A 115343-nucleotide genomic window follows, 5' to 3' on the forward strand; every position below is an offset into this window, starting at 1 on the left:
CCGCGATGCCCGGTTTATCAGGCACACCCACAATGGTCACTTTGGCCTGATTGCGATCACCCGTTACTCCCGAAACGGCGACGGCTTCCATATCGGTATCTTCGCGAGTCACGAGCGTCCCCTTCCCCTCCTTAAAACTGGAGTTCACTTCCAATGGTACATTGAATTTTGCCGCGAATTCCACCGACCGGCTCTGTAGCACTTTAGCACCGAGACTTGCCATTTCCAGCATTTCTTCATATGAGATTTTTTCCAGACGTCTCGCTGCAGGAACAATGTTCGGATCCGTCGTGTACACCCCATCAACGTCCGTAAAAATCACACACCGATCCGCCCGTAAGGCTCCTGCCAATGCAACAGCGGTGAGATCAGACCCTCCGCGTCCAAGTGTCGTCACATCGGACTGTTGATTGATCCCTTGAAAACCGGCCACAACGGGGGTAACGCCCCTCTCCAGAGCTTCTCGAATGCGATCCGCGGTCACTCTGGTAATGCGGGCCTTCGTATGCGCATTGTCAGTCATGATTCCGACCTGTCGGCCGGTAAATGATCGGGCATCGAGTCCACGGCCGCGCAATGCCATCGCCAGGAGCGCGATGGTGACGCGTTCGCCCGTTGACAGAAGCATATCCAGCTCACGTTCATCAGGAAGGGCGGTCATTTCGTGTGCGAGCTTCAGCAGTCGGTCGGTCTCTCCGCTCATCGCAGACAATACGACCACCACGCGATTGCCGTCCTTGACCGCCCGTTCGATCCGATCCGCAACTCGATGGATGCGTTCGATCGTTCCGACGGATGTTCCGCCGTATTTCTGAACGACCAGAGCCATGGGATCAGGCGCTCTTTGAGAAAAGGCGCACGACGAACTTCGTGGCATCACGTTGAGGTAAGGGCGAAGATTGCGCGTCGGCTTCTGTGAAGCGCCGTTTGGTCGGTGACTCGGATTTCTGTGAGCTGTCGTAGTATGCATAAAACCACTGGCCTGGCAGCACCTTATCCTGCGCGGTTCCAGGGTCACAGACAATGAGCAGACGATAGGGTCCGAGCGCATTGAGCCCTTCGACGAACGGCCCGATATATTCACGATCGATGTCTTCGATCGCGCGGAGCTTGGCCTTGACCTCCGTGCCGTACACCACTTCATCGGGTAGTTCCAGATGGATATAGGCGAAGTCCTTCGCACGCAGTTGTTCAAGTGCCCTGCGCGCCTGTGTGCGCCAATCCGCCGCTGCCAGATTTTCTCCGTCCGTCCCATTGCCGAGACCGGCCATCATTCCCAATCCACGATGAACATCACTGGACGACACGACAGCTCCCGATACCCGGAACCGTTCCGTCAAGCTCGGCCAGACAACGGCACGTCCTTCTCCCCACAGCCACAGGCAGTTGGCCGGTTTGTTCCCCGCCTCAATCCGTTCGTCATTTAGCGGATGGCCTCTGAGAATCAACAGGGACGCATCCATCAATTTACGCAACATGTCCGCTCCGTCGCCGCTGGGCAGGGCGTCCCCCAACGGTCGGCCAACCAATGACTGCGGATCCATACAAACCGCCCTCGGTTTACCATTGACCCACACCATGAGATGACGGTGACCGGATCCTGGATAGAACTGAATAACCTCTGACCCAAGTTGTTCATTCACCGCATCGATCAATTCACGCGCCTCTGCCGTGGTAATGAGCCCGGCCGTGGCGTCATCCATCACCAGTTGAGGGCCTAATTTCTTGAATTCGTTCCCTGTCTTACTGCTTGAATGGGGTTCGCCTTTCAGCGTGACCATCGTGCACCGATACACCACGTCATGTTCTCCGACCGCCACGCCGAGGCTGACCGCTTCCAACGGTCCGGGGCCTTGATAATGCTTCTTCGGCTCGTACCCGAGAATCGCGGTTCCGGTCCATCCGCTGCCGTATCGGCTACTCTCGGGAAGCATCAACAGCCCGAGCTCTCCTGTCTGGGTAATTCGATCCAGGTTTGGAGTGGACGCTGCCTGAAGTGGCGTTGCACCGGCCAATTCTTGCCGCGGGGCATCGGCCATCCCTCCGGCGTGCAGAATTACATATTTCATCGAACGCACACGTGCATCATGCTTTAGACGCTAAGGAGACGAGCGACATCCTCCTTATTGGCCCGAACCGTTTTCGGTTGAACTGATATGCTCATGGCGGTGTCTGCGTCTTTGAGCCCATGACCGGTCAGCGTACACACGACAGTCTCACCTTCCCGTAGGACGCCCTGCCGACTCAATACGGCCACACCGGCGACCGAGGCAGCCGATGCCGGTTCACAGAATACTCCCTCCGTTGCCGCTACCGCAGCATACGCTTGAAGAATGTCGTTATCACTCACGGCATCAATGGCGCCTGACGATTCCTTCACCACTGACAGAGCCGATTGCCAGCTCGCGGGATTCCCGATCCGAATGGCCGTCGCCACGGTCTGAGGATCATCGACAATATGCCCCAACACAATCGGCGCGGCACCTGCCGCTTGGAATCCCATCATTCGCGGTGTTCGCGTCGTCTGATTGGCTGCCCGGTATTCCTGATACCCCTTCCAATATGCGGTAATGTTTCCGGCATTGCCCACCGGAAGAACATGCACGGCCGGGGCATCTCCCAACTGATCGCAAATTTCCATGGCTGCGGTTTTCTGGCCTTCGATGCGATACGGATTCAAGGAATTCACTAACTCGATATGGTGGGTTGCAGAGAGATCTTTGACGATGGAAAGGGCCTGATCGAAATTTCCGTCAATCTGGATCACGGTCGCCTGATGCATCATGGCTTGAGACAACTTGCCCATAGCAATTTTCCCGGCCGGGATCAACACGTACACGGCCAATCCGGCCCGAGCGCCATACGCCGCTGCCGAGGCCGATGTATTGCCCGTCGATGCACAGATGACGGCGCGGGCTCCTGCTTCGATCGCTTTGGAAATCGCCAGGGTCATCCCCCGGTCCTTGAACGATCCTGTGGGGTTGGCCCCTTCAAACTTCAGATACAAATCGATCCCCGGTGCAATTTTCTTGGCGAGACGGCTTGCCCGGATGAGGGGAGTATTGCCCTCACCCAATGTCACTACCGGCGTCCGCTCCGTGACGGGGAGAAATTTCCTATACTCTTCGATGAGACCACGCCACTGATTCATGATCGCTACTCGTCCTTACCCTCGACGCGAATCAGCGTGGTAGGCTCGGACATGAATGGCATACGATTGATCTCTCGCAGTGCCGACTGGACGTCCCGCTCTTTGGCTACATGCGTCTTAATAACGATTGGCACTGTCTGTCCCTCCCGTCTGCCCTTTTGGAGCATCGAGGAAATGCTAATGTCGCACCGACCGAGTTCACCCGCGATATGGCCCAACACACCGGGGCGATCGAGCACCATGAATCGCATGTAGTAGAGTGAACTGATTTCTTCCATGGGGCGCATGCGAAGGGGACGGCGCTGGTCCTGCTGGAATGAGGCGGGCGGCACCCGACCCGCTCCACCTTTGATGAGATTGCGGGCAGTAGCTATAATGTCGCTGACGACCGCGCTCCCGGCAGCCAGGTCCCCGGCGCCTCGACCGCACAAGATTACATCACCCACGGCATCACCGACTAATTGAATGGCGTTATAGACACCTTCGATTTTCGCCAAAGGAGAATCGCTTGCCACCATCGTAGGATGGACTCGTGCCTCGACCTCCCCCTCCACCAACTTGGCAATGCCAAGCAGTTTGATGACGAACCCGAATTCGCGGGCCGATGCGATGTCATGTGGCGTAATGTGCGTAATCCCCTCGGTGTAGAGTTCTTTAAAGTTAATCGGGGTACCGAAGGCCAGATTGGCCAGCACTGCCAACTTATGCGCAGAGTCCGTTCCGGCGATATCGAATGTGGGATCGGCTTCGGCATATCCTGCCCGCTGGGCTTCGGCCAATGTCTCCGCAAATCCATGACCTTCATTGCTCATGCGGGAGAGAATATAATTCGAAGTTCCATTGATGATGCCGTAGATCGATTGAATGGCATTGGCCGCCAGTCCCTCAGTCAGCGCACGGATAACGGGAATGCCTCCACCTACGCTGGCTTCAAATCCCAGATCCACCCCTTTGCGGGATGACGCCTCGAACAGTTCCTCTCCGTGGAGTGCGAGGAGGGCTTTATTGGCCGTCACGACATGTTTGCCAGACGCAATGGCATCGGTGATCAGACGCTTGGCATAGTCGTATCCGCCGATGAGTTCGACGACGATGTCGACAGACGGATCGTTCAGGACTTGCTTGGCATCATTCACCAATACTCCTGGAGGAAGTTGGATGCCGCGATCGCGTGTAATGTCCAGGTCTGCAATGCGGACCAGTTCAACGGGAACCCCGACACGCCGACGGATCAGCCTTGCATTCTCTAATATGATCCTTGCGACGCCGGACCCCACGGTGCCAAATCCGATGATGCCCACTCCGACCCGCCGGGCCATCATTCCTCCTCTCCCTCAAGCTTCAGGGTCTTCCTGATTCCGCGTACGGCTTGACGGGTGCGGTGCTCGTTCTCGACCAAGGCGAATCTGACGTACTCATCTCCGCCTTCTCCGAACCCGATCCCAGGAGACACGGCCACTTTGGCCTCCCGGAGAAGAAGTTTGGAAAACTCCAAAGACCCCATGTGACGATAGGGCAATGGTATCCGCGCCCAGACAAACATCGTGGCAAGCGGCTTATTGACATTCCATCCGATACGGTTCAGGCCGCTGACAAGGACGTCGCGACGCTTTTGATAACGCTGGACCGTTTCCTTGACACACTCCTGTGGTCCATTCAAGGCAATCACACTGGCAATCTGAAGCGGTTGAAAAATTCCATAATCCAGATAGCTCTTGATCTTGGCCAGCGCGCCGACCACCTCGCGATTTCCCACACAGAACCCGACTCGCCAGCCCGGCATATTGTAGGCTTTCGATAAGGTATAAAATTCCACGCCTACATCCTTCGCTCCCTGCACCTGAAGAAAACTCGGGGCCTTGTACCCGTCGAACACGAGATCGGCGTAGGCCAGGTCGTGGATCACGATAACCTGGTGTTCCTTGGCAAATGCCACAATTTTTTTGAAAAACTCCAGGTCCGCGATGGCCGTGGTCGGATTATGTGGAAAGTTTATGACGAGGATGCGAGGCCGTGGAAACGTCTGGCGGTAGACTCGTTGAAGATCATCAAAAAAATCACTGTCCTGACGCAGTTCGATACCACGCACTTCGCCGCCGGCAATGATGAAACTGTACATATGGATAGGGTACGTAGGCGTGGGGGTCAGCACAACGTCTCCCGGTCCAATCATGGCAAGGGATAAATGCGCCAGCCCTTCTTTGGATCCGATGGTGACGATAGCTTCGGATTCCGGATCGAGATCGACATCATAATTGCGCTTATACCAACCCGTGATGGCATGCCGCAGCTTCGTGATGCCTCGTGAGGCCGAATAGCGGTGGTTCCTTCCCTTCCTCGCCGCCTCCACCATCTTATCGACGATGTGTGAGGGCGTCGGCTGATCGGGGTTGCCCATTCCGAAATCTATAATGTCTTCGCCACGGTGACGAGCTTCGAGCTTCAGGCTTTGCACCTGGGCGAAGACGTACGGAGGAAGCCGTTTCAATCGATAAAAGTGATCTGAAAGTCCCATCGTGGACGCCATCAAAGCGGTCTCGGTCAAGAGCGTATCCGTGGGTAAGACGTACCTGACCGCACGGGGGCCTATTCTAATTGCGCCAGACCTGTCTAGTCAAATTGTCACGTGTTTCTGTGGGGTTCCACCAACCAGATCGGATGACAGGTCAAACACTGCCTGCGATAAGTCTGGGGTCTCTTTCTTGCCCATTCTGAACGATTTCTGTTACAACAGCCTCGACTGCTTTCTTTTCTTCGCCCCGACCCGATTTTCTTGCCGCATAGGTATGGAGGATTCATGCCGAGACTCGGTGTTAACATCGATCATGTTGCGACCCTTCGTCAGGCGCGCGGAGGACACGAACCGGACCCCGTTGCCGCTGCCGTTCTCGTCGAACTGGCCGGAGCAGATGGGATCGTCGTTCATCTGAGAGAAGACCGACGCCATATTCAGGATCGCGACCTACGCCTGCTCCGCGACTCAATTCACACCAAGCTGGACCTCGAAATGGCGGCTGAAGAGACGATGGCGAAAATCGCCCTATCGATCAAACCCGATATGGTCACGCTCGTTCCGGAGCGCCGGCAGGAGCTGACGACGGAAGGCGGCTTGGATGTCGCAACACATAAGGACCGCGTGCAGCACATCGTTACCATGCTCCACCAAGGCGGCATTCCCGTCAGTCTTTTCATCGAACCGGATCTCGCTTTGGTCAAGGCCGCCCACAAAGTTTCAGCCGATTTCGTCGAACTACATACGGGACGTTACGCCAACGCCAAACGGGCGAAGGAAGCCGACGGGGAGTTCGAAGCCATCACTCAGGCCGCCAAGCTCGCGTATAAGTTGGGGCTAGGGGTGAATGCCGGCCATGGACTGAATTATCAAAACGTCAAACGGCTTACACACATTCCAGAGATTGTGGAATATAACATCGGACACAGCATCATTGCCCGATCGGTACTCATCGGACTTGATCGAGCCGTCACCGAAATGAAGGCATTATTGGCCTGACCACGTCTCATTGACATCCTTTCCTATAACGACGGCCTTTTTATGAAACTTGTTTCAGCTGAACAGATGCGGGAACTGGATCACCGTACCATATCGGAAGCAGGCATCCCCGGAACGGTTCTCATGGAACGGGCTGGCGAACGGGTAGTGGAAATCCTATTGCTGCGGTATGGGCCGCTCAAAGGAAAAGTCGTCACCATTTTCTGTGGCAAGGGAAACAATGGAGGGGATGGCCTCGTCGTCGCCCGCCTGCTCCGTCGTCATCACGCACAGAGCAAGGTACTCCTCGTAGGAATAGCGTCAGATCTGAGCAAGGATGCCGGCGCAATGTATCGCCGGCTGATCCGTAGCGCCGGCAAATCCGCTGTCGTTCAGTTCAGAGATAATTCGCGAGCTCGAGAACTTTTATCTTCCAGCGATCTCGTCATTGACGCACTCCTCGGCACTGGTCTTTCAACCGAAGTCGTAAGCGACTTTCGTGCAGCGATCGAGCTGATGAACTCCAGCAGACGGCCCATCATCGCAGTCGACATTCCTTCTGGAATACACGCCGACACCGGTGCTGTTTTGGGAACAGCTGTTCGAGCCTCTCTCACCATAACGTTCGGCCTACCCAAAAGAGGCCTGTATATCGGCAGCGGGATTGACCACACCGGCTCTGTTCTGGTAGCCGACATTGGAATCCCCACACCCTTTGTCGATAGCGTCGCCACACAGGAATTCCTGATAACTCAGGATGCGGCCTCGCAAGGGGTGCCCTTTAGAAGTCTATCCTCACACAAGGGAACGTTCGGACATGCCGGGATAATTGCCGGATCGGTTGGCAAGACGGGCGCTGCGGCCTTGACGGCACAGGCTGCCCTAAGAATGGGGACCGGACTTGTGACGGTGGCGACTCCAAGCAGCATCAACGACGTGTTGGAAGCCAAGCTTCTCGAAGTCATGACCGTCCCGCTGCCCGAAACGTCTGCCCGAACTCTGGCCCGATCCGCATTCAAGCGATTAGAATCGTTTATAAAAGCGAGGGATGCCATTGCCATAGGGCCCGGTCTGTCTACCCATGAGGAGACGAGGGGGTTGATTCAGGAATTGGTGCCGAAATTGGACCGACCATCTGTCCTTGACGCCGATGCACTGAATGCTGTGGCAGGTCGGAGTACTCTGCTCAAACAATGCAAAGTTCCTCCGGTGCTGACCCCACATCCCGGTGAAATGGCGCGTCTGTCCGGATCGACGGTGCAATCGGTGAATGCCGATCGCATTGGCACTGCCAGACGATTCGCCGCCGAGTTCGGTTGCATCATGGTTCTGAAAGGCGCAAGGACAGTCCTTTCGCGTCACGATGGAACCATCGCCATCTGTCCGACAGGCAATCCCGGCATGGCCACAGCCGGCACGGGCGATGTGTTAACGGGGATGATCGCTGGCTTGTTGGCCCAAGGGATCGAGCCATGGCAGGGAGCCTGTTCAGCGGTCTACTTTCATGGTCTCGCCGGCGATCTCGCGTCAGCCAAGTTGGGACAGGCAGGAATGTTGGCCGGCGACCTTCTAGACCGCATTCCTGATGCACTTCTCTCAGCACATGCGTAGACCCGCGTTGAGACGTCGCCCCAGACGACGATCCCGTCCCGCTCGATCTTTTCGATCCCTATTGACCGCTTCGTCCTGGGAACTTGAGTCTCGAAATGCCAGGGAGACGGATCGCCTCGGTGTGGCTATTGGCCGAGCGCTGAAAGGAGGAGAGACCCTCGCGTTATTTGGCCAACTCGGAGCCGGGAAAACCGCACTGGTGAAAGGAATCGCCAAGGGGATCGGGTCCGATACATCACGCGTCAGTAGTCCCACCTTCGTGTTCATCAATGAATACGGCGGACGGCTTCCTCTCGCCCACGTCGACCTATACCGTACTGAATCCCTTCACCAGGTCGAGTCCACAGGCATTCAAGATCACTGGATTGGAAATACGGTTGTGGCAATTGAATGGGCTGATAAAGGATTGCAGCTGTTACCAGATGACCGTCTTGAAATTGAGTTGCGCCACAATTCCATACGGAGTAGAACCGTTCGACTACATGCGACCGGCCGTCTCGCGGCCAGACTGCTGCGGCGAGCCAAGGAACTCCATCGCCGATCCACATCCGTGGGACGGGGACAGAGGAAGAAGACCCTGCCGTCATGATACGACTGATTCTCGTAGGAATTTTACTTCTGTTGTGCCTGGCATTCTTTCTTCAAAACCAGGAGCAAGAGGTTACCCTCCGTTACTTCTTCGGCCTGTTTGAAGCGTCCGCTCCGATTTATAAGCCGATACTCGCAGGTTTTGCGGTCGGTCTGCTCGTGGCAGGCATACTCCTCTTTCCTCCCTGGGTTCGAGGGCGTATTGAGCTGCGTCGAAAAACCAAGGCCCTTCAGGAAGCAGAAGTGGACCTGGAAAGACTTCGACATGAGATAGAACGGATGACGGGAAAACTGTCTCCGCCGCCTCCCGGAGACGGCATCCTCAGAGAATGACCCAGTGACCCGATGACACACAGCGACGCAAGTCCTCTCATCCGGCAGTACCGTGAGATCAAACGCGGCTATCCCGATAGTGTGCTGTTCTTTCGCGTCGGGGATTTTTACGAAATGTTTGACGAAGACGCTCGAGAGGCTTCACGTCTTCTCTCGATTGCACTGACATCACGGGACAAGAGCAGCACCGACCCTGTGCCGCTCTGCGGCATTCCTTATCATGCGTCCCAGGGCTACATCGCCAAACTCTTGAAGGCTGGGCGGACCGTCGCGCTGTGCGAGCAAGTGGAGGATCCTAAGTCTGCCAAAGGTTTAGTGCGACGTGAAGTCGTCCGTCTTTACACACCAGGCACATTGGTAGACACGGAATTTTTGTCTCCGAGCGAATCGAACTTTCTGACCGCCATATGTCGCTCGAGTCGTTCTGCGGCTGACGGCCATTTTCTGTGGGGTCTAGCAGGACTGGATGTCTCCACAGGTGAATTCTGGGTGATGGAGTTTGGAGGAATCGCAGGTACCGCGCAGATGCTTGACGAACTGGTACGCGTGGAACCTCGGGAGGTTCTCTATCCGGAATCGGCACAATCGATCCTGTCATTCGTCACGGATCTGCGTGGTATCAAGGTGTGCCCTCAGCCCGCCACGAAGTTCAATGCTGAACATGCATCCATCACCCTCCAAACCCACTTCCAAGTTCATTCCCTCGACGGATTTGGGTGTCAGGGCCTCACCGTTGCACTAGGCTCGGCCGGTGCCGTGTGGCAGTATTTTCGAGAAACCCAGCCGACGGCTTCTTTCGATCATGTTCGCCGTGTGCAACGACGATGGAATCATGACGCCATGCACCTGGATCAGGCAACAATTCGTAACCTTGAACTGGTGCGCCCGCTCAACGGTGATCAGCCTGGAGTTGAACGAGGGAAAACCGTCCTATCGGTGTTGGACCGCACGGTGACGTCAATGGGCGGCCGCCTTCTGCGTGACTGGCTTCTCCGGCCATTACTTGATCGGGAGGCCATTCAGCGACGACTCGATGCTGTGGCGGAACTTAAGAATGCCGTTCCTCAACGCGTAGCCATTCGAACTATTTTGCGCTCTGTGCAGGACATAGCGAGGTTGAGCAGCCGCATGACGCTTCGCGCCGCTGGGCCTCGGGAATGCATTGCGCTCAAAGAATCGCTGAGCACCCTGCCCGAATTGCGCGCTCAGCTCGAGACTTTCAATTCCTCCCTACTCACGACGCTTCGTGATCAGTGGGACGACTGCCGGGATATATCCACGTTGATCGAGGATGCGATTCACCCTGAGGCTCCGCTCGTACTCCGAGACGGGAATATCATCCGTGAGGGATACCACGGCGCAGTCGATGATTTGCGTAAAACCCGCGTTGAAGGCAAAGAATGGATTGCCGCCTTGGAGGCGAGAGAGCGGAACAGGACCGGGATCGATTCGTTGAAAATCCGCTATAATCAAGTATTCGGCTACTATATCGAGATCACCAAGGCCAACCTGCAGAAAGTTCCTCCTGACTATTCCCGCAAGCAGACGCTCGTCAATGCCGAACGATTCATGACGCATGAGCTGAGCGAACTGGAACGGCGGGTCACCGGATCAGAGGCGCAATTAGCGAGCCTCGAAGAAGAGCTTTTCGGACAGGTACGTGACCGTATTGCTCGCGAGGTCTCTCGGCTCCAATCCATGTCCGGATTACTTGCAACCGTTGACGTGTTGACTGGCCTAGCTGAAGCCGCCGCTCTCGGTCGCTATGTGCAACCGACGGTCGACAATTCAGATGTGATTGCCATTGTTGACGGTCGTCATCCGGTCGTCGAATCGCTTAATCACGAGCAGATGTTTGTGGCCAACGACACCAGGCTCGACGGAAACGATAATCGACTTCTCATTCTCACCGGACCTAATATGGCGGGGAAGAGCACGTATCTCCGGCAAGTCGCCCTGATAGTCCTCCTGGCACAAATAGGGAGTTTCGTCCCCGCAACGGAAGCGCGGATCGGTCTTGCGGACCGAGTCTTCACACGCGTGGGAGCGTCGGATAATCTGGCGGGTGGACAGAGCACGTTTATGGTCGAGATGACCGAAAGTGCTCATATCCTGAACTCTGCGACGAACCGCAGCCTGATTCTCCTTGACGAAATTGGTCGTGGCACGAGTACCTACGATGGTTTAAGCATCGCCTGGGCAATAGCCGAATATATTCATGACCAACACTACCTAGGCGCACGAACGCTCTTTGCCACTCATTACCATGAGATGACTCAACTTGAGTCACTACGTGATGGAATCAAAAATTACAGGGTGGCCGTCCGGGAACAGGACGGAGATGTAGTATTTCTCAGAAAGATTATGCCGGGAGGAGCCGACCGAAGCTACGGCATCCATGTGGCGAAATTGGCCGGTCTCCCAGGCCCTGTGATCACCCGAGCGCAAGAGGTGCTTACCCGACTTGAGCAGCCAGATTCTTCGTCCGAGAGCACGACGACACCCCTCCAGCATGACGACCGAAGGACTCTCCCCCAGCCACACTCTGTCATTGACGAAGTTCGACAGATCGACTTGTTTTCTATGACACCGCTCGATGCGCTGAATCGTCTAGCGGAACTTCAGAAGCGTGTCACACAACCTCAATAATTCATTCACCAAAAAAAACGGCCGCTCAGACTAGAGCGGCCGTCTCCTCAACGCATCTGATTCTATGCTTATTTTCCTTCGTTGTACTTTGCCGTCCAAGGCACCAGACCCGCGAGGGGCTTACCACCTGGAAGCAATACGTCATACTGCATCGGCAACAGCGCTCCATCTGGAGTCTTCGGGGAAGTATTCAACTTTTGGATCGCAGCATAACAACCGGTATCAGTTACCTGGTTCTTTCCTTGGCATTCCTTCAGCCGAAGGGCAGAGATGCTCACAGTTTTCCCCGGAGTCCCTGCGTTTTCAGGAAGCTTTTTCACAGAAGAGATCACACGATGGTTCTGCTCGGTTTCCGTCACCGTAAACTCGATCAGATCCGTCGTGCTGCCTGGAGGCACTTCCTTAGCTGCTGCAGGGCCTGCGTGAACACGACCCATTTTCTTTAATTCTTCCCATGCCCCCTTGTCAGCATAGAACTTGAGATTTTTACCAGGATGAATCTTTTGCCAAAATAGACCGCTCTCGGCATTACCACCAAATACGGCAACATTGATCCAAACAGCCTCGTCGTACGGATCAAGGACGATAACCCGCCCCTGGAGCGTAGTCGGTTTGCTCATATCGCCCCACTCGAAGCGTTCTTGAAATGATTCAATAGCCATAGCGGTGGAGGCCACGGAGCCCACCAGCGCAACTGCTGCCGCGACGGCCCAACCTCTGGTATGAAACTTCATAATCGCGCCCTCCTTCAACAGCATATAAAATATTAAGAATCTTGTCGAAGTCGATTATTTAGTCGCCTTTAATGACTTTGAAACCAGTAATGGTCCGACCGTCCAAGCTGACTTCCATGGCAACTAATTCTTGAGAAGCCTTGATGATTTGATCCATGAGAGCCTTGTCTTTTACGGCAAGCCTAACTGTTGTTGCAGCATGGTACCAACCTGCGTACGGGTTGTTCTTATCCGTACCACCGGTGAAGCCCCATGCGCAGCAAGTGAACAATGGATCTGGAGGCTTGACATCCAAGTCTGTAGAAGTACGACCGCCGGGCGACCCGGATGCAGGATCACCAGTGTTCCAATACTGAATGCCAAAAAGAAGTTCATTGTCAGGGTTGTCTGCCCACTGTGACCACACACGACCCTTCAAGGTCTTTGTAGGCTCTCCCTTGAGTGGTTTTCCTCCAACAACCGAATCGGCCGGACCCGTTGGGCCTGGCGCAGCATCGGCAGCGGCGGCAAACTCAGCCGTCAGCAAGCCGACAGAGAACACTCCAACTGCGGCTAGAAGTACGACCCTTTTCATACCCAATCCCTCCTTATAAAAATAACTACCAAACTAAATGGAAACATTATTTAAGTACGATGAAAAGAGAACCGGTTGAGCATTAGGCATCCACGAGAGTGCGAATATCAGCCACCTCCTTTACTTGCTCTCGGAATGCATTCAATGACTTCATGAGGTTTTACTAATAAACCGGGCTCATGGTACTGAAAAGGGAAAATGGAGTCAAGAGATTGTTTAGACATCGTCGCTTGCCAGAAAATATTTAAATTACCCTAATATTTCAGCATCTTAAATATCTGTACGTTCTCGGTATTAATCGTCTTACGATCATTATCGATGGTCATCTATTAGAAATCTCTCATCTATATGACGCCAGAGCACGTGATTGAATCGGGCCCAACCCGGTTATAGCGAGCCGATCCATATTCAACAATCTTTGTCCGACATCATGTACGTGTTCCACAGTCACTCGATCGATGTGAGAGATTATATCCTTCATCGTGCTGCGCGATCCATAGATGAGTTCGTCCTTTGCGAGTTTGCTCATGCGACTATGCGAGCTTTCTAGACTAAGCATCAAACTACCCTTCATCTGGTTTTTGGCCCGTACAAGCTCATTTTTTTCGACGCCTTTGCTATTGATCCGTTTGATCTCTCGACAAACGAGGTCTACAACGTGGTCCACTTCTTTGGCTCTGGTTCCGGCATAGACCGTCATGGTGCCCGCATCTGAATAGCCCGAAAGAAATGAGTAAATCGAATACACTAATCCACGCTTTTCACGCACTTCCTGAAAGAGCCTGGAACTGACGCTCCCGCCGAGAATGCTGTTCAGTGCATATACGGCATACCGGTCTCTGTGCCCCGCCGCAATCCCTTTCAACCCGATACAGAGATGCGCTTGCTCGAGCGGTTTCTGCTTGAGAAGCACTCCTCCGTGGATATCTGGCGGGCGCCGGTTCAACTCAGACGAATTGTTGGTGAGACGCCGTTTGCCAAAATACCGTGAGACCAATCGATAGGATTCTTGCGGATTGAAATTACCCGCGATTGCAATGACAATTCTTCGAGGATCGTAATGTGCATCGATATATTCCATGAGATCTTGCCGACGGAGCCGACGAATCGTATCTTCTTTCCCCAGGATAGAGGAGCCAAGCGGATGAGGTCCTAGGACCTGTCCCGTATGCAACTCCTGAACAAAATCCTCAGGATCGTCTTGGACCATGCGAATTTCTTCAAGGACAACCTGCTTTTCCTTTTCAAGTTCCTTAGGGTCGAACTGTGAATGATGAAACAGATCGGAGAGAAGTTCTAGCGCACGGGGCAATTGTTGGTCGAGAACCTTGACGTAAAAGGTCGTCGTTTCACGAGTGGTAAACGCATTCATTTCTCCGCCCAAACCGTCGATCTCACGAGAAATTTCGACGGCCGTGCGTGAGCGCGTGCCCTTAAAGAACATATGCTCGATGAAATGGGAGTAACCTGCCTGGCGAGGCAACTCATCACGCGAGCCGGTATTGACCCAAATACCGACGGTGACTGACTTGAGCGTGGGAATTCGCTCGGTCACCACTCGCATACCGTTGTCGAGGACGAACTTGCGGTACAAGATCGTTACCCGACAGTTGAGTCTTTCGTCCCAGCACCGGTCGGTGCGGGCATGGTTTCCTTTCGACTAAGCCGGATCTTACCCTGACGGTCGACTTCCAATACCTTAACCAAGATTTGATCCCCTTCTGCAACCTCGTCCGAAACCGATTTTACCCGATGATGCGCGAGTTGCGAGATATGCACCAATCCATCTGTTCCAGGAAGTACCTCAACAAATGCGCCGAAATCCATGATTTTCCTAACCGTCCCAAGGTAGGTCTTTCCGATTTCCACTTCCTCCACAATCCGATTAACCATCTCCTTGGCCTTTTCAAGCGATGCCTCATCAGCTGAAGCGATGGTCACAATTCCGGTATCCTCGATATTGATTTTCACTCCGCAATCGGCCTGGATACTTCGGATGGTTTTTCCGCCCGGGCCGATGACTTCACGAATCTTGTCCTGTTTCACCTTCATCGTGAATATGCGAGGAGCGAATGCCGACATGTTTGTTCTCGGAGAACGAATTGCGCTCTGCATGCATCCGAGAATATGGAGTCGTCCCGCCCTGGCTTGCTCCAAGGCCTGCTGCATCAAGCTCGCAGAGAGACCGCCGATCTTGATGTCCATCTGAAGTGCGGTCACTCCGTTCTTCGTTCCGCAGACCTTGAAGTCCATATCGCCAAGATGATCTTCAAGTCCGAGAATGTCCGACAGAATCATGACACGATCGCCCTCCTTGATCAGACCCATTGCGATACCGGCCACAGGTTCCTTAATCGGCACTCCGGCGTCCATCATGCCAAGGGTTCCACCGCACACGGTAGCCATCGAGGAAGACCCGTTGGACTCTAGAATATCCGACACGATGCGTAGGGTATAGGGGAACACATCCTTCCCGGGTATGACCGGTTTCAATGCACGCTCCGCCAATGCGCCATGACCGACCTCGCGTCGCCCCGGTGAGCGCAACGGCCGCGCCTCTCCCACGCTGAATGGAGGGAAATTATAATGGAGCATGAACGTCCGGGTATACTCACCCTCCAACGCATCGATCCGCTGCTCGTCATCCGTGGTGCCCAACGTGATGACGGCCAGACTCTGCGTTTCTCCTCTTGTGAAGAGGGCAGATCCATGAGTCCGGGGCAGCACACCGACTTCGCACGTGATCGGCCGGATGTCCGCGGGGCCCCGCCCGTCAGCGCGTGAGCCTTTTTCAAGAATCATGTTCCGGACTTCAGTGTATTCCAATCCGTGAAAGACAAGCTTCACATGCCGCTCACGGTTAGGATCGTCAGGTTGCTTGAGCTTCTCCACCGCATCTTTCAGGATCAAATCCAATCTCTCCTGGCGAGCCGTCTTGTTCGGAATCATGATGGCATCACGAATACCCTGCGCAACGAGGGATTTGACCTGGTCCGCAAGGACTGGACTGATCTGCTCGGTTACCACTGGTCGCTTCGGTTTGTTACCGGCGGCCGCTCGAAGCTCGTTAATTTTCGCCACTATCTTTTTGATTTCGGCATGCGCTAATTCAATCGCCGCGAGCATCGTGGATTCGGGCAATTCATTGGCACCGGCTTCGACCATCATCACGGCGTCGGCGGTACCGGCCACCACGAGATGGAGTTCGCTTTTCTCGAGGGTCTCCAAATCGGGATTGACGAGGAACTGTCCGTTCACTCGACCAATTTTCACACCAGCCACGGGTCCCAGAAACGGAATGTTCGACACGGCTAAGGCTGCCGATGCCGCTGTAATGGCGATCACATCGGAAGAGCCAGTCTTGTCTGCGGATAGTACTGCTGCAATGACTTGAGTCTCGAAATAGTACCCTTCGGGGAAGAGAGGACGTAGCGGCCGATCAATCAACCGGCTGGTCAACACTTCTTTTTCAGAGGGACGCCCTTCACGCTTGAAATATCCGCCGGGAATCTTACCCGCTGCGTACGCCTTTTCCTGATAGTCGACAGTGAGTGGAAGAAAATCGACGCCGGCTTTGGCGTTCTGAGAGGCGACCGCTGTCGCTAATACGACCGTATCACCATAGGACGCCCAAATTGATCCGTCGGCCTGTTTCGCCACTCGACCGGTCTCCAGTCTGAGCGGGCGCCCCGCAATGTCGAGTTCTACCGAGTGTATCATCTATGGTCTCCTTCTCATTGTGCCCCACAGATGCCCACGGAGAGAAGTTCGAGCATGGTCTGCTCCAACCACTTTCAGTGTTCACCTGTGCGACAGATGGGTTCCGCCGTTGCCGCGCATCTGCGCAACAACGTGGCCAGTGTCTATTTCCGAATTCCTAATCGATCAATGACGGCCCGATACCGTGCGTCGTCGATATCCCGCAGGTAATCAAGAAGTCGCCGGCGTCTCCCCACGAGTTGCAAAAGACCCCGGCGGGAGTGATGATCCTTTTTGTGGAGCTTGAAATGCTCCGTTAAATACGTGATCCGGTTCGTCAATACTGCGATCTGCACTTCCGGGGAACCGGAATCTCCATCATGCTGCCGGTACTGCTTGATCAATTCCGTCTTCGCTTCCTTCAACAATGCCATCGTCAATCTCCTCTCTCTATTTACAATTCTCTCCTACTTACTGAACCGTGGTCTCGATCGACCAGAACCTTTTCGATCGCATACACCGCGCCTGATCGGTCCGGACCTCTTCCAATCGCCAGCAGCGTTCCGCCTTCGTCATGGATACGGACGATCGAGTCCTGCCGTGGCGTACAGTCCGTCGCGGTTTCCCGATTGAGTACATCAGCAAAAGGAACGGAGACTCCGTTCCGCACTCTCGCGGCCGTCTGACCATTTACCACCAGCACAGGAAATTCGTTCAGTGCTCGATCCAGCGAGAGCATCGTGTGTGAAAGAATTCCCAGTGCTTGACGCCTGGCAATCTCTTCGACGGACATGGCATGATCGAGGGTGAGCGGGCCTACGCGAGAACGTTCCAACGCGAGAAGGTGCCCTCCGACGCCCAGGATCTCACCGATATCAGCACACAGCGTACGAACATATGTGCCTTTGGAACACACCACACGAAGCGTCGCGTCAGTTCCATCGAACGACAGCAAATCCAAGTGACTGACGGTGATCGATCTGGCCTCGCGGACAATGGTTTTTCCCGCACGCGCCGATCTATACAATGGAACGCCGTCGACCTTGAGTGCGGAATACATCGGCGGCACTTGCTGAATAACTCCTCGAAATCTTTCAAGCGCGTGCTCGATTTCCGGTCCTGTGATATGACCGGCGAGGTGCCTGGACAAGACCATCCCGGTGGCATCTTGCGTATCCGTCGTTTCTCCGAGACGCAGCACGGCTCGATATTCCTTGTCCCATTCCACCAAATACTCGGCGATTCGAGTACCTCGTCCCGTGAGCACGGGTAACACGCCTGTTGCGGCGGGATCCAATGTGCCGGCATGACCGACCTTGCTGACGCCAAGGACAGAACGCAGCTTTGCCACGACATCGTGCGAGGTCCATCCGGCCTCTTTGTGTACGATAAGGACACCGTCCATCACAGCCGCTGCCTGATCAAGGCAAGTCATTGTCGCCTTTATTGCCCGGCATCTCGTTCACGTGCTGAAACCGCGGCTTTGCCCCCTCGGAATCCACGTGGAGTTCGTCCAGCAGTTGCAAAACCCGATCCCCCCGTGCTCCGCTGACGTCCTTCACAAAGACGACTTCAGGCAGATATCGAAGCGAAAGCCGGCGCCCCAACTCGCTACGGACAAATCCGCTCGCTCTTGCAAGTCCCGCAAACACGTCGCGCGTGACCGCATCCTCGCCGAATGCGGTCACGAAAACCCTGGCAATCCGAAGATCACTAGTCAATTCGACGTCCGTGACCGTGACCGATCTGACGCGAGGATCCTTGATCTTTCGCATCAAAATGTCGGCTACCTCCATCCGGATTTGGTCTGCGACTCGATCGGCTCGACTAAAACCCGTCTTGGCCATGTGCATCGTCCTCGACTCGACCGGTTCAGACACCGTACTGAGGCAGCCTTGCTCACAATAGTTCAATGCGAGAGTTGACGATCTCGACGGTCGGATTATTTCGTATCAGATTCAAGGCCTGATCCAACACTTGATTCACGTATCGACCGTCATTGGCCACGCAGGCCAGTCCCAGAATAGATTTTTGCCAGAGATCCTGCTCGCCGACTTCTGCCACCGAGAGGTTAAATTTGTCATGAAGGCGGTCCTTCACGCTCAAAAGCACATGCCGCTTGTCTTTGAGCGATTGACTGTCAGGGAAAAATAATTCGATCGTGCAGAGACCGACAACAATGCTCACGGTCCGAACCGGATCACGCGTTACAGCTTTGCGGCAATCTTATCGATTGCGTACGCTTCGATGACATCCCCGGCTTTGATATCATTAAAATTCTCGATGCCGATCCCGCACTCATATCCCTGCTGAACCTCGCGGACATCGTCTTTGAATCGCCGAAGCGATCCCAGCTTGCCTTCATAGACGACCACGTTATCGCGAATAACCCGCGTTCCAGCGCTGGATCGAGTAATCGTCCCGTCTACAACGTACGATCCCGCGATCGTTCCTGCTTTTGACACCGTAAAGACTTGGCGCACCTCTGCTCTTCCCAAAACCCGTTCTTTGAGAGTGGGATCCAGCAGACCTTCCATGGCTGCCTTGATGTCAGATAGGGCGTCATAAATGATCGTATATAGTCGTATATCCACCCGCTCTTTCTCGGCGAGCGAGGACGCTTTCGACTCCGGCCTGATATTGAACCCAATGATGATGGCATTGGAGGCGGCTGCCAATAGGACGTCCGATTCCGTGATACCGCCGACGCCATTGTGAATGACGCGCAGCTTCACCAACTCCGTGGGCAGCTTTTCAATTGCCGCAGCGAGAGCTTCGGAGGACCCCTGGACGTCGGCCTTGATAACGAGGGAGAGTTCCTTCACCGATCCTTCTTGTATTTTGGCAAACAGATCATCCAACGATACTTTACCGGCTCCTGCCAATTCTGCGGCCCGTTGCTTTCGCGAACGATCCTCTGCAATTTCTCGTGCGATTCGCTCATCCTTCACGACCTGGAACACATCACCGGCGGAGGGCACACCCGGCAATCCGATGACCTCTACAGGGATGGAGGGACCGGCTTCTTGAACTTTTACACCTGCGTGATTGACGAGCGCGCGGACTTTGCCGCTAAAGGATCCGACAACAAACACGTCTCCGACACGCAGCGTTCCGTTCTGAACCAGGACCGTCGCTACCGGCCCGCGTCCACGCTCGAGCTTCGCCTCGACCACCGCTCCTTTGGCCAATTGATTCGGGTCCGCTTTCAACTCCGAGACCTCAGCCTGCAAAAGAATCATTTCCAACAGGTGATCCAAACCCGTCCTTTGTTTGGCAGAGACCTCGACCATAATCGTGTCCCCTCCCCAGGCCTCTGAAATGAGGCCGTGCTCGGAAAGGGCGTTACGGACTCGATCGGGATTGGCACCGGGCTTATCGATCTTGTTCATGGCGACAATAAGCGGGACTCCCGCGGCCTTCGCATGGTGAATGGCTTCGACGGTTTGGGGCATGACACCGTCATCGGCCGCTACGACCAAAATCACGATGTCTGTTACCTTCGCTCCGCGTGCCCGCATCGCTGTAAATGCTTCGTGGCCCGGTGTATCCAGAAAGGTTACCTGTTTGCCGTGCACAGTGACCGTATACGCGCCGATATGTTGGGTGATGCCGCCAGCCTCTCCTTCTGCGACTTTCGTTTCCCGAATTGCGTCAAGCAAGGATGTCTTGCCATGATCGACGTGGCCCATAATGGTGACCACCGGGGGTCGAGGCTGAAGATGAATCTCTCCTTCTATCCGAACGACTTCGTCCAGTAATTGCTCACCAGCCTTTTCGATCGAAACTTCCATCTTGATTCCGGCCTCCTCGGCAATCATCGCGGCGACGTCGAGGTTCATCGGCTGATTCATCGTAATCATTTGGCCCATATCCATGAGCTTTCGCACGATGTCCGCAGGACGCTGACCGATTGATTCGGCAAACTCCTTCACCGTCGCGCCAGGCATCAGTTTCACGCTTTTCTTGCGCGGCTTGGTGATTTCAGACGGTGCGCTGTGATGCACATGCTTGACCCGATCATCACGACGCTGAACCGGAATGGCTCTCAGATCTTGCCATCGTGCGGCGTCTTCCCGAACACGCGCGTCGTCCTCTTCACGAGGGCGTCCGGGTTTCCGGACTTTCTTCAGTTTATCCTTGAGATTTTCCGCTTGCAGCTCTTCCAAGACTTTTTTCTTCCCGGTGAGCGTGTCGACGGCGGGAACAGCTGCCGGCTTTGAAGTCGGAGCAGGCGTCGATGGCTGAACAGTAGCACTTGGCTGTGCGCTGGGAGGCTGAGCGGTTTCATGTTGGGAGGCCGGTGGCGCTTCGAGGTGCGGCTGGACTCCTACTGGCTGCATCGAAGGAACGGCGGATTCCGACACAAGAGATGCGGCCGTATCACCTCCAAGAGGTGGAAGTCCCTCTTCAGAAGTTGAGTCTTCAGACTTCTTACGTTTAATCAGGATCCGGCGCTTATCTGGTTTTGACGCATCCTCCGTGATTGAAGGACTGCTCCACGGCTTGGCGGTCGCATGGTGAGTCCCCGGGTCACCGCTGTCCTTGTGACGTTGCCCGGTCTCACCCTCTGTACCCTTCGTGACAAGTTTTTGAGGGGACTTCTGCTTGGGAACGAGCTTCGCCAATGCGGTTTGCACGGCCTCCTCCTCTAAGGCACTGCTATGCGAGGCCACGGCAATACCCAGTCGCTTGAGCTCCGGAATCAACTCCCGGTTCTCCATTCCAAGTTGTTTGGCAAGTTCATATACGCGCATGGATCAGACACCTGTTTCAATGACGGGACAAGCGGCCTATCACTCGGATTCGGCCTGAGCTTGAGCCTTTTCCTGCTGTCGCGCTTCTTCCTGCTGCCGCTGTGCTTCAGCCTCTTCTGCCAAGGCGGCCTTGATCTCTTTGTCCCGTTCAGCCTTTTCCTTCTCGTATTCAGTCGCGCTGATGATATCAATCTTCCAGCCCGTCAACCGGGCGGCAAGACGGACGTTCTGACCGTTCTTTCCGATGGCCAGCGACAACTGGGAATCGGCGACCACGACCAACGCCGACTTTTTCTCCTCATCCACACCGACCTTCTCAATCGTCGCAGGATTCAATGCTTCGGCGATAAAGACGCGAGGATCCGACGTCCATGTAATGATATCGATTTTCTCTCCACGGAGCTCGCGCACGACGGCTTGCACGCGTGACCCTTTGATGCCGACACACGCGCCGACCGGATCAACCGCCTTCTCTCTCGAGGTCACGGCAATCTTTGTCCGGTCCCCTGGCTCCCTCACGACGGCCTTGATCTCGACGATTTTCTCCATCACCTCGGGCACTTCCAATTCAAACAGTTTCGAGACAAATTGGGGATGGCTCCGCGTGAGAATGACCTGTACGTCTTTGGGAGTGCGTCGCACCTCGAGAAGCATGGCTTTGACTCGGTCTCCTCGTCGATAGGTCTCTCGCGGGATCTGTTCCTGAATCGGGAGGATGGCCTCGGTTTTACCGAGATCAACTAGATAATTCCTGCGCTCCATCCCAAGAACGACGCCGTTCACCAAGTCTCCCTGCCGGGTAGAATACTCTTTCTGCACCGCCTCCCATTCGGCCTCACGGACCTTTTGAAAAATCACCTGCTTGGCCGTTTGTGCGGCAATACGACCCAATTCGTCCATTTCGATGAGGGACCCGATTTCGTCCCCGACTTCCGCCTCGCTGTCATACTGACGCGCCTCTTTCAGCGAGATTTCCGCTTTGGGGTTGGTAACCGCATCGACTATGATTTTTTTGGATACGACGGAGATTTCACCCGTCTTCGAGTCGATTTCTACCTGGATATTCTCAGCCTGCCCAAATCGCTTTTTGGCTGCCGTTTGGAGAGCCGCCTCAATAGCCCCTAGGACCTTACTCTTGTCGATACCCTTCTGGCGTCCGATTTCGTCGATGACGGAAATGAGTTCCCGGTTCATGATTCGCTCTCCACGCTGGTTCTCTCAGACACCTACAATTTCACGACTAACCTGGCTTCGGCAATCAACTCAAGTTCCAAACTGACAGAACGCGGAGGAGGCGGCTCCGTCACGGCAAGTATGACCGTGTGCTCCGCTGCCTCTTCCAATATTCCGAACACGCGCCAGTGCCCGTCTAGCGGCTCTTTCAGCTTGACGCTCACGCGCTTGCCGACCGCTCGTCGGTAATCCTGTAGGCGCTTGAATGGGCGATCCAGACCCGGAGAGGAGACTTCAAGCGTATAGGAATGCGGAAAGGGATCCGCCACATCCAATGCAGGACCAAGTGCCATATGGGCACGCTCACAGTCGGCCAGCGTAACCCCCCCGTCCTTATGGATAAACACCCGGACAACGGAGCGAGGGCCTTGACCAGCACAGGCGACATCGACCAATTCCAGCCCCAATGTCCATAGGATCGGTAATATCGCTTCGGTAATACGGTCGATGACCGGCCGGGAATCCTTCACCGACGCTCGCGGATCACTTGATCTGGTTGGTCCATTCACGAGATCAAACAAAAAAGTGGGCCTGAGCCCACTTCACAGCGCGGCACAATAACATGTCACCCCCGCCAAAGCAAGAGGACCAGCTACGCAATTCGGTCACGAAACCTCTTGGACAACTGCAGGGTCAGACGTCCGGGTTTGGCGCTCCCAATCGCCTTTCCGTCCACACCAACGACCCCGAGAACCTCCACGGTCGTACCGGTGAGAAATACCTCGTCAGCATCGCGAAGCTCGGAAATTGACAAATAGCGCTCCTCGATTCGAAAACCATCCTCACGCGCCAGCCGCAGAATGACCGATCTCGTCACGCCCGACAGAATGCGGTGGCCCTCTGGCGCCGTCACCAAGGTGCCTCCTTGTATCGCCATGACGTTACTCACCGCACCTTCGGTGACAAGTCCGTCTTTGACGAGGATCGCTTCGAAGGCACCGGCTATTTTAGCCTGCTGGCGCGCGAATACATTTGCCAAGAGATTCACGCTTTTGATATCGCAGCGGCCCCACCGGACGTCCTCTGTCGAGACAACCTCCACCCCGGAGGCCATCACCTTCGGATCTAACGAGTGGAGCTGCCGTACGGTCATCACGGTCGTAGGTACCAGGTCAGAACTGTATGCATGATCTCGGGGAGCCGACCCTCTGGTGATTTGGATGTAGATCTTCGCTTCAGAATGGCTGGAACGACCAACAGCCTCATCAATCAACTGCTTCCATCTCGAATGAGAATACGGTTGAGGGAGATTCAACGCCCGGGAACTCTTATCGAGACGCTCCAGGTGGGCCTCCACTTCAAAAGGACGCCCTCGGTAGGTGCGAATTACCTCGTACACACCATCACCGAACTGAAATCCACGATCCTCGATGGATATAACCGCATCGGCAAGCGGAAGGAAGCGGCCGTTGACAAAGGCAATGTCGGGCATGACTATGGTTTCTGGGGATTTGAGACCGGGACAACAGAAACTTGGAAGATGCGCCGGTCTTCTGCGGTGAATTTCCATCCCATACGCTTTTCGAACACCACTCGATAAGTACCAGGCTTAACGGCTCGAAACTCGAATGTACGACGGCCGTTATCCACGGCATTATTACCGGCGATCCGCAGGTAGTCGTCAGCTATCAGGGTAAGTTCATTTCCATCATAGGTAGGAACCCACAGCTCACCTCGCGTACGATCTTCCCACAAATGGATCCTGATGGGACTATGGAGAGATCCCTCGACCAGTTTGACGCCGCCCGACGGTACACCTCGGCCTTCCTCTGGCTGCGTCATACGTCCGAACGCCCCCTACCGCGATCGCTTGTCCGCTTTTCTGCTCGATTCAACATTATGTTTTCCGTCGCGGACCGACAAAGACTTCCCCGCCATCCACCCGCACTTCGTAACTCCCCACGCAATAGCCCCCACCGTCTGTTCCCTGTCCGTTCCGGATGTCGAAGGCCAAGTCATGCCATGGACAAGACACGACAAATCCTTTGACTCGCCCCTCATTCAAAGGCCCTCCTTCATGCGGACAGATGTTATAGATCGCAAAGTATTGCCCGTCCACATTGAATAGAGCGATCGAGCGGTTATTGATCGTCACGACTTTAGATTGCCCCGGCGCTAAGTCTTCAATCCGACCGACGGGATGAAATCCTTCGATGGCCACAACCAGAACTCCTTCCTTCGACCCTTCCAATTTTACATGCGAAGAGTGTACTTCAACTCCTCACCGGTCGCGAGCCCCTGCCTTTTCACAAAACCGGCTTCTGTCTGAATGACGTAGCGGACCGGCTCTCCTGATCCATATTTGGGACAGGCATGTTCCCGGCAGGGTGGAACATTTTCGGTCAAGGACACGATATGGTGACTTTCGTCGACCCAGATCAAATCAACAGGAAATCGATATTCTTTCGTCGTAACACGGTTCAGTCCCGTCGATTCGAAGATATAAATCATCCCTCCATTCGGAGGCAATGCCTCTTGAAATGCCAAGCCGAACAATAACTTTTCCGGTGTGTCGGCAACTTCCACTTCGATTTCAGACTTGTTTGGAAACGTCACAATGATGGTTTTCGTCTCCTCCCGCTGCATCAAAAATGTTGAGAGGCTGAGAAGAAGAAATGCGAGTAGAATGAGCGTAATAATACGCTTCTTTTTTTGCGCCGCATCGCTCATCTGGACTGACGTCATACTGACATTCCGCACATGTTCACTGAGGTGTCAATCTGGGCCCAAAGCCCCATAATAACAGGGGATCTAGGGCTTATGAACGGGAGCCGTTCTGTTGACTTGGAAAAGATGAGCAGACTAGAATGACGCCACGTTACGTCACGCACTATGTCGATGACGGGGCGGGGTTGTCAACCGTCTAAGTTTTTCCTGCGTGAGAAGGAGGCGTGGGTCATGGCACTGTTGATTACTGATGAATGTATTTCCTGTGGAGCCTGCCTGCCTGAATGTCCAAACGAGGCTATTTTTGAAACTCGCAGCGATGCGGAAACCAAAGGTAACCATGTTGGTGACGGACAGGGTGTTGGCGACAACATCTACGTGATTACCCATGATCGTTGCACGGAATGTGTTGGGCACTTCGACGAACCTCAGTGCGCTGCGGTCTGTCCGGTGGATAATTGTTGCATTTCTGACCCGGCATATCCTGAGACCACTGATGTATTGTTGGACAAAGCCACGAAGCTCAATCCTGACAAGAGCATTGACTCGGCCAAGGTCTGGAGCGGGGTTCGCAATTGAACTCTTAGCCTAATCGTTCGCAGTTCAAGGCCCTGCCGTTCTTGTGAGCGGCAGGGCCTTGATGTAATTGCGCCATCATCTTGACTTCGTAGACATCTCCGCTGCAGCCGCAGTATGATTCATCATATGCCATGTCTTTGCTTACGCCTGCTCACGGAGGTAAGCCATGCTACACCGATGGATCATTGGAGCGATGTTATTGTCCGGATCTCTGAGCGTATCCTCCCCTATCCATGCCAGCACCGGGGACGTTGGGACTATTATTGAGCGGTTTGTCCTCGGTCAGTTTCCTCAGTCTGTCAGCCACTATTGGGTCATCAATGAGACTCAATGGGATGGCGACGAGATGATCGTTGACGTCAATGCCGTCGTCAGCGATCGGCAGGAACAGGAACCTACCCAAAATCGGTACTTGCTATTGATCGTCGCGGGAGAACTCAAAGGAGCTCAAAACGTTCCGCTCGAACAGGAAGCTGAATGCACAGTGGAAAAGCAAGCATAGTGGACAGGGTTGAGATGTGACCGTTGAACGCCCCCGCATTCTTTGCGGGGGCGTTCAAGTATATGTGCGCCCTACTTAATCATGACTAACTTGCCGCCGACATGGGCCGGATGGAGATGACAACGATAGCTCAGAGTGTTTCCCATCGTCGCGTAGAACAGGTCGCTGGTGGGAATGCCGATGTATTTCGTCTCCCCCGGCTTCAGGACGAGCTTCGCATTCACCGCCGTCGGGGCTGCCTGCGTGGTCGTATCGGTGAGTTGGAACCCATGTTCGGTAGTGCCGTTATTGGTGATCTTGATCAGGACGGGACGCCCGGGGCGAACTTTGAAGTCGATAACGGTGGTGGGCGGATACCAGGCCTTCATGTTCCCGATTTCAACTGAATAGAGTTCTGCATCCACTTCCAATTCCTTGAACGACTGACCGACGACGGAGCCGGTTTCCCAATCGCCGATTTCGACTCCTCCCGCCTGGAGCGCATACGCTGCATTTGCACCAGCTACGACCATCCCGAGGCCGAAGAAGACCATAAACATCGTCTTGCCCATGACCTACCTCCTTATGAAGAAGAAGAGATGTGATTAGGTTGGTGAATAACTACCGACTTTACCATGCGACCTTGACCGATTCAGGCAACGGAAATAAAATTTATGTTCAACCATGATGGCATGACAGCCCTCAAGGAGGATCCTTATATCACAGGGTGGAAAATGGAAGCAACATGTTATGCGTAGCTATAGGTCCGGAAATCATCGGCGTCGCCAGTGAATTATCAACAAGACAATGACATTGATTTCAATACCTTACTAACAGTCAGTCGTAATCAGTCCGGGCGATTCTCGCCGACTGATGCACCTATCAAGAGGTCGTAGGGTGCAAAGTCATCCGTCAATACAGTCCCAGATTTTCCGAATTCAGTACGGTGGGTACTCAGGTGAGTCACCGAATCTGGCGGGACCCTCTGCCGATCGATCATGGCCATCACCGCCTCCACACGGTTACTCCGGCTTATACGCTCAATCGGAAGACCAGCAAAAAAAATCAGGTTCTCTGCCTTTCCACGAGACACCCACGGCCCCTTCACTCCATAAGCTTCCACGACCTGAAACGATTGCTTCATCGTCTGAACCACCGCGTTTGCCCTCAAGATATCCCCGCTTTCTCCGGATGAAGCAAGATTGACGGCAAGCACACCTTCAGGCTTCAGATGCGCACGGAGCGCGGCAAAGAACTCCGCCGTAGTCAGGTGGAAGGGAATCATATGCCGGGCGAAGACGTCGACCCAAATGACGTCGTACATCTGATTGGTTGAATTCAGAAACATTCTTCCGTCTCTGACATAGATGTGATGTGAGTCGGGCGCGCGATATGAAAAGTACTCGGCAGCCATGCGCACCACAACGGGATCGAATTCGACGACGTCAAGTTCGAGGTCAGGCCATCGGTCCGCCAGCCATTTTGCCAGCGAACCTCCTCCGTGCCCCAATATTAATCCACGTTTCGGCTCTTGCACCCAAGCCAAAGAGGCCACCATCAACTGACTGTAGGGGAGAAACAATGTCACCGGTTCGGCCTTCCACATCACCGCATGGAACGTTCGGTCCAGGATGAGGTAACGGAAGAGGTCGTCCTCCCGAATTCTCACTTGTTGATAGGGACTATCCTCCTGGTAAATTGGGGTTTTCAACACCTGTACCGGGTGCAGTGCCCCATACCCGGACGCCCCCAAGGGAAGGATCAAAAGCGCTAAGATAAGGGGACGAAGTGACCCCTCTCGCACAGCCCACCAGAGTCCAAGCGCCGTTTGAATCGCCCCAAGCCACCCCACGAGCGCCTGACTGCCGATCCAGGACAAAAAGAAAAATGCCGTTCCCCATGTTCCCGCCAGACTTCCCACAGTTGACAGTGCAATCATTTTCCCCGTATTACGCCCGAGATAATCGAGATCCGAGACGGCCAAGCGCAGCATCGCAGGGAGCACGCCACTGAGCCCGAAAGCGGGAGGAGCGAGCAATATGGCGGCTGCGGTGCAAGGTCCCCATCGGGGGTCTTCGATGGCGGCCGCGACTTTCATCAACACCGGCTGATTCAGCCATGCGATCAAGAATGTCCATGCTCCTGAAAACAGAAGAAGTCCTGCCAGCACGCGCGCGCCCGAATATCGATCGGAGACCCATCCTCCAAAGGCATACCCGCTGCTCATGGCCGCCAAAATCACTCCGATCAAAGCGCCCCACACAAAAAGTGAATTGCCGAATACAGGCGCCAACAACCGGCTGCCCAGTATCTCCAAGGCCATGACGACCGATCCGGTCACAAAGGCCGTCGTGAGCAAAAACCAGCGGGGCGTATGATGGTCGGTCGGCGAAGAATTCATGCGGGGGAGTTGCAGAATCTGACGAACGCGTGATCGGCTTTCATAGAAGATTCTGTGGAACCGAAGGAACTCATACTACGCACGGCTGAATGGGACTGTCAACGAATGCTCCGATGAGGGAACGCTTTCGACACATTCGTTGCTCCAACATGGGAAGAAAGATATACTCCACTTTTCGAATCACGACTATCAGGGAGGACAGCCAATGCAGATCAGTGTGATCGGAACGGGTTACGTCGGGCTCGTGACCGGAGCCTGTTTCGCGGAGTTCGGAGTCAACGTGCTCTGTATGGATTCGGATGCCAAACGTATTGCCAGATTAGAAAAGGGCGATGTCCCATTCTACGAACCCGGGATCACGGAACTTGTCGCCAAAGGCATCAGCCAGAGCCGTCTGAGTTTCACCACGGACCTGACGCGCGCAGTCGATCACGGACAGGTCATTTTCATAGCTGTCGGGACTCCTCCCAAGAAAGATGGCTCGGCGGATCTGTCATTTGTTGAAGAAGTAGGCAGGGGCATTGCGCGCACCATGACATCGTATAAGGTGGTCGTCACCAAATCGACCGTCCCGGTTGGAACGGGGGAACTGCTGCGAAAGGTTATCTCCTCAAGCCAGACGAAAAAAATCCTCTATGACGTAGCCTCTAATCCCGAGTTTCTGCGTGAGGGATCGGCGATAGAAGATTTCATGCGTCCCAACCGAGTGGTCATCGGAGCCGACAGCGAGCAGGCCGCGGCCGTGATGAAGGATCTCTATCGTCCGTTGTATTTGATTGAAACGCCATTTGTCGTAACCGACGTCCCCACCGCTGAAATGATCAAATACGCATCAAACGCCTTCCTCGCCACCAAGATTTCCTTTATCAATGAGATTGCGACGCTCTGCGAACGCGTCGGGGCCGATGTGCAAATGGTCGCGAAAGGCATGGGACTCGACCACCGGATCGGTTCCAAGTTCCTGCACGCCGGTCCCGGATTCGGCGGCTCATGCTTTCCAAAAGATCTGGCGGCGCTTGTACAGATGGGAGAGCGGGCCGGATATCCTATGCAGATCGCAGGCGCGGCGGCCGTGGTGAACCAACAGCAGCGGGACCGCATGGTCGTAAAAATTCAGGAAGCCTTGGGAGGGCTGAACGGCGCGGCGATCGGGATGCTGGGATTGTCGTTCAAGCCCAATACGAACGACCTTCGCGAGGCCCCGGCGCTGGCCATTGCACAGGAATTGATGAAGCAGGGAGCTACTGTCCGCGCCTATGATCCGGCGGCAATGGAAGAAGCCACGCAACTGCTCGGCGGCATCATTCCGTGCAAAGATCCATATGAAGTAGCCACCGGCGTGGATGCCTTGATCATCATGACCGAATGGAACGAATTTCGAAACCTTGACTTCGAAACGCTCAAAACGCTCATGCGCAAGCTGAACCTGATCGACTTACGGAACGTCTACGAATCCAGCCGCGTCACGGGATTTGGTTTTCGCCATATTTCGGTTGGGCGGCGAGCACAGAATCCCGATCCCAAGTCCCACTGATCTGTCAGGTCAGCCGAGGCACCTCCGACTTGGATGCATCCTTGGTCTTGGGCTTGTAACCCATCCGGTCCAAGACCTTGAGTACACGCGTCTTCAACCGATCGTCAGCCTCGGCTAACGCGGTGGCCAACGGCTCGACGGCCGGTTTCCCGATCTTCCTGATGATTTCGGTCACCGACTGGCGCACTTCGTCTTCCTCGGACACCAATAATGGAACGAGCGATGGCACCGCAATTCCGCCGATCTTGATGAGCGAATCGTATGCCCGTTGGCGCACGTCCCCCACTTCATCGGTCAAGGCGTCGACCAAGGGCTTCACGGCTCTGGCGTCCTTCAACTCCCCAAGGATTTCTGCCGCATATTTCCGGTTGAGCCAATGAGAGTCCTTGAGGTCCAGCAACATGGCATCCGCCCGTTCCGCGTTGGGATCCTTGGCTCTGACTCTCAGATTCTTGGCGATCCGCCGACCGCCCTCCTCCACAACCCGTATGGTAGCCCCATCGCCAACCTTGACCCGTTGCAGGTCTTCCACTGCCTCATCGTCGACATCCAACACGACCGTCTTTCCGTCATACGCCAGCAATTCGACTTCGATCTGCTTAAGCGCTGGGTTGACGGCTACCACGCGTTCGGTCACGAGATTGAATCCGTCCTTCTTCGGACCTCCTTTGGGGCCGATTTGAATCAATTTCGCAGGTGCTTCGTCTGCCATAATTGAGTTCCTTTATCTATCCGGATATAGATTTACGATGCCGATTTCCATCCTAGACTAGCGAGGACACCTTCGACGGTTTCTTGAACCATCGTATTTTCATCTTCCAACAGAGGCAGCAGAGGATCAATCGCTTGTTTGGCTCCAAGCCGGGCCAGTGACTCCGCAGCATTCCGGCGCACCAACCAATCTTCGTCCTTTAGCGAATCAATCAGCGGACCGACACCGCGCTGGTCTCCGATCTTGCCCAGTGCCTCCGCCGCGTGACGCCGGACCATCCAATTGTTCCCCAGCAATCCGTCAATGAGTGCGTCGACGGCGCGGGCGTCACCGATTTTTTTCAGGACGCGGGCAGCGTCCTCCCGCACAGTACTGTCCGTCAATGCCTCGACCAGCCCGGGAACGGCGCGTGGATCACCGATCCGTTCGAGTGCCCACACGGCTGCCGTTCGCACGGCTCCATCCTTGTCTTTGAGCGCCTTGATGAGTGGTTCGATTCCTCGAGGATCCTTCAGCTTTCCCAAGCCTGACGCCGCTTGCTCGCGGATCGCCCATTCGTCGTCCTCGATAGCCTCGATCAATCGGCCGACGACCGATGGCCCGATTCGAACGACCGCCGTTGTCGCAGCTTCACGTATCACTACATCTTCATCGGCCATGAGGCCGATCAGAGGAGAGACCGCCTCTTCCCCGAGCTGACTCAGGCTCGCGATGGCATGGTCGCGCAAAGCCTCATTGTCGTCGCGCAATGCACCGATCAGCTGTTCAATGCGGTCGGATGACTCGCTGTCATTCATCGTCATGTCCTTCCTGAGCCAGGGCATGCTCGCCCGCCAAGGCGTCCAGTTTGTCGGCAATCAATCCGGCATTATAGGCCACGAGGCCGTCGCGGTCCGATCTCAGTCGATCGAATAGTTCTTTGTGCGGCCTCAGGACTTCCACATCCTTGATTTTTGCCAACGCCTCCATCGCATAGACTCGCAACGGACGGATTGGAATCGATTCCAAATACAGGTTCGTCGGGCGGGCATCACCGATCAAGCCAAGGGCTTTGATGGCCAACTCCTTGACCCCGGTATCCTTGTCCTGCTGTAAGCGTTTCATCAACGGTTCGACCGCCCGTACGTCCGCGATCTTGCCGAGCAAATCCGCCGCCGCCTCCCGGACAAGCCAATCTTCATCCTCGAGGTATTCAATGAGAATCTCCACGCTCGGACGTCCAATGCCGAGCAATCCGATGACCGTCGACATACGGGCTTCTTCCCGTTCACTGGCCCCTTCGATTTCCCGCAGCACGTTGAACGATTCGTCGATCCGTTCCCGAATGGCTCCCAATTTTTTCAGCGTACCGACGGCAATATCACGAACAGCCGGCTGCCCCATCGCATCGATGAACGCGTCGACCGATCGCGGGTCGAGCAGCTGATTGAGCATTGTTGCAGCTGTGATTTGCGCCTCATGATCGCCTTGCTTCATCATGGCACACAGGGGAACGACCGCGGTCGGAATCGCCCCCACGAGATGCGCGACGAGCTGCCTGCCCTCACCGGATTTCATATTCGGGAGCAGGGAGACCAGCGCTGTCGCAGTTTCCGTGTTCAAGACACCCGCCATCTGCTCCAATGCCATGGCTCCTGATTTTCGAACCGATTCATCTCCGTCTTCCAACAAACGGACGAGCGCCACGCCGGCATGCGGATCCTTGATTCGGGCCAGCATGGCCGCAGCCTCTTTTTTCAGCTCGCCTCCTCCCGATTCCAAAACACCAATTAAGGCCTGGACCGCTCTGGGTCCGCCGGCCAGACAGGCGGCCGTCGCCCGCATCCGTCGCCAGTCCTCTTCATGGACCAGCTCGGTTACTAGCGTTTCGATGCTCTCCTTCGCCATGTATATGTACCGGTAGTCGTTAGACCCGGCCCGTCCGCCAGCCAACCCTGGCCAGGGTTTCTTTCACATGAAATCGTACATTGTCGTCTGATTCTTTAGATAAAAGGGTCAATAGGGGTGCGACTACTTTAGACCCGAACCGCGATAAGGCATCTGCTGCATCGCTCCTGGTGACCGTATGACGCAGTGCGCCCACCAGCGATGGAATGGCCGACTCATCGCCGATGGAACCGAGAGCCCGTACCGCCGCTCCCATGACGATCATCTCTTCACTCCATGTGTCTCCGCAACCAGCCACGGTGCGCGAACCTTCCGGCCGCCCGGTTCCTTCCAGGACTCCGATCAACACCGGCACGGCCTGTCGATCCCCAATCTGTCCCAAGGCTTCGACCGCCAATGGTCTTAGTCCCGCCTCTTTCATCACCGTCACGAGAAATGGAACTGCGCGTCCGTCTCCGATTTGCCCCAACGCACGGATGGTGTCTTCTCGCACCGCCGCATCGTGATCATTGAACAGCGCCGACAGGAGCGGCTCAACCGCCTGTGGCGATTTGGTCTTTCCCAACGCCTCGACAGCATGTAATCGAACGAGCCATTCTGAGTGAGTCAATGCAGCCAATAGCGATGGGATAGCGGCATCTCCGATAGCGGCGAGCGTGGCTGACACCTCCTCACGTACGGCCTTGACCTTATCCTGCAGCAAAGGAACAAGCGGTCCGACTGCGCTCGAATTCCGGATGCGGGCCAAGGCTTTCGCGGCATGCATACGCACAATCCAATCGCGGTTGACGAGAGAGGTGATCAGCTGAGGAAGGACTCTGGCATCGGCAATTGACGCCAGAACGGCCGACGCCGCTTCCTGCACCTCCAACTGAGGATCGGATAGGCAGATTCCTAATGCGGGAACCGACGGCTCCCCGATCGCGGTCAATGCTCCAATGGCAGCTTCACGGACGGCCCGATCGGAGTCTTTCAGCAAGCACACCAGCGGGGAAACTGCCCGGGGATCCCTTAGCGTTCCCAGCTTCTGAGCGGCTTCTTCGCGGATGGACCAATCTTCATCTTTCAGCGCCGCGATGTGTTCCGCTACGGCATCGGCCATCCCTGCCCCCATAGGAACCAAGGAGCGTAACATAGGCATTTTCTGACGGTCAACGGAAGGCTTCTCACTCCAGGTAACGACTGCCGGTCGTTGCGCTCCGCATTTCCTACCGACAGCATCGCTTGGAGATCGGTTGTTTTAATGCCGCGCCGCGTACAGTATTCAAGCCGCTCGCCTTTTGTTGAGACGGCAAGGAGTACCCCACGGTACTAGCGAGAGGGGAATGGACACAAGCGAAGCGGGCGAGGAAGACTCTCAGAACCCAGCATGCGGAATTCGACAGCGGGCGAGTCCATCAGGGTCTTCGGCCTACCCGGAGCCCTTCGCATAGTCTCCAGATGGTCCGAACCGTCCGATTTCACCGAGCGGCATATCCACTCGCGCATTGTCGGTCGAACTGGAGTCAAGCGCTTGAGCCTCTTCCGGCAGGACCCAGCCCAATTTTTCCAACGTCTCCAGCACCAGTTGGCGCAATGCATCTTTGGCACTAAGCCGAACCGACGCATAGGACAAGACGCGCTCACCTTCCACCGCAACTTCCGAGGCTTTCGGGTCGTAAAGAAAGGCGATGAGTGGTTCGATTGCCGTATCGCCGATCGCCGCCAAGGCCGCGCTGGCTTTTTCGCGAAGTACGCCGTCTTTTAACAACATGATCAAGTCAGGAATCACGCGAGGATCCCTGAATTGTCCAAGTGCCGTCGCTGCCGCCTCTTTGATAAAGGCATCTTCGCTGACGATGCAGCCGGGCGTGGGCGTTCCTTCCTGACGGATGCCCTTTCCCTTCAACGCATCGAGCACAGGAGGGAGGGCACGCGGATCACCGATCATGCCGAGCGAGGCAATGGCATGTCGCTTCACGGCTCCATCCTTCATGGCCTCGATCAACGCATCGATCGCACTCGGATCACCGATCATGCCGAGAGCGATGGTTGCATCTTCCCGTACCGCACGATCCGGATCCTTGAGCGCGGCGATCAACGCGTCGACAACCCTCGGCTCACGTACCCACGTCCTTCCGATCTGATAGTCCGTCGTCATGCCGCCGAGCGCTCTGGCGGCATGACAGCGGACGACAAAATCCTTGTCGGTAAAGCATGCAATCAGAGGATCCACCGAAGGTGGACCGATATAGACCAACGCGGTGCCGGCGGTCTCGCGAACGATCTTCGATGTATCCCGAAACAGTTTGATCAGCGGGGCGATGGCCTTGGGATCGCCGATTTTACCCAGCGCTTCCGCCGCCGCGCTCTTCACCGCACCATCCCGATCGCGGCAGGCCGCGATCAGGGCATCGACGACTCGGTGGTCTCGGATCTCACCACAGGTCTTGGCCGCGTGTTCTCGTACGCGCCACCGTTCATCTTTCATCGCAGTGATCATGCGGTCCAGCACGACCGGACCCATTTTGGCCGCAGCATCGACGGCTTGATTGCGGACCTCCATGATAGGGTCATTGAAAAGGCCGACGAGAGCCTCAAGGGCTCTGGGGCCGCCGATCTTTCCGACCGCATTGCCGGCGTGGGCCCGTACGGACCAATATTCGTCTCCGCACGCTCCGATCAGCGCATCCAGACTCTTGGGATCGCTGATGTCGGCAAGGGCCCTGGCCGCCTCTTCCCGCGTGGCATCATCGACATCTTCAAGTGCGTCCAGCAAATCGTCCAACGCCTGCGCCATGGTGAAACCTCGCTAATGGCCTTAGTAGGTGTAGTCTCGTTGACCGCCGTGGGGGTAGGTCCGTGAACAACGGACCACCAGCATCTGCGTGCCCCGCCCCTCCACACACTGATCGAGCGATGCGGCGAAATCCAGCTTGCCTTCGAGATTCACGGCAAAAGGAAAGTCGAACGTGAAACTCAAGAACTTATATTTACCAGGCTTCAACGAGAGCGTGCGTTTCTCGCTTGTCCTAAACGCATCCATCGACTCGGGATCCGAATTGTAGATCGAAGGTGTGACGCCGGGGACCTGCCACCAAGTAGGCGGCACAAGTATCGTCGCGTCGATCGTGATCGCATGCTCGGTCGTGTAGGCGGCCGGCGGACCCGCCGTCACGGTGGCCGCCCCTGTCCAAAGGCCGATGAGGCCAATGCCCAAGCTGAACCACCATCGCCGTGCCAGCAGAGAATGGATGCGATCCATCGTCGTCCCTACGGAATCATATCCGGCACATTGGAGTTCGGCGCGGCCGCGACGAAGGCGTGCTGAAAGATTTCCTCCACTGCCCGGCTTTCCCATTCAGTATGCGTTTGAAGTCCCAACGTGCGCATGACCGTGGCGCCGGTATCGATGATTGAAACCGGTTGGTGAATGGCGTGCCCGTGCTTGATCCCGACCCCGGAAGCGATCCATGGCACAACCGGTGTAGATCCATCCGTGCGGTCCTGGGCGGCATCCATCCCTTCCGCCGTCAAGGACGTGACAAATACGGTCGTCCGGTTGAGCAGGCTCTGGGTCTTATAGATGTCCAGAACTGAGCCAATCGCCTTATCGACGGAGCGAAGAGCTTCCCGGTATTCCTTTGAGGCCCATCCACGGGAGGCGCCGACCCGTCCGGCTTCCGGCAAATGGACGACGAGAAGATGAGGCAACGAAGGAATCGCATGACCATATCCGTGGCCGCTGGTCGCTTTCTTGAAATATTGCTGGATATAGGACACGATTCGCTCTGTGCTACATTCCGGTTTGAGCGGCCCGCACATTTGATAATCTGTATACGGTTCGGGTCTCGCCAATTGATACAGCGATTCGTCCATGAAAAAGATTGCGCTGTCTCGCCCCCCGCTCAAATCGAGGTAATCGAACACGCTTGGAGAGCGTGGGTAACCACGGCTGAACTCGAAGGCGTTCCAGGTAATGCCATGTTTTTCAACCGGCATGCCGGTAATTAACGATGCCATGGTGGGTAACCGCAGAGCAGGTTTTACTGCTGTCGCAGACCACGTCACCGACCCGTCCTTAATCAGGCGACCCAGCGTGGGCATGGTGCTGCCTTTCAGCGATTCCTGACTGAACCCCTCGAGGACAAATAAGACGACGTATTCCGTCGGAGGAGTGGAAGGAGCAGCGGTCTGGGGCTGGGAAACAGGTGCCGGAGCAGAGATACCGGATTGGGGTTCAAGGAAAAGTAGCATAAGTCCGACAAGAAGAACGGGAATGCGCCAAGATCCGCTCGTCATAGGGAACCCTCTGTGCATAATTGGACTCAAAAGAAAAGGTACCTTAGCATGCGAATTTTCGGGAAGGCAAGACGCCAGCAAGGACCCCGGCGCCTCTATTCAAAGGGGTTGGCGGGTGTTATGCTCGAAGTGATCCGATCGCATGACGGAGCCGTCGGACGGAGGATGATCCAGACACCCGCATCCCTGACGAGGGTCTACTCGATGCTCCTTCGGCCTTCCACGCAAGCGGTCCCGACCAGATCCACACCTCGCTGCCTGCCCTACTGCATCGCCATGCTGCTGCCGTTCACCCTGTCTGTTTTCATACCAGATTTCGTCCGGGCCGAAGTGCGTATTGTCACAGCCCAGGGCAAACATCTGATGAGCGACCGCGATACGAGAGAGGATGCGGTCCGCATGGCGACAGAGGCCGCGAAACGGGACGCACTTGAGCAGGTAGCGACCTATCTCGAAAGTGTGACGGTCGTCGACCAACTTCATATCACCAAGGACGAGATTCGAACCTACACAGCCGGGCTGGTACTGATCCTTGACCAACGGACGAAAGTGGACTTGGAAGCTCATCGGGTCGTCGTCACGGTCGATCTTGTCGCCCAAGTCGATAGCGACGAGGTCCGTCGGGCGATTTCCGCATTGCGACAGAACGAAGACGCGCGGCAACAGCTCATTACGCTCCGCCGTGAAATTGACGGTCTGCACCAACAATTACGCACTGTCAATCATGCACTGTCCCGGGCGTCCACGGCCGAACAGGCGACGCATGAGACAGAGCACCGTCAGAGGATCCTGGATCAGGTGCAATCCAACGCCATGGTATCTCAGGCCTGGACCGATTGGGTGCTGACTTCGCCAGTAGTGGCCCCCTTGGCCGGACTCGCTCAAACGCAGTCACTGTTGAACCTCGCCGGCGGGCTCTATCCAGGAAGCCCACATGTGCAAGCCGCGCGACAGGTCATGAGTGCGCCGCGGCCTCCGGTACCGCATCGCCCACCCACACCGCCGGCACCGGGAAGTACCGCTCCTGCGATACCGAGCTATCAACTCGTGCCTCCGCCCGGAGAGCGGGCCCATGCAAAAACATTGAACGAGATCACCGAGGACAATGGGGTACCGGCATCCCAAGGATCAGACATCGTCACCGACACACGTCAATTGAGCCGGTCCTCTCGCATGTCGCGCGGCACATCGGCATCGTCATCACCAGCCTCGCGCTCAACTGGAACGGCTGAAACCATCATGCTGCAGAATGAAGAAATCAGCATCGGCGGCGGGAACGGTCACCCGTGAAGACCATGGTGTTCCGGGCGGCGCTTTTTTTGCTGGTTATACATTTTCCGACAATACCCATTCGCACAGCGGAAGCAGAAGTCGATGAGGTGAGGGGCCGCGCCGAACAGTCCTTTGATCGACTGCAAAGTCAGCAGCGATCGTCAGACCCCTCAAAATCTGCCGTGGTCCCGCCACGAAGCGCCGGGGAACGAGCCTCATACTCTCCGGATCAATTTCTGATCGGCAAAGGTCAAGGCGATATGTCCAAAGGGACCATCGTCTGTCAGCGGGTGTCAGAATTGTCAGCCAGGACCGATCTCGCCAAGCAGATCCGGATTCTTGTCAAAGAACATATGGTCGATCGCGTCCGCGAGCGGTCCGGGAAGGACGTCGATCAAGATATCGAAGTCACGAGAGAAGAAATCGTGCAAGAGTATTTGCAGGGCGTGAAGATCGTGGACCGACAGATCGACGAATCGGGAAAAACCTGTTCTGCGACCGCCGTCATGCCGAAAACCCAGGCTCGAGCCGGATCGACAGACGGCCACGAAGCCTCGGCCAAACCATAGCCTCCACTACTCTCCGCAGGCCAGCGCGATCGTCTCCTACCTCCATCGACAGTTGCGGACGAAGACGCGATTGCGGTAAGTACGAGTCCTCATGCCGATCGAAAATAATTTTCAGCATGACGAGCTGTCGAGGAAAAATCCCGGCGAGCGTGTCGGCTATGCTCAACTGGCTGCCGGGCCCGCCCCCGATAGTCCACTCTGGCGCAATGAGATGTCCCAATGCGCCGGCCGGCTGCACGAGGCAGGTGTCCGAGCCGTCGTTTTTTTCCATGGTGTCATCCATGGTAGCGATGTGTTCGGCATGCAACGACTTGATGAAGCGGGAGGTTTGAAACGAGGGTATTCCCGCGGAGTGTCCGGCGTCGATGCGCTTCTCGCTTACATGCGCGAAGGCAACAACGGTATTCCTCCACTCGCTGGGAGCCTCAAGCCTCCGTTTGCCGGCGACGACAAGACACGGCAGGTGATCGATAGTCAGGTCGGAGACGCCGGCAACTTTACCGACGCCTATGTGACGCAGTGTCGCAGTGGGCTAAACAGCAATCCGGCGCATCCGATCACCGTCGTCCGGCGACTCTGGTCTTGCGAACACTTCCACCTCGGCCGGCTTCTCGCGTCCCTGCGGCTGCTCGGCGACCTCCGCGCCCTGTGTGAAAGTCAGAGCCTTAAACCAGATGACAGGATTCTCGTGTTGGCGCACGGACAGTCCGGGCTGGTGACCGCGCTTGCGTCCAATTTTCTTTGTCCAAGCCCAATCGTGGGCAGATCGACGCTTCTGCGGCTGATTGCTACCTATGCCGAACGGAACAACCTGACGGACGTGACCCACCTGCTGAAAATCTTGGAACCGTTGTTCCCCACGGGATCAGTGCTCCATGGCGTCACGCTCGATATCGTCACGCTCGGGACGCCGGTCCGTTACGGATGGGATCCGTCTGGCATCGGCAAGTTACTGCACGTCGTGAATCATCGTCAGCTACGCTCTGACGGCAAGGCTTGGCTGTCGAAAATGGAGCTTCCTCAAATCACGATGGAGATGCCCATTGCCTGGGGCGGCGACTATGTCCAGGAATTGGCGGTGGCCGGCAGCGACAGCATGCCGCCGACTGAACAGGCCAAGGCGGCGAACAAGGCGGTATGGGAACTGGTCGAGCCTTACGACGGGTTCGAGCGTTGGCTGGAATGCGCGCGCCGCGCCGTACGGATTCCGAGTGAGGGACACGGTCTGTTAATCGACTATCAAGACTCGACCGGCTCCGCCAACCCACGCGACCATTATTATGGCCACGCCGTGTACACTCGCCGCGACATCATGCTCTTCAATCTCAAGCAAATCATCGATGGCATGTATCGTGCCGCCGCCTAAAACCCTCACGGCTCGTTCGCGATTTGCCTACAACAACGTTCAGATCGTCCCGGACTGAACCATTTTCTGTCAGCACCTGAACATTTTTTGAATCTTCTCCTGCTCACGGAAGATCCCAAGCAATCGTCCATATCTAAGCTATTGATTTCTCGTATCTGCGACATCTTCGTTTCTGTCTGTTGATTCATGTGTGCGGCCCAAAGCTTGCTCACTCTACCCCGGCTTTCAATTCACAGAAAGGAGGACTGCTTCGAGTAGATCCGACCAGCGAGTCACGCGGAAATTTTTGCCGCTTTGAGCTCCACGATCACATTCTTTACGACTCATCCCTATATCGTCAAAGATCAACCGAGGAGGAACCGAATGGTCCGCATGTCGAGTGTGCCCCGGAGAATTGGCATGACAACCGCTGCACTGACCCTTGCCGTCGCTCTGTTCCAATCACCTGTCGAAGGCGCGACCGCCCGCACGGCAAAAGACGCGGGTGAACGGAGCAAAGCCGTCGCCACCGCAGCTCGATATCTTCAAGGTGCGGGCTTCATCGATCCGATGCTCGCGGCGGAAAACGTCAACGACAGCCTCCTGGCCGTTGAAGTGGACCACAAGAGCTGGTCCAGGCTGGACAAGGGGCAGAAGCTGGATTTTCTCGACCGGATCAACGGCGGAGCGCTCAACGCCAACGGGGGCGTGGCCATCGACATCCATGTTTCCATGAATGGCAGCAAAGTTGCGGCATCGACATTCGCCGCCGGCCAGCAAGTCATCCGGCTACTCGAATAGTCAACCCGCGAACGGCCAATGTAACAAGAGGTCGATGTGCGACCTCTTGTTACATCATCAAACAGACCAAGATCTCAGATATTTTCTGGCAGGACGTGCTGACGCCGAGCCGGGATCGAACGCCTGGCCGCTCAGGTCATCCTATTGTGGTGAGATCATCCGCAGCAACCGATCGGCTGGGAGGCATGGCTGTCACCGGGGCAAATCGATCGGCAACTGGTTTTGATCAGTTGGTGAACCAACCCACGACTGGATTTCAACCTCGAACTAGGCCACGCCGTATTGCTTGAACCACGCTTGCAACCGTTTCCATCCGTCCTCCGCCTGCTCCTTACGATAGCTGGGCCGGTAGTCGGCATGGAATGCGTGAGGCGTGTTCGGATACACGACAATGCTCGATGGATCATTCGCCGCCTTGAGCGCACCCTGCATTCGCTCAACCGTGTCGAGTGGAATCCCTTGATCGCTGCCGCCATATAGACCAAGAACGGGAGCATTCAAACTGCCGGCTACGTCGATTGGATGCTTGGGCTGAAGTTCGCCGGCTGCCCCGACAAGTCGGCCATACCAGGCCACGCCGGCTTTGAGGCGGCGGCTGTGAGCGGCATAGAGCCAGACTATCCTCCCGCCCCAGCAGAATCCCGTAATCGCAAGCTTGTCGACATCGCCTTCAGGCGATGTTTCCACCCACTTTACGGTTGCATCGAGGTCGGCCATCACCTGGGCATCAGGGACTTTACCTACGATCTTGCGGATTTCGTCGATATCGGAAAGTTTCGATACATCGCCCTGTCTCGCATAGAGCTCCGGCGCCACCGCGAGATACCCCAGCTTCGCAAGACGCCGGCACACATCTTTGATATGTTCGTGGACGCCGAAAATCTCCTGCACGACGAGCACGACCGGACACGATCGTCGCTGGGCCGGCATAGCTCGGTAGGCTGGAATACTGCCATTTTCAGTAGGAATGAGAACCTCTCCTGCCGTCATACCGGCGGAATCCGTCGTGATCGTCTCGCCCCATACAGGGCGCACGGCCATGGCAAAACCGACCGCCAGAGCTGATAGGATGATCCCGCGCCGAGTCACATCGTCAGCATCAAGATTGCTGAAAAGATGTTCTCCCGGTCGACCACCGTCTGTCATATTCACTCCTGCTCGGACGAATGTACGTTGAGGCTCTGCATTTCCTTTAACGGAGATGGTTATTTCCTGAATATCATCCGCGGCGACGTGAGGTCTCCCGCACTGACGGTGACCAACTCCCAGCCGCTGCCTCCGAATTCATTGAGCGTTCGCTGCATGGCATCTGTGTCGTGCAAGACCTCCACGATACGATACTGAATACGCTTCACTTCCTGAGCTTTAGCCGTAAAGGGCTGCACGAAGAGGAGCGAGAGCGTGCCCGCACAGAGAGTGACGCTCAAACCGAGCATGACGATTCCCAGCCGTTCCACTTTCATAATATTCCTCCCTTGGACGCAAAGATTCAATGCGGCCGGAGTGAACGCAGCTCGGATGACCTATCGATACAACACAATAGATTCCCAGCATTTGTCCACTTTTTCACGGATGCGCCGCCCTCCAATTCTTTCCGACCCCGAGATCGACTTTCAACGGCACAGACAATCCCAGGTGTGTTCCGACATGTTCCATTTCTTCCCTCACCAGGAGCTTGGCTTCCTCGATTTCCCCCCCGGGCACCTCAAAGATCAATTCGTCGTGCACCTGCAATATCATTTTGACATGAGGCAGATCCTTCTGCAGCCGAGCATGGACGTTGAGCATGGCAACCTTGATCAAATCAGCCGCTGAACCTTGAATGGGACTGTTGACGGCCATCCGCTCGCCCAGCGCCCGTTGCATCGGATCACCGCTTTGGAGTTCAGGAATCGGCCGCCGTCTGCCAAGAATCGTCGTCGTATACCCCTTCGTCTTGGCATCGCTGATATTGCGGTCCATCAATGCACGAACGGCTGCAAACTTCTCAAAAAATGTATTGATGTATGTTTTGGCATCGGACTGTGAAATCCCGATGTTCTGCGAAAGCCCAAACGGGCTGATACCGTAGACGATGCCGAACACGACGGTTTTGGCCACGCGGCGCATGTCACGCGTAATATGGCCGGCCGATTGATTGAAAATCTCCATCGCCGTCGCCATATGAATGTCCTCGCCTTTACTGAAAACATCGACCAGACGGGGGTCCTGCGACAAATGCGCGAGGATGCGCGGCTCAATCTGACTGTAATCCGCGCAGAGCAAGTGATGTTCTTTCGGCGCGATAAATGCCTCACGGATGCGGAGCCCATAATCCCCCTTCACCGGAATGTTCTGCAGATTCGGATCCGTCGAGGACAGACGGCCGGTGGCCGCCACAGTCTGATTCATCGACGTGTGCAGGCGTTTCGTCTCCGGATACACCAATTGCGGCAGGGCATCAACATAGGTGGATTTGAGCTTGCTCAAACTGCGGTAGTTGAGAATTTGAGCCGGTAATTCGTGCTGCGAGGCCAGTTGACTGAGCGTGTCTTCATCGGTCGAGAATCCGGTTTTGGTTTTTCTGACCGGTTTCAGCCCCAACGTGTCGAACAACACGGCCGCGAGTTGCTTCGGGGAGTTAATGTTGAACGCACCGCCTGCTAATCGGGCGATCGTTTCCATCATCGCATCGAGGTCCCGCTCCAGCTCTTTGCTGAGCCCCTGCAAGCCCTCGACATCGAGAAGAAATCCGTTCCGCTCAATCTCGACTAGCACCGGAATAAGAGGCATCTCGACCTTGAGGAACAAATCGAGGCTCCCTTGGCCCGCTAACCGCTCGGTCAGAACTGGAGACAGTTGGGCCAACACGGCCGATGTCTGGGCCGCCTCGTCGCGTGACGCATTGTCGATTTCGAAGAGTGATTGCGGGATTTCCGCCGACGGCTTGGCCGCCCCGAGCTTGACGTCCAGCACCTCCGAGGCGATGGTTTCCAGCTGGTGGTCCCGCCGGTTGGGGTTGAGCAAGTAGTCTGCAACCATGACATCCAGACAGGGCGGCTCGAGCGGTATCCCGAGGCGATGAAAGGCCAGCAGAGCCGTCTTCAGATCGTGCACGACTTTGGTTCTCGACCTGTCATGCAGAAGTGCGGTGATGGGGCGCATATACGTCCTCACATCGAGCGGAATGAATGCGGTCTTTCCTCCCGAGGTGAGGGCCATGCCCTGCATTTCCGCGGGTGTATGACCTTTCTCCGAAAAGAGGCAGCGAATTCCGAGATCTTCTCCATGAGGCAATCCCTCGACAAACTGCCGGGCGGCCTCTTCGTCGGTGATCGTCTGAGCCGGAGGCGGAGCTTCAACTGCGGAAGCAGGTTGAAGTGCTTTGAGAAGTGTTGTGAACTCAAGCTCCCGGAACAGGTCTCTCAGCTGCTCAGTGTGGGACGGCTTGAGGTCGAAGAGGCTCGGATCGAACTCGACCGGGCTGTTCACATCGATCATGGCCAGACTGCGGCTCAGCCGGGCATTGTCGGCCTGCTCCGACAGCAAGGCTTTCATGCGGGCAGGTGTCACGTCATCCAGACGCTGGAGCAGGGCATCGATCGTTCCGAACTGCGCGATCAATTTTATTGCCGTTTTTTCACCGATTCCCTTCACACCCGGAATATTGTCAGTACTGTCTCCCATAAGACCCATGATTTCAACCACCCTGCCGGGTTCGACCCCGAAACGCTCGCGGCACTCTGTCTCGGCCAGCCATTTGTTTTTCACCGGATCAAAGATGCGGGTGTGGGGCGTGAGCAGCTGCAGCATGTCCTTGTCGCCCGTGACAATCACGACGGAGTAGCCGGCCTGTTCCGCCCGTCTGGCCAGAGTGCCGATCAGATCGTCGGCCTCATACCCGGCAAGTTTGACGACGGGCATGGCGAATGCAGCGACCACGCGATGAATGTACGGAATCTGCGACTGCATGCCATCGGGCATCGGAGGCCGCTGCGCCTTATACGCCTTGAACGCTTCATGCCTAAGCGTGGGACCCGGCTCGTCGAAGACGACCCCAAGACCGTCCGGCTTGTGCTCTCGAATGATCTTCATCAACGTCGTCGTAAATCCATAGACGGCGTTGGTCTGCATCCCCCGTGAATTATTCAGGGGCGGCAGCGCAAAGAATGCGCGATAGACATAGGCGCTCCCGTCAATGAGATAGAGCGTCTTCCGCTTCGTCTCGGAGATCGTCATGACGGTTAGGGGTCCGGGGCGAGCACGAGAGGGGGTTTCGCAAATTTCTGTCGCATCGCATTGATGGCACCGAGGACGGTCGGGTGGCCGACGAGTTTGGCTTCGACCGTTCGTTTACCTGGAAAATCCAACATCGAAATCCCAATCAGCATGGTCAAGACACCTTGCCCCGGCAGGAACAACATCAGAAATCCCGTGAAGACAAATACCGCTCCAATCAGGTTCTTGAGCACGTGGCCGGCGGTCCTCAGAACCGGATGATGGTCCTGCATCCACGGCCGGGGAACTCGGGTATCGAAGTAATTGGCCGGCAGCCGCACGAGGATGAACGGAATTGCGATCAATGTGCCGATGAAAAAGACGACCGAGAGCACCGTCAGGGTAATCAATGTCTGAGCCGAAACATACTGTTGTGTGGTTGAAAGCAGCCAATCCATGGATCGGGCATCCTAACATGCACCTTGGGGGCGCTCAAGGGAACGGCGCGCGGGCAAAGCCGTTTACTGCACTCTCGGCTGAAGTTATAATTTGTCCATGGAGAAAACGCCCAAGGCTCTAGGCATCGTCCTCGCGCAGTGCCTCTTTGTGCTTTCAGTGGGCGCGGCGTTCCCAAGCGCTCTCCAGGCTGGGGCGGACGAATTGACTATAGAAATCACGAAGAAGGGTCTGGGAAAGGAAGTCCTGATCACACAAGGGTCACGCGAGTGGTACATGCTCGTGGAGGTGACGCCGGAGAACACCGTCGTGGTCCGTCAGGAAAAGGACCATGAAAAGTATCTGGTCGATGAAAGCGAAACGCATGATCGCCCGCTCGCCCCCGTTGAAGTGGACGGCGCAATCACCGACTATGTCAACAGCGTCAAAGCGCGGGCACAGAAAAAGTAAGCCATGAGTCAGGCCAATCCGAAGTTCGTCCTGTTTGCCCATAACGCAACCTACGACAAACTCCATCAGGTCGCGACGCTCGGTCTCACCGCCGCCGCGCTCGACAAGGATGTCATTGTCGTGCTGCTGTTCTGGACGATCAAAAAACTCGCGGCCGGTGAAATCGATCACATTGATTTTCCGCCCGAGTACACCGCATCCGCGGACGAAGTCGCCGGGCTTCTCAAGGAGAAGAACGTCCCCACCATTTCTGAAATGTTTCACGAAGCCAGGCAGGTCGGACGGTTTCGTCTGATCGCGTGCAGCGCCGGGCTGGAGTACATGGGGGTGGACAGAGATACAGTGGCGAAGCACGTGGATGACGTCATGGGCCTCCCTGCCATTCTCGCTCTCACCGCGCAGGCCGAAACCAAACTGTTCATCTGATTTATCGGGACCGCGTGACCCCAACCCGGTCGCAATAGCGAGCAATCTTGCATCGGCTGCAAAATGGCGACACCGGCTGGCAGAGGTGCTGTCCGAATGGGACCAGCAAATCGTTCAAGATGATCCAATACCGCTTCGGTAACTTGGCACGCAACGCGACTTCCGACTTGTCCGGAGTCGCCGTCCGGATGTATCCCCAGCGGTTCGTAATACGGTGGACATGGATATCCACACAAATACCGGGCTTGTGGTATCCAACCGTGACAACAAGGTTGGCGGTCTTGCGACCGACCCCGGGCAAAGTGACCAGGTCGTCGATCGAGTCAGGGACCCGTCCACCATACTGATCGATCAGTCGCCTGGAGATCGCATGTATAGATTTCGCCTTGGTTCGATAAAACCCGACAGGAAAGATCGTCTGTTCGATCCGTGCAGCGGGCACTTTCAGCAGTTCAGACGGAGTGTGGGCGAGCGCGAAGAGTCTCGCACTGGCTTCTGCGGTCGTTTTGTCCTTCGTTCGGAGACTCAGCAGGCAGGAGATGAGAATTCTGAAAGGGTCTCGGCCAGACTCCCGTGCGACCACTCCGACGACCGGTTCCTGCCATTGGCGGATTTCACGCTTGACGATCCGAATCGCCGCTGGAACCTGATCCTGCCGCATGGAGAGACTGAAGAGGCCAAACCCGAGAAGAAGTCGGCGAATCCTATTCGGGCTTACGCTTGGAGAGCCACTTCTGTCGACGCCGTTGCGCCTCGCGTTGTTTGGCCTTCTTCCTGACGCTCGGCTTCTCGTAGTACCGACGCCGCTTTAATTCCCTGAAGAGACCTTCCCCGGCGAGTTTTTTCTTGGCGACCTTGAGGGCTTTTTCAACGTTGTTGTTGAAGACCTTGATTTCCATTCGCGCTGTATCCGCACTTTCTCAGGCAAAGCCTGTACAGAAGATTCCTGACTCGCGGCCGGAGTGTAACACAGCCTCCGAAGTTCCTCAAGACAAACGGTGGTACGCTTGAATCTTTGACGAATCTTGGCCTTAAGCCGCTGATTTGGTTGTATTTTTATATTTTGAGCTACCGTATGCAGGCCAGCTTCGGCAGCAGCGAGGGCCAGCAGAAATCCGACCTTCAAATCAGACTGCATCCTCGTTTTAGCGTATCGCGAACATTCATGAAGGAGCGTTCCAGCCTCGACGGCGCGCTCGGCGATCTCCAGCGGAATGTCCGTCGCACGGTGGAGCGCCGATGAGAGGGCGGCGGTGCGACGACGATTGGATTTCTCGAGTCCCGTAGCAAGGAGGTACCTGCGATAGGCCGCTCCGTCCGCCTGTGCCAATTCACCCAGGCGGGCAACCTCTGACGAAAAACGACGTTCAAGATTCCGTTGGCGTCCGAGTCTGGCACCCATCAGGCCAAGTGCAGCGGAAAGTGCGCCAACGATCGCGATGACGGAAGCGCCGGCAGGAACCGGTTCGGCCGCCCCCACTGCATCCAACAATTGTGAGACGGTCGCCTCCCGCAGATCTATCGCAGGTTCGGCTTTATCACGGTCGCGGGTCGTGAGACGATGGCCGCCGCCGTCCTCGATTTTGGACTCCAGGACCTGCCCAGGATCGAAGCCTTCCAGTCTCAATGCATCGATTCCCGCATCGGTCAGGGCCTGCCGCGGGACCAGTCCGACGATCTCCGACCCTGCAATGGCAACCCCATGAAGAGAGGCCACCGCCTGCACCGCTTCAAACGCGACATGAACCGAGGTCTGCTCGATATCCGTCAGATTCATGGCGACTTGTACCAGACCGCGGCTGGGGAGCGCGACGCCGATGGCTTTGACATGCGATACGCCGCCGTTGGATTGCCTCACGGCTCTGGCAATGGCTTGCGCGACCTCAAGCTGAGTTGATCGGAGATTTACGTTGAAGGCAACTAATGGACCTCGCGCTCCGACAATGACCGCTCCAGCCGTTTTGTGCATCCGGGAGGGACCGAAGTCCGGATTCCAGTCGGGATCCGAGGCCATGCGGTACGCCAATCCTTTAAGCCCACCCCGGCGCACGGCTTCGAGCGGTGCGTGATCCGGATGTGGTGCCGCTCGTTCGTACAGAAAGACGGGAATCTCCAGTTCCTGTCCCACCCGTTGTCCGAGGCGTCTCGCCAATTGCGCGCAATCTTGCATCGTCGCGCCACGGATCGGCACGAACGGCACCACGTCGGTCGCTCCCACTCGCGGATGCCCTCCCCGATGGCGGCGCAGATCAATGCGATCTGTAGCCACGCAAATGACACGAAACGCGGCTTCGAGTACTGCCTCCGACTGTCCGGCAAATGTCACAACAGATCGATGATGGTCCCGGTCCATCGTATGATCGAGCACCCGGACACCGTGAACGGAGGACGCAGCAGTCACGAGAGCGCGCACCGTCGCCTGATTTCGTCCTTCACTGAAATTCGGCACGCATTCCACGATTTGATTCATCGGTCCGTACCCTAGAACAAGAAAAGCCGGAGGTCTGACGCGTCATCCCTCCGGCCTTGCCGCTTCTTCCGCCCGGAACTGCCGTGCGGCTTATTTGGTTTTTTTTACAAATGCCTTGTAGATTCGCCCCGATTGTGCGTTTTCTTCTTCCAGGCCCAACATCTGATGTCCGGTCGTATCGCACCAAGCGGGCATGTCCTTTTTAATGCCTTCGTCGTCTGAAACGACTTCGAGCACCTGTCCCAAGGTCAGTTCCTTGATTTTCTTCGAGGTCATAATGATCGGCATCGGACAAAAATACCCCAACGTATCCAATTTCACATCAGCCTGCATGAGGTTCTCCGCGATTCGAACCATCCACCTAGATAAACAGATTGACGCTTCCCTGTTTCGCCTCGGCCAAATATGTGGTCACGCCGGCGAACTGATCAATGCCCTCGATCAGCGTATCCTTGGTAATTCCCATCAGACCCATCGTGGTCGTGCAAGCAATGAACCGCACCCCAAGATCCATGGCCGTCCGCATCAATTCCGGTACACCCGGCATCCGGTTTTGCTTCATGACCGTCTGCATCATCCTGGTGCCCAGCCCCCCGAAATGAAAACGGGACAACGGAAGATTCTCGGCGCCTCCCTTGTTCAACACCCCGAACATGCGCCGAAGCCAATCCTTGGCTGAACTCGTCGCCCCGTTGCGGCGGATGGTATTCAATCCCCAGAAGGTGAAAAACATCGTGACCTGCATACCCATGGCTGCTGCGCCGGTGGCGATGATGAACGCGGCCATCGCCCGGTCAAGGTCTCCACTCAATAGGACGATCGTGACGCGCTCGGGTTTGGAGGTTTGAAGATCACTCAAGGCGACCGCCGGATCAACCTGTGTACCAATCATGACACCCTCATCATCTCATGACACCCTCATCATCACGGTGCCCGGCAGCTGTCGTACAGCGGTTGGTTACAAACGCAAGATTCGACTATAGTATCCGCATCTTTTTCATGTCAAGGCAACGACTTGACCCTGCAAATGGCGGCGGATATAGTCCCAATGGGCCGTGAGGCGGTCACGCCTGGCGTCCATCCTTCCGATGAATGTAGATCTTATCACCGAAATCAAGCCTTCCAAGAATGCGCCGTTATTCGGGTTCTGGTATCCGGCTTGTCCGAGTTCCGACCTCGGACCAGGCAGCCTCAAAGGCACCATCATGCTCGGATTGCCGATCCTGGTGTGCAAGACAGCCCAGGGGGCGGTAGCCGCTATGCGAGACATTTGTCCGCACCGCGGCATGCCTCTTTCTTTTGGACGTATGCACAATGACTGTGTCGAATGCGCATATCACGGTTGGCGCTTCGATCAAAAGGGACGGTGTCAGGGCATTCCGGCACTGGTGGAGGGATCTCCCATCCAACCGGACAAGATCGGTATTCTCACATATCCCTGCCGAGAACGGGACGGCTACATCTGGGTATTCATCCCTGATTCTCAACAGCCGGATCAAACGATTCCCGACGTCCCGCCTCTGCCTCTTCCCTCATCGCCTTATCGGATGGTTCAGATATCGACCACCCTCGACTGTACCATCGACGATGGGATCGTCGGTTTGATGGATCCGGCCCACGGCCCTTTTGTTCACCAAAGCTCATGGTGGCGAACGCAAGACAGCATGCATGAGAAAGCGAAGACGTTCGAACCCATCCCATGCGGATTCAGAATGGTGCCCCACGCACCGTCCAAGAACAGCGGGCCATATAAGATCCTCAACCTCTTTTATGGGGGGCCACTGACGACAACCATCGATTTTGTGTTGCCGAACCAGCGCTTTGAATTCGTGCAATGCGGCAGCATGTTCGTGTCCACACGCGCCACGGTCACACCCATCACAGACCTGCAATGTCGGATCGACTTCTGTGCCGCATGGAACGCACTCGGATGGCTGCCGTTTTCCAAGACGCTCTTCCGTTATTTCGCCAATATTTTCATGAGACAGGATAAACAGGCCATGGAACGGCAGGCGGTTGGCCTGCGCTACAACCCCGCACTCATGCTGATCGACGACGCCGATACGCCCGCCAAATGGTATTACAAATTGAAATCCGCCCACTTGGCATCGGTGCAGACCGGCCGGCCGTTCGATCATCCCCTGAAGGGCCGTGTCACGTTGCGCTGGAGAAGTTAAGACCGGCGGCCGTCCTCATAAAGCCCCAGGGCAAGACCGCATCGTTCGCTATCTGACGGCAGAGAAATTCCCGCACGCGCACGTCAGGATGCCCAGGCCCGTTCAACCGACTGATAGACTCATTCTGTCTTCGATTCCACCAGAAGACTCATGGCCCGCCGAATCTGCTCGCGCGACCCCAGCAGCACTACGATGTCACCGGCCAGAAGCTTGATTTTCAGCGAAGGATTGGATTCCGTGATGCCGCTTCGCGTCCAGGCGATGACCGAGGCGCCCGTCATCGGGCGAATGGCCAACTCCCCGAACGATTTTCCCGCAGACGGTGAATCGTCTTCGATTCGGCAAGTCTCCACCTCGGCATCGGTGAGAGTTCCCCCCCGCAAGTGATGGGCAAGTTCCGGCAGCTCGCTGCGACGCAATAGCGCATACCCTTCCCGGCGTATCTGTTCGGCTTTTCGCGTGACGAAATCCTGCGGCATGTTGTAGGTTCGCAGGACGAGCGCGAAAATCTCGATCGACGTTTCGAATTCCTCGGGAACGACGTCGTCTGCCCCCAGCTGATGCAGTTCCTCGAGCTCACGCAGGTAGCGGGTTCTCACCACGATATGGATTTTTGGATTCAGTCCCTTGGCCACTTGGACGGCGCGTCTCGTGACGAAGGGGTCGGAGATGGCCACGACTAATACCTTGGCGTCTTCCACTTTCATGTGATGCAGCACGTTGGCATTGGTGCCGTCGCCGTAGTACACGGGCACGCCGTGCTGTGACTCTCGTCTCACGGTGTCGCCGTCCAAATCCAATGCGACGTGCGGAATCTCTGTCTCACTCAAGACGCGTGCGAGATTCCTGCCGTTCAACCCGTACCCCACGATGATCACGTGATCTTTGATCCGGATGTGCTTGCCTTCGGAGTGTATCGCGTGGGCCTCCGTGCGGCTTGGCAGCCAATGGCGGAGACGCTGGACCGCCTCGACGCGGCGTGCCATAGCGGGAGACCATTGCATGAGAAACGGCGTCATGATCATGGAAAGAATGGAGACGGCGAGAAACACCTGATAGGGATCGCCGCGTAGCAGACCGTTTTCCTGACCTTGCTGGGCAAGGAGGAAGCTGAATTCACCGACTTGGGCCACCGCAACGCCGACCATGATCGCAGACCGTGGCGGACTTTCTACTGCCAACGCCGCCAACGTCCCGCTGGCAAACTTCACAGCCACGATACCCACAAGAAGCCCGGCGACCATGACCGGATGTGCCAGCAGCACACGCCAGTCCATGAGGATGCCGATCGAGACAAAAAAGAGGCTGTTGAAGCTATCGCGGAACGGCAGCACTTCCGCCATCGCCTGATGGCTGTATTCCGATTCGGAAATGACCAGGCCGGCAATAAAGGCTCCGAGCGCCAATGACAATCCGCCTAATGAGGTCAGCCAGGCGATGCCGAGACACAACACGATAATCGTCAGCAGGAACAACTCACGGCTTCGACTCCGCACGATGTGCTCAAGAAGTTTCGGCACGGCATACCAGGCCGCAGCGACGACTACGCCGACCACCAGCGCCGACTTGCCCAACGTCAACAGAATCGAAAATCCCGCTCCTTCCGCGTGGCTCGCCAGAATCGGCGTCAGGAGCATCATCGGAACAACCGCAAGATCCTGGAAAATCAGGATCCCGATCGTGGCACGACCATGGATGGAATCGCTGTCTCCCCGACTGGCCAATGTCTTCAGAACAATGGCCGTGCTGCTCAACGAGAGTAGAAACCCCCAAAAAATACCTTCCTGCCAGTTGATCCCGACGAGAAGGGCCACCGCCCACGCGACCAGCAGCACACCGCCGACCTGAATGGGCGCGGCGACCAGCAGAAGGCGCCGGAGCGAAGCCAGCTGTACGAGTGAAAATTCGATGCCGATCGTAAAGAGGAGAAGGACGACCCCGATCTCGGCGAGTACTTGGACTGTACCGATGTCGGAAATGAGATTGAATCCGTGCGGCCCGATCAGCGCGCCTGCCACCAGAAATCCCGCTATCGAAGGCAGCCGGAACTGATGAAACAGGAAGACCACGGCGATCGACACCGAGAAAATGACGAGCAGGTTTCCGAGTATACCGTAATCGGTCATACGTATTCCGACATGGACGACGGGATCGGAGAATACCTGAGTAGGAACGGCCGAACAAGTTCGAGTCGCTTGCGAAGGCACGACCGCCGGCGTAGGGTGTCGGCCGTCGCTGGAGCGATCCCATGATTCGGGCTATGATCTTCGATTTCAACGGCGTTCTGGCGGACGATGAGTCGTCGCATGTCGCCTGTTTTCAGCAGGCGCTCGCGGAGTTTGGTTTGATTCTGACTGCGGAAGACTATTACGGAACATATTTGGGGATGGATGAGCGTACCTGTGCCGGCATCTTGCTGACCTCTAGAGATGGTACGCTGGACACCGTGCTGCTCGACCGGATCACCGCCCGGAAGACGCAACTGTTTCTCGACCATACGGCAGTCCATCGTCCACAAGTATTTGATGGAGTGACCAAGTTCGTCCTGCAAGCGCAAGGTCGCTACCGGCTGGCCATTGCGTCCGGCGGCCGAAGGCACCAAATTGCCAATGCACTTGCCGGAGCTGACATTGAGAAAGTTTTTGAGGTCATCGTGGCCGCGGAAGACTGTCCGATCGGAAAACCCGACCCTGCGATCTACGCCCTGACGCTGGCCCGCCTCAACGCGATCGAGCCCACAACCAGCCTCGCTCCCGATCAATGCCTGGTCATCGAGGACTCACTCGCGGGTGTTCGATCGGCGCGCGCGGCTGGCATGCGAATCCTCGCGCTGAGCACGACCTATCCAGCTGAAAAGCTATGCGAAGCAGATCTCGTATTGCCGAACCTGCTTCAAGTCACACCCGAGTTCTTGGCGGCATGTATGACTCGAGCCGGATGACAATCCGTTTTACCGCATTTGCCAAGCCTTCACACCCCTCCAAAGGTGAATAGACGCCCTCCTCCGACGTGGAATAGCTTGAAAGCATCATGGGCGGCGGGCATCACGTGAAAGACTGCGATCACGCATTCGGGTTTTTCGTATCACCGATTCAGGGGAGGTGGATCATGCGACCCCAATTTCAACGACTCTTTGCCGTAACCGTTTTCTTATCTGCACTGTCCGGTCCTGCATATGCCGATACACCGGCTGCGCCGGAGGCCGATCCGATGAAAATGTGGAGTTGTCCTCAAGCGGATGGGACCCTTCTCTACACGAACAAAGACAGGAATGGATGTACGCTCATGACTCTCAAACCGCTGTCCGTTGTACCGTCACTCGACAATATGCCGACCTATCGCCCGCAAACCGCGATGGTGCCTCATTACGACGGCTCGGCCCCGGACCGGTACGCCGGGGGTGCGGGCGAACAACCGTCAGTTCCTGGCTGGGCTGGTGATTGGCATGCCAGTATCGCCTCGTCCGGATCGGTGCAAGCTGAGGTCTGCGCCATGTACGGCGAGTGGCTCAATCTGAACCAGAAGTCGCGCGGTGGGTTTTTCTTCGGAACAGATCCATCCTATGGAGGGGACTTGTCTGGTCGAAATCAACGTGGGGCCAGCTATTCCTTCTATGACAATACCCGCTATCACGCGTTGGGAAGAATCTTTGGAACGGGGTTTGTTCCGGTAGGGTGCCTGTAGCGGGCAAAGAAACTTGCCGAGCAGGGCGCCGGGTGGCTTCAAAGCCCGGTGCCCTTTAAATTTTGTAGAACTCCCGATACCACTCGACGAAACGCGCAATCCCCACCTCGATCGGCGTAGCAGGAGCGAATCCGACGTCTCGCGACAGATCGTCGATATCCGCGTATGTGGCGGGCACATCGCCGGCCTGGAGCGGGAGAAACTTCTTTTCCGCCTTCTTGCCGATTGTCTGCTCCAACACCTCGATGAAGCGAAGCAGCTCGACCGGTTGGTGATTGCCGATATTATAAATCCTGGCTGGAGCCGAGCTGGTGCCAGGATCAGGCCTGTCCCCGCACCAGTCGGGATTCGGCTGTGCCGTATGGTCGAGGGTCCGGATAATGCCTTCGACGATGTCATCGATATAGGTAAAGTCCCGGCGCATCTTGCCATCGTTGAACACTTCGATCGGTTTACCTTCCAGAATGGCCTTCGTAAAGATAAACAGCGCCATATCGGGCCTGCCCCAAGGCCCGTACACCGTAAAAAATCTCAGGCCGGTACAGGGCAACCGGTACAAATGCGCGTAGCAATGCGCCATCAGCTCATTGGCCTTTTTAGTGGCCGCATAGAGCGAAACCGGGTGGTCGACATTGTCATGGATCGAAAAAGGCATCTGTGTATTGCCCCCATAGACCGAACTCGATGAAGCGTAAACCAGATGTTCGACCTGTGAATGGCGGCATCCCTCCAATACATTCAAGAAGCCTTCGATATTGCTGTCGGTATAGGCGTGCGGATTGACCAATGAATATCGGACTCCGGCCTGGGCGGCCAGGTGGACGACCCGCTTGATCGGATATTCCGAAAACAGCTCCTTCATTCCCTGCCGATTCGCCAAATCGAGCCGCACCAACTGATACCCGTTCAACGGAGCCAGACGAGCCAATCTCGCCTCTTTGAGCCGCACATCGTAATAGTCGTTCACATTGTCGAGCCCGATGACATGATCGCCCCGGTCGATCAACCGCTTGGCAACATGGAAGCCGATAAACCCGGCCACGCCGGTCACGAGCGTCAGGGATGTGGGTCCGGTCATCGGGATTGTCCTCGCAAGAACGGATGGATCAGGCTCGACGCTCGGGCCTCATGAACGGCGGATCACCGTGATCCTTCCGGTAGAGATTTATCGGCGCCAGAGCGTCTCCCGCCGCTATGATGTCCACGCTGCCGCCTTGATTCGCCCGGTACAACTCGAGCGCGTGACCGTAATGATACTCACAGCCGTGCGGAGAAAGAAGATCTTTCAATTTTTCCGGCCGCTCCCAATTCGCCGTGAGCAGGGCCGTGCGAGCGGGGTTGCGCCGGCTGAACATGAACGAGAGATGGTCCGGATACCACTCGGCTCCGCCGGTCGCATACGACACGAACTGTTTCGCCCGTGCGGCCGTACAGAGTTCTGCCAAGTATCCGTTCGTCAAATAACCGTTCTCGCCGACATCCAGCCATTTGCCCGGATGAGAGAGCGGGGCATGAACCGCATGGCTCCGGATCTCCAGTAACTGTTGCTGCGAAGCAAAGACCAAGGGAATGGGCCCATACCGTTCGACCAGCCGAGTGATGACTCCGTCTTTCAACGGGGACCGTCCGTCATTGGTGGGGCCACTGTCTGCATGGACCAAGACGTTATGCCCGCGGTCAGTGATCAGATAACAATTCCTTGGCATCTCCAAATCGCAGGGATCTTCGCCATAGAACGGAACGGACACGACCGTGCCTCCTTCGAACGGCCAGGTTTCACCGTGGGCCAGTTCGACCACTCGGCCAAAGCCAAGCTCACGCAACAAGCCATGGTAGTCATAAAACAGCTTCTTCTTGTTGCGGCGGCTCGGGATAACGATCGGAACGTCTTTGGGAATATGAAGGAGGGTCCGAGGGTCGACATGATCATCGTGGTCATGCGTGAGAAAAATGGCGGCGGGTTTCGGGATTAATGATCCCCATAAGGATGGGACCGACGACTCGGCAAACCACGGCAGAAACCAAGGATCAAACAAGAGGACGGTATCGCGCTGACGGTAGAGCAACGCGGCGTGACCCAGATGAAGCATGTCCTGATCCTGCACGACATCAAACCAGGTATCCCGGATGGTCGCGTGCGATGACGCCCGAAGACACTCGTATTGGTGCAGCGATTCCATCAGCCGGCTCAATACCGGCTGGGCCTCGCGGGGCGACGTGGTCGCGACCGTCCTGATCTCGTCGGTGCGATGCGTTCCGTCCAACATGCCCAATACCCTGCCGATGATCGGACCGACCGGACGTTGATCGAACCCGATAGGTACGGCCTGACGCTTAATCGAATGAAAAATGCGAAGGCCGCCGTTGATCACCGCCGATGAACGCTGGGGGTCCGCGCGAAACTGCCACCGAAAGCTTCCGTCGGGCTGTCTGCCGCACGTGATGTGCTGGCGCAAATGCGGCCTGGAATTGACCAATTCCGCATAGGCATCCTCGAGGCGCCTCCCTCGTTCAGAGTCCTCCACCGGCGCCCGCTTGGAAAAGACGTCGCTGATGGCTGTATCGATCGAACTGGCCAGGAGTGCATGAGCTTCATGGAGGCCGGCGGCGACCTCCGGGGCCACACCGCCGATGAAAGGAAACGGTCCGGGCGATTCGGCGCTTTCAAGCTGGACCCAACACCACGGCGCCAGGCTGAGATACTGTTGAGAGGGGAGGCTGTCCCAGATTCGGCTCATGTCAGCTGATTATCCGGTCAGGTCAGTTTACTGATGGTGGGCTCGTAGAGGGCTTGAATGACGTTGCCGTCCGGATCAGCACAATAGAAGGAATAACTTCCGTCGCGATGCGCTTTCGGCGCTTTCACGATGCGCCCACCGAGCGGTTCGATCCTGGCCATCATATCGCTGTAAAGCGCGTCGACCGCTTCGCGGCTTTCCAAGATGACGCCTAGATGATCGAGAAATTGATGCGGCGACGAACGATACGCTGGCACCTGACCCGCCTCGATTTGGTGGAGAGCTAAATTGTCGGAGCCTGAACTGAAATAGACGTTGTCCTGATCCGGCTCCCAGACCACCTGCATGTCCAGCAGATCGGTGTAAAAGGCGCGAGAGCGGGATAAATTCGTCACGCGCAACGCCACGTGTCTGATACCGCGATGCCGACCCATGCTCATACAATCCTGTGCATCGTATAGTAGGTGGCCATCCAGAGCGGCGTCAATTCGATTTTCACCATCGATGCTCGGCTGCGAGTTGCGCAACGGTTATGCTACGATGCGTCGAGCGGGACTTATTTTCTACGTCTTCAAGGAGTGTTCACATGATCCGGGGATTCTCGTCGTCAGTTGTTGCCGTGCTCGCTGTTGGAATCGTGTCTGTTGCCTTTGCCGACGAACTGCGGCCAGGCGGACAGGACGATGTGCCAATGGTCGTGATTCCAGCCGGTTCTTTCCCGATGGGCGTGCCGCCGGGTGATCGCGATGGCGGGCGGGACGAATATCCGCGCCACGAAGTGACTCTGGATGCGTATGCCATGGACATCTATGAAGTCACGAACGGCCGATATCTCAAGTTCGTCGAAGCCACCGGGCATCGTATCCCTCAGAATCCGACGAATCCGACTCGGAACCTCTGGCAGGGAACGGCCGTTCCGGAATCCTTGACGGACCGCCCGGTGGTCAATGTCGATTGGGCCGACGCGGATGCCTATTGCCGCTGGGCCGGCAAGCGGCTCCCAACCGAAGCCGAATGGGAAAAGGCCGCAAAAGGCAATCATGACTGGCGCTTCCCCTGGGGTAACGTCGAACCCACCGCCAAGCATCTGAATTACAATCAGCGATGGGTGGGGGAAAAGACCTTGATGCCGGTCGGCAGCTATGAAGCCGGCAAGAGCCCCTATGGGCTTTACGATATGGCGGGCAACGTCTGGGAGTGGGTGAACGACTGGTACGACGCAAAATACTATGAGAAAAGCCCAGGCAAGAACCCTCCGGGGCCGATTTCCGGAAGCAAGCGCGTGCTTCGCGGCTCCGGCTGGCAGAACGAAACTCCGACGGTCCGCATCTTCACCCGGGTGGACAGCGATCCGCTCATTCGCAACGAATCGACCGGCTTTCGCTGCGCCAAATCCGTACGCTAGCCGTGTGTTGACAAACTACGTGATGACCTCGGAAATGGAGTCGTGTCTGAGGTCACGGGCGTCATTAGCATGCCCTGCAGGCTGTTCAGAAAGGCCGTCCAGCAAGGCCGCAGCGAGCGAAGAGGTGAATCGTACTCTCTGCCGTACGTTGAGCCTCTGAGCGATGCGAGAACGCCGCTGGAGGACTTTGTCAACAGCCTGCTAGCCGTCTTAAGGTCGTTCCCTGGCACCCCGGTGGCAGTTGCATCATCCACCATAGGTTCGGTTCTCCCGTGACCGATTCAAGACCACCGTCGACACAACCTCCCTTGAGCGCCAACGATTTTCACGGCCTGCACATCCTGTCGTTTGAAAGTCGCATGGCCTCCGAAATGTCTCGGCTCATTGAACGCCATGGCGGAACCCCCCTCGTGGTGCCGGCCATGCGGGAAATTCCGGTTCCCCTTCGAGACAACGCCAATGTATTTCGGCTCGGCGCGAAGCTGATGCTGCAGCAGGTGGACATGCTGATTCTCATGACCGGCGTGGGCGCCAGCGCACTGTTTGAGACATTACAAAAGCGTCATGCGTTGCCGGATATCATCGCGGCTATGAAACACGTCATCGTGGTGACGCGCGGCCCCAAGCCCCTCGCGGCGCTCAAGACGCTCGGCATGGGATCGAACATCACCGTACCGGAACCGAACACCTGGCAGGATGTGATCGCCACCCTCGACTATTACCGCCCGGTCAAGGGGTTGAGAGTGGTCGTTCAGGAATATGGATCATCGAATCCCGAGATGATTCGCGATCTCGTATCGCGGGGAGCCGAGGTATTTCCGGTTACGATGTACCGCTGGGCGCTGCCGGAAGACCTCGGATCGCTTGAACGCGCCGTCGCACGTATCCTGGAGGGCACGATTGACGTCTTACTGATCACGAACGCAGCGCAGATCGATCACGTCATGCAGCTGGTTGAACGGGATGGACGAACTGCAGCGTTCCTCAATGCATGCAGGAAGCTTGTGATCGCCTCCATCGGTCCGACCGCCAGCGAACGAATCAAGCACTACAATCTGACAGTCGACCTTGAACCGTCTCATCCCAAAATGGGAATCCTTGTAAAGGAAACCGCGATGAAGGCGGGAACACTCGTTTCTCGTAAACGCGGCGGCTGAGTGGGTTTTGCGGGGAAAACCCGTTTTGACGAGTTCTCCCCGCTCATCACCTCCGGGCGGACAGGAGCGTTATTGTCTGGTCGAAGACACCGGTCCGATCCGGGCCGGAAGCTCTGCGTCGGCCTGTTTCACACCAGGTCTGACGCCGGTCAGCGGCTTGATGCGCTGATCGCCGGATGGCAGCACCCGCAGATATCCCCACTGTCCTGATTGCGAATAGGGCAACCGCTGGTTGCTCCACACATAGTCGCCTGTCAGCCGGAACGGGCCGCCTGCGCTAGGAATGAAGGCATCCAGAGTTTCCGATCCCGAGAACTCCACCACGCTGATCATGTCGGCCCCGCGCATGAACGGCTCGATCGGCCATTCATGGCGTTCGACCGCGAACATGCCGTTCTGCTCATTGCTCGCCCCGAACACATGGATGCGCACGGGATCTCCGGCGTGCGCTTCGATGATCGGGGTGGCAGGGTCCTCGGGCTTGTCCACCACGCATGGTTGGAAGACTTTGCCGAGACTACATCCGGTATCCTGCCGGAACTTATAGGGCTCCGCACGATAGTTGACGGAGATCAAACCTGCCGTGTTCTGCACATACGGCATGAAGCTCGTCCCGATGATGTTGTCCTCGTCCTGGAAAAACAGGGCCACATCGCGGTAGTTGACGCGATGTTCATAGCCCTGAATCGTCCGGTCGACGATGACATCGGCCACCCAGCTGTTCTTCGTCGAAATGTCCGCCCCGGTCTTGGGATCGCGGTACTGGGCGCCTCTTGGCCCAATCACCAGCGCACCATAGAGCCCGTTCCGTGGATGGGTCATTACGTTGCCCCAATCCCACACCAACGAGGCGGTCTCTCCCAGGAACGGATCGGCGTAATACGTGTATGTGCGGTTCTCCCCCGGTGCGACCGTCTGATCGCCTGGATTGTTCCCGACGTTCGCGCCGAGCGAATCCTTGGGGTCGAACGCCAACCCGATGGCGGAGAACGAGGCTCGTCCCTCTTTCATCCGGTTGGTCAACTTGACTTTGAGGCAGTCACCGACATTGCCGCGCAACGTCAGGGGCATCGGCTGCAGCCCGCTGCCCACTTTGGCGACTTCCTCCTCCAACGCGTAGATCTTCGCGTCAGGGTTCACCATTTGGATCGTCCGCTCGAAGTCCACCTCGATCACATCGGGAGCTTTCGGATTCAGCTTCATCGCGGGATAATCCATCGCCACCACGTTGAAGTGTTTCACCGGAGCGTCCGCCGGACAGATCGGCAGCGGCTGCGGAATGTTGTTTCTGCGGCTGTACCCGGCCGGCAGTTTCTGAAGATCCGGGACTTCTTTGTCCAGAACCCGCATCACGCCCCACGCACCCTCCGAGAATTTGGAGGTACGTCCGTTGAAGTGGATGTAGTCCCCCGGTTGGAGCCGCGGTCCGCCGGCTTGCGGCACCACGAGATCATAGCGCTCAGCAATGCCGATATGGATCGAGTTCTTCCGGTTGGCATCACCCGCATAGCGCTCGGTCAGATAGGTGTGACCGGAGAGCGTCCACACCATCGTTTCGTTCGCCATGGTCTGAAGCAGACGGAACACCACCGTGTCACCGAGATACGCTCGCACCATCGGTGTATAGGGATCGCCGTGGGCGGCACTGCTGAACAGCTTGGAGGCATCGGGATTCGAGGCCAATCGGCTGGAGACCGGCTCGGCTTTGAAATTCAATCCACCGCCGGTCGTATGTGTTCCGCCGTTGAGAAAGGGCATCGGCGTCATCGGAATGTGCTCCGGCATCGGGAACGACACGGTTTTGCCGGCTTCGAGGGCCACCTCGATCGGCTGACCCGGAGGATTCCCGGCTGTCACGATGTTCACCGTGTGAGGCACGGTGTCGTTGAGTTGCACGAGCAACTCGCGGAAGCTGCCATTGACTCCGTAGCCGACGGGTTCAGCAGTCCGAATATCGGCCAACGGACCGCTCCTGATTTGCTTGCCGGTCTTCGGGTCATGATACGTCGAACCAACCGGCTCGATGACGATCGTCCCGAATCCTCCATGCGGCCACGTCACCCGACCGAGCGCATGGTCGTGCCAGAAAACCGTGCCCACATCGGAGTCCACCCAGAACCGCTGACGGACGAATTCGACCGTGACGATGTCCTTCGCCGGATGATCGTGCTTCAACGGGCGATACAGCGTGATCTGGTTGCCCTTGATGGATTTGACCCGCCCGATCTCGTTACCTCCGACGTTGTCCGCGCCGATCAAGATCTCCACGTTCGGATGGTACTGCGCGGCGTTCTTGACCGTGATGACTCGCTCGCCCTTCTTGGCCGGCTTCGTGAACGTCGTGTTCATCGGCACCGGAAGACCCTTGTTGACCTTTTTCTCGAGCATGGTGAAGGGCCGCACCGACTGCTCATACGAGAATCCGGTGATGACCCCATCCGACGATTGGTTATCGAACTGCAGGAAATGCCAGTGGGTGTTGATCTTCGAGGAATGGAAGTTGATGTGCTCGTCATCTTCCCATTCGCTGGTCAGCATCCAGTCGATGCAATCGTAAATATTTGCCCGCACGACGAGCGGATACTTGATGTCGCTCTTGCGGACCTGAGCTTCTTCTTCGTGCAGCACGTAAATCAAGCCGTCTTTATCCACGATCGCAGGGGTATCGCCCTGCTTATCCGCCAACGTCATCGGCGTCTGGATGAAGTGCACGTTGTAGACCTTGGAGCCGGCTTGTTCCGGACAGAGGCTCCAGCGGCCATTCTCACCAGGCTTGGCCGGATAGGAACTCGGCGCTCCGTCTTCGTCCAGATGGATCATTTCCAACCAGGGAGACGGATTGTGATTCTGCGAGAACGGCACGCGCCGGCCGAAATGCGGCTTCAAATGGGGCCAGGCCACCTTCCCCGTGGCCGATTCGAACAGGATCGGCACCCGCTTGCCGGGAGTCAATGAGACGTATCGCGGATTCGCCACGCTATTTTCGCGTTCGGTCATCGCACGGTCGGCCTGCCACGCCCAGTCCAAGACACTGGCATCATAGGACCGTGTCTGGGCCATTTCGTCATCCTTGTGGCCCGGCTGCCCCTGCGGGGGCAACTGCATCGTCACCCAATCCTTTACATTGACGACGGCAGGCGAAGCCTTCCAATCCGTCTTGCTATCCTTGACGATGTTGAACGTCTTCCCGAACCAGTCCAGTGTGCGACCGACGAGCTGATCCGAGGTAATACCGGCTTGAATACGGCCCGCTCGGTCAGGGAGTTCACGAAGGGACGGCATCGTGTCATTGTGGACCTCCCCCTGCTGTAAGGTGTTGTACACGCGCCAGTAGCCCCACATCCCCGCGATGTAATGGTGCGCGACGTGACAATGGAACAGGAAATCTCCGGCCAACTGCTGACACAGGCCTGATCCGCATTCCGTCTCCAGATCCATCGTCTCCGAGGGTCCGATGACTTCCACGTCGACGCGATCGGACTTGGTCCGAATCACGGGATATTTGACCGGACCGTTTTTGGCCGTATGCCACAAGGGCATCTCGTCGATTGCACGGGGACTGCGCGGCCAGCGAATCGATCCGCCATGCGGATGGTGGGAGTGGAAGACCTCCGACCCACCATGGACAAGCCGAAACTTGGCCGGATCACCCAGGTAGCTGCGCGGCACGGTCGTCGCCGGATCACCGAATGTATAGGCGCTGTACGCCATGGATTCGTCTTCGAAGCCGAAGTACTCGTGCTGCGTCTGCATGTTGTCGACGCCGAACGGCTCGCTGCGATAATTCAGGGCACGGGCGACCGGACGGTAGACGTCGGTCAGAGGATCGCGCTGCGGGAGGAAATCGCCCTTTTTGTTCAGTGGTCTGAAGGCCTCATCGCCGACTTCGTGGTACATCAGCACAAATTCACGAAAATCCGGACCGTTCCCATTCTTGATGATCGCCTGCCACCCGCTCGTCATCGGCGTGGGCTCGCCGCTGCCGATCGGATCCAGGTATTCCGACCCTTTGGGTTCGATGACGAAGGTCCCGAACAACCCCATGACCGTCAACTCGCGGTCGTTACTGTACGAGTGGAACTGACGCCCGCCTTCCTGCTGCGTCGGCGGAATATACCACTCGAGTTCCACGGTTTTGCCCTGTGGTGCGATGCTATCGGGGTTCGTCGTGGTCGCCGGCTGTCCCGTCGAGGCGATCACCATGCTGGATCCATGGATGTTGAGGCTGACCTCTTCGCCGCCCTCGAGTTGATTACGGAGCGTCATCTTGACGCAGTCGCCCTGATTGCCCCTGATCACCAGAGGTTGGATCCACTGACTCTGCAAGCCGTTCTTGACGGCACCGGGATCATAGCCCTCTTTGTCGCGGGCTTCGCGATTGACGGTTTCCTCCGCCCGCACTTTCTCGACGTTCTCGGTCAGCGCGTACATGTAGCCGGGATAGTAGTCGAGCCACATATTGAGGGATATCTCAACGTTGATCGCCGAGATATCGTACTTCCGCACCGGTGCCGACGCCGGGCAGCGTCCACCTCCCATGGATACCGGCTCCGCACCGGAATCGGACATGAGCAGCACATCCTGGTTGCCCGCGCCGTACTGGTGCATCATGTTGACGTTGTTGAAGTACCCGTCGCCATGCTGTTCGGCGGCGTCATGCTCCATCTGTTGCATGATCCGTTGATGCTGGCGCTCCATCATGGCGGTGCGTTCCGGACGGCCTTCCATCACGTCCTCGACGATTGTCTGCCCTTTCAGCTGCTGAGCCCATGCCGTGGTCGCCTGCGGGTTTCCCGCGTCATGATTCGCGTGTTGCGCCGCCGCCTCGGTCCCGACGAACGCCAGGCCCAAGGCGCACAGAATTTTTGCCAGTGACCGAGAATGTTCGAAACGCCTCCGCATCGTAATGTCCTCTCTCATGGTAAAGGTTCCTGGATATCCGGCTCTACGCGGCTGTCTACGGATTGGAATCGGCTGCGCGAGCCACAGCGTCTTCGTTTGCATGACCGGACGGTTCGAAACCGACCTTGGGAGAATCTTCTTTGGCGACATGAATCACGCCAAGCGCCCCGGTCAGTGCATCCTGCAGGGAGTGGGTCACCATGGGATACATGCCCTCCTCCGGAATGATGAGATCAAATGTGGCACCTCCGCCCGGAGGCAACGTATACGTTTGGACTCCGTATTCGACGTTCTTGGGATTGCCGCTGGCATACACCCGGTCAAAAATGGCGCCGATGACGTGAAACGCGGAGAAGTGATTCGGCCCTGCATTGACCACATGCAGCCGGATGAGTTCCCCCGGCTTGGCCCGCAACGGCTCATCGAGGTACTTGTTCGCCTTACCGTTGAACACCACCAGCTTGGGTTTACCCGCCATCATCGCGGCCACATCGAATGGCGTCGGATAGACCTCGCTTTGCACGATGACGTACTCTCGATCGGGCTTCGTCACGGGATGGCGCGGTTCGACCACGACGGCGCCAAACATCCCGTTCGCAATGTGCTGGATCATCGGGTCGGTTCCGCAATGGTAGTAAAAGACGCCTGGATAATCGGCCTTCCATCGGAAGGTCGATTGTGAGCCCGTTGGAACTCCCTGAAAATGGAGGTTCCATGGAGTCTTCGCCGCATGAAAATCGATCGAGTGCACCCGGTCGGCCTCGTTTTTCAACGTGAAATCGACGATGTCTCCTTCCTTCACGCGGATGACCGGGCCTGGAAACGACTCGTTGAACGTCCACGCCTCGCGTTGATCATCCTTGGCAACCTCGACCTTGGTAACCGTTGCCCGCAGTTGAACGGTGACGACCTCGGCCCGACCGACGTCGGCCACGAACAAGCCGGCGGCCGCCGCCAGCAGGAGCGCCCATCCGAGTCGTTGAGCGCGCGCTTCTTCCTCCACGACGGAGGCATTCTGATCCGACATTTTCACCCCTGTGTCCGGTCCGATCCGTTCCATGGTATCTCCAAAAAATGATTAGCCCATGAGCACGTATAGATCTTCGAGCAAATTTATCAGCAACTGTCGTGCCGGACATTTTTTAGGAACAGATGTCATTAACCATGCGACTTTTGGAGAGAAACGCACGCATTCGCTGAGACCGCTCAGCGATCTCCGGATAGTAATCGCTAAATGGCGCGATGGCTCGCGAAATGTCGCGGATGACGTCGCGATTTAGGAGAGGGGAAGATTCAACGGACGGCTCAGACCGAGCTTCTTCATGCGGCTTCGAAGCGTGCTGGGATTCATACCGAGCTGCGCCGCAGCGCCATATGTCCCATAGATCCGCCAATGAACGGATTCCAAGACACGCAGGATATGCCTGCGCTCGACGTCGATGAGATTGGACGTGGATTCCGACACACCGTTCACGGTTGCCAGCGGTTCGACGGTGACAACCGGTGAGCGCGCCAGAATCACCGCCCGTTCGATCACGTTCTGTAGTTCACGGACATTGCCGGGCCAGGAATAATTCGTCAGTCGCGTCAACGACTCCGGATTGAGCTCCAGCACGGCACGCTTTAACTTCGACCGGTACGCTTCCAAAAAATGGCGGGCGAGCAGCGGGATATCCTCCCGGCGATCACGCAAGGGAGGCAACAGAATCGGAAATACGTGCAGCCGATAGTACAGATCCTGCCTGAACCGGCCTTCGTTGACGGCGTTCACCAGGTCGGAGTTGGTCGCCGCAACGATGCGAACATCGACCGGAACAGGACGGGTTCCTCCCACACGATCCACCAGACCGTCCTCGAGCACGCGGAGCAGCTTGGCCTGAGCTTCCAGCGGCATCTCGCCGATCTCATCGAGAAAGAGTGTTCCGCCGTTGGCCAGCTCGAACCGCCCGGGACGCCGTTGGTCCGCGCCCGTGAACGCTCCGCGCTCATGGCCGAACAACTCGCTTTCGACGAGCCCCATCGGGAGCGCCGCACAGTTCACGCGGACGAATGGCTTATCACGGCGAGTGCTCAGCTCATGAATGGCCCGTGCCATGAGTTCCTTGCCAGTCCCGGTCTCGCCGGTGACGAGCACGGTGGTCGACGTCGGGCCCACCGCTTCCGCCTGTCCCAACGCGGTGCGAAACGCGGCGCTGAGACCCACCATCGCTCCGAAGTTATGCGTCAGCTTGAGCTCTTCGACCAGATATTCGTTTTCGTGCTCCAACTGATGGCGGAGACGATCGATCTGCTCGTACGCCCGCACGTGGTCGATGGCATAGGCAATCTGCGTCGCCACCAACTGGAGAAATTCCAGATCGGATGGATCCGGCTCCCCGCACTCGACGCTGCCGATGTTCAGCGTGCCGATGCAGGTGTTACCGATCATCAGTGGAGAGTTGATCATCCGTCCCAGTCCTTCACGGACATAGTAATCGTCCTCCAGAAACAACCGCTGGCGTTGCAGGTTCGGTCGCACGTGGATAGTCCGATTTTCATACACCCATCCGACGGCGCTGCCAGCTTTGGGAATCACGGCATCGCGCTGAAGTTCTCGCTGCGGCATCGTGGTTTCGACAGCGTAGAAGCGGAACGAGTTGGTGTCCGGATTGTACAGAGTGACGCCAGCGCGCTCCCAGGGCAGCACTTTCCGTATCTGCTCGGTGATGGCGCGCCAGAGACTGTCGGTGTCGCGTTGAGAGTTCAGGACGTTGGTGACGGCCAGCAGCGCCCGATAACTTTCATCGGTATCCCGCATCTGCAATCCTCCGGACAAGAAATCGCCGGTCGATTCGACAGGTTCCTGCTCTCCCGGCGAATGATCGCGACGGTCAGCAATCCGCGGCTGGTGAGGGGTAAGATCTCCATTCAGCATACGTGAACCCTTCTCTCCATCGCAAGGTAACTGGGTCATTATACAAAATCCCGTTGCCGGTCCGATTGATTGTGGTTGTGCTCGTGGACCAAGAAGGCCGGCGCCGGCGGCTCCGCACCCTGATCTACCGACCGACCCATCGCACGACCGATCGCGATCCCAAACGCAAAGCCTCCCGTCGCCGTGGCGGCCAGCCCCCATCGCACCCACTCGATTCCGCTGGCAATCTGCTGATCGTGATCAGCCTGATACTCGGTAAGCTTTCCGTCCAGATCGCGGAATGCCATCGCCACGGCGGTCGCCTGCGCAAGACCTTTTCCCCCGCGAATATATGACAGGACATCTTCCTCTCCACCCCGCTCGAGAGCCAGTGTCAACCGTCGTTTGGCATCGAGCAGCTCCGTCACCCGCTCATTCACGGTTCTCACTCTGAATTGCAGATCCGGCCACGGCGATGTGAGACGCAGTAGTCCGTCCACGATACCTGGAATACTTCCCTCGGCCGCGACCATGGGGATCAGAAACGAGGACTGCTGCATCAGCACGTATCCTCTGAACCCATTGTCGACATCGGCCACCATTCGCTCCAGCCTCAGCACCTCCTGCCGGATATGAGACTGTCGGACCTGCGCTTCATGGATCGCCCACCATTGCTCGATCAGAACGGTCTGAACACCCAGCATGCAGAGAAAGCACGTCCCTGCCGCCAACACTCCGAATACAGTCCGTGTTCGCATACGTTCCGATCCGCCTTGTCTCTGCGCACATGGTTTTCATCAGTACACCAAGATAAGGAAGCCGGGAGAAGCGACGCTCCTCCCGGCTCACTCGACCACTTCATGCAGCGTCTCAATCATACATGCGCGTACATGCGTACACGGCTGCATGCCACGCCGGTGAGATCTGCTTTGGTCCTAGAGCCAGTTCACCCGTTCGGCGGGGCGAATGTAGATGGGCTCTTCGACCTGGATGCGGGCCACTTCCTTGCCCGACTTGTTGAAGCCCAGCACGGTATCGTTGTACATCTCAAAGCGCTTCCCGTGGATCTGGGTTTCAAACACCTTCGGGCCCGGAATGACGTCGTAGCGGAAGATGATCTGCTGGCTGGCCCGCCAGAGTTGGAGGACGGCCAACAGCTCCCGGCTCGGCACCAGGTACTTCTCAATGGCATTGTCGACGCCCGGGCCGAACATCTGCCGCGCATAGCCCCGGGGGGAATGCCGCGGCGGAATGTAGAAGCCGTTGGGCTCGGTGCCCCACTGCGGATACAAGGGCAGCGCCACCTGCTCCACCCGAATGGTGTAGTACAGGGGATGCCACCGGTCCTCCGCCCACAGGCCGTCTTCGCCGATGCGCACCAGGCTCTGCATGCGGATCTTGCCCACGCACGCCGCCATACAGCGCGTCTCCATCGGCTCCCCGCCCGTCAGCGGATCCTTGCCCTCGATCCGCGGATAGCACGCAATGCACTTCTCCGACACCCGGGTCGTCCCCCGGTACATCGGCTTCTTAAACGGACACTGCTCCACGCACTTCTTGTACCCCCGGCAGCGGTTCTGGTCGATCAACACAATGCCGTCTTCCGGCCGCTTGTAGATCGCCTTGCGCGGACAGGCCGCCAGACACCCCGGGTATGTGCAGTGGTTGCAGATCCGCTGCAGGTAGAAGAAGAACGTCTCATGCTCCGGCAGGCTGCTGCCCGTGAGCCGCCACGGTTCATCGCGCGAGAACCCCGACTTATCGATGCCTTCCACCAAGGAGCGCATCGAGGTGGCGGTGTCCTCGTAGATGTTCACGAAGCGCCATTCCTGGTCCGTCGGGATGTAGCCGATCGCCGCCTGGCCCACCTTGGCCCCCGCGTCGAAGATCGTCATCCCTTCGAACACCCCATAGGGCGCATGGTGCTTGCGGCCCACCCGCACGTTCCACACCTGCCCCCCCGGGTTCACCTGCTCGATCAACTGCGTGATCTTCACGTCGTAGAACTGCGGATACCCCCCGTAGGGCTTCGTCTCCACGTTGTTCCACCACATGTACTCCTGCCCCTTCGAAAACAGCCACGTCGACTTGTCCGCCATCGAACAGGTCTGACAGGCCAAACACCGATTGATGTTGAACACAAAGGCAAACTGCCACTTCGGATGCCGCTCCTCGTACGGGTACAGCATCTTCCGTCCCAGTTGCCAGTTATAGACTTCAGGCATGGTGAATCCTCCTTAAATGCTCACGTGTCTCCTGCTGACCGGGGGACCCGGAGCGGATCCCGCATGGCACACGAGGATCCCGCTCCGACCGACAGCGATGGCTACACCTTGATCTTGATGTGCTCCCCTTTGAGCCACTTGATCATGAATTCGTTCTCCTGACCCGGCGTAAACCCGGTCCGGACTGGTTCCCACGGCCCGCGGGCCCCGATGCCGCCGTCTTCCGCCTTCGTGATGCGGATCAAGCATTCCTTCGGGGTCGTGTTGATCGCATGGTGGTCAATCGCATAGCCCCACTTGAACTTCCAGGCAATCGCGTGCTTGCCCGGGAGTGAGTCGGTCTGGTGCATCGGCATCAGCCACGACCGGGTAAAGGACTGTTGGGCCCCATACCGGAAGTTGGATTGATAGCCGGTGTCCACCGCGATCGCCCGGCCGTCCGGCCGCGTCTCGTGGCCCTTCACCGACTTCGCCGTCGACACGTACGGAGCGTGTTTCGCCATCGTCACGTGATACGGATAGGCCGGGTTGTACTTCGCGCGAATCATCAAGCGCGCGACCTTGTAGAACGGATCCGAGGGCTTCCAGCCCCGATAGGGCCGGTCCACCGGGTTGCCGTCCACATAGACATAGTCGCCGTCGTTGATGCCGCGGTCTTTCGCCGCCTGCGGGTTGATGTGGATCTGGTGCTCGCCGACGCCCGGCGTCCGTTTGTCCATGCGGTACGGATCGCCGAAGTTCGACTCGTAAATCTGCACCCAATCGTTCACCGACCACTGGCTGTGCACCCGGTGCCGGGTCTTGGGCGTCACGCAGTAGAACTGGTACCCCTTCTCCCACAACGGATTCGAATGTTGCTTGACGTCCTGCCACGGCAGCTTGATGTTGCGCACCGTCTTATCGTCGTGGTGCTGCGCCGTGATCGGAATCCCGTAGTCGTCCGGCCGGACGTACGGGTTGCTCGTCATGATCGCGTTCGGCAGATACGGCGTCGCCTCCGGGCCTTCCCGGTGCACGATGAAGTTCTCGCCGTACTCGATCGCCTCCGGTTCCACCCGGTAGGTCTCCAACCGGCCCGAGCGCGTCCACTGCGGCTTGCTCTCGTTGACTTCTTCCCAGAGCGGATGGCGCGGATAGGTCCGAACCATAACCATCCAGCCCTTCTCCGACTTCAGCATCACGTCCGCGCTGTAGCCGTACAGGGTGCTGGAGGCATCCAGCACACGCTGCGCGTACACATCGACGCGGTTTTGATAGACAAAGTGGAAGACCTCTCTCATGCGATTGTCGCCGGTGATATCCCCCAATCTGGCCGCAACGCCGGCGAACGTATCGAGGTCGTTGCGCGTGTCGTACAACGGCCGGATGCCGCCCTTCCACAACTGGATCCAGGGATTGGATACCGTGGCGGTCATTTCCGGGTAGGTGAACTCCATCCAGGAGTTACACGCAAAGGCGATGTCGGCGTGGTTCACGTCCGAGGTCATCTCGATATCCTGCGTGATCAACATTTCGATGTTCGGATCCACGTTGCGCACCATGTCGTAATGGTGCTTGGAATTATTCAGGATGTTCACATTGACCACCCACCGCACTTTGCTGGGGCTCGGCATGTGCGTCTTGCCCGTGAACACCTTCCGTCCGTACTTCGGGGTGTTCACGATCAGTGCGGTGTCGCCATGATTCCAGTAGCCCGGCTCTTCACCGTAATAATAGGTCTTGTACTTGATTTCCTTACCGTGTGCGTTCGGATCCAGATTGGAATGCCACGGATCTTCCGCGAGATGCACTCCCGCGCCGGCGCCTGACCAGGGAGCCGCGTTCCAGATGCCGACCTTGTAGTTGCCCGACCAGGTATGGCAGCCGGTCCCGAACTTTCCGATATTGCCGGTCAAGATCAACACCAGCGCCGCCGCCCGTCCCATGGACGTCATGTGGAAATAGTGGCAGACGCCTTCGCCGTTGTGGATGGCGGCCGGCTTGATCGTGCCCGAATCCCTCGCCCAGCGGACAATGAGGTCCTTGGGGGCGCGATTGATTTGATGCACGGTATCCAGATCGTAATCCTGGAAATGGACCATGTAGAGCTGATAAATCGGGGCGACATCCACCTCGCGCCCGTTGAGCAACTTGACCCGGTAGGTGCCCGTCAAGGCGGCATCGATCCCCGCGTCGAGGTAATGCCAGCCCACTTGTTCACGATGCAGCGGCACCGCCTGCTGCTTTTTCAGATCCCACACCATCATGCCGCCAAGCCGCTGAATGTACTCGGGCTTCAGGCCTTGAATGCGCCCCGAATAGGCATGCGAGAAATCCGGCAATGCATATTCCTTGATCACGTCGCGCGGATCCAAGTATTGCAGCGTGTCGGTACGGACCAACAAGGGCATGTCCGTATACTGCTTTAAGAAGTCGATATCCTGCAGGTTTTCATCGACGATGATCCGGCTGGCGCCGAGAAAGAGCGCGCCGTCGGTTTCCGGGCGCACCGGAATCCAATAGTCCGCGCGCGAGGCGGTGGGGTTGTATTCCGGCGTGATCACGACCAACCGGGCGCCCCGCTCGATCGACTCGAGCTTCCAGTGCGCTTCCGGCATCTTGTTCTCGACGAAATTCTTCCCCCAGCTGGTGTTCAGCTTGGAGAAGCGCATGTCCGAAAGGTCGGTATCGCAGTTTTGCGTGCCGTTCCACCAAGGCTGAGAGGGATCCTGGTCCCCGTGCCACGTGTAGTTGTTCCAATAACGGCCGCCCTGCGCGTGCTCCGGGCTCACCTTCCTGATCCAGGAGTCCAGGAGGGCCAGGATGCTGTTGTTGAAACGAGTGTTCCCATGCTTGCCGAGCAGCCCGAGGATCGGCATGCCGGCGCGGTGCTTGAAGCAGCGGGTGCCGGCGCCCTTCATCATCTCGATCATTTCCGGCGCATAACCCTGTTCGCGCAACCGCCGCGCACCGGCTTCGCCACTGTAGCGCGTCCCGATCGTGACCAGCGCCTTCGCCGCATATGTAAAGGCCGTGTCCCAGGACACACGAATCATGTCGTCCAGGAATCGGCTGTTGAACTTATATTTCCGCTTTGTTTCCGGCGTGAGTTCCGGCGAGCCGGCATCCATCCATTCCTTCCACCCTTTCCGCATCAATGGCCCCTTCAAGCGATACGGGCCGTAGACGCGGCGATGGAAGGTGAAGCCCTTCAAACACATCCGCGGGTTATGGGCGAACGTCCCGCGGTTGCCATAGAGATCTTCGTAGGTTTGATGATCGTAGTTCTGCTCCACGCGCATGACGACGCCGTTGCGGACGAAGGCGCGGATGCGGCAGGCGTGGGTGTCGTTCGGAGAGCAAACCCAAGTAAAAGAAGAATCATAGCGATATTGGTCGTGATAGACCCGCTCCCACGAGCGGTCCGGATAATCACCGAGCGGATTGCCCACCTCGATGACCGGCTGCAGCGCCGTCAGCGCCAGAACCTTGTCCGCCACCGCCGCCACGGCAACGGTACCCGCGGACACTTTTAAGAATTGTCGACGTGATAAAACCATGAGGGTATTCCTCCTTGCTAAAAAAATATGAGAACGAAGATCTGCGGTCTCGTCCAAACCCGTATCGACTCTCCCACCTCCTTTCTTTGCTTCATATTTGCCTGAATGTGACGGCAATCAGGACGGACCCCACGATCAGGTGCAGGGCAACTCCCATACCATGTCCATACATGGCCATCTGATGATGACGTTCTTCTAATCATTTGATTATGCAGCAAGAATCAGATAGGCGTGCGCCATGAGCGCCTTCGCTCGAGATTTCATGATCGCGATATGTCGCGACAATCGTCGCGACATTCGCGAGGTGACGCGATGACCATGACGCTTGGCCGATCGCGCTGACGTCAGGTATGACCAGTCGATTTTATGGCGACGGCGGGGTGCGGAAGCGGCGCATTCGCACTCTCCTGTTCATGCGAGGGCTGCTTTTTCACCGCCAATGAAGCCAGCCAAAAGACGAACAGAATGCTCGTCCAGAAAAACAACACATTGAAGGAGATCATGTTGGCTGCGAATCCCACCGTATGCGTATACGCCCAGGGTGAATTATCACGCATGATTTCGTTGACGTGCCAGAAAAGACGGACGGACGAGCGGATATACCCCATCAACGCCATCATCCAAGTAAATTCAGTCGCGAGCATGATCAGGGCATACTGGGATCTTGGGGACATTCGACCCCATTCGACCGTTCCTCCTTGCTTCGCTGCCTTCAGCATGCCCAGATTCAGCGCCGTCATGAACACAAGACAGGACAGCGTCGTTGCCACCTGCGGCACCGATAATCCGACTCGGACGTTCGCCGGAATGTAATACCCGTAGACGGCGAGCCAGATGATGTTGACGTAGGCAAAGAAGAAAAACGTCCCCATGAAGATGTTGCCGAATTTGGCCCAGGAGACGGTCGGAATCTTGTTTCCACGCTGATACCAGATGAAGCTCAGAATCGTGGTCACAATGATCGTGTTGATGCCACCATTCTTTGCCGACATCACGCCGTAATTGCCGAGAACAGGATGTTGCTGCCCTCCCATGGCCTTGAGTTCGGCCGGCGTCATCACCATCGTATGCGGCGTGATGAATACCAGAAACCCGACCGTCATGATGAACACCAAATATTTAATGTATCGTTGATAGTGCTCTGCTCCTCGCATGCGGCCCAAACACTGCCACAGGTAGTAGCTGGTGGTGAGGAACAGGGCGCCGATCATGGTCGCCTGGATGATGAACAGCCAGGCCAGCAGCCCCCCCATCAGCGTAATCCCCATCTGCTGACGGTAGGCATAGACCTCGCGCATCAGCCAGTATCCGGCAAAAGGCAGCGGAACGAGGAAGAGCACGGCGATGAACATCGCGACATAGCCCATCCAGTCGTAATGTGCGCGCTCTTCCTGATTCCTGGCCGCGAGAAACCGGTAGGCGGCGTATGCGGCGACGACGCTGCCGCCGAACGCCATGTTTCCGAGTATCCGGTGGATGTTGAGCGGATTCCACAACGCGGTGTGCATCACATGCCAGATGTTCCCCAGATAGCGCCCTTCCTCATCCACACCGGCAGGCGACATCATGAATGCGATCCACGAGTTGGCGAGAAACATCAGCACGGTGCCGATCGTGTTGAGCACGACGGACAGGCTCAGGTGGATCCACTTCAAGAATCCCTCGCGCATCTTGTCCCAACCGTAATAGTAAATGTAGAGCGTCCCGCTTTCGGCGACGAAAAGCAGCGCATAGAGATGCATGACCGGACGGAAAATGCTCGCGAGATATCCGAAAAAGGTGGGGTACAGCGTGAGAAACGTAAATAGGAGGATGCCACCGAGGATGGCTGTCAGCGAATAGGCGGTGAGACTGATCTTCACGAAATCGTAGGCAAGCTGATCATACCGTCTCGCCAACGCTTTGTCCTTTGTCACCATTCCCATGAGCTCGATGATCATGCAAAAGATCGGGACGGCCAGCACGAAACTGCCGTAATAGAGATGTTGCTGGTTTGCGAACCAGATGAGCACTCGGCTTTCGAAGTTATATCGGGGATAGTGTTCGACATTATCGACCGTCTTGGGAGCCGGCAGACCGCTGATGACCCCTTCGGTCTTGTAATAGACGTCCCGGCCGACTTCAGAACCCGGTTCGCGTGCGGATTCCCCCTCATCACCACGAACGGGTGACGCCATTGCCAGCACGATCACCATGAGCGCGAATGCCCCGAGCAGACTGAGTAACCGAATGATTCCGTTCCGACGTGACGGTACACCCGACATGATGAACCTCCTTCACCAAATCAGTGAGAGACTCGGTTAATGGTTGGTTCAGCAAGCCGTATGCCGATGCGACAGGTACAAACGGTGCGGAATTGGCCGAAATCTTTCAGACGTTCCACGTGGCGGAAGAGAGAACCCGTGATCCATCGTGGCGCTCACGACATGTCATGGTTTACTGCATGATTGAACAGTCCAAATCCTGGACAGACGGAGGAGCGGGCCGGGGAAGGGCGTGAACCGCGTTTGGGGAGCTTACGAGTGACTATTCCAATTTAGACTGCGGCGGTGGTGGCTCAGAGGCTTCACCGGCATCCTTGACGTCACGTGCGCAACGGAACCCGAGCCAATTCATTTTCGTGTTCGGGTCTGTCCCGTTTCGTTGGGCAGGCCGCACGGATGGTGTGCTGTCAATCCATCCTCCGCCTCGGAAGGCCTTCTGGGTGCCCTGCGCAGGGCCTTTAGGATTACGGTCGGATGCGGTTTTGTAATAATTTGAGTCGTACCAGTCGGACGTCCACTCCGCTACATTACCGGCCATTTGAAAGACCCCATAGGGACTCACCGCATTCTCGTATTTGTCTACGGAGACGATTGGCGGATATAGCAACAGCCGTTCCGGCCTATCTCGGACTGGTCCCGATAACCCCGTACGGCCGAAGTTCGCACGGCTGAGGCCCGCAGGCTGATTGCCCCAGGGATAAATGCGCCCATCGTCGCCTCTAGCGGCTTTTTCCCATTCCGCGGAGGTCGGCAATCGCTTGCCCGCCCATTTGCAATAGGCGTCGGCATCGAACCATGAGATATGCATGACCGGATGATTGGCCATCGTGTCTTGGAAGTTTCCTCCGTCATACTGCCAATCAATGAGCGGGGGAAGATCGTGGGCGAGGACAAATTTTAAGAATTGGACGGTGGTGACTTCATACTTGTCGATCTCATAGGCATCCACATGCACCTTGCGTTGTGGATACTCTGCGGCGTAGGAATTCCTATCCACCTTCCGGTCGCTTCCCATGATGAACGGGCCGGCCGGGATCCGGACCATTTCATCGTGCGCAGGAAGTTTGATGCGCTCAGCCGCAAGCTTCTTGCCCTCCGCCGTCCATTCTCTGGTCACATCAGCCACATCCAGCGCGATCGCCGCCCCGCCACCGCAACACAATCCCGCGACCATGAGGCCGCAAATGACATTCCTGCGCTGCACGACATCCCCTCCTGTGTAGATTTACATTCCCGATTGAGGCCGCTCAGGCTCGGGAACTTTCTGAAACTCCTCGAGCGGATGAAAGTTCAGCGGCAGATTGAATAGATAGTCGGACACCGACCGCAGTTTAACGTGCTGATATTCCACGATCCAACTGCCGTCTTTCTTCGCGAGTTTCATTGGGAAATGAATGTCCGTCGCCACCCATTGATAGAACTGCTCTATCAACTCGCCTTGTTTCGTCGTCACTTCGTAGAGGACGGTTGGATGGCCTTCGCGCACTTCCCTGCCGATTTCCTGCCTGGCCACTTCCCCTTCCAGCGCTTCCGTCACATTCAGTTCCTGTTCCGCATCGTACGGAACTGTCTTGAAATGCTTCATGCGGGACAGCAGGAGCCACACCACCTGTTTATCTTTGCGCACGATGCTGACGTTCACGGGTCCCATCGAGTGATGCTCGATGCGCCACATTTGATCACGATAATAGATCGAGGCCTTTCGTGTATGGCCGTCGATCTTCGTAATCTGATCCGCTGTAAATTCCAATGCGAGGGTTTGGATCGAGAGTCCGAGCCACATGAGGGTCACGCCGATCATGAGAACGCAAAATCGCATAGCCGCCTATCGTATCATAACGAGCATGGACGGATGGTACCGGTCGACACCTCGCCGTTACATCATTTTCAACACGCCGGCGCCGCTAAACGAACCGGCCTTCAACGCCTGAAGCGCCTGATTGGCATCCCGCAGGCCAAAGCGCGTCGTCCTCGTCTTAATGGGAATTTCCGAAGCGACCGTTAACAGCTCCGATCCGTCCTGGCGGGTATTCGCGGTGACGCTGCGAAGCACGCGTTCGCCGAACAAGTCACGATCATAGTCAATCGATGGAATCGGACTCATGTGAATTCCGGCGATCGCCAGCGTGCCTCCCCGTTCCAAGGCCCTCAGCGCGGGCGGCACCAGTTCACCAGCCGGAGCGAATATGATCGATCCATGCAACCCGACAGGTGGAACGTCGGCGGCCCCTCCCACCCATCGAGCGCCAAGCTCGCGAGCCAATTGCCGATGTTCCGGCTTTAACGAACAGACATAGACCTCGCAGTCCCAATGGCGCGCGATCTGAATGGCAATGTGGGCGGATGCGCCGAAGCCGTACAGTCCAAGCCGCTGCCCCGGCCGAATTCCGCACTGCCGCAGCGCTCGATACCCGATGATGCCCGCGCAGAGGAGCGGGGCGGCCTCTTCGTCACCGAAAACCTCGGGAATCGCATACGCAAACGCTTCCGGAACGGTCGCGTATTCGGCAAATCCTCCGTTGACTTGATAGCCCGTAAACCGCGCGTCAAGACACAAATTCTCTCGTCCGCTGCGGCAAAAAGTGCACTGACCGCAGGTTCCTTGCAGCCATGCGATCCCAACCCGCTGGCCTACGGCGCGGTCGCGCACCGCCGAGCCGATCTCTTCAATGACGCCGACGGCCTGATGGCCAGGAATCAATGGAAGAGCGGGCCGATCGAGCTCACCTTCGATCACATGCAAATCAGTGCGGCACAAGCCGCACACCGTGATGCGTACCAGAACGTCCGTAGGGCCCGGCGCCGGAACCGGGACGGCGCAAAATTCCAACGGACTCCGCGCCACAGGGCCTGTGGCGTTGAGAACCATCGCGTGCATGAATCACATCTTTCCCGGATGCGATCGAAGACAGCTCCCGGGTCCTGCCGGACGCCGACCCGGCACCGTCAGGGTTGTTTGGCCTTGATGCATTCGACGTCCAGCTTGATATGAACATCGTCGCCAACGACGAATCCACCGCTGTCCAAGGCTTTGCTCCAGACCATGCCGAAGTCTTTTCGGTTCACCGTTCCCTCCCCGCTGAACCCCGCCCTGGTGTTGCCCCAAGGATCTTTGCTCACGCCGTTAAACGTGCCGGTCAACGTGACTTCTTTGGTCACGCCATGGAGTGTCAAATCTCCGACCGCAGTGTACCCGTCACCCGTTTTCTTGTAGTTCTTCATTTTGTAGGTCATGGTCGGATACTTTTCGACATCGAAAAAGTCTGGATTCTTCAGATGCGCATCCCGCTTTTCATGGTTAGTCGTGATCGATGCGGTCTTGATCGTGGCCTCGATAGCCTTGAACGTTCCCGCCTCGGCGTCCATCTCGGCGAAGCCTGTATAGTCCGTAAAACGTCCCGTCGTTTTCGACACGACCATGTGCGCGACGCGAAATTCCACGGTCGAGTGTTCGGGATCGACGTTCCAACGCGCGACCTCGCCTCGCGCGGAGAGAGGGATCAAACCGATCCATCCTGCCACAACGACTGAGAAGGCGCAGGTCCAAGTGCTGACTGAGCGAACGGATGTCTTCATGCTGCTCCTTTGCTATTTTTTGGGGGTAGTAGGCGGTTCATCGGACTTGCCGCCCGACTGATCGGTCACCTGCTGTACGTCGCGCGGCTTCGGTTTCAAACCGGTTCTCATGCGCACGTGGACATCGATGGAATCGTCTCCCAACTCGTTGGGGAACGGCGGGAACGGCTGGGCATTGATCACGGCGTGAATTCCGGCCTCATCGATTTCGCGGGCTCCGGATCCCTTTTCGATTTCGATCAGCTGAGCCCGGCCGGTGGAAAACAACCGGAACCGGACCTTGACGGTCTCGCTGCTCGGGCCGCGGCGTACCTCCCGCACCTGTTTGGCCCAGCTCCTGCTGACCAGATGACTCACATGGTGCCAATAGGCCTTCCCCTGCCCCGGCTCGGCCAACGGCATCAGGTCCTCCTCTGCCAGCGGTTCAGCGGTCACTGGTAGTACGTCGGGTTGAGATTCGTCCGGAGCAGCCTCGCCTGGTGTGGGGTCTTCAGACCGGGCCGACGTCGGCTGCTGATTGTCGGTGGGAACCTCCTGACGATCCAACGTGACATAGACGATGCGGCGCATGAATCGCTCGAACCTGTCCTGCCTAAATCGGGCAAACGTCACCTGAATGCGGGCGGCTTTCGGCTTGATGGAGGTGCGGCTCATCGGAATCGGTTCAAGGGTCAAGGTCGCCTTCAATCCGGAGGATTCGCTGTCCGGTTCCAACGTTGCCGTCTGCGATTCAAACAGTACCGACTCGCAGATCGCCACGACCGGAAGCGACCCTTGAGCGACTCCCCCCAAGATAATGTCCAATACGAGCGGCTGGCCGGTCTGGACATCGCCCGCGGTCCCGGTCTGGCTGAGCTCGAATCGCGTCCAACGTTTGGGAGGCGTCTGGCCGGCTGGGGAGGCTGCATCGGACTCAACGACGAGGAACAGCCCGGCAAGAATGGCCGAACCCAGCCCTGCCAAAAATAGGGGTTTCCGGTAAAGCCGAGCGGCCATAGGCGCATCCTACCCATGCCTCCAAGACGGGTGCAACCCGTTTTTTTCTCTCCTGTGTGGGCAAGACGGACGGGGTGAGCTACAATGTCGTCATGCGCGCTTTGATCAAGATTGCGCCGCAACCGGGACTGACACTCACGACATGCCCGGATCCCGCTCCTGGTCCATCCGACGCGGTGGTCCGTGTCAAAGCCACCTCACTGTGCGGCACCGACGCGCATATATACAATTGGGACACGTGGGCTCACAGCCGCATCCACCCCCCTCGTATCATCGGTCACGAGATGTGCGGCGAGGTGGTCGAAATCGGCTCCGACGTGACGTTGGTCAAACTGGGTGACTATGTGGCCGCCGAATCCCATCTGACGTGCGGGGAGTGTTTCCAATGCCGCACCGGACAGGCTCACGTATGCCGGAACTACCGTATCCTCGGAGTTGATCGCAATGGATCGTTCGCTGAGTATGTCGTCCTCCCCGAAAGCGTACTGTGGAAAACGTCGCCCTCGGTGCCTCCAGAATTTGCCTCGGTGCAGGAGCCGTTGGGTAATGCCGTGGATGCCGCACTGGTTGAAGATCTCACCGGACACACCGTGCTCATTACCGGATGCGGTCCGACGGGCTTGTTTGCCGCCGCGGTGGCCAGAACGGCGGGGGCGGCCACGATTATCGCCTCCGATATCAGCGAATACCGGCTGGCTCTGGCCAAGCAGGTCGGCGTGGACCACGTACTCAATCCCGGGATAGATGGTCCGGACCGTATCGCCGAGGCCATCCGTGAAATGACCTCCGGCGAAGGGGTCGACGCATCCCTTGAAATGTCGGGCAATCCCGATGCCCTGCATCAGGCGTTCCGTGCCGTCAAGAACGGAGGACGGGTGACCCTGTTTGGCATTCCGACAGGTCCGATCACATGCGATCTCGCCAATGAAATCATCTTCAAGGGCATCCGTGTCTACGGCATCACCGGCAGGAGGTTGTTCAGCACGTGGTATCGTCTGGGAGGCCTGTTGAAGGCCGGATTGAACATCAAACCGATTGTGACGCACACGATGCCGATGCACGATTTTGCGCGCGGGTTCGAGCTGATCAATTCGGGCCGATGCGGCAAAATCGTGTTGTTTCCCTGAAGCAGAAAAACCGACACCTCACCATGGCCTACCGATCATTTCACACCGTCGTCGAAGACGCATTACGCGACATCCGCTCGAAAGGGCTTCAGAAATCCGAGCGCCATCTTCTCGGCCCGCAAGGACCGAACATTCGCGTCTCGCAGGGAGACGTGTTGAACCTATGCGCCAACAATTATCTGGGCTTGGCCAATCATGCTGACTTGGTGAACGCGGCCATAGCCGGACTCCGCCGCTACGGGTACGGCATGGCTTCGGTCCGCTTCATCTGCGGAACCCAGGACCTTCATAGGGAACTTGAACAAGCCATCAGCGGCTTCCTCGGTACGGACAATACGATTCTTTACAGCTCATGTTTCGATGCAAACGGGGGTTTATTCGAGGTGCTGCTGGACGACCGTGACGCCATCATCAGCGATGCCCTGAACCATGCCAGCCTGATCGACGGGATCAGGCTCTGCAAGGCGAAGCGATTCCGGTATTCGCACTCGGACATGGCCGAACTCGAAGCCCGGTTGAACGAAGCTCGTCAATGCCGTCTTCGGCTCATCGCGACCGATGGGGTCTTCTCCATGGACGGCGACCTCGCCAAACTGGACCAGATCGTCGAACTCGCAGACCGCTATGACGCAGCAGTGGTCGTCGACGACAGTCATGCGACCGGCGTCCTGGGACGACAGGGACGGGGAACTCCGGATCATTTCGGAGTAGGCGAACGCGTGGAGATCGTGACAGGGACATTGGGGAAGTCGCTGGGAGGCGCGAGCGGTGGATTCACGTCGGGGAAAGCAAACCTGATCGAGATCCTTCGTCAACGATCCCGGCCCTATCTGTTTTCCAATGCGCTTCCCCCGGCGGTCGCTGCGGCATCTCTGCAGGCATTGGAACTCGTGCGGAAGGGCGACGACTTGCGGGCACGATTGTACGAACATGCCGCCTATTTCAGGCGCGCGCTGACAGGGCTCGGGTTCCGCCTCGTTCCGGGTGAGCACCCGATCATTCCGGTCCTGTTGGGCGATGCAGCCAGGGCGTCCGCCATGGCCGATGATCTATTGACGGAGGGGATCTACGTCGTGGGATTCAGTTACCCGGTCGTCCCGGAGGGCCAGGCACGGATCCGAGTCCAGATGTCGGCCGCCCACACGCGGACGCAGCTCGAACAGGCCGTCGCGGCGTTTGGACGAGTCGGCCGGCGTCTCCAAGTCATCTCTTGATCGACCCGCCATCAACCGGTTATGACCACGAACCATAGGGGTTGATGCATGGCAGAGGTGGAGTCGTTGAGACCTATTCCTTGATGGCCTGCGCTCGACGCTGGAGATAGGCGTTCCGAACGGCGGCGTACAAATCTAACGTGGCTTCTTCGACGCCCTGGTAATTTTCGAGGTTGCGAGACCGTTCGTTGACGATTTCACCTACCCGTGCGCCGATCTGCACCATACTTGTCGTAAACCTGTTTTTGTGCGCGATCACCGACGGCACACCCTCGACCTCGATGATCGGCACGACAAGCCAGTTGATCGGATTCAAAAAGATATCACCCACATACCCGACCAAGTCACGCACCGTGAACGGCTGCATGAACGGCACCATGACGTACGGCCCAGGTTTCATCCCGTAAAATCCCAACGTCTGTCCCAGATCCTCTTCGGGTGTGACCAGGTCGACCTCTTTGGCCAAATCGAAAAATCCCCCGATTCCAACCGTGCTGTTGAGCAGAAATCTTCCGACTTCGATGGTGGCACCTTTGGCCTTGCCTTGAAATACGTTATTCAGAAAACGAGGGGCAAACCGGAGGTTGTAAAACATATTGCTGATGCCGACCTGGACGAGGTCGGGTACGACAAAGTTGTATCCCTTGGCCACCGGCTTGAGAACGTACCGGTCGACGTGCCGATTGAACTCAAAGATTTTTGTGTTCAGCGGTTCCCAAGGATCGTACTCTTCTTGATCGCCGGCGTCTGAAAGATTGGCGAACGGGTCGATCGGCTCGTCCTCCACAGCATCGGTTCGGGGAGGCATGGGCGGAGCGGCCGCGGCCAGGAGAGGGTCCGCGCCTGTCGCTGACAGCGCGGAGGATGTCCCTGGAATGTCAAATAGGGAGCGGGTGCCTGATTGATCATGAATGGCCGGCGTGGAGGTCACCAACGCGGATTGCTCCGCGCACCCGCCGGCGAACAGGCACATGAACCACAGAGCGAACCAACGCCCACCTGTCACTACGACGCCCCCCCTGCATGACCGTTCGAACGATGACAATCGGGATCGGCCGTCATCGTTAAAACGTCGGGGCGCACTTTATCAAAAGTTTCGTCTATCACCAAACACTTCTTTCTTCATTGCGACGAAGCAGCCGGCGGTTGTCATGACCGGATGGCACGCATCGCAAATTCGGAGAGCGTTGTGAAATATGAGGCGCCGCCGACGTGATAGGTGTCGTTGTGGTTGGCGCCGGGAATAACCGTGAACGACTTCGGCGGTTTCGCCGCTTCAAACACCTGCCGTCCCAGTTCGAGAGGGATCACATCGTCCTGATCACCGTGAATGACGAGCTTCGGCAGCGACAAGTGCGGCAATCGGTCGATCAACCGAAATTCGGCTCCGATGAGCCAATGGACCGGCAGACCGGCATACAGGAACTTGCCGACGGCCTCCACCGACGGAAAGGCCGATTCGAGAATGAGGCCGGCGGCCGGCTTGCGGGCGGCGAGTTCACCTGCCACTGCGGCGCCCAGAGAGCGCCCGAATATCACAAGCCGTTCCCAGCGCAGCATCCGCACTCTTGTGAGATAATCGTAGGCTCCGATGGCATCCTCGTAGAGCCCCTTCTCCGAAGGGCGGCCCTGGCTGCGGCCGTATCCGCGATAATCGAAAATAAAGACAGAGAAGCCGTATGCGTAGAGTGCACGCAAATTCTCCAGGCGATGGATCACGTTACCCGCATTGCCATGACACCATAGTAAGACCGGGCGGTCTGCTGCGGTCTCTACATACCACCCAAACAATTTCGTCCCGTCTGCGGATGGAAACCAGATATCCTCCAGAGGCAACCCGCTGACCTGTTTCCAGTCCCGGTCCTGCCATGGATCTGGATGAAAGACGAACAGTTGGTCGAGAAGGCTCATCGCGTACCCGGGGCATGAATCAGGAGGATGAATCGACGGAGCATACCCGATCATCAGGATGTTACGGAAGATCGATTGCGCGGGGAACGAGACGGATGTCTTCATATCAAGGACAGGTCGCGGCGAACGGATTGCCCGTGTAGTGATCACCGCAATGAGAGCGATAGGTGCATTTGACACCGTCTGAGCGTCTGCTTGCCGTCGCGTAACGCCGGAGAACGTGTAGCTCCTAAAACCGAAGTCCTACTCCGATCAATCCGTAATGCGATCGGAAGTCGAGCGACATTCTTTGCCAGTGGTAATTCGCCGCAAGATATTTGTATTCCCCGAAGACAAATACCTTCTTCGACCAGTTCGACTGGACACCTGCGAGAAACTGATACCCGAACGTCGATGAACTCTCGAAATCCTTGTCCGGGCGCCCGGGAATGTCCGCGTGAGTCAGCACTCCTGAAGAGATTCCGCCTCCGACTCCACCGTAGGGGATCATCATCGGGAGATGGGGGTAGCGCACGATGAGATTGACCATGCTGTTGAACGCCCACAAATTCACACGGCCGACGGCTCCCGTGCCGGGACCGGTTGTCAGCGGGAGCGAGATATCCGTGCTTTGACCGATCGATTCGAGTTCAACTCCGACGAATCCCTTCGCGATTGACGGGAAAACGGCCACCTTGAGTCCGGCCCCCGCTCCGACACTGATTTTTGCGTCGGGCACCGTGCCCGTCTGGAAGAATACTCCATTATTGATCGGCCAACTTCCCAGTGCATACACACTCAAATACACATCGTTTCGCTCTTCGTCCTGCATATCCGAAGAGATGACCTCGGACGCGAAACATGAGCTGTGCGCCGCACAAGCAAAAAAGAACAGAAGCCGAAGGAACGGGCGACACATCGCATGTATTCGGTGGGACGTTGTCACGTCAACAACGCACAAAAAGAAAGGGGCCCTTGGGATGACCCCAAAGGCCCCTTGCAGACAGGCACGGAGTCAGACAGCTCAGCTGCCTTTGACGATCGTACACCATTCGCCGATGATTCCGAGAATGCTCTTGGCGTAATGGTCGATATGAGCCACGTTGGTAACACCGCCGGCCGCTTTGGCCGCCGAGATGCTCGCATCACCCGTCGCAACCCAGCCCAGGATTGTCTGACCGCAGGCTTTGCCTTCCTTCGGCGTGGCCGTGGAGGTGGTGGCGATCATTCCGTACTTCACTTCCGTATAAATGATGCCGACCATGGGCGATGCCACGGGCATACAGCCGGCCAACGTCATGCTGATAACGCTGACCATGGCGAACGACAACAGCACATAGGCTTTCTTCTTCATACTTTCCTCCTGTGAAAGTGTAGTTAAGGAATGCTGGCTGCGCTGATGAGACGTGGACAAGTCAATCATCACAGGCGCGAGTATATGCATAGCATCGGGTCCTGTCAATTTGCGTGTTGGGGCAGAACCTCAATGGGGACTTTATTTTCCATTATTTTGGCTGCTTGGGCAACAACCGGGAAGACAAAAAACCCTTAGATAATATGGTTCAAATGACCCTGTGTGAAATACCTCGTTTAAGGATACGGCTTGAGACACAATGGGACTCACGGTCGCATCCAATCGATCACCGATACGGACTGGAAGGCCTAGGGTGATAGTTGATTCATCGCCGGACGAGGAGTGTGACGTGGCATGAGCGGTATTCAACAGGCTCCGGAGCCCTACGATGTCCCGGATATTCCGTCGGGTCTCTCCGTCGCCTACATGCCCATTTCCCGGCTCAAGACCTGGCTAGAAAAAACCGGTGCGCAGATCTTCGTCATCATTGCGTTTGGCCGCACGCCGCTCCCTCTACTCGGCTGCCCGGTCCTCCTGTTGGATCTGCCTCAGCTGGAAGGTCCGCCGCTGTGTGAAGTCTGGTTTACCGATCAAGCGGTTCGAATCAATCATGCTTCGGAATTATCCTGGGTGATGACCAACGATCTGATGGTCGGCTTTCTGAACCTCCTGGAACGGCCCGGTGTCAGCCTCGATACGACCGTCCATTCCGCTTACACGCATCTGCTGGACCATCTCCGGCAGACCCGTTACCCGCATCTATGGAGGATCTGGAATTATTTTCCTCGCATCAACGAGATCAGCGGCGGACTCGAGCGATACCGCCGGTTTTGTGTCGGGCGACATCGCGCATTTTCAGCCGCGCTGCCCGACCTCGCTGATTCACTGCCGGCCGCCACAGCGGTGGGCACCGGATCCGGGCCGCTACAATTGCTGTTCATCGCCGGTGCCTGCCCTGCAGCCGGCCTTGGAAATCCGCGGCAAACGCATGCGTACGAATACCCGCGGATGTATGGGCCGGTCAGTCCGTCATTCTCCCGTGCCAGTCTCTGTCGCACCGGGGACGAGACGCACCTGCTCATCTCCGGCACCGCCAGCGTAATCGGACATGCCAGTACGCACATTGGCTTCCCAGAAGAACAGACCAAGGAAATAGTGCGCAACCTGCTCTGTCTTCTTGGACATGCCGGATCAGTGGCGCCCAGGCGATTCGGCGGCATGCGCAGCCGAGGGGCTTATAAGGTCTATGTGCGCCACGCCGACCACCTCCCGGCAATCCGCAAAGCTCTCGGACACTCTCCGTTGGCTTCGAATCATTTCATGTTTCTTCAGGCCGACCTGTGCCGGGAGGAGCTGCTGGTGGAAATCGAAGGCTCCGTCACCTCGTTCTGACGACGTGAGACGAACGAATACATCGGCGGGTTATAAGACAGTCCCTCATGCTCTGCAACGAGAATCCGTCACGCCACCATTTTTTGTGATCTGCCGAATGTCCGGCAGCGGCCGGAAATGGCCCGGGCGAGGTCCTTGCCGCATGGCCACGGTCCGGCACCCGCGTTGTTGGTTGGATCCAGGACTGCAACGCAACATCGGAGGGCCTTCTGGCGATCCTTCGCCAACCGTACCTCCGCCCTGACATCCCCATATTTATTAACAATCATAGGAGATATTCAAACAGGTCCTGACAGAGGGACGTGGACATGAGCGGCCGGATCAAAAAAAAGCCTGCACCGAGAACAGCACATCGTTGTCGCGATCACGATGGTTGTACTCCAGCCTGAGCGCCCAATTGCGGGCCAAGGTATATCGAGACCCGACGAACCATCGAATGTCGTCCGAATGTTCTCCTAACGCATACTTGAGATAGGTGCCTGATACCATGAATCTCCACTGCTCCGACAGGTCCACCAGATTTCCGATGCTCGCACCGCCTCCCACCCGATGGCGTTCTTCGTATGCACGGCTGTAATTGGCTTCGGCTTCGGCAAACGCAAACCACACCTCCTTCCGGAACCAGTGCGATTCGAGCGCGCCACCGACTCCCCCGCTCGCCACGGCGTTGCTGCAAAGTTGACACGTATTGTGTTTGATCGTCTGCATACCAAGATTGATCTTCCAGGACGGGACGTGAAATACCGAGTCGACCGGAGACAGCGACAGGACATTGGCCAGCGTGAAGCGTTCGAGTCTGGTTTGGTCCGCACGGTTGTAATGCCGCACTGTGAAGGAGGCGAGCTCGATCTGCGCGTTGGGGGTATATCCGGGTTCCGGATCCAGAAGATCGTGATACCCCGCCCGTACGGACAACTCTTCGAAGGTATCGTCGTTGCGCCATCCTCCGCCAAGACTGGCACGTGAGGTGTTGTGTCCCAACTCAGGCTGGTCGGCGAACGGCTTCACTGGAAACTCCGGTGATGGGATGCGGAGCTGGCTCCGTGCTGTTAAGACCGATTTGTTCCTGTCTCTAAGGTCCTGGGGGGAGGGATCGGCCGTATCAATTCGATATCGAAGATAATCGGATGCGAGGTCCAGCAGAAACGCCTGCTTGGGTTTGGCTAGTTCGATAAAGGCCGGAAGCGTCAATGCCGCCTCGTCCACGGCGAGACGCTGAGCGAGCGCCCGCTCGCTTGCCGTCAGTGATTCTCGCTTCCGGCGGATGACATTGCTGCGGGACGGCCGGTAGGCCACGTGACCAATCAAGCCCGGCTGGTCCGCGATGAGACGAACGGTATCGGCGGGAACGGTCCAGAAGAGGAATTGGTCCGTCAGATGCAGGGACGGATCAGCGTATTCCAACAATCCTAGCAGCTGGTACGAACAATTCTCTTTGAAAAAGAAATAGTCGAATGACGCATTACCAAGCTCCCATGCGTGCATGAGTAACCGGGTGACCTGTTGCTCCGTCAGGTTCAGGCGATATTCCCAGATATCCCGATTCTCGATGTCGCGATATTCCTGGACCTTTAGATAATAGGGAATGGTGGAAAAGTAGCCGTTGTATCCGCCGAAGATGCCGAGTATCGCGTACTCGAGGCCGGCGTCGGACGCGACGTCCGCCGCATAATTGATGGTGTAGGCAAGAATTCTTGTCTGCTCGGTCTGGCCCTTTTGATCAACGCGAAGAAACGTGTGCCCGAACATCGAGGCCGGATTGTTCATAAACGCGGACGGGAAAATGAGCGAAATGGATTCCGCATGGAATTCCGTCAGCCAGCGTTCAAACCGTGGGCAGGTCATCGGCTTGAGACGTTCGTCATCGATGGCCAGGGTGGTCTTGAGCCATCGATACCGCGCGACGAAGGCGCACTGCGCAGGTTGTCGAGACCGTCCGACATCCTCGGATAAGAACAACTGTCTGATCGTCGCTTCGAGTTCGGCGTCCGGATTCGTTTTCCCCTCCGGAGACATGAAAAATCCGGGGTCGTCCTGTTCACTCGTAAACCCGCCGAACCAGTTCCTCCGATAGTGAAGCAACAGATGCCATTCGCGAGATTCGGCCAGCCGATTGAGCTTCGCGGCGTGAATCAGTTCGTCAGCATACGAAGTCCCGGAGATCTCTTCGGCCCGGACGGACCCTATAGCGAGAAGCATCAGCAGCGCAATGAGAACGAGGATGTTCACGGGAGGAGTAGCCGGAATCGACGGGGCTCCGGCGCGAGCCGAAGCCCCCGGCGATGACTAGCGGAGAGAGGCTTGAGCAAGAACGGGACTCTTCGCTATGGCGTCATTCAATGATTTGACGAGTGCCGATGAAGAAGTTTCTCCTGCTTGAACCAGATACAGATATCGCTCCTGAGCCATGGCAAAGAAAGCAGGATGCTGTTCAGCCGGAACGTCCATCAGGGTCGCAAGTGACGCGAGGTGTTCTCCACCACCTTGCGCCATTTCTTGGGTGAGATTTTCGAAATTGAGCAACGCAAACATCGTCGTTTGACTGTCGGCCCACACTTGACCGTCGTTTGTGCACCCGGACGTACCGGAGCTGATGCCGAAGGTCCCGCTGCCGAACGTCCCGTTCGTCGTTGCCATGAGGACCTGCGGTGCAATATTTTTTTGGTGTTTGAAATCCGCGAACGCCAGCTTGCCGAGCCCACAGCCGGGTCCTGTGTCCGGGTTGGCCGCAAACACAACGCCCGCCTGCGCCCCGATCAAGAGCGCTGCCGCCGACAATATGAGCAATTTGCGCCTCATACTTCCTCCTCTGATGGTTGATGCCCGAGGTGTCCGATGACTAAGAACGAATTATAGCCGAATGCGAACGATAAACTAGGGCAATCTTTTCGCTTTGGCCCGATTTCTGGACGGACGCTCTGGAAGCCGGATCGATCGATATCTTGCCCTTGTTCCATCTATGGTAAGAATGCCGATCTTTCGAGGAAGCGAAAATCGTTTGGGTCCGGCCGACCCCGGATTGATCATCAATGTCCCTTCAAGACGATGGATAGTCGGCCGGTGTGTGTGGCCAAATATACAGATGTCAGGTCCGGTGCGGGTCAGAAAATCCAGCCCATCTCTTGTCAGCGTTCCACTTTCATAGACGACATGGCGAACAGCGATTCGCTTTCTCCCGACGCGCAGAATCGCTTCCATCGCAATGCCGCTCTTCCGATATCCGTCCACATTGCCGGAAACCATCACAACCGGCGCGATCTCTTGCAGCTGTTCGATGACAGCCGGATCACCGATGTCGCCGGCATGGATGATCCGGTCTACTCCATTGAAATGTCGCCGGACTGAGGGATCGAAGAATCCGTGCGTATCGGCAATGAGTCCGATGCGGTAGGGCATATCTCTCTTTCTCGGTCACGCGCTGTTGAATACTATGGCGATGCCTGCACGGCTTTCCAGTCAAACGAGAACGGGTCAGATGCCTGCCGGGGAAGCGCGGCCGTTTCAGCCTTCAACCGGGCGGCTCTGCCGTCGCTCATCGGATGGGTCGAAAGAATTTCAACACGTCCCTTTTCCTGTTCCGCGAGACGTTCGAAAAACCGAATCATACCGTTCGGATCGATCCGAGCCCGATGCAGCAACCGAAGGCCTGCGACATCGGCTTCGGTTTCCTGGGCGCGACCGAATTTGAGCGTAAACAGTTCGACCCCGAGCTGTTTCATCAGCCCGGCCAGGCCCTGTTGATCTCCCATGACAATCGTGGCCGCAACCACACCGAGTTGTTTGACGATGCGATTCAGCCCGTGTCGAAGCAACACGTGATTGATTTCATGGCCGAGAACTCCCGCGACCTCCTCACCGCTTTCAGCTTTGGACAGGAGGCCGGTAAATACCACGATGTATCCGCCGGGAAGGGCAAAGGCGTTCACGACATCGCTTTTGACCACCGTGACTTCGAATTTGTAGGGACTGTGGGGAATCTGTTCTGTGAGACGTTTGGCAATCTCCGTGACGGCCGCCACGGCATGTCCGTCTTTGACAACGGTGTGTTGGGCCAGAAAGTCGCGATAGGCTGTGTCCCCGAGCTTGTGCTCCCAGTCGACCGGTATCCGGTCGACGGCCGCTTCCACGAGCAGATCGGATCCGAACCAGAGAAGCAAGGCAATCGCTCCGATAATTCCAGCCGTGACGGCCCATATCATGCGCTGTCGCTTCCGCATGTTCCGGACCGCCGTTGCAGTCAGCTCGAGTTCTCTGGTCAGGTCCGAAGGTGCAGATTGTCGGAACGCGGTGATGAGGATGGGATCGCGAAGAAATACCTGCCGGTCCTCCCCCGCCTCCACCCATTTAACAACCAGCTGATCGTGGTGCAATCCCCCGGCGGATACCGAGAGTTCCGAAAACGGCACGGTTGTCGTCCAGGGCTGAACCGATGAGGTGAACATGGAGACGGTCATCCCCGAAGATGAGACCGAGACAAAACAGGGAGCCCCGGTAGCGGGAAAATCCTTGCTGAAACACAATGCGTTGGGCTCGGGATGACTCATCAGAGTACGGAGTATATACCGATGAGAGGAGCGGCCTTCCGCTCAAGCTTGCGCAGTTTGGCCAGGCACTATTCCGATACAGGCAGAAATTGTCTTATCCAAGCACCGAAGCTTCCCGGGTTTCGACTCTGAATGAAGACGACTCCTGGTCCACGGAACCGGCAGACAAAACCCTCACCGGAGGTAAAGCTGGCAACCCAGCCTGAGGTAGCACGTTCGATGTGATAGGACGTCGTCGATGACCAGGCGACCAGATGACTGTTGTCGACGATGTACTCCTGGTCCGGCCGGAGTTCGATCTTGTGAATCGCGCCGAAGCTGTTCAAGATCAGTGCACCCTTGCCGCTGATTTTCAAAATGAAAAACCCTTCACCGCCTAATAGACCGCGGCTGAGGCTTTGCATCTGGCTCTCGATTTTGATCGACTCGGCTCCTGCAAGAAATCCATCTTTCTGGACCATATATTCGTTGAGTCCATCGAGTTCCAACACGACAATCTCTCCGGGAACGGTCGGCGCCAGGAGCACTTCTCCAGGCCCGCGATTCGCCTTCAACGTTTGAAAGAAAAACTTTTCTCCCGTCAGCAGCTTTCGCGACAATGCTCCCAAAAACCCGCCTTCCATCTTGCTTTCGATATCAATCGTGGGTGACGACGCGACCATCGCGCCCGACTCGGCCTTGATATTTTCTCCGGCTGCAAGATCGACCCGCACCATCGGAAATGCGCCGGGATAGAGGATTTCACTTTTCATCCTGTTTCTCCATGCTACATCTTGCGGCCAGTATTGCCGTTCGATTATGCGGGAGGGTCACGGGGAAACCCATCCGTACAATCGGTGACTGGGTTCCGGTCCCTCTTGGAGATAGCTCATCCGCATACGACCAACATAGTCCTGGGGAACGGCTTGGCGCACAGCCGAAACGTCAATGCCGAAGACTCGCGCCGCATTCAGCCCGAACACCTTAGCCTTCACCTCGTCCGTCAGCGGCTGGTATCCGTGCTTCTCAATGACGTGATCCGGCATCGTGAATCGCCTGAATGCCTCAATTTGCCACTGCGGGGTTCCGGACCAAATCGAATCCGTTCCCCAGAGCACATGGTCGGTGCCAAACGAATCGATGATCTGTCCGAGGAGATGTGCACACACCAATGGATGAACAGTCACCAATTGCGCGAACGTCGATCCCAGTTCCATATAGATATTCCGGATCTCCGGATGCGCACGCTTCATCTTGCAGAATTCAGTCGTCCATGGGATCTCTCCCGTGGTCGTCCATACCTGCTCAATTGAACCTGCGCCCTTGAATCCCGAATGGTAGACCAGGAAATCGATATCGGGGAAGTCCTTGGCCGCTTTGATGAGATCCTTGGGGTGGTTATAGTCCTCGACGGGACCGAGTGGAAGACCCTTGTGAATACACACTTTCGTAACGTTGAGTTTCTTCGCCTGCTCCAACATCGGATACGCCAACTTCTCGTCGTCCATCCACCACCCGCGGTCAAACCCTTTGGGACAGGAACCGGTATAGCCCTTCCAGGCGTCGACCTTGAGCGTCTCGGCCTGCATGGCCATGAATTCCAAATCGGCCTTCCCCAATTGCGGCGTCACCAATCCGTGAGCCAGCATCCGTTGCGATCCAGCCAATCGATTGATCTCGTCACGGATATGGGCCATCTCTTTCGGAGGAACCACGGCTTCCTGCGGATAGGGACCAGGCGGCGTACTGATCAAGCCGATCGACGTCTCGCTGTCCAGAAAAATTTCCTTCACGAAGTTCTGCCAGGATAGATCGTCGATGGTATCGCGATCGTTGCGCAAGAGAGGATTTAAGCCCGTTTCACGCGCGCGCCGTCGCAAGCCGATCAAGGCCTCTCTGGTGACAGCACCCTTCCTCCCCTTATCCGGATCGGTTTGTCCGAATCTGGAACTGACGTAATGCGTCTGGACATCGAAGATGAATCGAGAGGAGCCTTGTTGGGCGGCAAATGCATCCGATTCGTAGAGTTCTTCATTGAGCACGTTGAAGAACCGACCGAATACCGTATTCATGGCGATCAGCGCGGCCGCCATTCCACCGGAGGTCTTCAAGAAACTCCGACGGGTCATGCCCGCACGTGTCGAGGCGCGAAGACTCATCGCCTCGATGAGATGCTCGACGGTTTCTTGTTCCTTCGTTTGAGGAAGCGGAACGAATTCCTCGTTGGACACGTGGCGTGTGGGAATCGGCCCTACCGATACGTGCCCTCGCCGGAAGCGAGGGGACCGACCTTTGAAATCATCGTGCTGCATGTGGATTGCATCCTCTCTATAAGGCAGGGTGTCGATTGTGTGGAAATTGCAGACCGACTGTCAATAGCGACGGGAGACGTTCTTTCAATAGCATTCCGTGTACAGCGAAGGAGAGACAGGTGCGACGAGTGCCTGCGGGGTAAAGACGGAGTTTTGGGCGACTGCCCTACTTGGAAGTGCGCTTGCTTTCCGCGCGATCCACCATTGACGGGATCGATACCGCAACATCGTATCGAGGATCACCCTCCTGATCTTTGCCATCACGACCCACGCTGTAGAGGAGCCGCTTCTGTTGATTCACCAACATTGGTAGGCCTGTAAATGGATCATAGTACGCCTGACCAGCCTTCGCGAGACGGGCGAGAAAATCTGCGTCCTGTGGACCGCGACGCACCCAAGCCTGAAGGCTGGCCAGCCGCAGTTGTGCATCGGTTTCTACCATTTTCCCGACATACGGATCCCATGACGGAACCGGCTCGAGTCCGGCTAGCAGTTCAACGGGATTGCTCAGATAGTCCATGACGCCGCTCGCGGGATTCCGGACGAAGGCGGAGGATTTCGGCAGGCTTACATATCGACCTTCCGCCACGGCCTTGTTTGCTGCATCGTAATATTCGGCATAGGCGTTTGCTCGACGCTGAACGGGAAGCGGCAAGGCCGCAGCAAGGGTTCCATACAGAAGGCGCTCTTCTCCGCGGTCCTTCTTCAGTTCTCCCGAAACGTTTCGCATCGCCCATATGAGATGGCTTTGCATCGGCCATTTGACAGACAGCTCGGCTTGATCGAGTGGTCGAACAAGCTTCGAAAGCCGAGCCAGCGAGGGACCATCGAGGTCGGGACGCGTCAACAGACTAGACACCAGAGCGGTATCGTCATGAATAGCGGCGGCCGCCATCATTTTCACCATGAGGGTCCTTGATTGACTCAGAGCCCCCCGCCACGCCTCCATATCTTTTTCCAGCCGTCCAATGCCAGCCGCGCCGTCTTGATTGAATCCTTCCAGAACAAACAATCTGTGAATCAGAAGAACGCGGCTGCAATCCGGGCTGGCAAGAGTTCCGTAACCCCAATCATCGAATGGCATGCCGAGCCATTGCTGATATCGGGACAGAACAGATGATTCCTTTGAGACGAGCGGTTTGATTGTCTCGGCTTGTCCTTTGAGCCGGGCCAAAGGATCCGCACTCCTGAACCATGCATTGACGGCATTCGCCGGAGCACTACCTCCATTCGGCGTCCCTGCGATGTCGGCCTCATGGAGACAGGACAGCGCCAGCGAACTATCCTGCTCCGTAGGCTTGCGTTCGTACCCGGCCTGAATCGGATCCTGTCCCGGCGGTGAATCCAGCCCGAGAAGCAACAGATACCCGTTTTTTGCCTGATCGGTGACAACACGTTGTGGAGAGGCCGTCATGGACTGGTATCGAGGTGAAGGCGATTCCTCCATTGCAATCCAAACGAGCGCGATCGTTCCGATCCCGAGGGCGGCCATGAATAGGCAGAGCGTGACGATGCTGACGCAGAGGAGGACGAACGCTCGAGTCGTGGAGAAACAGGATACGACCAGCGACTGCAATGCAATCCGAAGCCTGGCAAGACGTATGGCTGTTCTAGACCTCGGCTTGGCGTACGTCATTCGATCATGTGTCGGCCCATCGTCCATGCGTGCCGTCTGGTTGAACAAGACATCGACCGCAGAGGCGACTCGTGATGAGGGAAGGGCTACATGATCGTCTTTCGCTTCCGGAGAGACTGCTTCTAGAGACGACGGGTTGACTGCCTCGGACTGCCTGAGCTGAATAGCATCAACAGCCTGAGCCCACTCAGGCCTGGTATCGATTGGAGGTTCGGAAAGGAGTTCATCGGCAATCAATGGTTCGTCAGAAACCGATTCGTCGTGGTGACCTAATTCGGATGGTGTGGCGGCGGGCGTTTCATCAATGGGCGGCTGTTCCTTGTCCCATTTGTTCTTTTTGGCCGAAGGCCGGTGTAACTGAACCGACACCTCTCCCGTATTCCACGGCGACAGACTATTTGTCGACGTCGCTTCGAAGGTTGTATCCGGAGAAGGTTGGAGCGATGCACCGATGTCGGTGCGCAGGGCTGGGATGTCTGATGAAGAAATATTCGGAGCCGGTACGGCCTCGGCAACCGGTGCGATGGTCTCGCCTTGATCCTCCTCTACCGGCTGACTGTCGCGGGAAATCTGAACGTCAGCCGGTTGATCGTTGACTTTCTCTTCAATGAAGTCACGGTCTTCAGGTGGAACAGAGACAATCTGTTCCGCCACTGGCGGGACGGGAGATACGGGAGATAATGTATCGGCAGGAGGATAGGAAACGTACGAAAACTCGCTGTGCTCGCCTATGGCAGTGGAATTCTGGATGACGGGCTCTTGGATGACCGCCCTTTCTTCTTTGGTCTGCGGTTCGGCGATACGAAACGACTCATGTCCGACATCTTGCACCGCGTTCTCGTTGGAAGTGGGAACGCTTGTCTCGGTTGAAACCACGTCTCCCGGTTGAGGATCAACGTATTGGCCATTAGTGTTCGGAGTGATGTCCGGAATGTCTTGCAGGCTTGATGGAAAAGTCTGAATAGTTTGCTCGATCTCCGCCGATACACTTCCGGTATTTGCTTCGAGTTGGGTGGACTCGCCTTGAGAGTCACTTGACTGCCCCTTTTCGTTGTCAGTAACCACCGGTGCGGGAGTTTCGGTCCCGATGGCGATCTTCCAGGCGGTATCGAAAATGGCGGTCCATGAAAATGAGGAAGGATGAACCGGTGAGGCAACGGGTGGCTGGGCTGCTCTAGAGGCATCAGGAGCGGTCGGTGCGGTCGGCTCCGAGAGGGGCACATCAGGAGGGCTCGGCAGGAGACCTGGCTCAGGCTGTGAGAGGACAGCCGCGGCCTCGACTCCAACTGACGTCGTCTCAGGAACCTCTAAACCGAACGTCTCCGCCCCCGGCTGATCGGTGACAGATTCGACCGGCATTTCTCTTTCGACAATCTGAAGGGCGGCGTCGGCGACGTGTTCCCATGGCATCCGAGCCAGAATGGATTCGGGCTCTGTAGCCGTTGACGCGGTCGACTCATGCAAGGCGATCTCGTGTTCGGGCTCTTCTGCCGCGCGGACAGATAAGAGCGGTTCCGCGGGAACGGACTCCTGCTCGGGTGCCTGGATTTCGAGCGGTTGAGTACAATCGAGCGATGAAAGAGCCTCGTGGGAAGAGGCGCTGGTTGCCTCCGGCGAGTCTTTAAGCGATGACTCGACTGAATCAGCGGAGTGCAGGCTCGGCAATGGACTGTCCGGGAGAGAAAGGTCATCCGACACAGGGAGAGGGTGGGGCGTCAGTTCCGGCTCTTGAGACGAGAAGAGTTTAGAGGGTGAGCGGGGCTCTGACGAAAGCTCCTCATCCGGCCGTTCCCAAGGCATCAGTTCAGCCGGAGGTTCGGCGGCTGGTGTGGGATCTGATGGGGGACTTACGGCCTGCTCTTCACCATCATGTGGACGGGCAACGCGAAATTCACCTGTCTGCACGTCAAATGACGATGAAAATTGAAAGGCAACCGGACTTGCCGGTGCCAGCGCTCTGACTTTTTTATACAGCTGAGCGGACTTTTGAGGATTGTCGGGGTCCGGATCTTCCAACAGGATTTCTATGGCTTTGCCCAGTTCGGTAACCGCCGCCATCTCATCGCCTTTTTCCTGATACACATGGGCCAGTTGTTCGAGAAAGGGTATGCATCGTGGTCCGGCCGCCAGATATTCCCTTAGAAGCGACTCTGCAAGCCAATAGTCTTGCCGTCCTATCGCCTCGTTGGCTAACGATTCGAAGGCCTCCCTGGCCGTTACGAGGCTTCCCAGACGAAGATGCAAGGTGGCGAATAGACGACGGGCTTCAGTATTCTGTGGATCAAGAGACAGGAGTTCTTTTAACGCGGCCGAAGACCGTCCATACTTACCGTTATTCATGTGGGTGATGGCTTCTTCGAGAAGAGCACTCTTGCGGCTGTATCCGACGACGCCCTGCTTGTGTCCCCGGGAGGACCCTTTTTTCTCCTGCTTATGTGATGTTTTTTTGTCAGTCCGCACGCTATAACCTTAGCAGATGACCCCCTGAACAGAGTGACGCAGTCCGGCTCGATAGAGCCGTTCGATTTGAGTAAACAGCGCGCGGTTCTGTGGGGATTGGTTTAGCGTGGCATGTGCAATCACGGTGCCATAATTGCCCATCTCTGCATTGATATCTCCCTTTGATATCCAGTGGTTATTGGTTGATCCAGTGATGTCGCAGTGATTCATGCTCCAAAAATGGACAGATCATTCGACTTTGTCCTTCTCGGCCAAATGTGACCCTCTCGGCCAAATCTGAATGGTGGGGATACGGTCCCCTTATGCGCGCTTTTTTCACGAAGTCATCGAACGCACCGCGAAACTCATCGCGCGATGGCAGGCGGTCGGCCGGGCCCATGGGGTCCTCAATACCGATCTAAATGGACACGAATGAATATCTCGAAGCAATTGTCATCGTTCGTCGGCATCCGCAGACCATGTTCTAATGCACGGTAAGGTTGTTTCACAGGAATCCGTATGGTACGGTTCATTCACCCCTTAGACCTTTTGTCTTGAAGTGGTTTGGAGGATTACCGCCTCTCTCCGCCTGTCGCACGTCCGCCATATGGAAATCTTTCGAATTAAACATCTGTATAGGGGTCTGGCTCTGCGCCTTGCATTCTCGGTGTTGACGCTTGCGACAATCTTGTTTCCTACGCTCAATAGTCATGCGCAGTCCAACGGCAATAGCACTGGTCGCGTCAGTCTGGACTTTAATGAGGTTGAGCTTCCAGTCTTCGTTCGATTTATCAGCGAATTGACCGGGAAGAATTTCGTCCTTGATGACAACGTCAAGAAGGCGGGGGGAAAAATCTCCGTGTTCTCTCCCTCCAAGGTAACTCCTGAACAGGCCTACAGCCTATTTGTCTCGGCTCTGGAAGTCAGCCGGTTGGCAGTCATACCCAAAGGGCCTGTGTACCAGATTGTTCCCATGGGCGAACTCCCGCCCGAACGCGGGGTCTTCGTCTACAAACTGAAACATGCCAATGCGACCGACCTTGCCGCAGTCCTGACGAATCTTGTGGCTCGTTCACAAACCGTGGCACAGACCGCTCCCGGTGTGCGTCCTCCGATGAGACCGTTGACGGAATTCGAGGCTCCTGTTCAGGTTTTTGCCGATAAGGCCACCAACTCGGTTATCATCAGCTCCACAAAATTGGCCTACAGCAGGCTGCATTCCGTGATCCGTGACCTTGATAGCCGGAGAAAGCAAGTCTTCGTCGAAGCGGTGATCCTTGAGGTTCAAGTGGACAGGCTCCGACAGATCGGCAGTGATCCCTTGCAAGTCATCGGGGTCGGAAAAAGCGGTTCCGTTCAGGGGATCGCGGGATTCAACACAGCTCCCGAGAATCTTGCCACGGTCGCGCAGACGATCAGCGGCATCGCCGCCGGTTCTGCCACTGGGGGAGCCACCACCGTATTGAACACTGTGAATGTCCGTGCATTCTTGCAGTTGCTGCTAAGTCTGACTGACACGAACGTCCTCTCAACACCTCAGGTACTTGCAGCAGACAATCAAAAGGCTAAGATCGTGGTCGGAGAGAATCGTCCGTTTCCGACCGGTCAAGCTCAGGGTATTACGGGCGGTACCCTGGTGACCATTGAACGGAAAGACGTGGGAGTCACTCTGGAGTTGACCCCGCAGGTGTTGGAAGATGACCTGATCCGTCTGGAGATCAAACAGGAGATTACGGCCATTGCCGAAAATGTGGCACAGACGATTGGCACCGGTACGTCATCAGTTCCCGTAGGCCCCACAACCACCAAGCGTTCAATGGAAACGACGACCGTTGCGAAGGATCATCAAACGCTCGTCGTGGGGGGATTGGTCCGCGACAATGTCATCCTCAGCGAACGGAAGATTCCCCTGTTGGGTGATATCCCCTGGCTTGGATGGCTCTTTAAATTTCAAAGCCGAGCCACAGAAAAGCTGAATCTGCTGGTATTCCTAACCCCGACGCTTGTGCGGGACGAGATCGATATGGTCGAACTCAATGCTCGCAAAGCAGCTGAACTGAGCACCTTGCAGAGACAGAACCGGATAGAGGAGCCAACCGGGGTCAAGCAGGAGGTTTTTGAAAAGCTCGAGCGCCCCAATTCCCAGCCGCGTCCGCTTCCCAATCAAACCGAGCCTCCCATGCCTCTGCCATCCAACTAACTGCAGTAATCAGCTTTCACCTGTTTCAATCTGTACCGAGAATTGGGTGCCTACGTTTCGATCCAAAGGGGAAAGTCGATCCCTTAGACCGATGGTCGTAATCGCTAACCTGCCCTAATGTCGGGCATTCTCGCTCTTGCCCTTGATTCCACAGACGTAGGGGTAGGCGGCTGGCGAGATTGGGCATATGCTGTATCCAAAACGATCATGACCGATCCCGCTACATACGGCATCGCACTTGCGGTCATCTCATTTGCCGGGCTGTTTTACCGATTTTATCAACTGGCAAGTGGGTCATTGTACACAAGGCTCAAATCGAGCTATGGGTTCAGGCAAACGTCCGGAACGTTTGGTTTGGTCGCCGTAATAATAAACCTTCCTATTCTCTTTTTCGCATTGTACGTCCTACTTTGCGCGGTCACTATTGACTCAACGGTCGATCGGGAGCTGGTCAGTTTCATTATGACGCTATGGGGGATCGGATATATCGCAATGGAATTTCTCTTGCTTCCATTTACGGTATGCCACAGGAAGCAGGTCACGCTGAAACCGCTCCGTCGATCCGGGGAAGGGCGGAAAGTCCCTGGCCGGAAACATCGCTGGACGACCAACCCCACCAATTTCCCTTTGCGGAAGTCAGCCTGAGAATTCTCCAATCCCTACCGCAAGCCACTTCATTCCATTCAAAGGCCACCGATAATTTACGATTATCGCGATTCTACGGTGAGGAGATTACGCCATAGTGCGTAAGAGTGAGATTGCGGGGCTTGCTGGGGCTATCGACGAGAGAACGAAAGCACCTGTCCTTACGTCACTGAGGGATGCGGGACGGTCGGAATAGGCATATCTGGGATCGGTTCGACTCTGACTGAGATTGGGTTGAGAGTTTGAAGAGCCTCGACAACCGCTCGCGCCACATCAGCAGCACTGGCGGGGTTTTGACCTGTAATCAGGCGACCACTGACGACGACATGGGGAGTGAAGGGCATCCAGGCCTTGCTGAATTGTGCTCCGCGCCTTTGCAATTCCTCCTCGAGATTGAAGGGAACCGCATGGTCGCGTCTGGCCAATTGCTCCTCTTTCCAGGAAAATCCTGTCACCTCCCTATTCGCTATCAAGTAACCTCCCTTTTTGAGTCTGACCTCGAGCAGGCCCGCCGGTCCATGGCATACAGCCGATACAATCTTGTTGGCATCGTAAAACAATCCCGTCAATTCTGCGAGCGACACGCTTGTAGGATAATCAAACATGACGCCATGACCACCAGTCAGATACATGGCGTCATAGTCGCGGACGTTCGCGTCGGAAACGTTTCTGGTTCTATCGAGAAGGTCCATGAACTCACGATCTTCGTATCGCTTAGAGACATCGCTGCCAATACCAACTGTGTTGGCAACTTCGGAGACAATCAAGCTTTCAGGGTCGATGGGTACCTTGCCTCCCTCTGGGCTGACAATGTCCATTTGATATCCTGCCTTTTCCGCAATATCCCAGAAATGAACCAACTCGCCGAGCCACAGACCGGTCCGTAATCCTACTTTTTTGTATTGATCGGTATTGGTGACAATGATGAGAATTTTCCCAGTCGCGGCCAAGTCAACCTCCGTTTCAATATAGATCCTGTCCTGATTCGGTATAGGTTTAGTGGAGGTTGCAGGCCCTCGTACCCCTCCACTCAGGCAAGCAGATCAATGCAAAGTAAGTACCATCATGTCCGAATCGAACCGGTGGAATTTTTTGAATTGCCTGATCAGATCCCTGGACAGACTGTCGGACACGGACGATTTGTCTATGCGAACGATGGGGGAGGGGTACGAATAAACCCAGCCCTTGGATGCTACCGACAAATCCGCTTTACCGGTTTCGCAAGAGCCAGTTGAATTGGGTGATCCGCTTCCAGCGCTCTTTAACCTCGGCTTTGGACAGATCCGATTGATCACTGATCACAAAACAATTTTTACCTCGAGCTTTGGCACGATACATGGCCGCGTCGGCGTCTCGGATGAGATCCTCGGCACACTCATGAAGGTTGGTGCTCAATGCAATACCGATACTGGCGCCGACTCTTACAGTCTCGCCGACGGCAATGGGAGTTTGAATTCTAGAGAGCAGAATCTCGGCGATTCGCACAGTGTCGGATGACTCTTTGATGTTGTTCAACAGTATGGTAAATTCATCTCCCCCGTAGCGCCCAACGAGATCGCCTTTTCGCACACATCCTTGCAGAACTTTTGCGATCTGTCGCAACACGATGTCACCCGCTTTGTGACCGAATGTGTCATTGATCGGCTTGAAGCCGTCGAGATCGATGAACAAGATTGCGAAGTGGAAATTCTTGTTGACGTAGCGATACTGAATGATCCGCTCGACCTGCTCGAGGAACTGTGCGCGATTTGGAAGACCTGTCAGCGAGTCATGTGCGGCCTCCGAACGGGATGAGGGACGGACCGGGTGTTCGGTTTGTTCGTGGAATCGTCCCGTTCTGTTGAGAAGTACCAATGTCATGCACAGCAGGGCCGGCACAAGCAAGATAGCCTCCGGATGCATGCGATCTATGAGAAGAACGCTATAGCTCACCAGAAGAATTCCACCGACAGCCACAAAATGGACGGTCGACCTGGCATATGAAATCATCGAAAGCAACAGCATCGTGCCACAGACCATCCCGGGATCCGTCCAGCGATCCCGCGGAATGGAACTCATGAGTACTCCAGCATTGAGCAGTGTCAGAGCACTGATGAACTGTGGCGTACTGAGCATGACCGAGGGTGCTGTCAGGACGGTGAGAAGCGCGGCACTCATAATCATTGATTTGACGATGACTCCTGGATCTGCCGGACCGTAGGAGAATTCCGCGAGATAGAAGGCATACACCATGACCAACACCAGTTGTAGGAGCATCAAATAGACGCGCGGACTTCCTGGCCTTTTGACCAGGAAATTTAAAAGCTCCTCCCACGTGTCCGTCTTATGATCTATTTGAACCTTCACGAATGAGATCCGCTCGTTTGGGTGTGTTCGTCTCTGCACGGCGGGACCGCTGCAACCCCAGTACGACGGAGCCCTCCAAGCATTGGTGCGGTGCTAGCGAACGATCATAACATTAGGACTCGCATGGTGAATTAAATACGTGCTATTTGCACTACTAAGAGGTAATACCTCCGATGCAACCGAGCGCCTTTCTAGGGAGGTTTCTCGCCTCGGCCTCATACTGTGGATTGGAATGGCTCACCATTGACGGTTGGAACTGAGAATGGTCTGAGCGTCCTCTGGAGAAAGCGGCTTTGCAAACCAATATCCCTGACCGAATTCGCATCCCAGAGAACGCAAGGTCGTCAATTGCCTCTCAGTCTCGATCCCTTCCGCAATGACCTGGCGTCCCAACTGATGGGCCAGAACCACTATAGCCTTGACGATTGCAAGGGCATCGTCATCCGATCCCAGTCGGCGCACAAACGACTGATCGATCTTGAGAAATTGAATGGGCAATTGCTGAAGATGGCTCAATGATGAATATCCGGTACCGAAATCATCGAGACAAGACTCGATGTTCCTACTTTCCATTTGTTTCAGGGTCTCAGCAACCAGCTGGGAATTCTGCATCATGTCTGATTCAGTGATCTCGATCTTCAGACTGGAAACCTCGATCTGTGAATGACTGAGCACTTCATGAAGCAGCGGAAGAAAATCCGGCTGGGAAAATTGCTGGGCCGTCACATTGACACTGATGGTCAGCGGACGAAGGTCGGGGAAGGTTCTCTGCCAGACGGCGAGTTGGCGCGCCGCCTCTCGAATCCCCCATGAACCAAGCTGGGTCACCAAACCCAGCTCTGCCGCCATGTCCAGAAACCGATCGGGTGCCCACAACCCGTGCACCGGGTGCTGCCAGCGAATCAGCGACTCAAAGCCGGTGATGACACCGGAACGGAGCGAGACGATCGGTTGGTAGTGCAATCGGAATTCTTCTCGGACAATCGCCTGGCGAAGATCGGCCTCGAGGCGTAAGCGCTCCATCGCCTGTTCATGCATGACCTTATCGAAAATCACGAACTTTTCCGACCCGCACGCTTTCGCCCGATGCATGGCCGTGGCGGCGTCACGCAGGACCTGTTCACCACTGGCATAGCCCTCTTGAAACAGGGCTATCCCGATATGGCCTGTCAGGAAGATGTCCTTGTCGAGAACGCGCATCGGCGTTTGCAATGATTGGTGAAGCCGCTCCGCTACTCGTGTCGCATTGTTTCCAACCTTGAGATTGTCCAGGAGAAACGCAAAATCACTGCCCTCGATTCGGGCGACGGTATCGGCTGTCCTGACTCGTCGAAGCAGCCGCTGGCTCACTTCGATAAGGAGTTGATCGGCCACAGACGGCCCAAGGCTGTCCTGAACGACCCGGATACCATCCAGACCGAGATACAAGACAGCGAACGGATGCACAAGATGGCGCTGAGTCTGGCGAAACACCCGATCCAGACGATCGAGAAAGAGCGAACGATTCGGAAGTCCCGTCAGGGAATCGTTGAATGTCTCGAGGAACAGCCGTTGTTCAGTCTGTCGTTTCTCTTCAGCAAGACGCCTCCGCTCCAGCGCTTGAGACACCGAATAGCCCAACCGTCCCAGCCGGTCTTTGAGAAGATAATCCGTGGCCCCCAACTTCATGCATTCGACGGCCATTTCTTCACCGATACACCCGGAGACGATAATAAACGGGATGTCCAATCCCTGCTCCTGCAGCACTTGCAATGCTTCCCGGCCGCTGAACTGCGGCATGGAAAAATCCGAGAGGATAATCTCAGGAGCCCGTGCCAGTTCACGCACATACTCCGCCCTGGTATCAACACGGCGGCAACAAGGATCGAACCCGGCTTCGCGGAGCGCTTCCAGCATCAGCTCAGCATCGGCAGCTGAATCTTCCAGAAGGATGATGTTGAGTCGCTTGGACATATCGGCAGTTGAAGCACTGTCGCACAGGTCATGTCTTACGCAAAGTATTTCTGCATGATTTGCGCGTGGATGGAATGGAAAGACGACGCGTGATCGGCTAGGTATACAAATCATTGAAGAAGGGTCACGGAAGCTCTTCGCTTTCGTGCGCGGGGATTGTTTCAAGACCGACGCGCTAGCAGGAGAAATGGTGGGGGACGAAGTGCGGTGTCTAGCTCTGTTCTCGATCAATTCTTACTTGCTTCGTGATTTGTGTCGGGCGGGCGAGATGCCCGACAAACACGAAGAACGTGATCAAGGCAATTGCAATGTAGAGTTCCATTGGAGTCCCTCCATTTCGCCGGGAGTCGACGGGTCCCTGAATCCGCTCATGGTTACCGACAATCCCGTCCGAGTCCAGCAATTCGATAAATTTGAAATGGAGAGCCGCTGAACCAAGTTGCCTAGAGCCCTCAACAAGTTGTGAAACCACGGCAAAGTCACGTCGGAGCGACCCAAGGCAGACAGGATGCATCGACTCAGATATGAGTTTTCCACCATTCCGCGTTGATTAGGCACTGCAGGTTGAACTCAGGGATACTGCGGGGATGTCTTGGCGTGAGTTTCGCGGGTGAAATCTCGGTGAGATGGAAAGCCCCGTCTTGAAGCCTCCTCTCTAGGTTGTCAGTGTGGCTAAGGCATAACCTCGACGGGCGCGGAATCCATTTCAATCCATTCCGGTGCTTGGCCTCTCCGATTCCTCCTGAAGTCCCATGGTGGGATCGGTGCAGCATCTGCCCATAGACCCATCTTTGCATTTTTCGCCTCTCGCTCCAGCGTTTCGAGTATCGAATCGTGAGGCGCGTATTTTCTGTACCACCAGCACCAACCATCTTTGACAAGTTGCCGACTCACATTTGTGCCTTCTGGGAGAATCACATCGGCAATGGTTCGTCCATACTTATCGAGGCCGTGAATCTTGAGCGTGACCTTCTTGCCAAACACAAGGGCAATTACGGCCTGCTTCGCACCGGTGCCAAAAGGCTGTCCCTTTTCAGGACAGTCGATACCGTTCAGTCTAATGCGTTCTGCTTGTTGACGATGACGAACCTCTATCAAGTCTCCCTCCAGCACTCCAACGACTTCTCCGGAGAAATCAGCATGCACTGCGGCGGTTTGGAGCACACCAAGAACAAATAGGACGTGCATCATAGGCTTCACGCATCGCCTTCTCATAGAATCCACAACTCACCTGACCTTCTTACAATCTCATACCTGCTTCCCAATGCTACGGGTACCCGACGACATAGTCCACCCTCACAATCTCGTGCCCCACAGTCTCATGGTCATCGGGATCATGGAACCGGGCTAAATTGTTGCAGTAGTACGATGACGGCGGCTCCTCCGCTATACTTGGCATCCCCATCAATGATGCGTGTCGCAAAGCTAATCCCGTGCACGTCGGATTCTGCTTCTGTCGGCCAGCTCCTGCAGTGCAACAAGAACTCTCTCACGTTGGGGATTTCTCCTTGCACGATCTGTCTTATCGAGATTCTTGGGATCCATTGCGAATTCCGGTGCCGTTGAGGCAATGAAACAATTGTGACTGTTATACCTCCCCGTGGTGGGCATTGATTGAGTCACCTCACGCGAGTATTAGGAAATCAAGGAGACACACGTACGCTTCAAATCTTGAGATGCACGCCTTTGCACATGGTGCCGATCGATGTGGGCTTGGATTGATTGGACCTGCGAGAATCGAACCGTCTTCACCAGTCTGACCTCGTGCGGGTTCACTCACACAACTTTTATCAGTGCTGCTATCAAGAAACCGGTGAAGTGAATGACGGATTTCAAATTCTTCCGACCCGCCGGCAGACCAATGAGATCAAGAGGTTGACTCGGCAGACGAGGGGACAGCGCGCCATGCCAAATTGGCATTTCCTAAGATTGACACATGTCATACACTCACAGGATGAGCGGTTCTGATGATCTCGATCGTAAACGGCTCGTAGCCGATTTCATGAGGGCTTGTGCACCACTGGAGGCCTATATCCAGCAAGCTGGCTATCTCACCAAACTTGAGTTTGAATCCATTCAAACCACCGTTGACACCTTCCAGCTCTTCCTCGATTCCTGGCAGCGCAAACGCCGAAACAAACAGGTTTGACATCATCTTCCAGGGTGCAGGGAAATAGCCCTCATGCTTTCCCGCATGTGTGCCATTCGGGCTTTTTCAGCGTCCGTGTTTCGCTGTGATAGATGGCCTACCAACCTTCAGGGTGGCCCCCATCAAAAGCCTCTCCGATTTCGTGAAGAAGAACGGCAAGGCGCCCGACATCGGCACACGGCTCAATGCCCTTGCGAGCACACACCACGGCGTTGGTGCGTGTTGATGTTGATATGGAGATGACGCAAAGAGGGCGAACGACTATGACTGCCTGGCTCTTCGCAACCTCGGGATGAAGATACTCGCCAATGTGCACGACCAGTGTATGACCTTCCCGCTGCCCGTTCCTTTTACAGAAAGATGCTTGGGCTTGAGGAGGGTCGCTCAAGCGACACGTGGGTGGATTTCAATTTCTTTGGACATCAGCGGGTCATACATGAGCACCCTAAGACACCTCTCAGGAAAAGGCCCATACCACCTTGGAGATGGATACGAGGTGCCCATTCCGCATTTGGCTGCTTGTCTTCCATGGGACCAGTGGGAAACTTTCGCCCAACGCATAGAGCATCAGGAACATCATTCATTATCGAACCGTACATACGCTTCAACGCGACAAGTCGGCGAGCAAGCGACAATGTTTCTTCGAGATCCTTGTGGCAACGCGCTCGAATTTAAAGGCTTCAAAGACATCGAGCAGCTCTTCGCCAGATCGACAACGATTGAGGGCTGCCAGCGGTGCCACGATTCGATCGCATGGGGGTAGCACCAGAGAACGTTCATTCGAAGATGTCGTTCAGTACATTGGCCAATCGAACACCAGCAAGCGCCACCCGCTGTTCGGCAAGCTCGCGCGCGGCCGTTTTGTACGCATCGTCAAGCGTATACGGTCCTGCTCCAGCTCCCACTGGAAAGGCATACGCTACGGCTTTTGCCGCCTGAAAACTTTCCTCAACCCATACGGCCTCATCAAGAATCATTCCGAGTTCCTTCTCCACCGGTGATAATGAATTGGCTTTCGCCATCGCGGGTTCGTAGCTCTCGCTCGTGCCGAGCACATCATCCCAAAAGGCATGGAGCCTTCCATTGCAGACGGTCGGCTGTATGCAGAGATTCACGTCGTTCCCTCCGCGATCACCTTGGGGCAATTGCTGATCAAAACGCGTCGTGGCATGTAAGGGTTGGTGAACATCCCCTACCAGATGGATCAACCAGACTAGATCGTAGGATTTCACGTCCTTCGAGGCCTTGGGATCTTTGAGTGTAGTCCGAAAGGTCGCAATTTGTGTTTGGACGTTCGGCACATCAGGCTTTGGCACCGCCATGTTGTCCGGTGAAAACGGAATGTCGATGAAGTGCCAATATCGATGCATCAACTTATCTGCATAGCCAATGTTGCGGTTCGCCTCGGGTCCATTGGGCAAATTGCCGTCATTTTGATAGCCCATTTCCTGATTCTTAATCAGATCCGGCCACGTTGCGGCTCGCATGAAGGCCGCTTTCGGTTGGTCATCAGCAGCGACTCCCCTCACCCACGCCTCATAGAGATCGTTCTCTCGGAGTAACTCATCGATGGCAGTTCGAGCTTTTGGATTTAAGCGATCATACGCAATCGCCACGACGGTCATATGACCGAAGCTATTCCAGCCGTGCCCAGCGGTCGTCAGTACAAAAAGAAAGAACAAACTGATCAGTATGTGTTTCATAACTATGTTGGACAGGCTACAGCAAGTGTCATACCTGTTTAAAGAGGGCGGGCACTCGCGGGGCGATATCCACAAGAAGTAAACTCACGTATATGTGCACTTTATGGACAACTCGTTCCTGCGGCACAGTGATTGACAGGACCAAAAGAGATTCCCCCCACTCATGGGTGGTGTTTTCGGTACTGCATTTTAGCCTATGCTATGGCTCCAATTGGTGATCAAGATCGAGGGTCTCTTGACTCTGACCGTTGGCGAGCGGTTTGCCGATTTAGGCCAGTTCACCTGGCAAGCATTGGTGTTCCTCCTGATTGGAGGCATCATGATGATGCTCATTGATTGGACGGTACGGCGGTTTGGCCACGACAAGGTGAGTCACGCGCAGTATATGACAGCATTGGCCTTGAGTGGTCTCCTCGGCTTGTTCTTGCTTTGGGAGGAGAGCTATCGCAATTTCCAACCGCTGAAGACCCACAACGAGCTTCTTTTAGCGGAGGTAGCATCTCTTAGAGAAGAACTAAAAGCCAAAGACCAAAACGTAGAGATCCTCGAACGAAGATTCGATAAGTTTACAGCTCAGCTCACAGAAGTCGGGAAGGATACGGGAAAGACGGTGCACGCGCTACAGGAGAAACTAAAGGAGAGAGAGAATCAGATAGCTTCTCTGCAGAATCAACTTCATGAGAAGATAAAAAAGGCAGCGTTGAGAAATCAGTTGGCCCAGTTGCGAGTCGAAGGGAATCGTATCATCGACAAAGCTTTATCGACTCCCACGTCTCGACCACCTTCTGATGAAAGAAAACAATGGTTCACCAGCACCATTCAGTATTTGCAGCAGAATATGGATGCTGGGCATGTGGAAGAGTTTAGAAATCCTCTGACGCCTACGGTGCATTTCGACGGCCTGCCTGCAAGCCATGATGTATTTGCGAGTGATGTGGAATCCAGAGTAAGGGTACTGCAAAGGTTTAGCGACGAGTTGCGCGAAGCAAATTAGACGGCTCTCACGGTGCTGTGCCCAGTCTGATGCTAAAAGTACTCACCCTCCTGGCTAATGTGATTTAGATTCCTTAATAGGCACTCTCGAAGAAGGAGCCTTGCCTCACGATCGAGGTTCAAATGAATAACTTTGATAGCGTTGTCCTGAGCCAAAGACGCCTAGCAGTGTGTTGACAAACTACGTGTGACCTCGGAAATGGAGTCATGTCTGAGGTCACGGGCGTCATGAGCCTGCCCTGCAGGCTGCTCAGAAAGGCCGTCCAGCAAGGCCGCAGTTCAATCCTCAACAGTCGTTCGATAACTGGGAAGCCAGGACACAAGCGGCGGCAGCGAATGGATCATCGGTGCTCGAACAACGGGGTGTCCGTTTTGGATGCGAACGCAAAATGCTTGGACACAATTTATCAGCTATGAGCACGAGATCAATCGCTCAATAGAGCGCCAGCGGGTGATCTCACTCTGTACCTATCCGATCGACATCTGTGCGGCCAAAGATATGCTGGGGGCCAAAGGAAATCACTGGAACTGTTTGGATCTGCGCCAACGACCCGTCACTGTCTTACTCCCCACGGTGGCATAGGACCGCGAATCAGGCTGAGTGTCCAGGAACATCCCCGTCGAACCCGCAGGTCTATTTCACCTTCACCGGCTACCGATATTTCGTCCACCATGTCACTAAATGGCCGCTTGCTTTATTCATAGCTACATACACTTGGAAATAGACATGCCCGACATAGGCCATGATGGCGGCGAGGTACCACCACCATTCCAATTGAAAATGATACAGGAGGATGACAGCGATAAAGAGTGTCATGTGATCCCTGAAACAATAATGAAGCAGAGGCCTCATGTGTTCAAGGGCTTCTCACCTGTTGCCACCATCACCTCGATAAGAGATTGGGGCACCGCAGCTGGCAAAATCGCAATCCAATTTGTATACTCCCTTCTCCTCGCTCCCTGCAGAGACCGCTTCTCACGAGTCGCCTCACTGTCCGTAGAGTGCTAGGAGATGCCGCATGATTCCATTGCGGTCAGTCACGAAACTTCAGCCACACGAGCCGTCAGATCTCTATCCCTTCAATGTGCCGGCTATCAACGCTCTGGTGCGGTTGCAATTCGACTCACCCGTCACTTTCTTTGTGGGGGAAAACGGATCTGGAAAGTCGACCCTGCTCGAAGGGATCGCGGCTGCGGCGAATGCCATCGTCGTTGGCGCGGAGGATATCGTTCGAGATGGAACATTGGAACACGCCAGACAATTGGCCAACCGTCTTCGGATTTCATGGTCGAAAAAAACGCGCCGTGGCTTTTTCATGAGAGCCGAGGATTTTTTTAACTACACGAAGCGCGTCAATCGAATGAATCAAGAGCTGCGCGATCTGGAATCGGACTTTGAAACGAATCTCAAGGGATACGGGTTGCTGTTGGCAAAGTCCTCGGCTAAGGGGCAACGTGCTGCGCTCACCAAGCGATATGGGGACAATGCCGATGGACTGTCTCATGGGGAGAGTTTTCTAAACCTGCTGCAAACCCGGCTGGTCCCTTCCGGGCTGTATCTTCTGGATGAGCCCGAGGGTCCCCTGTCTCCGCTGCGTCAACTTTCTCTCATCGCGTTGATCAGAACGATGCTGCAGCAAGATACGCAATTTATCATTGCCACCCACTCGCCGATCCTTTTGGCTTTTCCGGGAGCAACGATCTTCAGTTTTGATGCGATCCCTCCTCAAGTCACCGACTATCATAATTTAGAGCATGTGACGTTGACGAAGGCCTTCCTCAACAATCCGCAAGCCTTCTTGAAGCACATTTGACGTTCAGCGGATGTAAAATATTTCGCGGCTACCGCGTCATTTAAGCATCTCTTGCCGCCGAGGGACCATTTGAGTGCCGCATGATCCGACTAATACCGACTTCCTTTTGGATCTCATGTCAGCAGCGTGTTGCCCGAAAACTTCCCAATCCAAGTCCTCGCTGGCAATACGCGTGCGTGATCTCTTGAGATGCGAGTCGAAAAATAGAATGAAACCAGCTAATCCCGGGGCAATTGGCCGGCTCGATTCTAGTACGCCTCATTTCAGCGAATGATCAGCGCTACAGGTGAGATAAAATGTTGACCAGCCGGCCGAAGGGATCCCGCACGTAGAAACGACGGACACCCCAAGGCTCGTTCGTGATGTCGTACTCGATCTTAAACTTGGCTTTTTTCATTCGTCTGTATGCTTCGTCCACCTCATCGACTTCAATGGAAATGTCTGGGATCTCGGTGCCGGATCCTCCCTGTGATAAGAAGCTGACTTGTACGCTCATTTTCGTTTCCGAGCCATACGTGGCGATCCATCCCAGATCCATCAGCAAATCCAGTCCCAGAACGCCATGATAAAATCTTTTCGCCGCGGCAATCCTTTTGACCGCTATGTTGGCGACAACTCGCTTCACTCTCATGGAAGTTTCTCCAAGGCCATCTCGAAAGCCATTTGTCTATAGGCTGGGAGCCCGTATCAAGGCCTTCGCATCACTGTCGTCTTTCCATCGCCGTTCCTCGATTCCCGGAAGCGCAAGCACCTGAACCCCTGTCATCGCCATCACCTTCTCGTAAGCACCGGGCCTAGTCTCTATCGCATTCCCATAGTACCCGTCACGACACATATCGCTATATGCGTAGGCGCAGCGCGACGAGTCCCCAATGCAAGAGTGCCGAGGAGGAGGTCCAGACAGATGGAGCTGAGTAGGGTCATTTTTGGGGCCTTCTGTCACACACGTGACTGCTAGGATGGTCGAAACTATACGTGGAAGGCTTATTATGACTGGCGCTCACTGGGTATGCCTTGGATTCGTGATGCTCGTCTGGACAATCGCAAAAAGATAGAAGATCAGCTGAAACCTGACTCAAAAGGGGTAGGAGACGTACTCGTGTGTCTGTCCACTCAATGCTACAATGAGTCGTCGATGTCAAAAATAGTACGTGAGCAATTCGGTGATCTTGACTCTGCGGAGCACCAATGCGTTCCTGTATTTTCGATGATCACTCAACCTGAAGGCTTCGACTCGCTTACCTGTAAGCGCAGGGACACCGCGATGGCGTTTAGAGAACACACGATCGATTCACCGTCACTGCCGGCATCTTCTCGTCAATGACCTTCCAACGTAGGCGATCCCGTACACATCGGCCTCTTCTTCGCTGGCGTTACTGCTGTCAACGCTGAACTCTTCCATCGTGCGATCATATTGAAACACGCGTTGCTCATTTTTCCAAAAGCCAGTCGGAAGTCAAACAGAAAGATTTGATCGTGCAGGAGTCGTAAGTGACGGTGCGGCTCACCGCTATTTAACGGGCTCGAGCGTGAGGCCGTACTGCTGCGGGTCATGCGCCCATGCTCCAGAGGACAAGAGTCCTAACAAGGGGACGAGAAAGAATACCCCTCCAATCACATCCAGCAGACCGACCTGGCTGAGCTTCTTCGAGCCGACACGGGTCTGTGTTTCATAGCCCTGTTTCTTCACTTCAATCAGAAGAGCCTCTCCGCGATCAGCCTCAAACGAGACCGGCGTCTGTCCTACCGGCTTCCCATTCGAGAGGACCTGTGCGTCAGACGGCTCCGAACTGACCTGAATCATCTCCGTCCTATTTGCAAATAATGAACAGCCTCCGAGGAGATACGAGGCCAAGACGACGAGACTCATTACCCGAGTGCGGATCGAGAGCATGTCATTTCCCTTTCCCTTTTACTCCTTCAGGAATTTCTGAAGCGCTTCCTCTACTGGGCAAGGTGCTGGATTTCGAGCATCCAACTCACAGTTGAGGCTTGTCACAAATGTTTTCGAATGGGTTTTCCTTCTTAGGTTGTTCATGGACGAGTACTTTAACGACACGAGAAAAGCTAGTCAACGATGGGTAGGTCATAGCACGTTCCTCGCGTGCTGATTCATCTGTACAAATCTACCCTCAGTATGTGGTGCGCTAAGGCACGGTGGACCATAGTTTCCTATGCGCATGACAGCATGCGGATACCCTCCGCGTGCATTTACCAAGATCGAGGAGTGCTGTAAAGGAATAAGGCTATGCCTATTGAATACGCCACACACCCATGCATTGTTCCAGCACGCTTTGAAGGCGTTCAATTGGATGACATTGAGATCCAGCAAGAAGGAAATGCCTTTGCCCGTGTGAAGGATAGTGAAATGAATCGTCAGGCGGATGGCTCGTCCCGTGATGGGCGGGGATCCTTCAGCCTTCAGCGCAAGATGGGTTCGTCTTGCGTTCACCAGGAAGGGCGGCGCATGATGCACGCAGCCATGAATCTACCAGGCGGGCGATGGACGTGAGTTATTCCCTTCGATTCCGGCTGCTTGCAGTGATCGTCGGGTGCGCGTGGTCGCTTTCTACCGGATGCTCGAAGGCCACCGGACATCTCTTCCAAGCCATTGAATCCGTGAAGCCGACCGAGGCGCTTGTGTATCTCTACCGCCCTCACGCCACTAAGAACCGAACGGTATCCTATTCCCTCTATGCCAATGATCAGTTTGTCACGAAGCTGGACGATGGCGGATACTTCCCCTATCT

103 protein-coding genes and 2 pseudogenes (2 of these 105 running past the window's edge) are annotated in these 115343 nt (G+C 56.1%); 31 read left to right on the forward strand and 74 right to left on the reverse strand.

Annotated features, from left to right (window positions below; translation table 11 throughout):
• The 5 genes in view from W02_RS10375 to alaC are tightly spaced (at most 23 nt apart) and all read right to left on the reverse strand, a layout consistent with a single transcriptional unit that may run on beyond the window.
• Positions 1-829, reverse strand: partial view of an aspartate kinase gene (locus tag W02_RS10375; RefSeq protein WP_173047393.1) — the 5' portion only. 428 nt of this gene lie to the left of the window's left edge; the window shows 829 of its 1257 coding nt (coding positions 1-829); its start codon is at positions 827-829; its stop codon lies off the left edge, out of view.
• Between the two features lie 4 nt (positions 830-833).
• On the reverse strand, positions 834-2069 hold the full coding sequence (locus tag W02_RS10380) for a phosphoglycerate mutase (RefSeq protein WP_173047395.1): 1236 nt from the start codon (positions 2067-2069) through the stop codon (positions 834-836).
• A gap of 23 nt (positions 2070-2092) precedes the next feature.
• Positions 2093-3151 (reverse strand): threonine synthase, encoded by a 1059-nt coding sequence (gene thrC, locus W02_RS10385; protein ID WP_173047397.1) that lies wholly within the window; start codon positions 3149-3151, stop codon positions 2093-2095.
• A gap of 5 nt (positions 3152-3156) precedes the next feature.
• Positions 3157-4473: a homoserine dehydrogenase gene (locus tag W02_RS10390; RefSeq protein ID WP_232068711.1), complete on the reverse strand. Its 1317-nt coding sequence runs from the start codon at positions 4471-4473 to the stop codon at positions 3157-3159.
• Positions 4470-5666, reverse strand: a complete 1197-nt coding sequence (gene alaC, locus W02_RS10395) for an alanine transaminase (RefSeq protein WP_173051437.1) — start codon at positions 5664-5666, stop codon at positions 4470-4472. Before alaC ends, W02_RS10390 begins: the two co-directional genes overlap by 4 nt.
• Positions 5667-5948: 282 nt before the next feature.
• Here alaC and W02_RS10400 point away from each other — a divergent pair, with 282 nt between their 5' ends.
• Genes W02_RS10400 through mutS form a run of 5 tightly spaced genes read left to right on the forward strand, consistent with a single transcriptional unit; the run spans position 5949 to position 11822 of the window.
• Positions 5949-6662: a pyridoxine 5'-phosphate synthase gene (locus tag W02_RS10400; RefSeq protein WP_173047399.1), complete on the forward strand. Its 714-nt coding sequence runs from the start codon at positions 5949-5951 to the stop codon at positions 6660-6662.
• Between the two features lie 42 nt (positions 6663-6704).
• On the forward strand, positions 6705-8252 hold the full coding sequence (locus W02_RS10405) for an NAD(P)H-hydrate dehydratase (RefSeq protein ID WP_173047401.1): 1548 nt from the start codon (positions 6705-6707) through the stop codon (positions 8250-8252).
• Positions 8245-8841, forward strand: a complete 597-nt coding sequence (tsaE, locus tag W02_RS10410) for a tRNA (adenosine(37)-N6)-threonylcarbamoyltransferase complex ATPase subunit type 1 TsaE (protein WP_255458485.1) — start codon at positions 8245-8247, stop codon at positions 8839-8841. The genes W02_RS10405 and tsaE overlap by 8 nt, the downstream gene beginning before the upstream one ends.
• Positions 8838-9173, forward strand: a complete 336-nt coding sequence (locus W02_RS10415) for a LapA family protein (protein WP_173047405.1) — start codon at positions 8838-8840, stop codon at positions 9171-9173. Before tsaE ends, W02_RS10415 begins: the two co-directional genes overlap by 4 nt.
• A gap of 12 nt (positions 9174-9185) precedes the next feature.
• Entirely contained in the window at positions 9186-11822 is a 2637-nt protein-coding gene (mutS, locus tag W02_RS10420) for a DNA mismatch repair protein MutS (protein WP_173047407.1), read from the forward strand.
• A 68-nt stretch (positions 11823-11890) separates the two neighbouring features.
• Here mutS and W02_RS10425 read toward each other — a convergent pair whose 3' ends face one another.
• From W02_RS10425 to W02_RS10495, 15 genes are all read right to left on the reverse strand, one after another.
• Positions 11891-12556, reverse strand: a complete 666-nt coding sequence (locus W02_RS10425; RefSeq protein WP_173047409.1) for a hypothetical protein — start codon at positions 12554-12556, stop codon at positions 11891-11893.
• Between the two features lie 58 nt (positions 12557-12614).
• Complete coding sequence (locus W02_RS10430; protein ID WP_173047411.1) at positions 12615-13130, reverse strand: hypothetical protein; 516 nt, start codon at positions 13128-13130, stop codon at positions 12615-12617.
• A gap of 340 nt (positions 13131-13470) precedes the next feature.
• A complete protein-coding gene (locus W02_RS10435; RefSeq protein WP_232068512.1) occupies positions 13471-14694 on the reverse strand; it encodes a pitrilysin family protein in 1224 nt (407 codons plus the stop codon).
• A 35-nt stretch (positions 14695-14729) separates the two neighbouring features.
• Positions 14730-16850: a polyribonucleotide nucleotidyltransferase gene (pnp, locus tag W02_RS10440; RefSeq protein WP_173047415.1), complete on the reverse strand. Its 2121-nt coding sequence runs from the start codon at positions 16848-16850 to the stop codon at positions 14730-14732.
• Between the two features lie 143 nt (positions 16851-16993).
• Entirely contained in the window at positions 16994-17263 is a 270-nt protein-coding gene (gene rpsO / locus W02_RS10445; protein WP_173047417.1) for a 30S ribosomal protein S15, read from the reverse strand.
• 20 nt (positions 17264-17283) lie between these two features.
• Complete coding sequence (truB, locus tag W02_RS10450) at positions 17284-18264, reverse strand: tRNA pseudouridine(55) synthase TruB (protein ID WP_173047419.1); 981 nt, start codon at positions 18262-18264, stop codon at positions 17284-17286.
• The gene (gene rbfA / locus W02_RS10455) at positions 18251-18676 is read right to left on the reverse strand and encodes a 30S ribosome-binding factor RbfA (RefSeq protein WP_173047421.1); all 426 of its coding nucleotides are present in this window, start codon (positions 18674-18676) and stop codon (positions 18251-18253) included. Before rbfA ends, truB begins: the two co-directional genes overlap by 14 nt.
• Before the next feature lie 52 nt (positions 18677-18728).
• Positions 18729-19016, reverse strand: a complete 288-nt coding sequence (locus W02_RS10460) for a DUF503 domain-containing protein (RefSeq protein ID WP_232068513.1) — start codon at positions 19014-19016, stop codon at positions 18729-18731.
• 20 nt (positions 19017-19036) lie between these two features.
• The gene (gene infB / locus W02_RS10465; RefSeq protein WP_173047423.1) at positions 19037-21586 is read right to left on the reverse strand and encodes a translation initiation factor IF-2; all 2550 of its coding nucleotides are present in this window, start codon (positions 21584-21586) and stop codon (positions 19037-19039) included.
• A gap of 39 nt (positions 21587-21625) precedes the next feature.
• A complete protein-coding gene (nusA, locus tag W02_RS10470; protein WP_173047425.1) occupies positions 21626-22780 on the reverse strand; it encodes a transcription termination factor NusA in 1155 nt (384 codons plus the stop codon).
• Positions 22781-22812: 32 nt separating this feature from the next.
• Positions 22813-23289: a ribosome maturation factor RimP gene (gene rimP, locus W02_RS10475; protein ID WP_173047427.1), complete on the reverse strand. Its 477-nt coding sequence runs from the start codon at positions 23287-23289 to the stop codon at positions 22813-22815.
• Between the two features lie 122 nt (positions 23290-23411).
• Positions 23412-24251 carry a D-amino-acid transaminase gene (dat, locus tag W02_RS10480; RefSeq protein ID WP_173047428.1) on the reverse strand — a complete coding sequence of 280 codons (840 nt, stop codon included), beginning with the start codon at positions 24249-24251 and terminating at the stop codon, positions 23412-23414.
• Positions 24252-24253: 2 nt separating this feature from the next.
• Positions 24254-24601, reverse strand: a complete 348-nt coding sequence (locus W02_RS10485; RefSeq protein ID WP_173047430.1) for a protease inhibitor I42 family protein — start codon at positions 24599-24601, stop codon at positions 24254-24256.
• A gap of 55 nt (positions 24602-24656) precedes the next feature.
• The gene (locus W02_RS10490; RefSeq protein WP_197741987.1) at positions 24657-24980 is read right to left on the reverse strand and encodes a Rieske 2Fe-2S domain-containing protein; all 324 of its coding nucleotides are present in this window, start codon (positions 24978-24980) and stop codon (positions 24657-24659) included.
• A 32-nt stretch (positions 24981-25012) separates the two neighbouring features.
• Positions 25013-25504, reverse strand: coding sequence for a DUF192 domain-containing protein (locus W02_RS10495; RefSeq protein WP_173047432.1), 492 nt, complete (start codon positions 25502-25504; stop codon positions 25013-25015).
• Positions 25505-25717: 213 nt separating this feature from the next.
• Between W02_RS10495 and W02_RS10500 the strand changes: the two genes are divergently transcribed.
• Positions 25718-26065, forward strand: a complete 348-nt coding sequence (locus W02_RS10500) for a 4Fe-4S dicluster domain-containing protein (protein WP_173047434.1) — start codon at positions 25718-25720, stop codon at positions 26063-26065.
• Between the two features lie 166 nt (positions 26066-26231).
• Positions 26232-26567: a hypothetical protein gene (locus W02_RS10505; protein WP_173047436.1), complete on the forward strand. Its 336-nt coding sequence runs from the start codon at positions 26232-26234 to the stop codon at positions 26565-26567.
• 71 nt (positions 26568-26638) lie between these two features.
• Here W02_RS10505 and W02_RS10510 read toward each other — a convergent pair whose 3' ends face one another.
• Positions 26639-27118, reverse strand: coding sequence for a hypothetical protein (locus W02_RS10510; RefSeq protein ID WP_173047438.1), 480 nt, complete (start codon positions 27116-27118; stop codon positions 26639-26641).
• Between the two features lie 275 nt (positions 27119-27393).
• Positions 27394-28947: a fused MFS/spermidine synthase gene (locus W02_RS10515; RefSeq protein WP_173047440.1), complete on the reverse strand. Its 1554-nt coding sequence runs from the start codon at positions 28945-28947 to the stop codon at positions 27394-27396.
• A gap of 205 nt (positions 28948-29152) precedes the next feature.
• On the opposite strand from W02_RS10515, the gene W02_RS10520 reads away from it, so the two are divergent.
• The gene (locus W02_RS10520) at positions 29153-30481 is read left to right on the forward strand and encodes a UDP-glucose/GDP-mannose dehydrogenase family protein (protein WP_173047442.1); all 1329 of its coding nucleotides are present in this window, start codon (positions 29153-29155) and stop codon (positions 30479-30481) included.
• A 4-nt stretch (positions 30482-30485) separates the two neighbouring features.
• On the opposite strand, the gene W02_RS10525 is transcribed toward W02_RS10520, so the two are convergent.
• From W02_RS10525 to W02_RS10555, 7 genes are all read right to left on the reverse strand, one after another.
• Positions 30486-31193, reverse strand: a complete 708-nt coding sequence (locus W02_RS10525; protein WP_173047444.1) for a HEAT repeat domain-containing protein — start codon at positions 31191-31193, stop codon at positions 30486-30488.
• Positions 31194-31225: 32 nt separating this feature from the next.
• The gene (locus W02_RS10530; protein ID WP_173047446.1) at positions 31226-31990 is read right to left on the reverse strand and encodes a HEAT repeat domain-containing protein; all 765 of its coding nucleotides are present in this window, start codon (positions 31988-31990) and stop codon (positions 31226-31228) included.
• Positions 31983-33080 carry a HEAT repeat domain-containing protein gene (locus W02_RS10535; RefSeq protein ID WP_173047448.1) on the reverse strand — a complete coding sequence of 366 codons (1098 nt, stop codon included), beginning with the start codon at positions 33078-33080 and terminating at the stop codon, positions 31983-31985. Before W02_RS10535 ends, W02_RS10530 begins: the two co-directional genes overlap by 8 nt.
• Before the next feature lie 19 nt (positions 33081-33099).
• A complete protein-coding gene (locus W02_RS10540; RefSeq protein ID WP_173047450.1) occupies positions 33100-34215 on the reverse strand; it encodes a HEAT repeat domain-containing protein in 1116 nt (371 codons plus the stop codon).
• A 276-nt stretch (positions 34216-34491) separates the two neighbouring features.
• Positions 34492-35859, reverse strand: a complete 1368-nt coding sequence (locus W02_RS10545; protein ID WP_173047452.1) for a HEAT repeat domain-containing protein — start codon at positions 35857-35859, stop codon at positions 34492-34494.
• A 21-nt stretch (positions 35860-35880) separates the two neighbouring features.
• Positions 35881-36324: a hypothetical protein gene (locus W02_RS10550; RefSeq protein ID WP_173047454.1), complete on the reverse strand. Its 444-nt coding sequence runs from the start codon at positions 36322-36324 to the stop codon at positions 35881-35883.
• An 8-nt stretch (positions 36325-36332) separates the two neighbouring features.
• Positions 36333-37361: an alkaline phosphatase family protein gene (locus W02_RS10555; RefSeq protein ID WP_173047456.1), complete on the reverse strand. Its 1029-nt coding sequence runs from the start codon at positions 37359-37361 to the stop codon at positions 36333-36335.
• 48 nt (positions 37362-37409) lie between these two features.
• Between W02_RS10555 and W02_RS10560 the strand changes: the two genes are divergently transcribed.
• The 4 genes from W02_RS10560 (at position 37410) to W02_RS10575 (ending at position 41348) form a co-directional block, all read left to right on the forward strand.
• Entirely contained in the window at positions 37410-38651 is a 1242-nt protein-coding gene (locus tag W02_RS10560; RefSeq protein ID WP_173047458.1) for a hypothetical protein, read from the forward strand.
• Positions 38648-39202 carry an LPP20 family lipoprotein gene (locus W02_RS10565; RefSeq protein WP_173047460.1) on the forward strand — a complete coding sequence of 185 codons (555 nt, stop codon included), beginning with the start codon at positions 38648-38650 and terminating at the stop codon, positions 39200-39202. The genes W02_RS10560 and W02_RS10565 overlap by 4 nt, the downstream gene beginning before the upstream one ends.
• Positions 39203-39293: 91 nt before the next feature.
• The gene (locus W02_RS10570) at positions 39294-40568 is read left to right on the forward strand and encodes a hypothetical protein (RefSeq protein ID WP_173047462.1); all 1275 of its coding nucleotides are present in this window, start codon (positions 39294-39296) and stop codon (positions 40566-40568) included.
• A gap of 399 nt (positions 40569-40967) precedes the next feature.
• On the forward strand, positions 40968-41348 hold the full coding sequence (locus tag W02_RS10575; protein WP_173047464.1) for a hypothetical protein: 381 nt from the start codon (positions 40968-40970) through the stop codon (positions 41346-41348).
• 267 nt (positions 41349-41615) lie between these two features.
• Here the strand turns inward: W02_RS10575 and W02_RS10580 are convergent, their stop codons facing one another.
• From W02_RS10580 to W02_RS10595, 4 genes are all read right to left on the reverse strand, one after another.
• Entirely contained in the window at positions 41616-42494 is an 879-nt protein-coding gene (locus W02_RS10580) for a dienelactone hydrolase family protein (protein ID WP_173047466.1), read from the reverse strand.
• Positions 42495-42553: 59 nt separating this feature from the next.
• On the reverse strand, positions 42554-42811 hold the full coding sequence (locus W02_RS10585; protein ID WP_173047468.1) for a hypothetical protein: 258 nt from the start codon (positions 42809-42811) through the stop codon (positions 42554-42556).
• A gap of 103 nt (positions 42812-42914) precedes the next feature.
• Entirely contained in the window at positions 42915-45566 is a 2652-nt protein-coding gene (polA, locus tag W02_RS10590) for a DNA polymerase I (RefSeq protein WP_173047470.1), read from the reverse strand.
• Between the two features lie 5 nt (positions 45567-45571).
• Complete coding sequence (locus W02_RS10595; RefSeq protein ID WP_173047472.1) at positions 45572-46003, reverse strand: PGPGW domain-containing protein; 432 nt, start codon at positions 46001-46003, stop codon at positions 45572-45574.
• 97 nt (positions 46004-46100) lie between these two features.
• Between W02_RS10595 and W02_RS10600 the strand changes: the two genes are divergently transcribed.
• Both W02_RS10600 and W02_RS10605 read left to right on the forward strand, forming a co-directional pair.
• The gene (locus tag W02_RS10600; RefSeq protein WP_173047474.1) at positions 46101-46451 is read left to right on the forward strand and encodes a hypothetical protein; all 351 of its coding nucleotides are present in this window, start codon (positions 46101-46103) and stop codon (positions 46449-46451) included.
• A gap of 3 nt (positions 46452-46454) precedes the next feature.
• On the forward strand, positions 46455-46877 hold the full coding sequence (locus W02_RS10605; RefSeq protein ID WP_173047476.1) for a hypothetical protein: 423 nt from the start codon (positions 46455-46457) through the stop codon (positions 46875-46877).
• Position 46878: 1 nt separating this feature from the next.
• Here the strand turns inward: W02_RS10605 and nth are convergent, their stop codons facing one another.
• From nth to W02_RS10630, 5 genes are all read right to left on the reverse strand, one after another.
• Positions 46879-47538: an endonuclease III gene (gene nth / locus W02_RS10610; RefSeq protein ID WP_173047478.1), complete on the reverse strand. Its 660-nt coding sequence runs from the start codon at positions 47536-47538 to the stop codon at positions 46879-46881.
• A 43-nt stretch (positions 47539-47581) separates the two neighbouring features.
• A complete protein-coding gene (gene rpsU, locus W02_RS10615; protein ID WP_080885572.1) occupies positions 47582-47776 on the reverse strand; it encodes a 30S ribosomal protein S21 in 195 nt (64 codons plus the stop codon).
• Entirely contained in the window at positions 47686-49347 is a 1662-nt protein-coding gene (gene ftcD, locus W02_RS10620) for a glutamate formimidoyltransferase (RefSeq protein ID WP_173047480.1), read from the reverse strand. The genes rpsU and ftcD overlap by 91 nt, the downstream gene beginning before the upstream one ends.
• A 90-nt stretch (positions 49348-49437) precedes the next feature.
• Positions 49438-49680 carry a sulfurtransferase TusA family protein gene (locus tag W02_RS10625; protein WP_173047482.1) on the reverse strand — a complete coding sequence of 81 codons (243 nt, stop codon included), beginning with the start codon at positions 49678-49680 and terminating at the stop codon, positions 49438-49440.
• A 28-nt stretch (positions 49681-49708) separates the two neighbouring features.
• Positions 49709-50239, reverse strand: a complete 531-nt coding sequence (locus W02_RS10630) for a DsrE/DsrF/DrsH-like family protein (RefSeq protein WP_173047484.1) — start codon at positions 50237-50239, stop codon at positions 49709-49711.
• A gap of 196 nt (positions 50240-50435) precedes the next feature.
• Between W02_RS10630 and W02_RS10635 the strand changes: the two genes are divergently transcribed.
• The gene (locus W02_RS10635; RefSeq protein ID WP_173047486.1) at positions 50436-51524 is read left to right on the forward strand and encodes a Rieske 2Fe-2S domain-containing protein; all 1089 of its coding nucleotides are present in this window, start codon (positions 50436-50438) and stop codon (positions 51522-51524) included.
• A gap of 119 nt (positions 51525-51643) precedes the next feature.
• Here the strand turns inward: W02_RS10635 and W02_RS10640 are convergent, their stop codons facing one another.
• Entirely contained in the window at positions 51644-53650 is a 2007-nt protein-coding gene (locus tag W02_RS10640; protein ID WP_173047488.1) for a cation:proton antiporter, read from the reverse strand.
• Positions 53651-53772: 122 nt separating this feature from the next.
• Here W02_RS10640 and W02_RS10645 point away from each other — a divergent pair, with 122 nt between their 5' ends.
• Together W02_RS10645 and W02_RS10650 are read left to right on the forward strand one after the other, a co-directional pair.
• Positions 53773-54465: an HAD family phosphatase gene (locus W02_RS10645; RefSeq protein WP_173047490.1), complete on the forward strand. Its 693-nt coding sequence runs from the start codon at positions 53773-53775 to the stop codon at positions 54463-54465.
• A 167-nt stretch (positions 54466-54632) separates the two neighbouring features.
• Positions 54633-55208, forward strand: coding sequence for a hypothetical protein (locus tag W02_RS10650; RefSeq protein ID WP_173047492.1), 576 nt, complete (start codon positions 54633-54635; stop codon positions 55206-55208).
• A gap of 55 nt (positions 55209-55263) precedes the next feature.
• Here the strand turns inward: W02_RS10650 and W02_RS10655 are convergent, their stop codons facing one another.
• The 3 genes from W02_RS10655 to W02_RS10665 are packed head-to-tail and all read right to left on the reverse strand — an operon-like array spanning position 55264 to position 58380.
• Positions 55264-56286, reverse strand: a complete 1023-nt coding sequence (locus tag W02_RS10655; RefSeq protein ID WP_173047494.1) for an NAD-dependent epimerase — start codon at positions 56284-56286, stop codon at positions 55264-55266.
• 28 nt (positions 56287-56314) lie between these two features.
• Positions 56315-57946, reverse strand: a complete 1632-nt coding sequence (locus W02_RS10660; protein WP_173047496.1) for an MBL fold metallo-hydrolase — start codon at positions 57944-57946, stop codon at positions 56315-56317.
• Positions 57947-57963: 17 nt separating this feature from the next.
• Positions 57964-58380 (reverse strand): VOC family protein, encoded by a 417-nt coding sequence (locus W02_RS10665; RefSeq protein WP_197741989.1) that lies wholly within the window; start codon positions 58378-58380, stop codon positions 57964-57966.
• Between the two features lie 152 nt (positions 58381-58532).
• Between W02_RS10665 and W02_RS10670 the strand changes: the two genes are divergently transcribed.
• Entirely contained in the window at positions 58533-59351 is an 819-nt protein-coding gene (locus tag W02_RS10670; RefSeq protein WP_232068514.1) for an SUMF1/EgtB/PvdO family nonheme iron enzyme, read from the forward strand.
• Between the two features lie 359 nt (positions 59352-59710).
• The gene (locus W02_RS10675) at positions 59711-60508 is read left to right on the forward strand and encodes a uroporphyrinogen-III synthase (RefSeq protein WP_173047500.1); all 798 of its coding nucleotides are present in this window, start codon (positions 59711-59713) and stop codon (positions 60506-60508) included.
• Positions 60509-60577: 69 nt separating this feature from the next.
• On the opposite strand, the gene W02_RS10680 is transcribed toward W02_RS10675, so the two are convergent.
• From W02_RS10680 to W02_RS10735, 12 genes are all read right to left on the reverse strand, one after another.
• Positions 60578-65428 (reverse strand): multicopper oxidase domain-containing protein, encoded by a 4851-nt coding sequence (locus W02_RS10680; protein ID WP_173047502.1) that lies wholly within the window; start codon positions 65426-65428, stop codon positions 60578-60580.
• A 37-nt stretch (positions 65429-65465) separates the two neighbouring features.
• Complete coding sequence (locus W02_RS10685) at positions 65466-66470, reverse strand: multicopper oxidase domain-containing protein (RefSeq protein WP_197741990.1); 1005 nt, start codon at positions 66468-66470, stop codon at positions 65466-65468.
• Positions 66471-66686: 216 nt separating this feature from the next.
• Positions 66687-68324, reverse strand: a complete 1638-nt coding sequence (locus W02_RS21880; protein ID WP_305080018.1) for a sigma 54-interacting transcriptional regulator — start codon at positions 68322-68324, stop codon at positions 66687-66689.
• Between the two features lie 38 nt (positions 68325-68362).
• Positions 68363-69061 carry a CHASE3 domain-containing protein gene (locus W02_RS10695; RefSeq protein ID WP_173047504.1) on the reverse strand — a complete coding sequence of 233 codons (699 nt, stop codon included), beginning with the start codon at positions 69059-69061 and terminating at the stop codon, positions 68363-68365.
• A gap of 177 nt (positions 69062-69238) precedes the next feature.
• A complete protein-coding gene (locus tag W02_RS10700) occupies positions 69239-70528 on the reverse strand; it encodes a 4Fe-4S dicluster domain-containing protein (RefSeq protein WP_173047506.1) in 1290 nt (429 codons plus the stop codon).
• A gap of 101 nt (positions 70529-70629) precedes the next feature.
• Positions 70630-74067 carry a molybdopterin-dependent oxidoreductase gene (locus W02_RS10705; protein ID WP_173047508.1) on the reverse strand — a complete coding sequence of 1146 codons (3438 nt, stop codon included), beginning with the start codon at positions 74065-74067 and terminating at the stop codon, positions 70630-70632.
• Between the two features lie 344 nt (positions 74068-74411).
• Positions 74412-76331, reverse strand: a complete 1920-nt coding sequence (locus W02_RS10710) for a cytochrome ubiquinol oxidase subunit I (RefSeq protein WP_173047510.1) — start codon at positions 76329-76331, stop codon at positions 74412-74414.
• A gap of 262 nt (positions 76332-76593) precedes the next feature.
• Positions 76594-77535 (reverse strand): formylglycine-generating enzyme family protein, encoded by a 942-nt coding sequence (locus W02_RS10715; RefSeq protein WP_232068515.1) that lies wholly within the window; start codon positions 77533-77535, stop codon positions 76594-76596.
• A 21-nt stretch (positions 77536-77556) separates the two neighbouring features.
• The gene (locus W02_RS10720; protein WP_173047512.1) at positions 77557-78150 is read right to left on the reverse strand and encodes a hypothetical protein; all 594 of its coding nucleotides are present in this window, start codon (positions 78148-78150) and stop codon (positions 77557-77559) included.
• Between the two features lie 57 nt (positions 78151-78207).
• Positions 78208-79209 (reverse strand): zinc-dependent alcohol dehydrogenase family protein, encoded by a 1002-nt coding sequence (locus W02_RS10725; RefSeq protein ID WP_173047514.1) that lies wholly within the window; start codon positions 79207-79209, stop codon positions 78208-78210.
• A 68-nt stretch (positions 79210-79277) separates the two neighbouring features.
• A complete protein-coding gene (locus W02_RS10730) occupies positions 79278-79907 on the reverse strand; it encodes a YceI family protein (protein WP_173047516.1) in 630 nt (209 codons plus the stop codon).
• A gap of 12 nt (positions 79908-79919) precedes the next feature.
• Positions 79920-80903 carry an energy transducer TonB gene (locus tag W02_RS10735; RefSeq protein WP_173047518.1) on the reverse strand — a complete coding sequence of 328 codons (984 nt, stop codon included), beginning with the start codon at positions 80901-80903 and terminating at the stop codon, positions 79920-79922.
• Positions 80904-80995: 92 nt separating this feature from the next.
• Here W02_RS10735 and tdh point away from each other — a divergent pair, with 92 nt between their 5' ends.
• Complete coding sequence (gene tdh, locus W02_RS10740; RefSeq protein WP_173047520.1) at positions 80996-82030, forward strand: L-threonine 3-dehydrogenase; 1035 nt, start codon at positions 80996-80998, stop codon at positions 82028-82030.
• 23 nt (positions 82031-82053) lie between these two features.
• Positions 82054-83244 carry a glycine C-acetyltransferase gene (locus tag W02_RS10745; protein WP_173047522.1) on the forward strand — a complete coding sequence of 397 codons (1191 nt, stop codon included), beginning with the start codon at positions 82054-82056 and terminating at the stop codon, positions 83242-83244.
• Positions 83245-83317: 73 nt separating this feature from the next.
• On the opposite strand, the gene W02_RS10750 is transcribed toward W02_RS10745, so the two are convergent.
• The 4 genes from W02_RS10750 to W02_RS10765 all read right to left on the reverse strand — a co-directional run bounded on the left by W02_RS10750 (position 83318) and on the right by W02_RS10765 (position 86488).
• Positions 83318-84250, reverse strand: coding sequence for a VacJ family lipoprotein (locus tag W02_RS10750; protein ID WP_173047524.1), 933 nt, complete (start codon positions 84248-84250; stop codon positions 83318-83320).
• Between the two features lie 143 nt (positions 84251-84393).
• On the reverse strand, positions 84394-85260 hold the full coding sequence (locus tag W02_RS10755) for an alpha/beta hydrolase (protein ID WP_232068516.1): 867 nt from the start codon (positions 85258-85260) through the stop codon (positions 84394-84396).
• A 124-nt stretch (positions 85261-85384) separates the two neighbouring features.
• Positions 85385-85966, reverse strand: a complete 582-nt coding sequence (locus W02_RS10760; RefSeq protein ID WP_173047526.1) for an outer membrane protein — start codon at positions 85964-85966, stop codon at positions 85385-85387.
• A 192-nt stretch (positions 85967-86158) separates the two neighbouring features.
• On the reverse strand, positions 86159-86488 hold the full coding sequence (locus tag W02_RS10765; RefSeq protein ID WP_173047528.1) for a TRL-like family protein: 330 nt from the start codon (positions 86486-86488) through the stop codon (positions 86159-86161).
• Positions 86489-86842: 354 nt separating this feature from the next.
• Here W02_RS10765 and W02_RS10770 point away from each other — a divergent pair, with 354 nt between their 5' ends.
• Positions 86843-87880, forward strand: a complete 1038-nt coding sequence (locus W02_RS10770) for a hypothetical protein (RefSeq protein WP_173047530.1) — start codon at positions 86843-86845, stop codon at positions 87878-87880.
• A 321-nt stretch (positions 87881-88201) separates the two neighbouring features.
• On the opposite strand, the gene W02_RS10775 is transcribed toward W02_RS10770, so the two are convergent.
• The 8 genes from W02_RS10775 to W02_RS10810 form a co-directional block, all read right to left on the reverse strand.
• Positions 88202-90109 (reverse strand): DUF4105 domain-containing protein, encoded by a 1908-nt coding sequence (locus W02_RS10775; RefSeq protein WP_232068517.1) that lies wholly within the window; start codon positions 90107-90109, stop codon positions 88202-88204.
• A gap of 57 nt (positions 90110-90166) precedes the next feature.
• On the reverse strand, positions 90167-90679 hold the full coding sequence (locus W02_RS10780) for a DUF3015 domain-containing protein (protein WP_173047532.1): 513 nt from the start codon (positions 90677-90679) through the stop codon (positions 90167-90169).
• Between the two features lie 75 nt (positions 90680-90754).
• Positions 90755-91276: a metallophosphoesterase gene (locus W02_RS10785; RefSeq protein WP_173047534.1), complete on the reverse strand. Its 522-nt coding sequence runs from the start codon at positions 91274-91276 to the stop codon at positions 90755-90757.
• Positions 91277-91308: 32 nt separating this feature from the next.
• Positions 91309-92322 (reverse strand): M48 family metallopeptidase, encoded by a 1014-nt coding sequence (locus W02_RS10790; protein ID WP_173047536.1) that lies wholly within the window; start codon positions 92320-92322, stop codon positions 91309-91311.
• A gap of 170 nt (positions 92323-92492) precedes the next feature.
• Entirely contained in the window at positions 92493-93176 is a 684-nt protein-coding gene (locus W02_RS10795; protein ID WP_173047537.1) for a TIGR00266 family protein, read from the reverse strand.
• Between the two features lie 57 nt (positions 93177-93233).
• Positions 93234-94715: an amidohydrolase family protein gene (locus W02_RS10800; protein WP_173047539.1), complete on the reverse strand. Its 1482-nt coding sequence runs from the start codon at positions 94713-94715 to the stop codon at positions 93234-93236.
• Between the two features lie 166 nt (positions 94716-94881).
• Positions 94882-98811 carry a lipopolysaccharide assembly protein LapB gene (locus W02_RS10805; RefSeq protein WP_173047541.1) on the reverse strand — a complete coding sequence of 1310 codons (3930 nt, stop codon included), beginning with the start codon at positions 98809-98811 and terminating at the stop codon, positions 94882-94884.
• Positions 98812-98820: 9 nt separating this feature from the next.
• The gene (locus W02_RS10810) at positions 98821-99021 is read right to left on the reverse strand and encodes a hypothetical protein (RefSeq protein ID WP_173047543.1); all 201 of its coding nucleotides are present in this window, start codon (positions 99019-99021) and stop codon (positions 98821-98823) included.
• 85 nt (positions 99022-99106) lie between these two features.
• Here W02_RS10810 and W02_RS10815 point away from each other — a divergent pair.
• The 3 genes and pseudogenes from W02_RS10815 to W02_RS10825 form a co-directional block, all read left to right on the forward strand.
• Positions 99107-99208, forward strand: a pseudogene (locus W02_RS10815) (protein adenylyltransferase SelO family protein); the annotation flags it as partial.
• Between the two features lie 189 nt (positions 99209-99397).
• Complete coding sequence (locus W02_RS10820) at positions 99398-100990, forward strand: secretin N-terminal domain-containing protein (protein ID WP_173047545.1); 1593 nt, start codon at positions 99398-99400, stop codon at positions 100988-100990.
• A 207-nt stretch (positions 100991-101197) separates the two neighbouring features.
• Positions 101198-101635 (forward strand): hypothetical protein, encoded by a 438-nt coding sequence (locus tag W02_RS10825; protein WP_173047546.1) that lies wholly within the window; start codon positions 101198-101200, stop codon positions 101633-101635.
• A 161-nt stretch (positions 101636-101796) separates the two neighbouring features.
• On the opposite strand, the gene W02_RS10830 is transcribed toward W02_RS10825, so the two are convergent.
• From W02_RS10830 to W02_RS10845, 4 genes are all read right to left on the reverse strand, one after another.
• Positions 101797-102585, reverse strand: a complete 789-nt coding sequence (locus W02_RS10830; protein WP_173047548.1) for a type 1 glutamine amidotransferase domain-containing protein — start codon at positions 102583-102585, stop codon at positions 101797-101799.
• Between the two features lie 259 nt (positions 102586-102844).
• Positions 102845-103981, reverse strand: coding sequence for a GGDEF domain-containing protein (locus W02_RS10835; protein WP_173047550.1), 1137 nt, complete (start codon positions 103979-103981; stop codon positions 102845-102847).
• Positions 103982-104218: 237 nt separating this feature from the next.
• Positions 104219-105934 (reverse strand): bifunctional diguanylate cyclase/phosphodiesterase, encoded by a 1716-nt coding sequence (locus W02_RS10840; RefSeq protein WP_173047552.1) that lies wholly within the window; start codon positions 105932-105934, stop codon positions 104219-104221.
• A 672-nt stretch (positions 105935-106606) separates the two neighbouring features.
• Positions 106607-107125: a thermonuclease family protein gene (locus W02_RS10845; RefSeq protein ID WP_232068731.1), complete on the reverse strand. Its 519-nt coding sequence runs from the start codon at positions 107123-107125 to the stop codon at positions 106607-106609.
• 745 nt (positions 107126-107870) lie between these two features.
• Here W02_RS10845 and W02_RS10850 point away from each other — a divergent pair.
• Together W02_RS10850 and W02_RS22140 are read left to right on the forward strand one after the other, a co-directional pair.
• Positions 107871-108083, forward strand: coding sequence for a hypothetical protein (locus W02_RS10850; RefSeq protein ID WP_173047556.1), 213 nt, complete (start codon positions 107871-107873; stop codon positions 108081-108083).
• Between the two features lie 267 nt (positions 108084-108350).
• Positions 108351-108846, forward strand: a pseudogene (locus W02_RS22140) (VOC family protein).
• A 13-nt stretch (positions 108847-108859) separates the two neighbouring features.
• Here the strand turns inward: W02_RS22140 and W02_RS10855 are convergent.
• Positions 108860-109786 (reverse strand): S1/P1 nuclease, encoded by a 927-nt coding sequence (locus W02_RS10855; protein WP_173047558.1) that lies wholly within the window; start codon positions 109784-109786, stop codon positions 108860-108862.
• Between the two features lie 214 nt (positions 109787-110000).
• Between W02_RS10855 and W02_RS10860 the strand changes: the two genes are divergently transcribed.
• On the forward strand, positions 110001-110780 hold the full coding sequence (locus W02_RS10860; protein ID WP_173047560.1) for a hypothetical protein: 780 nt from the start codon (positions 110001-110003) through the stop codon (positions 110778-110780).
• Positions 110781-111122: 342 nt separating this feature from the next.
• Complete coding sequence (locus tag W02_RS22145) at positions 111123-111362, forward strand: MEDS domain-containing protein (RefSeq protein WP_370467981.1); 240 nt, start codon at positions 111123-111125, stop codon at positions 111360-111362.
• A gap of 69 nt (positions 111363-111431) precedes the next feature.
• On the opposite strand, the gene W02_RS10870 is transcribed toward W02_RS22145, so the two are convergent.
• Positions 111432-111596: a hypothetical protein gene (locus tag W02_RS10870; protein WP_173047564.1), complete on the reverse strand. Its 165-nt coding sequence runs from the start codon at positions 111594-111596 to the stop codon at positions 111432-111434.
• A 202-nt stretch (positions 111597-111798) separates the two neighbouring features.
• Between W02_RS10870 and W02_RS10875 the strand changes: the two genes are divergently transcribed.
• The gene (locus W02_RS10875) at positions 111799-112593 is read left to right on the forward strand and encodes an AAA family ATPase (protein ID WP_173047566.1); all 795 of its coding nucleotides are present in this window, start codon (positions 111799-111801) and stop codon (positions 112591-112593) included.
• A 280-nt stretch (positions 112594-112873) separates the two neighbouring features.
• Here W02_RS10875 and W02_RS10880 read toward each other — a convergent pair whose 3' ends face one another.
• Entirely contained in the window at positions 112874-113224 is a 351-nt protein-coding gene (locus W02_RS10880) for a VOC family protein (RefSeq protein ID WP_173047568.1), read from the reverse strand.
• A gap of 879 nt (positions 113225-114103) precedes the next feature.
• A complete protein-coding gene (locus W02_RS10885; protein WP_173047570.1) occupies positions 114104-114487 on the reverse strand; it encodes a PEGA domain-containing protein in 384 nt (127 codons plus the stop codon).
• 614 nt (positions 114488-115101) lie between these two features.
• Between W02_RS10885 and W02_RS10890 the strand changes: the two genes are divergently transcribed.
• Positions 115102-115343 carry the 5' portion of a hypothetical protein gene (locus tag W02_RS10890; protein WP_173047572.1) on the forward strand. Its footprint extends 223 nt past the window's final position, so only the first 242 of its 465 coding nucleotides appear in the window; it begins with the start codon at positions 115102-115104; the stop codon falls past the right edge of the window.

The sequence above is a fragment of the Nitrospira sp. KM1 genome (assembly GCF_011405515.1).
In the GTDB taxonomy this organism is placed as follows: domain Bacteria; phylum Nitrospirota; class Nitrospiria; order Nitrospirales; family Nitrospiraceae; genus Nitrospira_C.

What these genes read in the sequence shown, in the direction of transcription:
- W02_RS10380 (WP_173047395.1), bottom strand. Translation starts at nt 2,069, where the DNA reads ATGAAATATGTAATTCTGCACGCCGGAGGGATGGCCGATGCCCCGCGG.
- thrC (WP_173047397.1), bottom strand. Translation starts at nt 3,151, where the DNA reads ATGAATCAGTGGCGTGGTCTCATCGAAGAGTATAGGAAATTTCTCCCC.
- W02_RS10390 (WP_232068711.1), bottom strand. Translation starts at nt 4,473, where the DNA reads ATGATGGCCCGGCGGGTCGGAGTGGGCATCATCGGATTTGGCACCGTG.
- alaC (WP_173051437.1), bottom strand. Translation starts at nt 5,666, where the DNA reads ATGGGACTTTCAGATCACTTTTATCGATTGAAACGGCTTCCTCCGTAC.
- W02_RS10400 (WP_173047399.1), top strand. Translation starts at nt 5,949, where the DNA reads ATGCCGAGACTCGGTGTTAACATCGATCATGTTGCGACCCTTCGTCAG.
- W02_RS10405 (WP_173047401.1), top strand. Translation starts at nt 6,705, where the DNA reads ATGAAACTTGTTTCAGCTGAACAGATGCGGGAACTGGATCACCGTACC.
- tsaE (WP_255458485.1), top strand. Translation starts at nt 8,245, where the DNA reads ATGCGTAGACCCGCGTTGAGACGTCGCCCCAGACGACGATCCCGTCCC.
- W02_RS10415 (WP_173047405.1), top strand. Translation starts at nt 8,838, where the DNA reads ATGATACGACTGATTCTCGTAGGAATTTTACTTCTGTTGTGCCTGGCA.
- mutS (WP_173047407.1), top strand. Translation starts at nt 9,186, where the DNA reads ATGACACACAGCGACGCAAGTCCTCTCATCCGGCAGTACCGTGAGATC.
- W02_RS10425 (WP_173047409.1), bottom strand. Translation starts at nt 12,556, where the DNA reads ATGAAGTTTCATACCAGAGGTTGGGCCGTCGCGGCAGCAGTTGCGCTG.
- W02_RS10430 (WP_173047411.1), bottom strand. Translation starts at nt 13,130, where the DNA reads ATGAAAAGGGTCGTACTTCTAGCCGCAGTTGGAGTGTTCTCTGTCGGC.
- W02_RS10435 (WP_232068512.1), bottom strand. Translation starts at nt 14,694, where the DNA reads ATGCGAGTGGTGACCGAGCGAATTCCCACGCTCAAGTCAGTCACCGTC.
- pnp (WP_173047415.1), bottom strand. Translation starts at nt 16,850, where the DNA reads ATGATACACTCGGTAGAACTCGACATTGCGGGGCGCCCGCTCAGACTG.
- rpsO (WP_173047417.1), bottom strand. Translation starts at nt 17,263, where the DNA reads ATGGCATTGTTGAAGGAAGCGAAGACGGAATTGATCAAGCAGTACCGG.
- truB (WP_173047419.1), bottom strand. Translation starts at nt 18,264, where the DNA reads ATGACTTGCCTTGATCAGGCAGCGGCTGTGATGGACGGTGTCCTTATC.
- rbfA (WP_173047421.1), bottom strand. Translation starts at nt 18,676, where the DNA reads ATGGCCAAGACGGGTTTTAGTCGAGCCGATCGAGTCGCAGACCAAATC.
- infB (WP_173047423.1), bottom strand. Translation starts at nt 21,586, where the DNA reads ATGCGCGTATATGAACTTGCCAAACAACTTGGAATGGAGAACCGGGAG.
- nusA (WP_173047425.1), bottom strand. Translation starts at nt 22,780, where the DNA reads ATGAACCGGGAACTCATTTCCGTCATCGACGAAATCGGACGCCAGAAG.
- dat (WP_173047428.1), bottom strand. Translation starts at nt 24,251, where the DNA reads ATGCCCGACATTGCCTTTGTCAACGGCCGCTTCCTTCCGCTTGCCGAT.
- W02_RS10485 (WP_173047430.1), bottom strand. Translation starts at nt 24,601, where the DNA reads ATGACGCAGCCAGAGGAAGGCCGAGGTGTACCGTCGGGCGGCGTCAAA.
- W02_RS10495 (WP_173047432.1), bottom strand. Translation starts at nt 25,504, where the DNA reads ATGACGTCAGTCCAGATGAGCGATGCGGCGCAAAAAAAGAAGCGTATT.
- W02_RS10500 (WP_173047434.1), top strand. Translation starts at nt 25,718, where the DNA reads ATGGCACTGTTGATTACTGATGAATGTATTTCCTGTGGAGCCTGCCTG.
- W02_RS10505 (WP_173047436.1), top strand. Translation starts at nt 26,232, where the DNA reads ATGCTACACCGATGGATCATTGGAGCGATGTTATTGTCCGGATCTCTG.
- W02_RS10510 (WP_173047438.1), bottom strand. Translation starts at nt 27,118, where the DNA reads ATGGGCAAGACGATGTTTATGGTCTTCTTCGGCCTCGGGATGGTCGTA.
- W02_RS10515 (WP_173047440.1), bottom strand. Translation starts at nt 28,947, where the DNA reads ATGAATTCTTCGCCGACCGACCATCATACGCCCCGCTGGTTTTTGCTC.
- W02_RS10520 (WP_173047442.1), top strand. Translation starts at nt 29,153, where the DNA reads ATGCAGATCAGTGTGATCGGAACGGGTTACGTCGGGCTCGTGACCGGA.
- W02_RS10525 (WP_173047444.1), bottom strand. Translation starts at nt 31,193, where the DNA reads ATGGCAGACGAAGCACCTGCGAAATTGATTCAAATCGGCCCCAAAGGA.
- W02_RS10530 (WP_173047446.1), bottom strand. Translation starts at nt 31,990, where the DNA reads ATGAATGACAGCGAGTCATCCGACCGCATTGAACAGCTGATCGGTGCA.
- W02_RS10535 (WP_173047448.1), bottom strand. Translation starts at nt 33,080, where the DNA reads ATGGCGAAGGAGAGCATCGAAACGCTAGTAACCGAGCTGGTCCATGAA.
- W02_RS10540 (WP_173047450.1), bottom strand. Translation starts at nt 34,215, where the DNA reads ATGTTACGCTCCTTGGTTCCTATGGGGGCAGGGATGGCCGATGCCGTA.
- W02_RS10545 (WP_173047452.1), bottom strand. Translation starts at nt 35,859, where the DNA reads ATGGCGCAGGCGTTGGACGATTTGCTGGACGCACTTGAAGATGTCGAT.
- W02_RS10550 (WP_173047454.1), bottom strand. Translation starts at nt 36,324, where the DNA reads ATGGATCGCATCCATTCTCTGCTGGCACGGCGATGGTGGTTCAGCTTG.
- W02_RS10555 (WP_173047456.1), bottom strand. Translation starts at nt 37,361, where the DNA reads ATGACGAGCGGATCTTGGCGCATTCCCGTTCTTCTTGTCGGACTTATG.
- W02_RS10560 (WP_173047458.1), top strand. Translation starts at nt 37,410, where the DNA reads ATGCGAATTTTCGGGAAGGCAAGACGCCAGCAAGGACCCCGGCGCCTC.
- W02_RS10570 (WP_173047462.1), top strand. Translation starts at nt 39,294, where the DNA reads ATGCCGATCGAAAATAATTTTCAGCATGACGAGCTGTCGAGGAAAAAT.
- W02_RS10575 (WP_173047464.1), top strand. Translation starts at nt 40,968, where the DNA reads ATGACAACCGCTGCACTGACCCTTGCCGTCGCTCTGTTCCAATCACCT.
- W02_RS10580 (WP_173047466.1), bottom strand. Translation starts at nt 42,494, where the DNA reads ATGACAGACGGTGGTCGACCGGGAGAACATCTTTTCAGCAATCTTGAT.
- W02_RS10585 (WP_173047468.1), bottom strand. Translation starts at nt 42,811, where the DNA reads ATGAAAGTGGAACGGCTGGGAATCGTCATGCTCGGTTTGAGCGTCACT.
- polA (WP_173047470.1), bottom strand. Translation starts at nt 45,566, where the DNA reads ATGACGATCTCCGAGACGAAGCGGAAGACGCTCTATCTCATTGACGGG.
- W02_RS10595 (WP_173047472.1), bottom strand. Translation starts at nt 46,003, where the DNA reads ATGGATTGGCTGCTTTCAACCACACAACAGTATGTTTCGGCTCAGACA.
- W02_RS10600 (WP_173047474.1), top strand. Translation starts at nt 46,101, where the DNA reads ATGGAGAAAACGCCCAAGGCTCTAGGCATCGTCCTCGCGCAGTGCCTC.
- W02_RS10605 (WP_173047476.1), top strand. Translation starts at nt 46,455, where the DNA reads ATGAGTCAGGCCAATCCGAAGTTCGTCCTGTTTGCCCATAACGCAACC.
- nth (WP_173047478.1), bottom strand. Translation starts at nt 47,538, where the DNA reads ATGCGGCAGGATCAGGTTCCAGCGGCGATTCGGATCGTCAAGCGTGAA.
- rpsU (WP_080885572.1), bottom strand. Translation starts at nt 47,776, where the DNA reads ATGGAAATCAAGGTCTTCAACAACAACGTTGAAAAAGCCCTCAAGGTC.
- ftcD (WP_173047480.1), bottom strand. Translation starts at nt 49,347, where the DNA reads ATGAATCAAATCGTGGAATGCGTGCCGAATTTCAGTGAAGGACGAAAT.
- W02_RS10625 (WP_173047482.1), bottom strand. Translation starts at nt 49,680, where the DNA reads ATGCAGGCTGATGTGAAATTGGATACGTTGGGGTATTTTTGTCCGATG.
- W02_RS10630 (WP_173047484.1), bottom strand. Translation starts at nt 50,239, where the DNA reads ATGATTGGTACACAGGTTGATCCGGCGGTCGCCTTGAGTGATCTTCAA.
- W02_RS10635 (WP_173047486.1), top strand. Translation starts at nt 50,436, where the DNA reads ATGAATGTAGATCTTATCACCGAAATCAAGCCTTCCAAGAATGCGCCG.
- W02_RS10640 (WP_173047488.1), bottom strand. Translation starts at nt 53,650, where the DNA reads ATGACCGATTACGGTATACTCGGAAACCTGCTCGTCATTTTCTCGGTG.
- W02_RS10645 (WP_173047490.1), top strand. Translation starts at nt 53,773, where the DNA reads ATGATTCGGGCTATGATCTTCGATTTCAACGGCGTTCTGGCGGACGAT.
- W02_RS10650 (WP_173047492.1), top strand. Translation starts at nt 54,633, where the DNA reads ATGCGACCCCAATTTCAACGACTCTTTGCCGTAACCGTTTTCTTATCT.
- W02_RS10655 (WP_173047494.1), bottom strand. Translation starts at nt 56,286, where the DNA reads ATGACCGGACCCACATCCCTGACGCTCGTGACCGGCGTGGCCGGGTTT.
- W02_RS10660 (WP_173047496.1), bottom strand. Translation starts at nt 57,946, where the DNA reads ATGAGCCGAATCTGGGACAGCCTCCCCTCTCAACAGTATCTCAGCCTG.
- W02_RS10665 (WP_197741989.1), bottom strand. Translation starts at nt 58,380, where the DNA reads ATGGGTCGGCATCGCGGTATCAGACACGTGGCGTTGCGCGTGACGAAT.
- W02_RS10670 (WP_232068514.1), top strand. Translation starts at nt 58,533, where the DNA reads ATGATCCGGGGATTCTCGTCGTCAGTTGTTGCCGTGCTCGCTGTTGGA.
- W02_RS10675 (WP_173047500.1), top strand. Translation starts at nt 59,711, where the DNA reads ATGGCCTCCGAAATGTCTCGGCTCATTGAACGCCATGGCGGAACCCCC.
- W02_RS10680 (WP_173047502.1), bottom strand. Translation starts at nt 65,428, where the DNA reads ATGAGAGAGGACATTACGATGCGGAGGCGTTTCGAACATTCTCGGTCA.
- W02_RS10685 (WP_197741990.1), bottom strand. Translation starts at nt 66,470, where the DNA reads ATGGAACGGATCGGACCGGACACAGGGGTGAAAATGTCGGATCAGAAT.
- W02_RS21880 (WP_305080018.1), bottom strand. Translation starts at nt 68,324, where the DNA reads ATGCTGAATGGAGATCTTACCCCTCACCAGCCGCGGATTGCTGACCGT.
- W02_RS10695 (WP_173047504.1), bottom strand. Translation starts at nt 69,061, where the DNA reads ATGCGAACACGGACTGTATTCGGAGTGTTGGCGGCAGGGACGTGCTTT.
- W02_RS10700 (WP_173047506.1), bottom strand. Translation starts at nt 70,528, where the DNA reads ATGCCTGAAGTCTATAACTGGCAACTGGGACGGAAGATGCTGTACCCG.
- W02_RS10705 (WP_173047508.1), bottom strand. Translation starts at nt 74,067, where the DNA reads ATGGTTTTATCACGTCGACAATTCTTAAAAGTGTCCGCGGGTACCGTT.
- W02_RS10710 (WP_173047510.1), bottom strand. Translation starts at nt 76,331, where the DNA reads ATGTCGGGTGTACCGTCACGTCGGAACGGAATCATTCGGTTACTCAGT.
- W02_RS10720 (WP_173047512.1), bottom strand. Translation starts at nt 78,150, where the DNA reads ATGCGATTTTGCGTTCTCATGATCGGCGTGACCCTCATGTGGCTCGGA.
- W02_RS10725 (WP_173047514.1), bottom strand. Translation starts at nt 79,209, where the DNA reads ATGCACGCGATGGTTCTCAACGCCACAGGCCCTGTGGCGCGGAGTCCG.
- W02_RS10730 (WP_173047516.1), bottom strand. Translation starts at nt 79,907, where the DNA reads ATGAAGACATCCGTTCGCTCAGTCAGCACTTGGACCTGCGCCTTCTCA.
- W02_RS10735 (WP_173047518.1), bottom strand. Translation starts at nt 80,903, where the DNA reads ATGGCCGCTCGGCTTTACCGGAAACCCCTATTTTTGGCAGGGCTGGGT.
- tdh (WP_173047520.1), top strand. Translation starts at nt 80,996, where the DNA reads ATGCGCGCTTTGATCAAGATTGCGCCGCAACCGGGACTGACACTCACG.
- W02_RS10745 (WP_173047522.1), top strand. Translation starts at nt 82,054, where the DNA reads ATGGCCTACCGATCATTTCACACCGTCGTCGAAGACGCATTACGCGAC.
- W02_RS10755 (WP_232068516.1), bottom strand. Translation starts at nt 85,260, where the DNA reads ATGAAGACATCCGTCTCGTTCCCCGCGCAATCGATCTTCCGTAACATC.
- W02_RS10760 (WP_173047526.1), bottom strand. Translation starts at nt 85,966, where the DNA reads ATGCAGGACGAAGAGCGAAACGATGTGTATTTGAGTGTGTATGCACTG.
- W02_RS10765 (WP_173047528.1), bottom strand. Translation starts at nt 86,488, where the DNA reads ATGAAGAAGAAAGCCTATGTGCTGTTGTCGTTCGCCATGGTCAGCGTT.
- W02_RS10770 (WP_173047530.1), top strand. Translation starts at nt 86,843, where the DNA reads ATGAGCGGTATTCAACAGGCTCCGGAGCCCTACGATGTCCCGGATATT.
- W02_RS10780 (WP_173047532.1), bottom strand. Translation starts at nt 90,679, where the DNA reads ATGAGGCGCAAATTGCTCATATTGTCGGCGGCAGCGCTCTTGATCGGG.
- W02_RS10785 (WP_173047534.1), bottom strand. Translation starts at nt 91,276, where the DNA reads ATGCCCTACCGCATCGGACTCATTGCCGATACGCACGGATTCTTCGAT.
- W02_RS10790 (WP_173047536.1), bottom strand. Translation starts at nt 92,322, where the DNA reads ATGTTCACCTCATCGGTTCAGCCCTGGACGACAACCGTGCCGTTTTCG.
- W02_RS10795 (WP_173047537.1), bottom strand. Translation starts at nt 93,176, where the DNA reads ATGAAAAGTGAAATCCTCTATCCCGGCGCATTTCCGATGGTGCGGGTC.
- W02_RS10800 (WP_173047539.1), bottom strand. Translation starts at nt 94,715, where the DNA reads ATGCAGCACGATGATTTCAAAGGTCGGTCCCCTCGCTTCCGGCGAGGG.
- W02_RS10810 (WP_173047543.1), bottom strand. Translation starts at nt 99,021, where the DNA reads ATGAATCACTGCGACATCACTGGATCAACCAATAACCACTGGATATCA.
- W02_RS10820 (WP_173047545.1), top strand. Translation starts at nt 99,398, where the DNA reads ATGGAAATCTTTCGAATTAAACATCTGTATAGGGGTCTGGCTCTGCGC.
- W02_RS10825 (WP_173047546.1), top strand. Translation starts at nt 101,198, where the DNA reads ATGACCGATCCCGCTACATACGGCATCGCACTTGCGGTCATCTCATTT.
- W02_RS10840 (WP_173047552.1), bottom strand. Translation starts at nt 105,934, where the DNA reads ATGTCCAAGCGACTCAACATCATCCTTCTGGAAGATTCAGCTGCCGAT.
- W02_RS10845 (WP_232068731.1), bottom strand. Translation starts at nt 107,125, where the DNA reads ATGATGCACGTCCTATTTGTTCTTGGTGTGCTCCAAACCGCCGCAGTG.
- W02_RS10850 (WP_173047556.1), top strand. Translation starts at nt 107,871, where the DNA reads ATGTCATACACTCACAGGATGAGCGGTTCTGATGATCTCGATCGTAAA.
- W02_RS10855 (WP_173047558.1), bottom strand. Translation starts at nt 109,786, where the DNA reads ATGAAACACATACTGATCAGTTTGTTCTTTCTTTTTGTACTGACGACC.
- W02_RS10870 (WP_173047564.1), bottom strand. Translation starts at nt 111,596, where the DNA reads ATGACACTCTTTATCGCTGTCATCCTCCTGTATCATTTTCAATTGGAA.
- W02_RS10875 (WP_173047566.1), top strand. Translation starts at nt 111,799, where the DNA reads ATGATTCCATTGCGGTCAGTCACGAAACTTCAGCCACACGAGCCGTCA.
- W02_RS10880 (WP_173047568.1), bottom strand. Translation starts at nt 113,224, where the DNA reads ATGAGAGTGAAGCGAGTTGTCGCCAACATAGCGGTCAAAAGGATTGCC.
- W02_RS10885 (WP_173047570.1), bottom strand. Translation starts at nt 114,487, where the DNA reads ATGCTCTCGATCCGCACTCGGGTAATGAGTCTCGTCGTCTTGGCCTCG.